The sequence below is a fragment of the Taibaiella koreensis genome (assembly GCF_003545715.1).
Taxonomy (GTDB): domain Bacteria; phylum Bacteroidota; class Bacteroidia; order Chitinophagales; family Chitinophagaceae; genus Taibaiella; species Taibaiella koreensis.
In genome coordinates this window covers 1,498,850-1,591,845 of record NZ_QVNU01000001.1, presented here as the reverse complement: position 1 = coordinate 1,591,845, position 92,996 = coordinate 1,498,850, and the positions used below count along the sequence as shown (strand labels likewise).

The window sequence follows — 92,996 nt, the reverse complement described above, 5'->3', positions numbered from 1 at the left end:
AGTGAGTAGTGAGTAGTGAGTAGTGAGTAGTGAGTAGTGAGTAGTGAGTAGTGAGTAGTGAGTAGTGAGTAGTGAGTAGTGAGTAGTGAGTAGTGAGTAGTGAGTAGTGAGTAGTGAGTAGTGAGTAGTGAGTAGTGAGTAGTGAGTAGTGGATATTAATAGTTGGCAGTAGGCAGTGGGCAATGAGCGGTAAAGAGTTGGCAGTGGATAGTGGGCAATGGGAAATTTGTTAGTTGGTAATGGGCAATGAGCTGTGGGCAATGAGCGGTAAAGAGTTGGTAATGGATAGTGGGCAATGGGCTGTGGAGCGGTAAAGAGTTGGCAGTGGATAGTGGGCAGTGGTATATTCCTTGCTAACTGTTAAACTGCCAACTTAACACTTCAGCTATAATGAAAGCCGTTGCCGTAAACAAAACTGCCGGTAATTGCTCCCAGTAAAATATTGCTAACTGCTAACTAAAAGACCTCAGCTATAATGAAAGCCTTTGCTATAAAGCAAAACAACTGGCAATCACTACCCGTAATTGCCAGCTGCTAACTGCAAATTTTAAACTCAATACTACAAAGGCTTCCAGGCGATTACCACGACTTCGATAAGGGCGCCAAGCGGCAATGCGTTTACCGCATAAGCCGCGCGCGTAGGGCGATGCTCGCCAAATATTTCAGCATAATAGCCATTCACTTCTTTAAAATCACCAATGTCGGTGAGCAACACATTGGCATAGGTCACGTCTTTCAATGTGAGTCCGGTTTCGGCCAATACGGCTTCAATATTCTTAAATACCTGGCGTGTTTGGGCCTCTAATCCTTCCACAAGTGCGCCGGTAGCCGGATCGATGCCTACCTGTCCGGATAGAAAAACGGGAACACCAGGAGCAGACGGAACAATGCCCTGGCAATAAGGCCCCACCGCTGCGGGCGCATTAGCTGTATTCAAAACGTTCATAAGATGCGATTTACTATTTTAGGTTACGGCTGCAAATATAATTCACAGCCAACTATATTTTCCCGGTAACAGCAAAGCCCGGCGCTATTACAGTGCCGGGCTTTGGAGCGCGCTATGATATTCTCCGCAAAAATTACCAGATATTCAGGCCAAATGTATCGGCATTCTCTTTTGCATCTTCGTAGCCGGCATCGGTATGACGCAAGATACCCATGGCCGGATCGTTGTGCAATACCCTTTTCAGACGCTCCTCTGCATCCTGCGAGCCATCGGCGACAATCACCATACCGGCATGCAGGGAATAACCCATACCCACGCCGCCGCCATGATGAAAGCTCACCCAGCTGGCGCCGCCGGCGGTATTGATCAGCGCATTGAGGATAGGCCAGTCGGCTACAGCATCGCTGCCATCCTTCATGGCTTCCGTCTCCCTGTTGGGTGAAGCCACAGAGCCGCAGTCCAGGTGATCGCGACCGATCACAATCGGCGCTTTTACTTTGCCGGTACGCACGAGTTCGTTGAACAGCAAACCGGCTTTTCCCCGCTCACCCATACCCAGCCAGCAGATACGCGCCGGTAATCCCTGGAAAGCGATCCTGTCCTTGGCCAGGGATAACCAACGTTGCAATCCTTTATTCTCAGGGAACAATTCGGCCAGCGCCTTGTCTGTGGTATAAATATCTTCGGGGTCGCCGCTCAGGGCTACCCAGCGAAAAGGCCCCTTGCCTTCGCAGAATAAAGGGCGGATATATGCCGGCACAAAGCCCGGGAAGTCAAAGGCATTTTCGACACCGCGTTTGTCTTTGGCCTGGCCCCGCAGGTTGTTGCCATAGTCAAACGTGATCGCACCGCGCTCCTGGAGCGCCAGCATCTGGCGTACATGATGCGCCATGGTGTCGAGCGAGCGACGCTTGTATTCTTCCGGATCGCTGTCGCGCAAAGCATTCGCCTCGGCAACCGAGAGTCCTTCAGGAAAATAGCCGATAAGCTCGTCGTGTGCAGAAGTCTGATCCGTCAGGGTATCGGGTGTAATGTTGCGGTCGATCAATCGCTGCAGCAGGTCTACCACGTTGCAGCATACGCCTATAGACAGCGCTTCCTTATCCTCTTTCGCCTTCAGCGCACGATCGATCGCTTCGTCGATGTCGGTATAGTATTCATCCAGGTAGCGGGTCTCGATCCGCTTCTGAATGCGCCACTCTTCCATTTCGGCGGCCAGGCAAACGCCTTCGTTCATGGTAATGGCCAGTGGCTGAGCGCCACCCATACCGCCCAGGCCGGCGGTTACATTAAGCGTACCTTTCAAAGAACCGTTATAGTGCTTATTGGCCAGGGAAAGATAGGTTTCATAAGTGCCCTGTACAATACCCTGAGAGCCGATATAGATCCAGCTACCCGCAGTCATTTGCCCATACATCATCAACCCTTTGGCTTCCAGCTCGCGGAAATGCTCCCAGGTTGCCCAGCGGCCCACCAGGTTGGAGTTGGCAATGAGCACGCGTGGCGCATTCTTATGCGACCGCAGTATGCCTACAGGCTTGCCGCTCTGTACCATCAGAGTCTCATCCTCGTTCAGGTTTTTCAGGCATTCGAGTATTTTATCAAAGCTTTCCCAGTTGCGGGCAGCTTTACCGATACCGCCATACACGACCAGGTCCTCGGGCCTTTCGGCGACTTCCGGGTCCAGGTTATTCTGGATCATACGGAAGGCTGCCTCCGTTACCCAATCCTTACAATGCAGTTGTGTGCCTGTGGGCGATTTAATGACTCTTGCAGTAGTGCTCATAATATGATATCAGTTCAATTTTTTCTAATGTTAAGGCAGCAAAAATACCAGATTTGATCTATCTGGTAAAAAATATCCCGGAAGAACGGTCAGGCCATACCCCGGAATTCGGCTTCAGTCAACACCCACAATCGCACCGGCTGCTCGAAGCAGACAAAACCGGGTGTCGTCGTATACTCTTGCAGCATGCGAAAGCCAATCCCTGACAGAGTTTTGTTTGGCGCCGTATTAAGGGCATATGGTTCACAATAAAGCGTTTTCAGCTTCAGGTTCTTAAAAAAATAAGGCAGCGTCATCTTTACCAGGGCAGAACCTGCCCCCCGATGCCGGTGGGTCGCCTGCCACAGATGCAGGTGCATATAAGCCTCTTCGCCAAAGCGGATCTTATTGACATTACAATGCCCCACAGGCATGCCATCTATCTCCCATATCATACAATAAGATTGCTTTTCTTCATAGGATTGCATGAGCTGCGTGCTCAACATGTCATCCCATTGCTCCCGGGAAGGAAGCTTATCCAACTGTACGCCCATACCGGTCATAAGCCCCGGGTCGGAAAGCAGCCAATAGTCGGTAATGAGGGGAATATCACTTTTCCGTATTTCCCTTACAGATAAGATGCCCATAAGCGTAGATTACCCGGCGTTGCCGGTGTTTTTATGATTTTGTTCCAGTCTTTCTATCAGTTGATCCATCTGTTCGATCTGATCGCGTTGCATTTCGATAATATCCTGTTGCTGCCGGAGCATGAGGTGATCCAGCTTTTCGTGCAGCATCCTGATCTCTAGCTCGGATTTCAGGTTGATCATATAATCGCTCTTGGCCCGTGCCCTGTCTTTCTCTTCCTGACGGTTCTGGCTCATCATAATCACGGGCGCCTGCAGGGCCGCCAGGCAGGACAGGATAAGGTTAAGCAGGATGAAGGGATAAGGATCGAAGCCTTTGTTTGCCAAAACCACGCTATTAGCTATAATCCAAAGGACCAGTATGACGGAGAAACTGATAATAAATCTCCAACTGCCGCCAAAAGCAGCTACTTTATCGGCGACACGCTGTCCCAGGGTAGCCGACCGGTCCTCTTCCTCTGTTATGGCCGACAAGGTGGTCCTGTTGCCGATCGAGTCAAGTACGGTCTTCTCCAATTCTCCAAGATCGCCAATTTCCTGTGTCAGGTGATCGGAGAGGTATTGCAGCTTGTAGCTATTGAGCTCGCTTGCTGCAAGACAACTGTCTTCGGAGAAAGCAGGCTTTTGCTCCTGTATCTTTTGCATCAGGTGCCCATGGATCAGGTCGCCCGAAACACGTTCCGACAAGGGAAACTCTTTTCCCGAAAGATCACTTTTGAAAGTTTCCATATTGTCATTTTGCTGAAATTACTATGACCGGGATTACCGGCAAAAACTTTTTCTTTGCGGGAACCAATTCTATATCGAATGGAAACACCCGATTTTAAGGCCATCGCCGGCCAGCTAAGGCATCCGCATGGCGAGGCAGGCCAGGAAACAGCCATACGCATGGCAGAGAACAATGCCGGTATGATCCGCAGCTGTATCGACCTGCTTCCCCTGAAACCCGGCGACCGGGTACTGGAGATAGGACCGGGAGGCGCCGCGCACCTACCCTACTTTGTTGATAAGGCAAAAGAAGTACAGTATACCGGCGCCGACATCTCGGCAACCATGATCCAAATGGCTATGGAAGGCAATAAAGCGCTTATCGACGAAGGCATTGCCATATTTACCCAGTTGATCGTGCAAGACGGCTACGCACCCCTTCCCTTTGAAACCGGCAGCTTCAACAGCATATTTACCGTCAATACGATCTACTTTTGGGATAATGCCCCGGCACAGGCGCTGGAGATATTTCGTGTATTGAGGCCGGGAGGTGTATTCCTCACCGCATTCGCCACAGAAGCCTTTATGCAGGGCCTGCCCTTCACCCAATATAATTTCAACCTGTACACACCGGAAAAAGCCCGTGCACTTCTGGAAGGCGCCGGGTTTATTTTCGAAAACATGAAGGAAGAAAGAGAAACCGTCTATAGCAATACGGGGCCATTGATGGAACGCGACTTTATCGTGATGGCGGTAAGCAAGCCCCTTGCTCAATAACCGGAAACACGGCGACGCAAAGCTGCTTTTTCGCCGCCGTGCTGGTATTTCGTATAAACTTTTGCTGCCTGCTGCCGACGCAACAGAAAGGGAAAAGAGCATTGCAGCATTTTTCCCGATATAGCCCTTTCAGCAGGCGAATTTTTCACAGTTCCTGTTCCTAAAAACCTAAACCGTACCTTTGCCCAATAAATGTAATTAATAATGCCCGGATTTACTGTAGCTATTGTGGGAAGACCGAATGTAGGAAAATCAACCCTTTTCAACCGTTTGCTGGAGCAACGGAAATCGATTGTAGACGATTTCAGCGGTGTGACCCGCGACCGCCAGTACGGCATTTGCGATTGGAACGGCAAACTATTCAACGTGATCGACACCGGGGGCTTTGTTTCCCGGTCAGAGGATGTTTTTGAAAAAGAGATCCGCAAACAGGTCCATATTGCCATCGACGAGGCCGATATCTTGCTTTTCATCACCGATGTAACCGCAGGCATTACCGACCTGGACGATGAAATGGCCCAGGTGCTGCGCAAATCAAACAAGCCGGTGTTCCTGGTCGTTAACAAAGTTGATAATTCGGACCGTCAGCTGGATGCCACCGAGTTCTATATCTTGGGCTTTGACCCTACTTTTTTCCTGTCATCTATCTCCGGCAGCGGTACCGGCGAGCTGCTGGACGAGATCACCGGCCGCATACCGGATTCAGACAAACCCGAGAACGTGGAAATGGTGATCGAAGAGATCGAGGACGAAGATGGTAATATCATAAAGATGGAACGGGAGAAAAATCCTATTCCCAAGATCGCAATCATTGGTCAGCCCAATGCGGGCAAATCTACCTTGCTGAACGCATTGGTCGGCACAGAACGTTCGATCGTATCGGACATCGCCGGCACCACGAGAGATCCCATCCATACCCATTACAACCAATTTGGAAAAGAATTCATACTGATCGATACCGCCGGCCTGCGCAAGAAAAAAAGCGTAACGGAGGATCTCGAATTCTATTCGGTGATCCGGGCAATTAAAGCCATGGATGAAGCCGATATATGCCTGCTGCTCATCGACGCCGAAAAAGGAATGACCGCCCAGGACGTGAATATATTCGGCCTTGCCGCGCGTAAAGGAAAGGGTATCGTGATCCTGGTAAACAAATGGGATACCGTAGCGAGTAAAGAAACCAATACCGCCAGGGACTATGAGAAAAACCTGAAGGAAAGGATCGCGCCATTCATCGATATTCCCGTTATCTTCACTTCCGCTACCGAAAAGCAAAGGATATTCCAGGCTATCGAGAAGGCGCTTGAGGTATTCGACAACCGCCTTCGCCGTGTCCCCACCTCGTTGCTGAATGAAGTGATGCAAAAGGAAATCGAACGTTTCGCCCCACCTGTGGTGAGGGGCTATACCGTAAGGATCAAGTTTGTGATGCAGATACCAACACATACGCCTGCATTCGCTTTCTACTCCAACCATCCGGACGATATCAAAACCCCGTACCGGAATTTCCTGGATAACAAGCTACGCAGTCATTTCAACTTTTCGGGGGTACCCATCAAGATCTTTTTCAGAAAGAAATAGAGATGACGACAATAGTCCCCGCCGGCATCTTTCCTTAAAGAAATATGCCGGTCGGGCCATCAGGGCCCAGATGGTCCGGACAGACCTTAGCTCCTATCTATGCAACCTACAGATACTTCCAATATCCGCTTTCAGCAGGCTGTCGCTTTCGTCAACCAGACCAACCAGCATTTGTTCCTCACGGGAAAAGCAGGTACGGGCAAAACAACCTTCCTGCGATACATAAGGGAACATTGCTACAAGAAAATGGCTGTAGTAGCGCCTACAGGCGTAGCGGCGATCAATGCCGGCGGCGTTACCATACATTCCTTTTTCCAGCTGCCCTTCGGCACCTACCTACCCACACAGAAAACCGTATGGGGCGGCGAGTTCCAGAACGTACACAATAAAAATCAATTGCTGGCCAAGCTGCGGTTCAATGCCGCCAAACGGGACCTGATACGGGAGCTGGATCTGCTGATCATCGACGAGATATCGATGGTAAGGGCCGATGTAATGGACGCCATCGACGCTGTGCTCCGTTCGGTACGCCGGCGGCTGCATGAGCCATTTGGCGGCGTACAGCTCCTGTTTATCGGCGACATGTTCCAGCTGCCGCCTGTGGTACGAGACAATGAATGGGAGCTAATGAGCGAATACTACGAAAGCCCGTTCTTCTTTGACGCCCATGCCGTAAAAGAAGCGTCGCCCCTGTATATCGAGCTAAAAAAGATCTACCGGCAAAGCGATAGCGCCTTCATTTCCATCCTCAACCATGTGCGCAACAATTCCTGCACCGAAGAGGACCTGGAATACCTGCAGCAGCATTACCACCCTCATTTTATTCCCGACCGGCACGAAGGCTTTATTACGTTGACATCGCACAACAACAAGGCCGATGCCATTAACCAGCAGGAACTGGAACGGCTGCCAGGCAAGGGACACAAGCTCGAAGCAAGGGTCTTGAACGACTTTCCCGAGCATGCTTATCCCGTGGATAAGGAGCTCTACATTAAAGAGGGCGCCCAAATCATGTTTATCAAGAACGACAAGGGCGAGAACCGGCGCTACTACAATGGTAAAATAGGCACGGTAGACCGCATAAACGAATATGATAAGCTGATTTACGTTTCCTTTCCGCAGGAAAAGGACTTGTTGCAATTGGAAATGGAAACCTGGCGCAATATCCGTTACCGTTACGACAACGAGCAGGATGAGATCAACGAAGAAGAGCTGGGCACCTTTTCCCAATACCCGATACGCCTGGCCTGGGCTGTTACTATCCACAAAAGCCAGGGCCTTACTTTTGAAAAAGCGATCGTCGATGCCGGGCAATCTTTTGCACCAGGACAGGTCTATGTGGCGCTCAGCCGGCTCACCGGGCTGGAAGGGCTGGTGCTGAAATCCAGGATCACAGCTGCCAGCATTATGACCGACGAGCGCATCCTGGCCTTTGCCCAACAGGAAGAATCGGAGGACCGCCTGCAGCGCATCCTCGAAGATTCACAAGAAATATTCACCGAACAATCGCTGTTGCAGGCCTTTGCCTGGGATAAGCTGACCGAGGCATGGCAGCAGCATCTTGAGGAGTTCAACCATCGCTCCCTTCCCGACCAGATGGAAGCCGTTCAGCTGTCGCACAATATCCACACCAGCCTGTTGCAGCAGCAGCAAACAGCGGGGAAGTTCGGTACGCTGCTGCAGGACCTGTTTAAAGAAGGCAAAGCCGCTTATGAGCGCATGCATGAACGCACCGCGGCTGCCAGCGCCTGGTTTGTCAAAGACCTGGACGAAAAGGTGATCGTTCCCCTGAAAGCGCATATGGATGCGGAAAAGGTAAAAGCCCGTACCAAAAAATATGTAAAGGAGCTGAAGGAGGTGATGCTCATTTTCGAGCGCAAAAAACTACAGGTGCAGCAGGCGGCAGCCATTACAGATGGGCTGGCCAACGCGCTCGACCGCGAGCAACTAATGGACCGCGTATCGCGCCTGCACAGCCCTATAGAGATCAAAGCAGAGGAAAAAGCGGCGAAAGCGCCTGTGGGAGAAAGCAAACGGATCAGCCTGCAACTCTTCCAGGAAGGGAAAAGCATTGAGGAGATCGCAGCCTTGCGGGGACTGGTGAAAGGCACTATCGAAGGGCATCTTGTCGAGTTTATTCTAACCGGTGAAGTGGACGTGACTGTCCTCATATCCAGGGAAAAGCTAGCCCTGGCAATACAGCAGCTTCAAAGCAACCCCGAAGCCACTTCGGGCACGCTCAGGGAGCGCCTGGGCGACCAGTTCTCTTTTGCCGAGCTGCGCGCCGCCATTGCCTTCTGGAAAAAAGAGCAGGCGGTATAAGCCGGCATTATTCAAAAGTTATGTCGTAATTTTGTGATGTAGTGCTTATCCGTACCGGTAGGCACTATTTTTTACTTACAGCAATCCAATGAAAAATATCATCCTTGCCAGCACCTCCACTTTGTTTGGAGAAACATACCTGGCTTATCTTGAACCCGTGGTGCGGGAGTTGTTCGGAGGGCTCACGGAGGTCATCTTTATTCCCTTTGCACGCCCGGGTGGTGTGTCTCACGATGACTATACAGCCGCGGCGGCAGGAGCTTTGGGCGCCTGGGGTATCTCGGTGAAAGGACTACATACCTTCGCCGATCCTGTAGAAGCCATAGGCCGGGCGCAGGGCTTTTTTACCGGAGGGGGCAACACTTTCCTGCTGGTCAAGCAGCTGCATGAGCAGGGATTGATGCAGCCGCTGAAAGCAGCTATAAATCTAGGCAAACCCTACCTGGGTACCAGCGCCGGCAGCAATATCGGCGGGATCAATATGCAAACAACAAATGATATGCCGATCGTATATCCGCCTGCATTCGACACGATGGGCCTGGTTCCCTTCAATCTTAATCCCCATTATCTTGATCCCGACCCGAGTAGTACACATAACGGCGAAACAAGGGAAACACGCATCCGCGAGTTCCATACGCAGAACAGTATTCCTGTGGTCGGCCTGCGCGAAGGCAGCTGGATAAGGGTCCGGGGCAGAGAGGCGACTACCGAGGGCAGCAAGCATTCCCGCATCTTTGAGCAGGGCAAGGAACCTTATGAGCTGCCACCAGGATCACCATTATCCTTCGACCGCAATAAAGCGCATTCCTGAACGTTATAGAATATACCCTGATAGCCAGCTAACCAACATATTTTTATGAAAAAGAAGAATTTTATCCAGGCAAGTGTATTGATCGCCGCCGTATCGCTGGTTTCCTGCACCAAGAACGATCTACCGCCGATCAACAAGAACTCCGAACTTAAAATGGAGAATATTACATTTAATGGTCTGGCAGGTACAGATACCACCAACCCCTCCATCAAAGGATATTATAACCTTGAGTTCCTGGTAAATAAAGCCGATACAACACTGCCGCCCGATACGGTCCGGTTCGCAAACTCTTTTGCGCTCACGGGTAACAGCCAGAACCAAAGCATTTTTTTCGATACGCCTGATAAGGCAAAAATACTCAACTGCAAAGTAAAGTTCGTAGTGACCGCCGGCATCGCCTCATCGATGACGCTGGGCAACTTTCAATACCTGCGCAATGGCAATGCCTATTTCGGCGGCGCGACCAATCTGCAGGACTCGGCCCATGTCGTCTTCACCGCTACCCGGCAGGTAACATTCTGATCGACGTATGTCAAGTATACAATAACAGAAGGGATGCCGTTAACGGCATCCCTTCTGTTATCAGTTGCATTATTCCGTTTTTCTAGGGCAGACGCCTGAAGACAGTAAGGCTCAATGCCAGCTCTGCTACCAGGGCTATAACACCCGTGAAAGCAAACCAGAAGAACAGCTCGCCATAATGCTTATAGGCGTTCACTTCAACACTGGTCTTTTCCAGCTTGTCTATCTCTTTATAAATATTTTCCAGCCTGCTATTGCCGGTCGCGCGGTAATAATTCCCTCCTGTTTCTTTAGCGATCTTTTTCAGCAGTTCTTCGTCGATCTGCACCGGCACCATCTGTTTCCGGATACCGTAGGGTGTTTGCACGGGCGAGAGCGCTTCGCCCTCCGTACCCACACCTATGGTATATACCCTCACCTTGTATGCTTTGGCAATTTCCAGCGCCAGCTCGGGACCTACCTTACCCACGTTGTTCACACCATCGGTCATCAGGATCACCACCCTGCTCTTCCCTTTCGCATCGCGCAGCCGGTCTACAGCTGTGGCCAGGCCATCGCCTATCGCGGTACCATCCTGGAGCATGCCGCTTTTGATCTGGCTCAGCTGCTCCTTAAGCACGTTATGATCGATGGTAATGGGGCATTGCGTAAAACTTTCGCCCGAAAAAATCACCAGGCCGATACGGTCGGTAGGCCGGGCATCGATGAACTTAAGCGCATTATCTTTGGCCGCCTCGAGGCGGTCGGGCTTGAAATCCTCGGCCAGCATACTACCCGAAATATCCATACTGAGCACGATGTCGATCCCTTCGCTGTCGATGGTCTCGCTTACATTGGTCTTTTGCGGACGGGCCAGCGCGATCACGAAAGCAACAAAAGCGATGCTGCGTAAAACATGAAGCAAGGGGCGCCAGCGCGCCTTCCAGGAAGCCCTGATATGCCGCAAGCCTTCTGTTGAGGAGATCCTGAATACTACGGCGCGGCGTTTGTCCTGGTAAAAAAAGTACCAAAGCAGCAAAGGCAGCAGTAACAGCAGCAACAGGAACCAGGGATGGGCAAACAGGATATGATAACGATTCAGGAAGCTCATGATGCCGCCCCCTCCTCAGGTCTTACTTGTGTCCGCTGTACGACTTCTACGGCAGCAGCCATACAGGCGTCATATTCATGTGGCAGCGGATTGGCTTTTGCAAACTTGGCCAGGTCGGCGGTACGCAGGATCGTTTTCAGCTCCGGACGTACTTTACGCAACTCGCTACGGGCATCATTCTGCTTCTTCAGCAGCGCAAGGAGCTCGTCGGTGGTCTGTTCCATCGCGGTAATACCAAAGCGTTCTTCCAGGTAGATGCGTATGATGTCGCTTAGCTCGGAGAAATATTCCTTACTGCGCTCTTGTTCTCCCAGCCGCTTGTCCTTAAGTTCTTTCAGGAGGCGTAAAGCTTTTTCATGCGCCTTTTCCGGCGGCACTTTTGCCTGCGCCGGTATTTTGTTTTTCCGGTAGCGGACAAAATAGACAATAACGAATATGATAATACCCAATAGCAATAAAGCAGCCAGGATGATCTTCCAGTAATCCCATATAGACCATTTGACTGCTACGATCTCCTTGATGGGCTTAAAAGCCTTCGTCGTATCAACGGCTACCGTGGTTACCTCGAGGGGTATCGAATCGGTGCGCAGCTCCTGTTGCTGACCGTTGGCCGCCACATTAAAGGTAAAGGACGGGATATAATAGCGGCCAGAGTCGAAGCCGGTGATCAGCAGCCGTTGCCGCAGCAGGAAGGTATCTTTAGTGCGGAGCGTATCTATCTTACCCTTTTCTACGATCTCCAACCCCCTCATGCTGTCGGGCATAGCGGCCCACTGCACTTTATCGCCCGGTCCGGCTGGCTTTACCTCCAGCCACAGCCTTACCTGGTCGCCGATAACGATCTTGCGGCTATCGGTATAAGCCCTGACACCGGCCTGCTGAGCATGTAAACCGGTGGCGCTGCAAAGAGCAGAAAAACAGGCAAGAAAAAAAATAGTCTTTTTATTCAGGTTCATTTATACTTGGCAATCTGGTAATAATTGGCAGGCCACCCGTGCTTGACGGTGGCTACCGGTTGATAAAAAAGCCTTGCAATATTTTTACATAGTCCTCGTCGGTACGAACGGATATAAGCTCTGCACCACTCTTTCGAAAAGCGTTAATACTATACTTGCGGTGCTCGTCAAAAGACCGTGCATAATCGGTACGCACTTGCCGGCTGCCGGTATCTAACCATTGCAGCCGTTGGGTTTCGCTGTCCTGCACATGGATCAGCCCTACTTCGGGCAGCTCCCTGTCGGCTTTATCATAGACCTGTACACCCACCAGGTCGTGCCTTCTTGCGGTAAGCTTCAGCGGCTCTTCATAAGGTGCGCTGATGAAATCGCTGAGCAGGAAGGCGATCGTCCTTTTCTTGGATGCATTGTTGAAAAAGCGCAGGCAAGCCCCGATATCGGTACCCTTACGTTGGGTGGGCGCCAGAGTGATCATTTCGCGGATAATGCGGAGGATATGCGATTTACCCTTTTTGGGTGGAATATACTGCTCTATCTTATCGCTGAAGAAGATCACGCCTACCTTATCATTATTGGTCGTTGCCGAAAAAGAAAGCACCGCGGCGATCTCCGTGATCATGTCCCGCTTCAGTTGTTTGCTGGTGCCAAACAATGAACTGCTGCTTACATCGATCAGCAACATCACCGTAAGCTCTCTTTCTTCTTCAAATATTTTGACAAAGGGTGTGGAAAAGCGTGCGGTCACATTCCAATCGATCGCACGCACGTCGTCGCCGTGGCTATACTCCCGTACTTCGCTGAAAGACATACCCCGCCCCTTGAAGGCAGAATGGTATTCCCCCGAGAAGATATGGTTGCTCAGTCCCTTGGTCTTGATCTCTATACGGCGTACCCGTTTCAGTATTTCAGCTGTGGTCATAGATTATGTCGGCATTTTCGTCTTTGATTACAGATGGAAGTACACTTTGCGTTGTCTCTTCTTTTCTATAGTCCCGACTAAGGCACTTCGACCACATTCAGAATTTCATTGATCACCTGCTCACTGGTAATATTTTCCGCCTCTGCCTCATAGGTAAGTCCTATACGATGGCGCAGCACATCGTGGCATACGGCCCTTATATCTTCAGGGATCACGTAGCCGCGGCGCTTGATAAAGGCATAGGCCTTGGCGGCATGCGCCAGGCTGATACTGGCCCTGGGCGATCCGCCGTAAGCGATAAGCGGCTTCAACTTAGCCAGGCGGTACTCTTCGGGAAAACGTGTGGCAAAAACGATGTCCAGTATATACTTTTCGATCTTTTCGTCCATATATACTTCCCGCACCAGCTGGCGGCCGTTCAGGATATCTTTGGTAGACACAACGGGATTAATCTTGGGGTAGCCCGCGGGATTAAGATTCTGCCGTATGATCAGCTTTTCCTCTTCTTTTTTGGGATAAGAGATCACTACCTTCAGCAGGAAGCGGTCTACCTGAGCTTCGGGCAGCGAATAGGTGCCTTCCTGTTCAATAGGGTTTTGCGTTGCCAGCACCAGGAAAGGTTCTTCCAGCGGATAAGTGCTATCGCCTATCGTTACCTGCCTTTCCTGCATCGCTTCGAGCAGTGCGCTTTGCACTTTTGCCGGCGCCCGGTTGATCTCATCTGCCAGAATAAAATTGGCGAAGATAGGGCCGCGACGTACCTGGAACTGGTGTTCCTGCGGGTTATAGATCATCGTACCAATGACGTCGGCAGGCAACAGGTCGGGGGTAAACTGAATCCTGCTGAAACGGGCGCTGATCGCCGAGGCCAGCGATTTGATCGCCAGTGTTTTTGCCAGACCGGGCACGCCTTCCAACAATACGTGACCCTGCGTCAGCAAGCCGATCAGCAGGCGTTCCACCATATGCTTCTGGCCTACCAGCGCCTTATTCAATTCCATCGTCAGCAGGTCGATAAAGGCGCTTTGCTGATGAATGCGGTCGTTCAATTCATGAACATCAACTGATGAAGAACCTGTTTGCTCCAATTTTTGATCCATATTTCTTTTTCAAATTAATCAGGGATGCAAAGCCTTCCGGGCTTCGCCTAATGAATAATTGCCAATAAAAAGCGAGTAAAAATAAGGAATATCTCTGTGGATTAAAATGGATTTACAAATATCAATTTAGTTTGTGTAAACTAAATTTTAAAATTAAGACCAGGACGTTAACCGGCGGTTAAAGCTGCTGCGATCAGATATGTCCGCCAAAAGCAAGTATTTCATCTGCAAGGTCAAGGTAAGCAAATTCCTCCTTCAATGACCGTGCTTTGCGCAGCATACTTTCGCGAAAACCCTTAGCGGCGAGGGTTCCGGGAAAACGATGGCGATGTTGTGCGGCTGTCGTCAAGGCCTCGATACGCTGCAGCAGATCGCGGTCGGTAGCCGGCATATAAGCTTCAACGAACTGCTCCCAAACATATTGTATGGCGAGGCTATTGGGATGGACCATGTCCGGCTCAAAAAAACGGTAATCGCGCAGCACGTCGATAACCAACTCGTAGGCCGGAAAATAATGACAATGTGCAAACCGGTCCACAAGCGCATGGATCAGCTCATTAAGCCTGGCTTTGCTGCGGTTATTCTCCACAAGACCATCACGGGCATGCCGCACGGGACTCAAGGTAAACAAGAGCTGCAAGGAAGGATTGTAAGCCTGCAGCGCCCGTATCAGCTTTTCCCACTCGCTCAGCATCCTGTCCGTTTCCAATAGTTTTTTCTCAAACCATTGTCCCGGCGCTTTATGGCAGTTGGCCACACCATAGCCTTCCCTTCCAGCCTGGCCGGTAGTAACATATTGGTATGCCGAGCCGAAGGTCACGATCAGCCAGCGGGCTTCCGGCAGGAAAGCTCCGGCTTCGGAAAGGGCTTCATTCATGCCTTTCAATGCGGTATCCTTGTCTGTATGGGAAAAGCGGGAATGAAAATCCCAGCTGTTCCAGATTTCATTATGATAAAAGACGTCGTCTTCGCCATAGGACTTTCCGCTCATGCAGGCATGCAGACCGGAAGCGATGCTTGCAGGGTTGAATACGATGCCCTGTGGATTGCTGTATACCTGCATTTTGGACCGGGCCATACGCTCGCCGATGTGCTCCGTAAAACAGGAACCAGTAAGCATTACCTTGTCGCTGTGCCGCAGAACGGCGCCGGGAGAAGCAATCGAAAACGGTAGCTGAAGGGGAAGCAAAGCTGTTCTTTTTTAGGGTTATTCCTCGCGTACGTAAATGGCCTGCCGGGATGCCTTGTATGCAGGATACCAGGCGGCCAGCAAACCAACAGCCAGGGCAGTGACAATTACCAATACGAAATCCTGAGCCTGGAGCAATACCGGGTAAGCATTGATAATAAACCCGTCGGGCAGCGATATCCAGCCATAGTAATGCTGACCGAGGCAAAGCAGCAGACCAGTAAGCACGCCAATAAAGGCGCCCAGCAGTGCCAGCAGGCCGCCTTCGATAAGGAACACTGAATGGACCAATGTTCTTCGTGCACCCATAGATTTTAAAATGGCAATATCTTTTTTCTTTTCCAGCACAACCATCGACAACGATCCGATCATATTGAAGGAAGCGATCAGCAATACCATCAGCAGGATGGCATATACAGCCCATTTCTCGCTTCTCATGATCATATAGAAGGTCTTGTTCTGCTCAAAACGGTTCTCGATAGTAATGTTGTTACCCAATACGGTATAAAGCCCCTGCCTTATGTCCCCCTCTCCTGTGCCTGGCTTCAGGGCGATCTCTACAGAGGATACGCGGTCGCCGACACCGAAAAGATGGCTGGCTGCGGCCAGCGGAACCAATACATATTCGCCGTCGAATTCATCCTGTATCCGGAAATTGCCCTGGGGTTTGACGACAATATTGTTGAGGCCGGCCTCCGGATCATCTGAAGCCGGTATACCCTGCTTGGGATAGTAGATGTGCAAGCCCGAAAAGGCATTGTTCACATCGATGCCCAGCGCAATAGACACGCCCAGCCCCATGATCGCCGGCGTATAACTCCCATGCTGCGGCCAGGACGCCTCGCCGTCGGTCATAAAGCTGTCGAGGTGGCTTACTTTGAACCAATTGTCATCAACACCTTTCAGCTTGCCCACGCGTTGCTCCTCGTCGCCCGTAAGCAGCACCATGTCTTCCAGCGTCAGGCTGGCGATGGCCACGCCCGGGATCCGGCGGATGCGCTGCAGCTGATCGTTTGTAACCGCAAAGAATTTGCCCTTCTCCGCCGTCACTTTTATTTCCGGATTAAAAGCATAGTACATGCCCTTTACGGTATCTTCCAGGCCATTGAACACCGAGAACAGCACGATCATGGCTGCCGATGAAACGGCAATCGCACCGATGCTGATCCAGGAAATGATATTAATGGCCTGCGCCGACTTCTTTCCACGAAAGTAGCGCCAGGCTATTTTAAATGCAGGGCCCATTAAGGTTGGTAAGCTTTTTGCAGGATACCGGAACAAAATGCTCCGGTTCTATCCTTCTTTCTTGATCTGGTTCAGCAGGTCTTCTATCTTGGATACATGATCCAGGGTATCGTCTTCGAAAAATTGCAGCTCGGGTATGCGACGCAACTGATGACGCAGTCTGCTGCCCAGTATACCGCGCAGCTCGCCCGTCTTTTCCCTGATCAACTGCATCAGCGCATTGTGGTCTTCTACTTTGAATAAACTGAGATGGATCCGGGCTTCAAGCAGGTCGGGGGTAACCATCACTTTAGCAATCGACACCATGCCACCCATTACCATGTTCAGGCCTTCTCTTTGAAAAATACCGGTCATTTCTTCCTGTATCACCCGCGCTACCTGCTTCTGGCGTTTACTGATCTCCATTTTATTTGTTGCTTAACTGATTTGAAACCCTAAAATTACGCCATTATACAGTGAAAGAAAAGATTGACTAAAGGATTATTTACTTAACTTTGAAATATACATAACCTTTTACCAATATATAATGAAAAAAACGTTTATCACCGCTGCTTCGATCGGACTTTTATTTTTTGCCTCCTGTAAAGAGCATGGCGTACCCATTAGCCTCTCGGAAGCAACAGCTACGGACTCCACCTATGTAGGCGCAGTGGAAACGCCCCAGGCCAAAAGAGTGATGATGGAAGAATTAACCGGCGTCATTTGCCCCAACTGTCCACAGGGCGCCATCAAGCTGGAAGAAATGCTGGCTCAAAACCCCGAAGCCATCACTGTTGTCAGCGTGCATGCCGGTAACCTCACCGACCCTATCCCCGGCAAAAGCAAGCAGGATTTTCGCACCGAGGATGGCGAGAACATGATCAAGCAGGTATGGGCCGAACAAGGTCCCAAACCCTGCGTCGCTTTTGACCGCCTGCTTATAGGCGACAAGTATTTTGTCGCCGGCTATGTTAGCTGGCCCGGCAAGCTCATCGATGCCAGAAATTCGTTCGGTACCTCGCCGGTAAAACTGAGTGTGACTTCGGAATATAATGATACGAAAGGTGAATACGAGATCGGGGTTACTGTAAAATATACCGAGGCCGTCAGCGAACAGCACGCTTTGCATTTGTTCCTTACCGAAGACAAGATTATCGACGTACAGGAATTATCGGCAACCAATATTAAAGAAGACTACGAATTCAATCATGTATTCCGCAAAGCCATTACACCTGTTGTCATTGGCAAACCCTTCCTTACCGATATGGCGACCAAGGAAGCCGGTCGCGTGTATGTGTACCACACATCGTTCAAGATCGATGAGACCGACGAACGGCAAAAACTCTGGAAGCCGGAAAATATGAAAGTGATCCTGTTTGTTACCCAGACTAGGCCCGACAACAAAAGGATCGTACAGGTGCAGGAGACCAAACTGATTCCTTAATACCTATATTATACTAAGAAAACAGGCGCAGCCGGCTTCCGGCTGCGCCTGTTGCTGTTTTTAACTATACATCATTATGCAGTGAAAGAAAAGGCCGCATAAAGGATTATTTACTTAACTTTGATGTGAATATTAATTTTTTTCCACATAGAAATGAAAAAGACACTTATCGGCGCTGCTTCCGCCTTGCTTTTGTTTGCCGCTTCCTGTAAAGAACATGGTGTGCCCATTAATCTTACCGAAGAGACCGCTACAGATACTACTTATGTAGGCGCAGTGGAAACGCCCCAGGCCAAAAGAGTAATGATCGAAGAATTGAGCGGCGTGATCTGCGTTAACTGTCCGCAGGGCGCAGCCAAGCTGGAGGAAATGTCGACCCAGAATCCCGGCGCCATGACCGTAGTGACGGTGCATGCCGGCAACCTCACCGATCCTATTCCCGGCAAAAGCAAGCAAAACCTGCGTACCGACGATGGAGAGAACCTAATCAAGCAGGTATGGGCTGAACAAGGCGCCAAACCCTGCGCAGCTTTCGATCGCCTGCCTATCGGTAACCAGACCTATAAATATTTCGTTGCCGGCTATGTTGACTGGCCCAATAAGCTCCAGCAGGCCAAAACCCAACACAGTACTTCGCCAGTGAAGCTCAGCGTTACTTCTGCCTACAACGACGCTAAAGACGCCTACGAGGTTGAAGCGACCGTAAGCTATACCGAACCCGTAACGGATCAATATGCGTTGCACTTGTTCCTTACCGAAGATGGCATCATCGACGCCCAGGAGTTGTCAGCTACCAATATCAAAGACGACTATGAATTCAATCATGTGTTCCGTAAAGCCATTACACCGGTAGCTACAGGCAAGCCGTTCCTTACCGATGTGGCGACTAAGGAAGCCGGCCGTGTTTATGTCTACCGTACTTCCTTTAAGATCGATAAGACCGACGAGAAGCAAAAATTCTGGGAACCCAAAAACATGAAGGTGATCTTCTTCGTAGCCAAAATGGCGCCCGATGATATACGGATCGTACAGGTACAGGAAACTAAGCTGATCCCATAGAAGAGATATGATAAAAAAAAGAGAAGTCAAGTTTTCAAAACTTGACTTCTCTTTTTTTATGCGTCAGATGAACACTTCGCTGCTCATGAGCATCGCCTGTGCAAAGGCCTCTTTATCCAGCGACAAAGGAATGTTCTTCCGTTCGGCCCATTGCAGTATATTTTCGGTAGCGATATTGCCCACCAGCTCATCCTCAGCCATAGGACAGCCGCCGATACCTTTCAGGGAGCTGTCAAAGCGCAGACAGCCGGCATCATAGGCTGTTTGTACCTTTTCTTCCCAGGTAGCGGACGTAGAATGAAAATGCGCTCCTATCTCCACCGAGGGAAATTCGGGGATCAGGTTACGGTAAATATAGTCGATGGTCTCAGGGTTGGCCACGCCTACCGTATCGGCCATAGCAATAATGTCGATGCCCATCCCGTTCAGCTTCCGGAACCAGCCGATCGCTGTTTCCGCATTATAAGCATCGCCATAGGGATTACCAAAGCCCATAGAAATATAGATCACCAGCTTTTTGTTGTGTGCGATACAAAGCTGCTGTATTTCCTCAACCTGCTTCAAAGATTCGGCAATGGTCTTATTGGTGTTGCGCAGCTGGAAGGTCTCCGAGATCGAGAAGGGGAAACCCAGGTAGCTGATCTCATCGTATTGCACCGCTTCTTCTGCCCCCCTGGTATTGGCGATAATCGCCAACAGTTTGGTACGGGTATTGCTCATGTCGAGCCGGCGTACTACCTCGGCGGTATCGGCCAGTTGTGGTATCGCTTTGGCACTGACGAAGGAGCCGAAGTCAAGCACATCGAACCCCACTTTCAGCAATTGATTAAGATAGCTGATCTTCTTTTCGGTGGGAATGAAATGCGCCCAGCCCTGCATAGCGTCCCTGGGGCATTCTACTAGCGTTAATGCTGACATAGAAGGTTATTTATTTTAAATCTGTTTTGATTGCGCTGTCAAAGTTAATCTATAATTTTACGTAGTACTATTTAAGCGTTTTATATGATTATCACCACCACAGGATCGGTAGAGGGCAGGCCCGTAAAAGAATACAGAGGTATCGTTTTTGGCGAGACAATCATTGGTGCCAATATTTTCAAAGACATACTCGCCGGCATCCGCGACATTATCGGCGGTCGTAGCGGCGCTTATGAAAGGGTTATGATGGAAGCCCGTGAAACTTCCCTGCGCGAAATGCGGGAGCGCGCCGAGCAATTGGGCGCCACCGCTATTCTTGCCGTCAAAGTGGACTATGAAACAGTAGGTACCGGCAACGGTATGATGATGGTGGTGGCATCCGGCACTGCTGTAGTGCTTTAACGAGCATTCCCCGCCAGCACATCGCTCATGGTGAAGATGCCCTTGCGGTGCCGTATAAATTCGGCCGCCAGCACGGCGCCCAGGGCAAAACCTTCACGGGAGTGTGCTGTATGCGCAATCTCAATGTCGTCGATGGCCGAACGATAGTGAACCCTGTGGGTACCCGGCACCTCATCTTCTCGAAGAGCCTTTATTGGTAATACCTCTTCCCCAGACGGCGCGTCGAGCTGCCAGTGCTTTTTGCGCTCCAGGTTATCGATCACCTGTTCGGCCAGGGTAATCGCGGTGCCGCTGGGCGCGTCCTTTTTGGCTGTATGATGCGTTTCCTCGATAGACACTTCGTATTCGGGCCAGTCGTTCATCAGTGAAGCCAATTGCTTGTTGATCTCAAAAAAGATATTGACACCGATACTGAAATTGGACGCCTGCAAAAAGGCCCCGTTGCTCACGGCACATTTTTCTTTGGCCAGGTAGAGCCTATCGTTCCAGCCTGTACTGCCACAAATTACGGGCACACCGGCATCGAGACAATGCAGTACATTGTCCGGCGCCGATTCGGGGCTGGTAAACTCGATAGCCACATCGGCCATGACCAGGTTTTCCCGGCTGAATTCCTCCCGGTTTTGCCTGCCGATACGCAGGATCACCTGGTGTCCCCGTTGCAAGGCTACCTGCTCGATGGCTTTTCCCATCTTTCCATACCCGATCAATGCTATATTCATTTCCTGCGTTTTTTTATGCCGGCGCCTGCCGGCTATTTTGCGCGTAAAGTTAAGGCTTAGGTCCAGGATAAGCCGGGTTATGGAAGAGAATCATTTCCACATGTCCTTTCTTCTCTCTCTTTACGATCTTATAATGATCAAAATAATAATCGACCGTTTTATTCATCGCGTTACTGACATTACAATACCATACATACGCGACCGTATCGGTCTTAAAATCGCGGAAGGCGGTAGTATCGCTGGCCAGATCGATCTTCCTGTCAGACTGCATCAGCGTGGAGGAGGAGGCTACCTGATCCCTGGTAATGCCATGCTGCTTCATATAAGCCAGGAAATCTTTTCGCATACCGTAAAAATAAAGATGCCCCAGGGTACCTTCCCAGCCCTGAGAAACCGCCCTGGGATAGGTCCAGAAATGCCCGCTTAGCTGCACGAGGACCATCAGTGTCACGATCAGCCCCTTACGTTTTACCGGTGACGCAGCCAGCAATAAAAGGGCCATAATGGCAATAACGGTGGTTACCGGCAAAAAATACCGGTGCGTCAGCAGCCCCAGGTACATGATCAGCGGCAAAGCAGTCAGGAGATAGAGCCCAAGCAACAGCACACCAAAGGAAATATACAGCACGCGCCGGTCGGCAGGGATCACGATCTTCTTTCTGCACCATTGTACCAGCAGCCAGGCAAAGACCAGGAAGGTGCCGATGTTACCCAGGTCGACCAGACGCCATGCCAGCACCAGGAAGTTAAGCGCGATGCGCGCCGGAGGTACGATATCGAAACTGGAGGCCCAGCGGGGATCTTTGGGTGCTCCTACCCATCCTTTTACGGCATAGTGATAGCCGAAATAAGCCAGGGCAATGATTGCTCCCGGCAGAAATGGCATCAGTTGCTTCAGTATGTAACGCAGCTTTCCGCCATAAACGGATATGAATTGCCTGTCGTAGCTAAGCTGGAAAAGATAAAGAATGAAGGCCACCATCATGGCCCTGTTGCTGAGCAAGCCCATTAGCAACACGGCAAGCACCAGCTGTCCGTTGGCACGGCTGAGTATGGCATTCAATGCCAGCAGGAAAAAAGCCATCAGGCAAATGTCGGGCGACACCAGTGTACATTGTGTCAATAGCACGCTTTGCGTCAACACGACAAGCGTCGTCCAAAAAGCATACCGCTTTTGCGCCGGGAACAGCAGCTCCCCCGTGCGTATGGCCTGAACGACCAGGAGCACGATGAAGGGCAGCATGGCTGTATGGCTCGCCCAAAGACTGCGCCCTGCCAGCTTCCATACAAGGGCAAGATAAATGCCGAATGTAGGTGGATGGCCGCTGTCGCAGGAATCGGGCAACAGGAAATAACGGAAGTGGGTATCGTAATACCAATTGGGGTGATCGCCTGCAAACTGAAGGGTATCCCAAAACAACGCATTATGCGCACTGATCACATAAAGGACCAGGTAAGGAATGATGAAGAAGACAAACTTCCGGTTGAGCAGGAACCTCATCGCTTCCGGGTCAGGCGTTCTGCATTTTTTCCTCCTGCCACTTTTGTATACCGTAGCCGGGGATCACATGCTTTTCACTATGGTACGAAGACCTTACCAGCGGACCGCTTTCAACATAATCGAGACCCATCCGGTATCCTTCTTCACGGTAAAACGCAAATTCGTCGGGATGAACAAAGCGGACAACCGGCAGGTGCCTGGCGGTAGGCTGCAGGTATTGGCCCAGCGTAATCACATCGCATCCGTTGTCTTTAAGATCCTGCATGGCTTGCAGCACCTCTTCTTTTTCTTCACCCAGGCCCAGCATGATACCGCTCTTGGTGCGTACACCACCATCTTTCAACCGGCGGATCACTTCCAGGCTGCGGTGATACTTAGCCTGTATCCTTACTTTACGGGTCAGCCGTTCTACGGTTTCCAGGTTATGGGAAATGACCTCGGGCGCCACTTCGATCAGGCGTTCCAGGTTTTCCCACTGACCGCGAAAATCGGGGATCAGTGTTTCGAGGGTTGTATCGGGATTTAATGCTTTAACGGCTTTGATCGTATTGGCCCAGATGATTGAGCCGCCATCCTTAAGCTCGTCACGGTCTACCGAGGTGATCACGGCATGCTTTACCTTCATAAGGTGAATGGCTTCGGCTACCCGCTGGGGTTCATCCCAATCCACCGCTTCGGGCCGGCCGGTGGCCACGGCGCAAAAGCCGCAGGAACGGGTACAGATATTACCCAATATCATAAAGGTAGCGGTACCGGCGCCCCAGCACTCGCCCATATTGGGACAGTTACCGCTTTCACATATCGTATGGAGCTTGTGCGTATCGACCAGGCCTCTTACATGGCGATAACCTTCGCCTGTAGGCAATTTTACCCTCAGCCAATTGGGTTTCTTGACAGCACTGCCGGCTGATGCGGCTTCATTCGGGGCTTGAGCAGCCTGGCTGGCTGATATTACCGGTAATTCGATCATAGTTTCTATCGGACATCCGGATGGACTGGGCTACAGACGATCCGGTCAATGATGGTTAACACAAAATACTTCCGCAATATTACGATCAATTCCCGAGATGGCCTTAGCATAAGCTATTCCGGTTCGCGGAGGCGGGAATAAAGAATCTCTATAAAGCTACCAGCGCTTGCCAAATTGCAGGGAAGCATAAAACGCGAAGAACAGGGCATTGGGATCCTGCCCCACCATTTGCTGGATCTTGCTGGTATAGTATTCAAGATTAACGCCTGTTTCAAGGGCCATTACAGATTTTCTACCAGTGGCAAAGTCGAAATGCAGACCCGTTTTGAGGTACAGACCGGGTACAAATTTGATCTCGTTAAAACCTTTGCCGAAGCTGGATTTCCCGGCTATATTCTCGGGAGAAATGAACTGCCGCAGCAAGCTGTCGGCATATTTGGTATCGCCCGAGCTGCGAAGATTGAGATAATAAGGTTTGAGCAGACCGGCTGCAAAGCCACCGAGATAGGTCCAGTGGATGGAAACGGTACCGGGGTCGGGCTTACCGGCGATCAGCTGGCGACGGCCATACCCAATCTTGAATGCGTAGAAGCTATTGATCTTCCCCAGGATGTAGGAGCTGGGCTGGAAGGATAAGCCCGGCAATACGCCGTTGGAACGGACCTCTTTAGGATGCTTTCTTTCGAGAAACTCAAACTGCAGCAAGCGTACATGGTAGAAGCGGTCACGATTGGCCTGGCCAAAGTCTTCACCGCCTTTAAACCAACCTTTATCCACGAAAATGCCATATCCATCGGTGCTGAGGCGAAGGCCGCCACTCAACTCTCCTCTTAATGGCTTGGGACCTTTTACCTTAGGGGGCTTTACCGCGGTATTCACCAATTTTGTAGAATCCCCCAGCCTGTCACGGAACTTTATCTTCGGTTGCTGGGCCTTTACAATAGCGGGCAACAGTACAGCCAACAGCATTAAAATATTTTTGGCCCTTATTCTCATTAGTCAGAAATTAGCAAGGTAAATTTACTAAAAATTAAGCTAATGACCTCAAAAATAATTTATAATGGCGAGCTAAGGACCACCGCTACCCACCTGCAATCGGGCACGGTGATCGAAACGGATGCGCCCAAGGATAACCACGGTATGGGCGAGCGTTTTTCCCCTACCGACCTGGTGGCCACGGCGCTGGGCACCTGTATGCTGTCTATCATGGGCATTGCCGCGCGCACGCATCATATCCACATGGAAGAAACAGAATGCACGATCGAGAAGATCATGGTGCCGCAGCCCAGGAAGATCGGTGAGATCGTCGTTCATTTATATATGAAAGGGCAGGAACACTTCAGCGATAAAGAAAGAGCCATACTGGAACATGCTGCCCTTACCTGCCCCGTATACCTGAGTCTGCATCCCGAGCTGAAAAAGAACGTTACTTTTCACTGGTAACATCCCCTTTACGCACCAGGCGGTTGCCGATGCTGCAGCTAAGACAATTCCTGGGTGTGCAATAATGGTTGAACAGTTGGATGAGTGCCTGCGATTGCGCGGCATTGTCTGCAATTACGCCCAGCGACCGCCACTCCCGCGTAATCGCGTTATGCTCCGGCTTTAGCGATTGCAGGAGGTTCAGGCTATCTTCATGCAGGGAATCTTTACCCTGCAGGTGCGCATACAAATGCTGCATGGGCGCCACGGTATTGATAATGATGTTTGACGCGGCTTCCCGTCCAAGGTGCTTTACCTGGGATTCCCGGGTCTGTTCCCTGAAACGGTAATGATTGTCCCAGTAGGCGCTGGCCTGCACTTCCAATAGCGGCAAAATAGATTCCGTGTCCTTTATCTCCATCATACGGGCAAACAGATCCAGGCTTTTGTGTACCAGCATGGCAAATTGCGCTATGCGTAAGGTGGGAAAGTTGGACGGCCGCAACCGCATAAATTTCCAGCGATGTCCACTCAGGGGAACCAACTGGTATTTTCTCCTTAAGAAATGATATTCCTGTTCCAGCGTTTCCATGTACTCGTCAGCACCGGCGCCGCCGAGCAGGCCCGCCTGCCCAAACAGTAACGCCTCGGTTTGCAGCAGGTTGTTCCTGTGCCTGCTTAGTATCTTCAATGGCAAAGAAAGAGCCAGATCAAGAAAGGCCTCCCGGTTAACGTGAAAACCAAAATTGGCAGCCAGCCTGTAATACAGTAAGGTGCGCCAGTCGCTTCCCGACTGTGTCCACAGCGATTGCCAGTCGTCGAGCCGGCGTTCCCATCGCTCGGCCAGCAGGCGATCCATCCAGGTAACCCAGAGGATATCGGGAATATGCCTGAGCTGCCCGGCGCAGGGTATGGTATGGGTCAGGTTCATCAGGCGTTGGTAGCGGTCGAGGATGGCCTGGTCGAGGTGATGCTTCAGCTCGAGTGTAGGAAAGCTGGTCCCGGCAAGCGGCTCGTCGTCTTCATAGACCACATGCAGGATAATATTCTGATAGCTGGGATTGGTAGCATGACGATGCTTATGCCAGTCGGAAGTGCGTACATGGAGCTCGACATTTCCTACCCAGACCGTTTTACCGATCTTTATTTTCGCTTCGGTAAAATCAGGTCCGGCATTATGATTCTGCGTGCCGGGATGCAAGACGATCACAGGCTCCCGTTCGTTTGTTCGCAAGCCGGCAGGGTTAAACAGCACATTCCGCCACAGGTATTGCAATATTATTTCATTCATATTTTATGATAATACAAATGCTATATTACAACTTTTATGTAAAAAAACTAAAATTTGAAATTCAAAATTCAAAAATTAAACTCCAAGGTTCAGATTACAAATTTCAAAATCCATTACAGCTCCTGACTGCTCATTGCCTATTGCCAACTCAAAATCCAAAATCCAAAATCTAAAAACCAATATAGCTCCCGGCCCTTAACCTTTGGAACCACAATCCAACGCCGGAAACTACAGCCATTTCTTTCGCCGGAACCAGGCATAAATGATCAGGGTAACCACTGCCATTAACCCCATAGCAAAGGGATAACCGGCTGCCCAGTTCAGTTCGGGCATATACTTGAAGTTCATGCCATAAATGCCGACGATGAACGTGAGCGGCATGAAAAAGACGGAAAAGATGGTTAATACACGAATAATATCATTTGCTTTCTGGGACGAGGCGGAGAAGTAAACATTGAGCAATTGGTGCAGGTTTTCCGAAAGCGCTTCAAACATGTGCACCAGCTTTTCGTATTGGTCCCGCGTATCGCGCGTAATGACATCTCCGTCTTTTCCATCGATCACATCAATGATCTCGGAAGAAAGGATAAGCATCCGTTTGTACAGATCAATCTTCCGCTTCAGATAGTAAAGGCCTTTCAGCAAGGGGGCTTTCTTCGGCCGCAGAAATACGATTTCTTCATAATAATCTACTTCCCGGGAAAGCTTGGTCAACGAGGTTTCATAGGTCCCCAGACAGGCGTAAACCAGCATATTCAGCAGTTCGGCCGTGGTATTGCAACGCTGCGAACCCGGCACCTGCTTCAGCGCGGTTAACAGATCGTGTTCCTGACGATGCAGCGTGATAAGGTATTCCGGCGTATAAAAGACGGCGATCTTGTCGGTCAGCTCCTGTACCGTATCGGCTTCCTGCCGGTCGTTCTCTACGCGGATACGGAAAATGATGAAAGCGTAATCTTCCATCCTTTCATATTTGGGCAGGTGATCGGGTTGCAGGCAATCCCTTACCAGGGCGGGATGCAGGTGATACTGACGAGCTATCTCTTCCAGCTCCTCTTTTGAAGGATCGGTAATGTCTATCCAATCGAAGCCCTGCTCTGCGCGGCGGGCGATCTGTTGCTGCATGAGCAGGCCGTTTTAGTCCAGGTAAGCAATGGCCGCAAAACGGCCATGGTGACTGATGGAGACGGGCCGGATATTCCCTGTAAGGATATGCTGTAAACCGGGCACGCCTTTGTCATTTTTCCGTACGACATACCCGGGAATAGTTGCGGCTTCCATGCTATCGCTTATATATACAGTTGCGCTACCGGAATTGTTTTGCTCCAGGGCAAGCGTATGGACAAAATCAGGGGTAATGCGGCTCGAAGTGTAGTGATAGTCACTGGCAGTGATCACACAGCCCCGGGCTGTTCCGGGCTGCAACTGTACATCGGTGCATACGAGCTGCAATGGTGCAAAGCGGCTGATGCCGTCCTTACGATGCGCCATTTTATAAGCCGATTCCTTCATGCTCCATAAAAGCCAGACTATGTGAGCGGGAATTTCCGCAGCATGGATGTATTCCTGCTCTGCGGTCGTAAAGAGCTTCTGTAGCCAGCCTCTGCGCTGCCAATTGCTCTCGCGCGCAGCACAGGCCAGGTCTACAATGTCGTTGCCGATCACCGGGCATCCTGTTTGGCCTGCACAATGTCGATAGCGGCCCCTACGGTAAGCATCTTCTCCATGGACTCATTATCGATCTCGACGTCGAAGGCTTCTTCCACATCCAGCACCACATCCACAAGGTTGGCTGAATTGATCTTCAGATCGCGGATGAAAGAGGTGTCGCGGGTAAGGCGCTGCAGGGCTTCCTGGTCTTTGGCATAAGGCGCCAGTATAGGTTTTAGCTTATCGATATATTCCTGCTGTTCCATATTCTGTAGTTTTAGTAAAGGTTATTGTCGTTTATTGTTTTTGCCGATTGATTCTACCTGTATCAGTTGTTGAATTGCCGCAGCAGCACACAGGCATTCACATCGCCAAATCCGAAGCTGGCCTTGGCGACGACCTTTAGCGGCCGTTCCTCCATTTGCTGCGGCACACACGAGGCATCAATCCATTCCGTAATGCCGGGATGCAGGTCTTCGCAATTAAGATTGGGGAACAAAAATCCCTTTTGCAGCTGCAGCACGGCCGCTACACATTCGATGCTGCCCGAGGCGCTAAGACAGTGGCCGATATGCGATTTCAGCGCACCGATAGGCGGAAAGTCTTTTCCCTTGCGCCCCAAGGCAATGCACCAGTTATGGATCTCAAGCGCGTCGCGGGTAGTTGCCGTAAGGTGGCCATTGATCGCGTCCACTGCACTTGCCGCAATGCCTGCATCGGCCAGTGCCCTGCTAATGCAGCGCTGCACGGCATCGGGATTGGGCGCCGTCATACTGCCCTCTCCGCTTTGGCCACCAGAATTGATATGGCCGCCGCATACCTCAGCGTAAATATTGGCGCCCCGCTTTTTCGCCGATTCCAGCGACTCCAGTACCAGGGCTCCTGCGCCACTGCCAGGAACAAACCCGGCGGCGCTGGCGCTCATGGGCCTTGAGCCCTGTTCGGGGTTATCATTGTGCTTATAAGTACACACCTTTAAGGCATCGAAGCCGGCCCATATATATGGACCGCTATCGCTGGTACTGCCCGAGAGCATACGTTCGGCTTTACCATTTTTGATGCGTTCATAGCAGAGCAGCAGGCTTTCGGTTCCGGTGGTGCAGGCCGAGGCGTTAGTCGATACCTGGTTGCCCAGACATAGCTTTCCGCCCAGGTAAGCGCTGATGCCGCTCACCATGGTCTGTGGCACGGAAGTGCTGCCCAGGCGGCGTACCTGCCCCTCATCTATCTTGTAGATCGCCTCGCGAAATTTTTCTACGCTGGAATTGCCGTTGCCGAATATGGTACCACTATCCCAGTCGGGAGTGCCGCTATTCAGCGGCAGGCCGGCATCTTCCCAGGCCTGCATGCCGGCGATGACACCGTATTGTATGCCGGTACTGCTGAGGCCACGCAACTCCAGCGGATCAAAATAACGACCGGTCAGGGCTTCATTCAGCTCCGGCTTACCTGCGATACGACAGGAAAACTGCAGCGCTTCAAGCTCGGGCTGGTACCGGATACCGGAACGCCCTTCCCGCAAGCCGGCCTCAAAGCCGGCGAGGCTGCAAGCCGAAGGCGCCACTACGCCCATGCCGGTGATCACGACTCTTCTTTCCATATTGGTTTATTGACACACATTCCCGATAAGGTACCTTCGCAAGCCAGCACATCGTTTTGATTATACAGCTGCACTTTGCATTTCAGCTTACCAAACCTGAAATAGATCTTGGTGCTGCTGACACGGACACGTTCTCCCGGATAAACAGGTATATAAAAGGCGATCTCAGTTGCCGTCAGGGCGAAAGGAAAGTCTGCCGCGACTGCCGCATCGTCGCCGTTTAAATAGATACCCAGACAAACAAGCCCGATCTGCGCCATGATCTCTGTAAGGATAACACCCGGCGTCACTGCCTGGTGCGGGAAATGTCCTTTGAAAAAATCAAGCTCCGGATCGAGGTAAAAACTTCCTTCAATACCCTCCTGATTGACCGAATGGATCCTGTCGACAAACAGGAAAGGCGGTGCATAGGGTAAACTGGCTATAATGCTGTCGGTCGTCATGAACAGAGAATACTATGTGGTTTTATTCAGCAGATATGTTCTCCTCCGTCGACAGGGATAATGCTGCCGTTGATCCAGGCCGCTTCGTCCTTGCATAACAGGTAGACAACATCGGCTACATCCCCGGGCCGCGTCATGCGGCCAAAGGGATTGCGCCCGGGCGTTGCTGCTTCCAGCGTATCGCTTCCGGGTATTCGCTTCATCGATGCTGTGGGTGTAATGCCGGCCTGGATGCAGTTGGCCCTTATCCCATAAGGGGCGAGCTCCAGCGCCATATTACGGATAAGCGCCTCCAATGCCGCTTTTGCCGTTGCTACTGCGGCGTAATGCTTCCAGGCCTTATGACTACCCTCGCTGGTAAAGGCCAGCACACGGGCATCTGCGGCCAGCAAACCGGCATCCCTGAACGCCATTACCCAATCGTAAAGGCTAAAGGCCATATAATCCAGGGTCAGCTTCAGGTCTTCGGTACTGAGCGGCGGCAGGGCTGCAGAATCCATTGTCTTCAGGCTGCCTTTGGCAATACTATGCAGGATACAACGGAAGCGTCCCCGGTAGGGCTGCAGCGCAGCCAGCACCGCTTCTCTTTTTGGCGCATCCATCACGTCCATATTAAAGGACATAAAAGGAACTTCATGGCTTTGGATCCGTTCAAATGCCGGTGTCACGGTCCTCATTTCGCTACGGGTATTCCGGTGTACTATACAGATGCCCATGCCTTGTGCCGCCAGCTTTTCGGCCGCCGCCAGTCCAAGACCGCTGCTGCCGCCCAGGATGAGCGTCATATACCCCTTCGTTTCAAATTCTTTTACCATCGTAGCAATATCCTTTGTGCAGAAAAACCGGGACCGAAGCTCAACATTAAGCCTGTAGCACCCGGCGCCTGCGGCTGCTTCATAAATTGTTCCAGCACATACAGCACTGTAGCGCTGGACATATTGCCATACTCCCGCATCACGCGTCGTGTAACATCAATCTGCTTGCCCATGATACCGAACAGCTCGTCGACCGTCTCCATGATCTTTTTGCCACCGGGATGAAAGATAAGATGGTCCAGCTTATCAACAGACAAACCATTGCGCTCCAGGAAGGGATAAACGATCCGCTCAAAATGCGCGGCGATCGTTTCGGGCACTTCTATATCCAATACCATTTTCAGTCCACCGTTGGTGAGATCGAACCCCATCATATGTTCGGCGTCATAAAAGTGATACATTTCACCATCGACGATCTCGGGTCCCTGGTCTGCCTCATCGGAGGAGAGCAGCACACAGGCTGCGCCATCGCCAAAGATGGCCGCGCTCACCACATTGGTCATGGAATGGTCGTCCAGCTGAAACGTGCAGGTAGGCGACTCTACAGCCACTACCGCAGCCCGCTTGCCGGGATTGGCTTTCAGGAAGCGCTGCGCATAGAGCATACCGGATACGCCTGCGGCGCAACCCATTTCGGTTACCGGCAAGCGTACAACATCCTGCCGCAATTGCAGCAGGTTGATGAGATAGGCGTCGAGCGAAGGGATCATAATACCGGTACAGCTTACGGTGATGAGGTAATCGAGCTGGTCGGGCCGCCATCCGGCCTGCTCCAGGGCTTGTTCCAGGCAGGCTTTTCCCAGGCGGATCGCTTCCCTGGCATAAATGCGGTTCTTATCTTCAAACGAGGTTTGGGTAAACACTTCCTGCGGCGACATTACGGAATAACGTTTATCTACGCCGGCATTTTCAAATATCTTTTTCACCTTCCGGATATAACGCTCTTCTTCGCCGGCCAGCCACAGGTCGACAAAGGGCAATATCTCGGCGGTTGTACGCGAATAAGCCGGAAGGGCTTTACTGACTGTCTTGATCTTTACGCTCATATCCTTTAATGATCCATCGGTAGCGGAAAGCCCACTTCCATTGTATAGTATGTTGTTTCGTATTCAGTTGCCGGGCAAATGCTTCCAGCTCTGCCCGTTTAAATCCTCTCAATATGCTCAGGCGTCCGTCGACCCGGTTAACCTTGCCCAGCCTGAAAGCAAAGCTCAGCAATTCAAATAAACGATAGGCCAGGCGGCTGCGCTGCAGGTCATTGATCACGATCGCCAGACGGGTGTGTTGCTGCAACTGTCGCAGCAATTGTACGATCTCCCTGTCGGTAAAATGATGCAGGGTCAAGGTGAGCAGCACAACATCGCAAGATAGCTGATCTGCATTCATCGCCAATATGTCGTCGCAGGCATAGCTTATATTGTCGTAGCCAGCCGAAACACTTTCTGCATGGGCTACGGTAAAGGGATTAGCATCCACACCCGTAAGCCGGAAGCGAAAACCTTCCTGCTTACCCATCTCCGCTATCGCCCGCAGCATATCGCCGTTGCCGCAACCCAGGTCCAGGATATGAAGGGTACGACCTGGATATTTCCGGGCAATCTGTTGCACCGCGCTCACCGAAAGCTTGTTGCCTCCCAGTACCCGGTTGATCCAGGCTATTTTCTCCAGCGCATCGGTCAGCTCTTCGCCTTGCATGCCGAAGTCGTCCATCAGCTCTATGGCTGTACTTCTATATTTCGTATCCACCGGCATATTCAGGTATCGTAATGGGTGCGCCGTGTGTTTTCCTTATCAGTACCGGCAACATGGCAGGGAACAGGCCAAATGTCTGTACCAGCACGGCCGATAAATGCCGGCGCTGCAATAAGGCGGCTATACGACGCCCAGTTGCCAATCTTTGCCGGAATAAATGCTGCCATTGCAGGTTGTATGCCTGCTCCATGGCTTCCCGGGCCACAATACGCCGTAAAAAGGGCATAACCGCTTCGGCTGCGATCTTGCCTGCATGAATGGCCATAGCCATACCATTGCCGCAAAGCGGATGGATAAGCCCGGCGCTATCGCCGGCCATCAGTATCCCCTGCTCCACAGCAGGCTTAGGATCGAAAGATATCTGGCTTATGGTCAGCGGCCGGCTAAACAGTGGCGTTGCCGGCTGCATTACCGCCTTCAGGACAGGGTTCCGGTACAATACCTGCTCCTGGTGCTCCTCTATATTCCGGTAACGTTTAAAGGAATCGTACTGTACCAAGTAACAGATGTTCAGCGTGTCCTCTTCCACCTTCGACACCCCGCAATAACCGCCATCGAAATGATGCAGCCCGACAACGTGATCGGGGTGAACGCCTTTGTAATGACCCTTTACCGCCAGCCAGGGCGACTTCTGCTGCACAAAACTGCGTCCGAGCTTCATATCCAGCCCCGACCGTTTGCCAAAAGCGCCGATCACCACATCGGCGGTAATCTGCTCCCCGGAGGCGCAAGCCACCGAAAATTGTTCCCCATCGAAAGACAGGTCCGTAATCTGGTCCCGGATCACAGAAGCGCCATTCTGCAACGCTTTATGGTATAGAAATTGATCAAAAGTGTAGCGGCTGAGGCCGAAACCACCCAGGGGCAACGCTGCAGACAATATTTTGCCCGAAACCACGCTGAATTCCAGTTGCGTTATCGCCGCAGGGCCCAGGGGCTCCGGATCGGCATCCAGCCAGCGCAGGTAAGGCAATACTTCATTAGAAATATATTCCCCGCATACTTTATGATGCGGATAGGCTTCTTTTTCTACCAGAACTACCGGGATTTGCTGCCGCGACAAATGAATGGCGGCAGTAAGACCTGCGAGGCCTCCTCCTATAATGAGTACCGGTGTATGTTGCATGAAGGCGTCTTTAGCGCTAATTTACATTACAACCCAAAGGGTTAAATAGTTGCTTCGGAGGGTCAAAAACGACGTTGCCGGAAACAAGGGGCTAAAAATACAGTTCTTTATTTACTTTAAATTTGCACAAAGGCCCAAAAAGGAATCCGGTATTCCGAAAAGGGCTTTTAAGAATCAGAAATGGAATTTGCGATCGTAGATATTGAGACGACAGGAGGTTATGCCGCGGGCAGCGGCATAACGGAGATTGCTATACTGATCCATGACGGGGAAAAGGTGTGCGAGCGCTATGAGACCCTGGTCAATCCCCAGCGCCCTGTACCGCTACCCATACAGTTGCTGACGGGTATCCATGATGAGATGCTGCAGGACAGCCCGGCGTTTAACGAAATCGCCGGCAAAGTGCATGCATTGCTCAGCGGCCGCGTATTTGTCGCCCACAGTGTCAATTTCGATTATTCATTCATCAAGTACCAGCTGGAGGCTGCCGGCTTACCCTTTACTGCCACCAAGCTGTGTACGGTAAGGCTTAGCCGGAAAGTGCGGCCGGGCTTGCCGTCTTACAGCCTGGGCAAACTCTGCGACGCGCTGGATATTCCCCTGAGTAACCGCCACCGTGCCGGCGGCGACGCCGATGCCACCGCGATCCTGTTCTCCAGGCTATGCGCCTGGGATACGGAAGGGCATCTGCAAGCGATGCTCAAAAAGCAATCTAAAGAACAAACCCTTCCGCCCAATCTTCCCAAAGAGGACTTTGACGCCTTACCGCAGTGCCCCGGCGTGTATTATTTCCGGGATAAGGGTGGAAAGGTGATCTATGTAGGCAAAGCCGGGAATATCCGCAAAAGGATTTCGTCCCATTTCACGGGGCACAATCCCAATCCGCAACGGCAGCATTTCCTGCGTAACATCTATTCGATCCGTTATGAACGCTGCGGTACCGAGCTTTTTGCCCTGTTGCTGGAAGCCGCGGAGATCAAACGGCTGTGGCCTGCCTTTAACCGCGCACAAAAGCACCACGAAGCCAAATTCGGCCTGTATCTCTACGAAGACCTGAACGGCTACCTCCGCCTGGTAGTAGGCAAGCACAATAAGTACCAACCCGGCCTCCATGTCTTCAGCCGGGAGTACGATGCCCGTAACCTCCTGCATAAGCTGGTGCGGAATTTCGGTTTATGCCCCGGTCTTTGCCAGCTGAGCGACTGCGATGGCAGCGGCCATCATGAGGCAGGTTGCCTTGCCCAGGGAGCCCCGGAACCTTATAACCAGCTGGTACGGGAAGCCCTGCAGCACCTCAACCGCAACCTGCCCAGCTTTATCGTAATGGGTGAGGGGCGTCATGAAGACGAGCAAAGCTGTATCTGGGTGGAGCAAGGCAGCCTTTATGGCATGGGCTATATAGACAAATATACCGACCTGCAATCGCCTGCCGATATCAAATCCCTGCTCACACCCTATACCGGCAATGCTTACATGATGCAACTGATCTATAGCCATGCCGAAAAACATCCGCATAAGGTGCTGCAGCTTGCAGCGGCGCTTCCCTGATGCTACTCGCAAAAGTTTTAAGGATTTTAGCAGAAGTATAAGCCCTTGCGTCGATGCAATAGCGAAGGCATTGATTATATTTGGGACAGCAGAAGCCTCTTATTCCTTCTGCTCTGAACCATGCCTGTATTCAGCAGAAGAGCCCGGCTCCAGTTCCGGCAATTGGCTGCTATCATCGTCTCCTGGTTCTGTATAGGGATGCTGGTCGCCTTATACGATCACCAGGTATTGCATACACGCAATGCGCTGGGCACAGCGCCGGGGTATAAGCTTGCTGCGTCGATACTGCTTAATGCCGGGATCGGCCTGTTCGGCGCGCTCACCGGCGGCAGCCTGCTCGTATTTTATGTTAATGTAAAATACAGGGACCGCTCCTATGGATATACCATTGCCTCGGTCACCATCTGTTTTTTGCTCATCATTTTATTGATCAGCATTGTCCTGGGCTTGTTGGGCATGGGCGATCTTCACCGGCTCATCAAGAATGGCGTGGTATGGGCCGCGGTGGTAGCCATTACCCAAATGATGCTCCAGGTCAACAGTAAGTTCGGCTATGGGATATTCTGGGACCTGATCCGTGGCAAATACAATACGCCTAAGCAGGAACGCCGCATCTTTATGTTTCTCGACATCAATGCGTCGACCACCATAGCCGAGGAGCTGGGCGACAGACGGTATCATGCTTTCCTTAAAGATTTTTTCAGCGATATCACCAACCCCATCCTGAACAATAAAGGTGAGATCTACCAATATGTAGGCGACGAAGTGGTGATTGCCTGGCGGTATGGCGCAGAAGAAGAGAATAGCCAGTGCATCCGGTGCTTTTTCGATATCAAGGAGCACATACAAAGCTTAGGCGATAAATATTTATCCCTGTATGGCTTTGTACCTACCTTCAAAGCGGGCATTCATTGCGGCGAGGTGGTCGCAGGTGAGGTGGGCATTATTAAAAGAGACATTACGTATTCGGGCGATGTGCTGAACACGACGGCGCGCATACAGGGAATGTGCAAGCAGTATAATGAAGAAGTGATCGCTTCGGCAGAGCTGCTGGCCGCCCTGGGCACGCTTAGCAACTATGTATCGCAGGTGCTGGGCTCAATAAGGTTAAGGGGCAAAGAGAAAGAAACGTTGCTGATAGCGCTCAAACCCATGTCTTGATTATCTTCGCAACAATGGATACGGATCTTATTTTAGAACATGTGGCCCGGCATATAAGGCTCGAAGAGAAGGAAACTGAATTTTTTCTTTCCCTGCTCCACCCCGCTACCATCCCACGCAAATCCTTTTTGCTGCAACCGGGAAATATTTCCCGGAACGAAAGCTTTATTACCAGCGGCTGCCTGAGGACCTATACTGTTGACGATAAGGGCCAGGATCATATCCTGATGTTCGGCATTGAAGGCTGGTGGATGAGCGATCTTTATAGCTTTCTCACGCAAACACCGTCAAGCTGCTTTATCGATGCCCTCGAAGACACCTCACTGTTACAGCTATCGAAGAGCAACCTGGAAAAGCTTTATGAAGCGGTACCCCGGTTTGAACGCTATTTCCGGCTGATCCTCCAAAATGCCTTCGTCGCGCAGCAGCAGCGGATCAACCAAAACCTTTCCTTTACTGCGGAAGAGCGTTACCGGGAATTCACGCGCAAATACCCCGGACTGGAACAAAGGATTGCACAAAAGCATATTGCTGCGTACCTGGGCATTACACCCGTATTCCTTAGCATGCTGCGTCGCAAGCTCAGCGGAAAATAAATATGAATGGCCGCGCTGTGCTCCACGAACGGCGGCCATCAATCATTTATTCAACTACTTTAATTTTCAGACCCCTCGTTGGCTGTTGCTTTGCGGTACAATTATATCGTAATGAAACAGCTTATTTTGCATACGAACAATGACTGGACCGGGTTGATCATCCGGCTGACTACAGGACTTATTCTTTTTCCCACGGCGCACAAAAAGTATTGGGATGGTTTGGCGGGCCAGGCTTCGCTGGAGAAATGGCTTATTTTACCGGCACGGCACATCTGCCCTGGCTGATCGCATTACTGGTGATCCTGATCGAGTTCTTCGGTTCGTTGTCCCTTATCCTGGGTCTTGCTTCCCGTATATGGTCCCTGGCCTTTATCTGCCTGTTTACGGGCATTATCCTGACTGCACACAAAGATTTCGGCTTCTTCATGAATTGGTTTGGCAACCAAAAGGGCGAGGGCTTTGAATACCACCTGCTTATTATCGGGCTGTCCCTGGCGATCCTGGTCAACGGCAGCGGCCGCTATGCGCTTGACCGGCTGCTCCTGAAAGAGCGGCCCCTATCGGCAACCAGGGCACGACCTGTTTAATTCAGCTTGCGTATGGCGCAGCCGATCTCACCGTTCACAAAGATCTCTGTAAAGTTGTTGGCAAGCATCCAGGTACGGGCTGTATCCTCGAAATAAATGCCCATCACGCCCGTCTGGCAAGTGCGGAACTGCAACTTGATCTTGTTCTGCGCCAACTTGGCAATGTCGGCCTCAACTCCGGCGATGAACGCATCGCGGTTTTCGAAGGACTGGCATTTGATTTCCACGGCCAGCTTTTTTTTGACATCCAGGTCGTTATTGTTGAACAGCCAATCCACACGTTGTCTCGCATTGGTGTAAATAGCCACTTCACGCAGGATATCGTAGGTATTGTTCTGTGCCAGTACATAAGCAGCATAGTCGGCCTGGGCCCAGGCTTCCCAACCGCCTTTCAAAGGGAAGTACAGCTTGAATTCGCTGCCCCTTATCGCACACCAGTTGATAAGAAAGGTGGCATAGTCATCGTAGGTTAAAGTCATGACCTTTGGTTTTTAAAAGAAATGAGCGGACGGCGCCGTGGCAACCGGCCCGCTCAATTGAGATTAGTCTGCCTGCACGGGATGAGGCACAGGATGAGCTGCCTTCACCTGCAGGGTCATTTCCGGTTCAAAAACGCCCCGTGACAGCACAGCGGTAAAATAGATAGTACCTGTATAATTTGCCGGGATCTCCGACACGACACCTGCGATAAAAACTGGGATCCTGCTTACCCTTGTGACGGGGATCACAATAGGCGGCTGAGGACCAGGTATACCGCATTCCAGCTCCACAGTAGCATCCAATGGTACATTCTGGCATTGGATAGTAAATTGTATGTTGCCCGCTTCCGGTCCTTGCTCATACAGCATAATACCGTTAAGCTTATTGGTACCATTGCCGCGAAGCATAATCATGTTACGCACGATCAACCTTATAGGTTCCATAATTACGGCTTATTGGGCGTTCCCTGAACGTGGCCCCGGTGAATGAATAAAAATATCCGACTATCCGGATATAGGAAACCAAGCCGGTTCTTGAGCTTGTCGAAAGGACAAAGATGATGCCTTGGCAAGCTCAGCAACCGTTAATGGAGGCAAATTGTATCCTGTTTCCTATATGCCGGTAGTCAATAAAAATAATTTTTCCGTTTGCAGCGAATACGGATAGCCTGACCCACAAGTTCAAGACAGCCGGGACAACCGGCTTTGGCACCCTATATTCTAAGGGCTTAGGCCTGCTCTACATCCATTGGCGCCACGTACATAGCCCGCATTTCCATTTGCGCACCCGGCGGCGGCGTGCCTTTCAACATTACGGAATAATAAATGGTACCTACAAAATGAGCGGGCACATAGCTGCGCATACCTGCGCTGAAATCATCGCTGGTAACCACTGTAGGCTGCAATTGGATCGGTGGCTGTGGGCCCAACTCTGGGCATTCAAAAGAAATTTCAGAACCAACAGGAATATGCTGGCAGCTGAGCACAAAAAGTATTTCGCCACCCACATCACCTTGTTCATAGAGCAGCGCCTGCGTGATCTTGTTGTTGTCTTGTTCCAGCTTGTAGGTTGCGCTTTTGATTACTTTCCCGTTTTCCATTTTTATTTCGGTTATGAGTTAAAAAAAAGGCGGCTGTGGCCATAGACAGCCGCCTGTGAACATTAATTGGTTGTGGTTACAGAAGCGACCACGATCTGCTTTTTGGGACCGCTTCCTTTTCCGTCGAGATAGAAGGCTGTGAACACGATGCTGCTGTTGGCAGGTGGCGCTGCGTCTGTATAGAAACAGAAAGAGATATTACCGGTATAATTGGCCGGCACCTCCGACATAATACCATACGAACCATTACCATCGCTAACCTTGGTCTTTTCCAGCTTGATGGGAGGATTGGGCCCGGTAAGATTATCTGCGCTGAAAGATACCATGCTGCCTGAAGGGATGTTGTTGCACTTCAAAGCAAAGTTCATTTGCCTTTCCGTATCGCCCTGGCTATAAGCAAAGGTGGTTTTCCAACGGAGACCTGGTGTGGGCGGCGGTGTAGGCTTATCGATGATCACCTTTTTCCAGCCGATGTTATTGCTACCGGCAACATATTGTTGAAAATCGTTAACGCCGCTGAAGTCGGGTTGCGTACCTTCAGGCACGATAACACCAATAAGGCTATAGGTAGCGCCACCAAGGGGGTTTGGCGGCGTCCACACGAAAGGCAGTTCCGTAACAACGATAGCATTTTCGCTTTGGGCGCTCACCGTGACGAAAGATTTGCCATCGCGGGTTTGCAACGCGTTCTTTGTCCACAATGCGGGATTGTTCAGGTCGGTATCCTTGGCATAGTAGGCATAAATATCGCCCTGCTGCAAGCCGCCGGCGAGGCTTTTGCCCCTTACATAGATATAGTTCAGCTGCTCGGCTTTAAGGTTTTGGCTGACATCTTTATCATAGTTGTCATGAAAGTACTTCAATGGGTTCTTGACCATTGTTGTCCCGTTGGAGATCACATCGGGAGAATTGGATACATCGCCGGTGCGGGGAAGCTCGCCTTCGTCGGTAAGGGAGGCCCTGATGAGAATATCGATATTTTCGGTGCTCATAGTTTTATTTTTTTTAGTAGTAAAAGATTAGTGCTTCCATATATAGTTCATAGCGCCAACTACGATAAGACGCTTGGGGCCGCCAAGGGTGAGCAACTGCTCCAGGTACTGATCGTGGTGCGCCAATAGCTTGGTAGATTCACCAGAGCGTTCCAGCTCTCTTTTGATACGGGCATAGGCTTCATCTGCAGTAGGAATGCCGAACTCAGAGGGGGCATGCGCATATTGGAACAGCGCGGTACCCGGGTTGGTCGGATAAGCGGCCTGGATATCAACACTGGCCTGGCTCAGGTCGGTGACGCCGGGAGGCGCTTCCAGGTTGAAATAGATATCGCTTACATAACCTGCGGGCACATCGCATACCACGCCGGTAGTAAAGCTGGGGAAGGTGGAAACCACTGTTGGTTCCAGGTAAATGGGTGGATTGGGACCGGGCGCACCAGCGGAGAAGGACACTTTGGTTCCTTTAGGCACATTGGTACAAATAAGCGTGAACTGGATCTTGGCCGCTTCGTCGCCCTGCTCGTAGAATTGCTGTACGCCGCTAAGCTTTACCGTAGTCGCATTATTAACGACCACATTGCGCCAGGCAATGCCACCATTTTTGGCTACCCATCCGGCAAAATCGGAGATCTGCAGGGTATTGGGAATATCATTGTTATAACCGGGCGAAGGTACCTGTGCGATCATACAGTAGTGATCGTTGTTGATATTGTCCGGCTTCCAGATAAAAGGCTCTGATGCCACACCGATGCCACCGGGCTCTGCAACCAGGGATACCGGGTTGTGCGTAGGTGTCGTGGTGATCTCGTTCCAGTTGGCGGGATAGGTGAGCAGGGAAGCTTTGGACCAGAACAGGCGGGGGCGGTTGCCGTCGGTATTGTCTTCGATCTTCTTATCCGAAAAGTTCTTACCCCTGAGGTAAATATAATTTGTTGAACCAGCCTCCAGAGCTCTACCGGGATCGCTGTTGTAGTTGTCCCGGAAGAAGACCTGCGGGTTAGACACAGGAGAGATGCCATACGGGATAAGATCGGGCGAGGAGCTGAGTGCTCCGGGCTTGGGAATGGTGTTGGTCTGGCCCAGCGTGGATCGCAAAAAGATGCCATTGTAAGTTGCCATAGTGCTAATTTTAATTGGTGAAATAATAGAAATTGGATGAACAAAGAATAAGCGGTTAGACAGAGGGCGTATAGGCCCATACATTCTGGTTGGCGGCATTAACATTCAATTGAGCCCCTCCGAGGAACCAGAGCGCGTCCTGGTACTCCACGCCGGCGGTGTTCAGGATATCTTTCCACTGGAAGCCCCGTTGGGTAGACCATTTGTTATCGGAGCTCATGCGGTTCATATCATACAGCCCCTTCTTATCGGCGCCCAGGCCGCTGCCCAGGTAGATACCATTGCTGAGCGCTCCTACCACAGGGTAAGCGCGCGGCGCCCATTTTATACCCGTTTGGGCATACCAGCTGGCGCCGTCGGAAGAGGACCATACTTCGTTGACCGGCTTGCCCGTTTTATCGTCGCCGTTGATCACACCACCCAATACCCAGGCCTTGCCATTGTAAACAACCGTTCCGAAGGCGCTGCGTCCGTTCTGGAACGCCTGCCCGGTCACCTGCGTCCAGGTTTTACCATCGCTGCTGCTCCATACATCGGTAAGCGGCTGGCTGCCGCTGTTGAGGCCGGCCACGATATACATCTTATTGTTCAGCACAAAGCAGCCGAAGCTCCTGCGTGCAGACCACTGCGCCTGCGCCGTTTCCTGTGTCCAGCTATTGCCGTCAGTGCTGCTCCATACATCGTTCCGGTAGCTGCCATCGGTGCCCAGTCCGCCCATGAGCCACATTTTACCATTGAATACGGTGCCTGCGGCATAGCTTCGTGTAGGCCAGGGCACATTGTTGGTTACCGGTATCCAGTTATAGCCATCAAAAGAGCGGTACACGCTGTTCATATAATTGCTGGCCATTACCCAGATCGCTGTATTGAAATTCAATACCAGGGGCAGTTCGGGGAAGCCGAAGGGTGCGCTGGAAGTGAACTGGTTCCAGCCCAATGGCATCGGCAACAGCTCCAGGCTGCGCATGGCCATTCCCAGCTCGTTATTCACCATCAGCGTATAAGCCACACCAGAGTTGGGTATAATGCTCATCACACCGTTGTTCAGCTTATCCTGGCTAATGCCATTGATCGTACCATATTGCACCGTAGCAGAGACAGCGGAACGTACATCCCATGATAAGGCGATGGGCTGGCCCAGGCGTGCGCCGTAGCCGGGATTGGCGGTGAACGAATTGATCACAACAGGATTGATACCTACCGGCGCTGTTTTATTGGCATATTCATTACCCTTGTTAGATGCCGTAAGAATGAAATTGGTCGCATTCCATACCTGTACCTCCAGGGTACCTTGTGCCGGAAGGTCTTTATGGTCGCCGGGAGAGATCATGATCTTATCGGCATAATCGACCTGCCAGCTCAACGTCACTTTAGCACCAGCGTCGACCTTGCCGGCCGAAGGATCAAATTTTTTGATCTCAGGGGGATTAATGGACACCGTGATCTGCTTAGAGACATTAGGGCCTTCACCATAGGCGGTGAGCGTATACACCGTCGTACGGCCCGGCTGTACGATCACCTCGTCATTTGGCTTTACGTTAGTATAGTCGCCCGGCGCCAGGGTCACCCTTGCCGCAGCCTCGGTAGTCCAGGACAGGGTACTCGATGCTCCTGAGCTGACATAGGCAGGGTTAGGATTGAAGCTGGTAATATCCAGCTTGCTTCTGATCTTTACTACCTGCTTACTGTCTTCGGGAAACGAGCCATCGCCGCTGTTCTCCCTTATCTTGAGTATAGCGGTGCCGTCGGACTGGTTGACAATAATATTCTGCAGCTGAAAGGTGATGCTTTGTCCTGGTGCTATAGTGGCATCGCTATCGATAGGCGTAGCGCGGTAAAGCCCGTCATCTACCTGCTGAAAATCCCAGTCAAGCGGTTGCAGCGATACAGGGACGATCGACGAAGGATCTGCCGTCAGCGCATCTTTACTGGTGATAACGCTATTTACCGGGACCTGGATCTCGAATCCGACAATGCTGATCGCTTCATCGGTAGCATTGCTGCCGCCAATGGTGAGCAGCACGCGGGAGGGATTAAGGTTGTCGCGGGTATAGTATACGCTACCCGGGAGCACGGTATAAGTTAGTTTGGTATCGCTCATAGCTTTGGTTATTTTGAATCGTTAAGCGCATTGGATAATTTCAGCCAACCATCTTTCAGCTCATAGTTGGCGCCTATTCTGGCCTTCTCATTGGCTTGTGCGATATTGGTCAGCTCTTCCCAGGTGGTAACGCCCGTATGCTGTATCCAGGACCATTTGCCGCTCATCTCGGAAGGCAAAGGCATCGATAGCTGATCGGGATCAGTGATCAGGGGACCGGTGCGGAAGGTAACATGCATATTGGCCATAGCTTCCTCTACCAGGGTACCGGGCAGCACGTTCAGCTGCACCGGCAGGATACCGGGTATCACATTGACATCGCCGCGGGGATCAACGATCAGGAAAACTTCCCTGGCAGGATCGCTAAAGCGGAGCGACACAGGCTTATTGGTCACGTAGCCCGAGGCGGTATCGATCTTATCGGCCAATATGCTATTGAATGTGGCAAAGTCTGGCAGGAAGTAGCCGATCGTACCGTCCTGCGGATCCTGCAGGCAGCCGGTCTGTACGGGGAATACGATATCCTCGTAGCCGCCTGTCACTTTCAGCGTCGAGTCTTTCCAGTTCTGGCTGTAAGCCGGTGCGCCCATCAGGTTGTAATCCATCGCCGACCGCACCAGTGCCAGCGGCCTGCCAATGAAGACGGAGATCAGCTCGTTGTTCCGGCCACCCAATGGTTCGACGGTCCATAATGTTTCATCAATAATAGACAGCAGATCGTTAAAGGCCGCCGCACTGTCTTCCCGCGCCAGCAGACCTTCTACGAAGGAACGCATGTAGCCATTGGGTATCACCTCGTCAAGCGGTGCGCCTACCGGCACATTCTTGCCCGGCGCATTGTCCCAGCGCAGCTGCATATTTTTAAACGTTCCTGTAAGGATGAGCTCGCCTAGGAGATGACCATCGGGCGTATATAGCGAAAGTCCTTTATCCAGGTGATTGGGCAGCAGCCAGCCACAAATGGGATTAGTCATCTGGTTGACCTGCACACTATCATCATTCTGACCGCTACCGGAAAGAAGGTTAAAATCGAAGCGGGCATTTTGGGTCACCCTTGGCGGCAGCTGCACCAGGTTGGCATTGCTTGCCGTTACCATCCCGGTACCAATGACGGGGTTGTAGCCGGCCGGTTGCTGCCCTACCGCTGATATGGGATCAAACACCTGGCCGAAATCGTCCACGACCCATAGTTTGTTCAGCTGAAAATGGCCCGCCCTCACCGGATAGCTCTTTACACTCATATCCGGTACTGGAGACAGTTGGGTCATATCGCCCACAAGACTGTTTACGTCGGCGGGAGCCTGGTTCAGCTGATCCGGGTTAAGCGCCAGCAGCAGCTCATTAAGGCCACTCATGCTCTGCGTCAGGAAGTCCCAGTGGCTCACGGTATTCAGGAAATTTTCGAGGTCGGGAAACTTGCCCGTATCCTCAAAATATTTTTCCAGCTGGGCCTGCATTACAAAGGCGCTGTTGGGTGTGATCAGCGTACTGCCGCTGATGGTAACGCTATTACCGACAGGGCTGAAACTTTCATCCCACACATATTCCAGAGTCTCTGCATCGAATTTCCATTTTTCCAGAGCCTTCGCAGGTTCTGTATAAGAAGGAATCCAATTGATCTCCCAGGCCATATACAAGGGGGCCCAGGGCGCCGCCCAAAGCTGCACGGCAACCTTGGAAGGAATAGTACCCATAAAGCCCGAGGCATCGGTAACCAACTGCCGGTCGATATCGTGGATATCGGCGTTCCAGGCGGCGGTCTGCTGTGCTGCCACGTTGGCCGCATAAGTGCTGTTATAAGGTATCTTCAATAGTGTGCAGGCCGCCTGAGCAATGGCTGGCGCATTTAGCGTATCGAAAAAGTAATTGTCAATACAAATGCTGTTGGTCTCCTTGGGAACCAATCCTGGTGCCGGCAGGCTTACAGGCGGCAAGGTAACATTGGCGGCTGTCACCGGTTGAATAGGCTGTCCCGGCAGCATTACCTGCAGGCCCACAATAGTTTGCCCGGTAAATCGTGTGAACAGCTGATCACCTTCCTCAAAGCGGCCGTCTTCGCCATGCCGGTAGGCCCGGTGTGCACCATATACCAGCACTACGGGATCGTTGGCCTGGTGATAACGATTACCCATATTCTCTTTCAGCTCCTGTGTAGAAGGGAGGCCATCCTCCACTTTTTTGATTAGCGCTACGATCTCGGTTTCCAGGGTCCTGTTTGCTGTCTGCAGATCCGATACCAGTTGTTTGTTGCCAGGGATCGCATTTTTAAGGTTATCCTGGATCACTTTCCATTCTGCCGCCGAAATACCATCTGGTGGCTTGCCCCAATAGCTGGACGCTTTCCCGGTCTTCCACCAATTGCCGTACAAATCCGATTGGGCCGACTGCATGAGGTGCAGGTTCAGATCGCGCAATGCCGCTTTTTCGTTGAGCGCGACCAGGTCGACCTGACGTTCGGGAGAGATGAAAGGGTTCTCAGGCTTGTCCTTATCATCGATATAATAATAATATTCGGCGTCATGGTTACCGAACCAGGCTTTAAATATCTCGCGGTATAGCTGGTATTGTCCGCCCTGCTCCTGGTACTTTGTCAGCAGGTTATAGTTAAAGGCTTCCAGCAACTCGGCTGCGGCCTCCCCATCCTGCCCCGTAAGGTCGAGCTCATAAGCTACCAGCGCAGCCAGCGCATCGATAGCCGTATTGGCTATAGCGATCCGGGGTTGCTTTTCGGCCGGCATTTCAGGATCGTATTGCGGCACGCCACTCTGCGGCACGCCATTCTGTCCCAGCCAGTTCACTTTATAGATCATACCCTGGCATAAAGTACGCGAAGGGTAAATGTCCTTTGCTTTATCCGGATCAACAGGAATACCGCTCGCCTTTGCCCAGGCCATCCAGTCGTTCACCGCCTTTTGAATATCGTTGTTGTCACCCACTGTCCAGTTCAGACTGTCCATCAACACCAGCCATTCGTCCAATGTGTTGAATTTATTGAGCGGATCATCCTGCGCACTGCCATACCAACCCATTACGGTGTATGATACCGGCACTTCCTTGTCGACGATATCACTCATATCGTCGTAGAAAGAAAATACATTGTTGATATTGGCTGTATATGCTGCGAATGCGGGATTGCCCGGCCCCAGCGCCATCAGGAACTGCTGCTGGCTCACCGCCGCTTCTCCCGGCCATTGCGCGGCCGGCCATACTTTACCGATGCGGGTCAAGGTCGGTGTTGCTGCATCGGGCTTCAGAAAAAGGTTGGCGCCGTCTTTCGGATCGAGATAATCACTTTGCAATATCCAGGATTTCGACTTCCCTTCATAGTAACGGATAATGAGCCAGCGGTTGGGTGCATAAGGATACGTGATCTGCTCACCCTCCTGCCTGCCGTGGGTGATCCCGTCGGGAAGCGCCCAGTGGAGTGTTACCCCCACACCGGGACGCTCGGCGCCCTGGAACATGGAGGGCCGTACGTCCAGGAACTTACCGGCATTGTTATACTTCATCCTGTTATACGCCCAGGGATAATTCAGCGACAGCTTCGATACCACCAGGGCTTCCACATCCACCGGCACCAGCAACGAAGGACCGTTCCAGAGTAAGGGCGCTGCTGTATTTTTGACCGCTTTTGCCATGATCTTGTTTTTACCGTTGAAAGAGTTTAATAATCGGTGCAATCGTTAGGATTGGGCTGTGTATCTGTACCACTCAGGAAAGATTGCTGCTCCGCCGATTTGATCAGCTGTATGCCAAAATCGGCAGGCGTAAGCGTACCCGAAGGCCCCATAGCGTTGTACCGGTTCAGGATAGTGACCAGGCCGGCCTTGGTGGCCGCGACATCGATCACGTTGAGGCCGCCGCTTCTGCGCGCTACTGCTGTTTCATCCTCCGGTTTGGGGTTGCCCGTCACGAAAGCGCCTACCGGCTGATCGGACTGATAGCCCATATACCGGGGCACCAGCTTGCCGTCGCTGCGTACGCCGAAGGCCAACCCTTCCTTCGGTTCGTTTAACTGCACCAGCTTGGGCATTTTGCCATAGAGACAAAGCATTACATCGGGCGCCAGCCTTTGGATACGTAGATTTTCGATCTTACCCACCGGCACAATATTCTGTCTGCCATCGATGGTGTAATCCTCGTATGCCGCAATCTCCAGGCCGGGCCAACCAGATACCAGCTGCGACCGCATCAGCAGTCCTGATACCGCCATACCGGTATTCACCTGTTCCGGCAATTCGGCGCCCGCCAGCCGGCGCCGCACCAATTGCATCGATGCTTCGAGGCTATGCTGCACCTGTTCATATACCGACCGAATCAAAGCCGTATCCCGCGACGATTGTGCACCTACACTCAAGGCGCCATCTACCAGCGAGCTGGTCCAGTTGGGATCAACATAGAAAAACCGCAGCGACTCCAGGGGCAGCATAGCGGCATTGGGTACCAGGTGCTCAAATGGCACGCCGTATAGCAGCGAAAGGCGGCCCAGCCAGTCTTCCAATGCGGGCGGCAATACACTCTCCTGGAAATTCATCGAAAGACGCAAGGTCTTTACCTGTGTAGTCCCCTTAAGGGCGTTAATATATTGACCGGCTTCCGGCAAGTTCTTTTTCATGTTACTCGGCTTTATCACCTCCTGCGGAGGCCATGATCAATTGTTGTAAGCGGTCCTTCATCCGGGGACCGTAATGAAGCAGATCGGCAACCTGCTCTTCGGAAAGCAATCCAGGCATATCGCCGGTCTTCCCTTTTGTGCCGCCAGGATCGCCGGTACGGATAAGTGGTGCTGCCGCCGCTTCCCTGGGACGCACAAGCGTAGCAAAGTCTGTCGACAGGAATTGATGAATAAGATCTGCTATCACGTGCTTATCGCCGGCTTCCAGCAGGTGCGGACCAGCCTCAGCAAACAAACCTTTCATACGGTTTAGGGTGTTATGCTGTTCCAGCTTCAGGTTCTGAGCTGCCTTTTGCTCTTTGCGCCATTTCATCAACCCTACTGAAAACTCGGTGTCGGACAGCGCAAGCAGCCGCCCGATCTGCCAGGCAACCGCATAAGACATATCGAACAGGCCGGTCTTCTGATCATAAATCATGCCCGACTCAGAACTAAAGAAAGGCTCCATTTTTACGGCACTCAGCTGTACCGGTGTGAAAGCGCCGCGATACCAGGCAGCCGTTTGCTCTCCCTGGCGGGTCCGGTAGTTCATGGCTACATATCCGTCATGGAAGGCCGCTGCGACCAGCTTACCGGCATCTGTATCCGCCTGGGCAGGCTTATTAGGAAGATGCAGGGAACAAGTATTGATATTTTGCACCAGGTCTTTAAACGTTTCGCCCTGTACTTCCAGCGCGGTGAAGCTCCAGCTGGCCAGCACAGCCATCCGTACGGTATCGTATTGCGCCGGTATTGCCGTTCCACCATAGAGGTAAGCAGAGAAACCTTCCAAGGACACGAGACAAGCGTAATTGAGCTTTCCCGGCGTGGGAAAGCGATTAGCCACCACTACGGAGAACCATCCGTCGACAACGTCGGAGCGCAGCTCTTTGTTGGCCATATCCACCTCGCGGCAATGCGACAGGTCACGCAATTCTGTCCTGGCGGGCACTACAGCACTAAAGGTGGCCTTTGGAATGTCTACGATAAGACATTGTGTCGCCTTTTCCTCTTCGGTAACCTGAAGACCTTGCGGCCCCATCACCTTGGTATCGGATGGACTTACCACCTCCGATACTGTACCATTTCTTACTTTGGCTACTTCGTCCTCTGTAAAGATCATCAGCGCAACCCAGGGCTCCGGCGGATCTGCAGGCTGCTTACCATCTATCGTACGTTCCCAGGGAAGCGTACGCCGGGTAAGCACAATATTAGGCACATACAGCTCGTAATGGCCCTGCTTGTTAGCCGGCGGAAAAATGGAGTATACTGTCGAAGGATCCAACGCAAACCGCGGCCCATCGACCAGGAACTGCTGCACTTTATTGTACTCCTGGTTCAGGCTTTTATCTACCCAAACCAGCTTTTGCGTCGTCTCGATGGTATAGGTGCCGGAGCTGAGCGGCGGTGCGCAGAAATCATACAAACGCATCTGCTCCTGTTCCTGCGGATCTGCAACCGCCGTCTTTATGATGAATTCTGAATTTCTCATGATCGCTGGTTCGTTTGGGTTAGGATTATTGTGGTCCTATGGAAATATGTGTACCGCTTCCGGCTTCGGGATAAGGATAAGGCAGCGCAGGCTGTAACACTACTTTTTGCCAGTTCTCCGCTACGTAGGTCACTTCTTCGGCCAGGCCCATCACGCCCGATATCCAGGTGTCGGCATCCGATGTTGTATAAATGATCCTGGCATCGTAACCGGTATTCCCGGGCAGCGTATACAGCACTGCAGCTTCATAAGCACCGTCAACTACTTGTACCGGTGTAAGATCCTGATACGCCGGACCATCGCCGGTATCGATCTTTATCCTGGCTTTGATGGAAGCGGGATCCAGGGGCGTATTTTTCGATCGCTTCTTCGACAGCACAGCCAGGGTATTCACCTGTCCCGGCAATACAGTTTTGATACCGGCCGGCACACTCTGTTCTCCTATCTTGACCAGGTTGTCGTTGACAAAAGTCTGACCCGACAGCAGGCCGAAGCCGCTGGAGCTGCGCAGGTATTTCACCCGTATGGGACTGTCGGGGACCACAATGGCGCCAATACCGGTAAGCGCATTGGGATTTACCAAAGTGAGCTGCGCTGTTACATGCCAGCCAAAAGCATAGGGCATTTCCAGCGAAGCCGTGCTGATGCCGGCTACATAAAGCTCAGCGACGCCCTGCGGCAAGGCTATGCTTCCTGTCAATACCCGGCTGCCGATAAGCTGATAATCTTCATCGAACCAGGCTGCAAACACTGGCGTGTCACCACTAATATCCAGATAAGGCGCGGCAGCCAGGGGATCAAGGTCCAGCAAGGCCGCGACACCGGGGAACAGCTCCAGTCCCGGCTTGCCACCAGCCGCGGCTTCCAGGTTGCGTCCCTGTACCATTGCGGCTGCCTGCCCTTGCGGCAACTTATCGGCGCTGTACATCTTGCCCTTAACCGGGTGGATCATTTTCACTTCATCGGGGGAGGCCGCCATGAATACGGGAGACGGCAGGTCGGGACGGGAATATTGCGTCATTACGGCCCTTATTTTAACCGGCTCTGCAGCGGAGCGTATCTTTGCTTTAAAGGCTGCAGGGGCAACGGAACGGCTAAGGGTTTTCGCCTGCAACATCCTTTGTGGTGGCGCCTGCTGGTAACCGAGGCTACCCAGCTCGCCCAGCATCGGGTACGACTGGAACGTATCGCTGGCATAAGCAGCCATTTGATCCAGCCGTCCATCGGTGCCTACATTAATGCCGGCACCCACCACAGCTTCCAGGATAGCGGTACGAACGGTAGCGATAGCCGGCGCCATTACGGTATCTTCTATAATGATAAGGGACTGATCCGAAGCGACGGCAGGCTGAGTGGGATGCAGCCAGGGATTATTGGCCAGGGTGAGCTTACGCCAGGCCCAGGCCGCATAGCCCAGGTTTGACAAGGGGAACATCGGCGGTCCGTCCTGGGGAAGATCATCGCTCGCCGAAGCAATCCTTGCGGAGAGTCCTACGAGGGCGCCGGGAATGATCTCAGCACTGATCTCCGTTTTACCGTTGTTCTTCGTACCCCAGAGCGATTCCGGTATACCGTTGGTATCGCCGCTAATGTTCCAGTTGTCCAGCTTGTCGTAAGGCGCATCGTAATACTTAAAGGAAAGGCTTAGCGTAGACATGGCATCTTTAGTGCCGAACACGACATTTCCCATAGGCCTGATACCGAACTTCACATTGCTGCTGATCTTCTGCTGTACACCCGTTATGCTGATCTCATTAAGTGGCACTACTGTGCTTACTGTAAAGGAGAAGCCATCGGCGCCTACCCGCCATAGGACAGGACTGACAGTATTGACTTTTGTATCGGGGTTCGGGATTTCTTTAATAAGACCTGTAACCTGCTTAATATTGGTCACCTGCTGCACTGGTACCGTTTGTACGCCGGCGGCATCGCGTTTAAGCTGCTTTGTTGTCTTTTCCGGTTCCGGCTCCGGCTCCTGTTGCGGCGCTGTCGCCGGCGCCTTATCCGAGGGCAGGAAGTAGGGTTGGAATTCGTTCCAATCTATAATACGGGTATCGTTAGGTTTCGTATCGGTAGCACCGAAGTTCACCGTAAAGGAGATCACCCACCAGTGTACGGTTACGCTGCCGGCCATAGGCGGTCCCCAGATGTGAACATCTGCGCCCAGCTCTACTTTAAACGTCGTGGTCCAGATGAAATGAACCGTATAGGAAGCCCCGACGCTGACCCCCACCCTGATATCATAGTAGAACGGGTTCCACATGATCAGGAAATCGGCATAAGCCGTGAACCAGGCTTTCAGGTTGCCGCTCTGGTATACTGCTTCGAGCGAACCGCCAGCCATTACGGCCGAAGGTGTCAGCGCAAAGTAAGCGCCACCCTTGATGCTTACGTTGCCACCTACTGCCCAACTGAAGCCTAACCGTGGCACGTCGGGATAGTATGCCGGCTTTTTGAAGGCCGGGTGATAGCCACCCAGGGTAAAGACAAAATCCCCTGCCCTGGCCCCGGTATCGGGCTGATCCTTGAACCATACATAGAAGGCCAGGCCGCCGGTGAGCCGGCAATTGGGATCGATTACATAGGAATTGGAGGTGAGCACGGCTTCCATCGCCAGCAAGCCGGTCGAAACTTTATAGGTTACCTTGAAAGCGATCTGCGCGCCTACGTATGTGCGGCCGGTCTTTGGCAGCAACAGGCCCGACAGCCCCAGCAAGGCAATCTCGAAATCGTTGCCGAAGATCACCATCAGCACAGCCTTGGAATCGATGAGCTCAAACGAGGAGAACATAATACCTGCGGCAACCCAATAGGAACCCAGCTGTGGCGGTACGATCTTAGTGCCCAGCGCCTTGAGCGCCTGCTCATTGGTGGGCGCTTTGCCATCTACCCCACCCAGCGCCGCGGGCTTTTGTATACCGGCCACGAAAGGAAAATTCTCGATCTGGTTGGCCGGGGGAATATTTATAGTCCGATTGTACCCAAAGCCACCTGAAAGTCCCTTGATAAAGAAGCAGGGAGGGCCTCCCAGCGGCGCATTCAGGTAGGCGAAAATAAATAACGAGGGGTGACCATCGATGAGCGCATAAGAGCCGAAAGCGCCGATGCCGAAGCTGGCCGTCTGGATCATGGCCTGCCCGGTATACTGGATATAGCCCGCGGAATCGTCCTTCAGGAATCCGCCGCCGATGGTAACCGCCCCGGCATTATAGGACACGTCCAGTCCTGCGAGATCCAGTGAGTAAGCGCCGTAATTAGTAGGATCAGTGATCGGGATACCGATATCCAGTTCCACCAGGTTGGCCATCAGGCCGGCAAGCGATACCTGACCATCAAACAGGAAGTCGAGCCGCTTCGGCTCTTTGTCGCCTTTCCAGCCGATGCCAACTTTGCGGCATTGCAGCGGCCCGAAAGCCCGCATAATAGATATCCATATTTTGTCGGTCTGCAGTCCGTTGGCATCGTACAGCTGCAGGTCGAAGGATCCTGCATTATAGACATAAGAAGCGGAGATAGAGAACGAAGGATTGATCGCATCGGTCTTGCCGGGATTGCCACCGGAAGTAAGCAGGTTTTGCGCTACAGGGTTGCTGTTGCCGCCCTGGTTACCAAAGCCAGGCCCTAAGGGTACGCCAAGGCTATACAGCATCATGCCCGCGCCAAAATCGGTGCGCAGCGTACCGTTGAAGTCAAGTGAGACATAAGCCCGTGGCTCAATGGACTGTATCGTAACCCCCTTGGTATTGATCAGCGGACTCTGCGCATTGGCGCCGGCAAAATCCAGGCCTACGCTAATGAGATCAAATTTAGGCTGGAAGCTCAGTGCGCTGGTTTTGCTGTTCCGGTTGATAAAGTATGCCACGAAGCCGGGATCGCTCTTCAGCCCTGTCCAGTTATCATCTTTTGTCTGGTCGCCATAGTATTTGCCGATCTGGAACAGCAGCTTGGCGCCATCGCTATTGAGCGCGCTGGTCACTTCTATATCGGTGATCTGTATACGTAAGCCATAACGCTTCAGGTCGCCTTCGGTGCTGCTTTGCACATAAATGCCATGATCCTTTATCGGCACTACACATTGCCCGTCGAGCAGGTTCAGCGCCGAGAAGATAAGTTTGGTAACAATGCTCACCGGATCATTGATATTAAAAGCTTCTCTCAGGTTGGCAAGATAGTAGTTGCCATCCTGCTTCACCAGCAGTCCCCAATCGGTAAGCACAAGGCCTGGAGCGCCTTCGATAGTGCCGATCTTGGTCTTGTCGAGCCAGTTCTTGACAGCCGACACACCCAGCGCGGTATTGGCGGCAAAAGGTATGAGGAACTCCGTTCCGAAATTGATCATCCATTGTGCCAGGGTCACGTTGGCCCTTCCTGTGATCAGCAGGGCCGGTGTAGGCAGCAAGGCTATTTTCAGCGTTCCGTCGGCATCCGATACTTTCACCGGATAGCATTCCAGAATGGGGCCCTGCATGCCTTGCAAGGTACCCTTCAGACCGAACAGGAGTGTCGGTTGTGGTGCATTGGGTATCTTAAACGCGCTGAAATCCGTTCCCAATGCGATGTTTACTTCATACCGGAGATCAGGCTGCTTATAATCGAAAGGTAAGGCAATACCTACTCCGGTCTGGTTCAGGCCGAGGGACATCCAGCTAAAGGAGGCGACAGGATTCAGCCACAGTCCGAAGACCTTTGTACCTTCTATATCCCGGATGCCTATATCGATCAGCACTTTCGCGATACCAAAAGTATGCTCGTACTGAAGTATCTGTTTGCTGGCACTGAGGCTAAAGCCCTGTAAAGTGAGTATACCGGTTACAAAGTCATTGATATTGGAGAGTGCCTGTGTAATATTGGCTTCTGTAAACTGACCGAGCGGATCCTGGTAGATAGTATTAAAGAAATTGAACAGGTCTGTCCCGCTTTTGATGCCGGTAAGCGTTTCTATACTTTGCACAAACGGGATCAAAGCTGAGCCTGGATTTTTCTTCGCATACGCATCGTAGGTACTGAAAAGCTTATCCCCGATGATAGTAAGCAACACACCTGCAGTTCCTTCGTTCAGGAACTGGTTCAATCCTCCGAAAGGCAGCAGCAGGAATTCAGATGTATTGGCCCGGGCATTAAGCGTAAATTTCCGCTTGGCATATGCTGCTGTAATGCCCAGGGTATTGTTGTCCCCAAGATCGTAGCTCATGTCGATAACGCCGTCCACATTGACGCCGTTTGCCGTACCAAAGGCCACGCCTGCACCGAGTGTTATGTTGGGCGCGGCAGCGGGCAAAGGCGGTTTAAAGCTGCCCTTCAGGTTCGCACCTTCTTCCCTGTTGGCAAACAAGGTAAAGGTTACGCCCCAGGGCAGGCCTGTTAGTTCTACACCATCGTTCTTCCCATCATGACTGTATGCTTTCAGCGTCACATCACCCACCTTAATACCTGCCGCATCGGTGATAGCGTATAGTAGATTGCCCAGGCGGGTAAGATCGACATTGCCCTGGCCATCGCCCAACACATCGGGCCCCAGCAGCCAGTCAGCAGGATTCATGAAGATGCCGGTAAGCGGTACAATCTGTTTGGCGCCCTCTACCTCGGTCGTCAGCCCCAGTACCTGGAAGATGTTGTTGACCGCCGGGTTAACCGGCACGATGTATTCATTCAGGTATTTTACGGCAAAAGAGCTGAGTAAGGTCACGGGTACCTGGAAGCCTATCTGCTTCAGGTATTGCGCCGTATCTGCAGGGAAAGGCCATAGCGGTAAGGGGGCGAAAGCTTGCGGCATGCCTGGTATACCGGTCAGGTAGATACCATAGTCATGACTCAGCTTGCCCTCTTTAAAGCTGGGTGCATACAAAAAGGTCACAGCAGAATCGAGTGTACGTGAGCCCAGGGCTATGCTGTTCGTCAGCGTATAGGAATTAACATCGATCACCACGCTGGCGTAAAGGCGCAGCTCGTCGCCTATCTTGAATATCTTGTCCGTAGGAATCTGAACGGTTAGTATTTTACCGCTGGTATCGACACTGAAATACTTTTCCAGACCGGCGGCAGGTAAGGTCAGCAGCTTGCTGACGCTGGTCACCAATTGCTGGATCAGCGCCGGGCTATTGAACAGTGCTGCTACATTTTGCTGCAAGTAGGTTACCGGATCTTTGAAAAGGGCGAGCCAATTATCAAACACCGGCACAAACTGGCCATTGTAATCTTTTGCCAGCATCAGGGACTGCAACAGGAATTGCACACCTTGCCAGGACAAAGGCAGATCGAAGTTGTTATAACCCATCAGCTGCGCAAGCGACTGGATCAACGCTGCACACAGCTGGTCGCTGTTCAGCACGGCCTGCACCCTGGCCATGAAATAACCGCCGGGATTGGCCAGTATCGAGGCCCAGGCGCCGGGGTTGAACGAATATTCTTTTAGTTTGGTCTTACTGTCTATCGCAACGTCCAGCACGCCAAGTAATCCGAGTATGTCCAATAGCGATTGCAGTTGCACAAAGCCCGGCTGCTGTACCGCAGCGGACAATTCGTTCATCATCGCATTCAGCAGCGTATTGAATACTGCCATGGTATCGCTGCTCGTAAACTGGGGTTTCCCATCTACGGGTATCAGTTCGATATCCCTGAATACTTCGTCCTTGCGCAGACGTGCGCCCTGGAAACGGAACACCGGGATCAGCTTCAATTCGCCATTCTGCAGCTGTAAAAAGGCGCCCAATTGTACTTTATTAATGATCAGCTCATCGTTGATGTTGACCAGCGGAAGGGTCACATCAGGATTCTGTATATTGGTCACCAGGGCTATGCCGGGATAGGTATCTACCGGACCGGTGAAGCCATCGAGCTTAACACCGGGTACATCAATGCGGACGATGGTAGCGATCTGCACCCCTTCAGCGGCATTGATGGCAAACTGTTTCTGAGCACCGATACCGGTTTGATTGCCTTCCTTCCAGGTCAGCAGATCGATATCAAATACATTGGGCAGGTTCACGATCCAGGGATCGGTCATGGTGCCCACCGGCTGTATATCGGGCGCACCGGGTGTGATGCCGGTAATACCCCAGCCGATCACCTGCATCAGGCTGATCATAAACTCTTCGTTAGCGTAGAGGTTGCTCAGCTGCGTTACAATATCTGTCCAGGGATTGTCGAAATGCTTTATTTCCAGCACAGGCCAGCCTTCGGGAAGCACCAGGTATTCCGGTACTGGGAAGTTATAACCTTCATGCTTGTAACCATCGAATACTTCCGGCAGATTAGGCAACAGGCCCAGGGCTATGGTCAGGCATACGCCTACCGTACCGCCATTCTCCAGCAGCAACAGGCCGAGGCCGTTCACGATAGCCGGCGCAAACTGCTTCAGCTGGTCGACGCTCCATCCGGCTGTGCCGATTTCAATATTGCCCAGGTCGATCGTTGTCGCACTGGATATCAATTCCACGCTGTCGATACCGGCTTTTACAAAGAAGCTCTCTGTATTTTTCCATCCGCCTTCGACATATACATCAGCTGCGGCAATAGCAACACCACCGATCTGCGGTGTTTGCAGCCGCTCTTCTTTGGCATCTTTGATCTGCAACCTGCCTGTAAGTGCCTGCATCCAGGCCGCATTCCAGGTACCGGCGCCATCGTTGCCCGGCAGCTGCAGCACCATCATCGCAGCGTTAAGACTGAATGTCGCCGCTACAGCGTCGATTGGTAAGGGTATGGTAAAGTCGAATGCAATGCCCAGCAGCTCGTCGCCGGGCTTCCATATGTCAAGGTTGATCGTCGCCGTGCCGATCGTAAACATGGGAATCCTCCAGGGGTGAAGCTCGGTACCATCTCCGGTAACCGTAGTATTGTCGCTACCCAGGAGGATCGAAAAGGCAGACACCAGGTGTTGGAACAAGGGATTGCCTTCTGTATCGTCGGTGCTGAGGCAACGCGAATAGTAAGCGCCGAGCGCAGCAAACGGATTTTTGATCAGCAAGGGCAGCTCTTGCGGCGACAGCAGCATTTTATCTTTCAAGGGCCACTCGCCGGGGTAGTCTTTCGGCGGATCGATGCCCAGCACAGCCGTCATTGCCTCCGCATAGGCATTATTTTCTCCGAAGAAGGTTTTTATCGCGCTGCTCACCACGGGGCCTATCGCCTGCTGTAGCGTCTCAACGTTGAAGTTGGACAGGTCGACCAATGGCCAGGCGCCTATAGCCGTTTGCACCTCCACCAGTCTGAAATTGGGTGTGGGCACCTTGCTCTCCGCGACCAGGCTATCGTAGGTGAAACCGACTTCCATACGGCCTATGCTGAAACCCGCGGGGTTTGCCTCGTCGGCAGCGCCATCCCCGACAGCGTCGGCCACAGCAAACAGCGGTTTGCCGGCAACAATATTGGCTGCAGAAGCCATGATGCTATAGCGCGGGAAAAAGCTGATCGTATTGGCTTTTCCCTTACCGGGTATATGATAGCAAAGCACTTCAGCCGCTGCCAGCACTTGTACGCCAAATTCAGGAACGCTGCTTACCGGTGTAATCGGCGATGTGCTGATGCTAAAGCCGGGATAGAGTTCCAAAGTGCCGTCCTCTGTCTTTACTGTGGCAAAGCTAAGGTTGAACAATACCGAAAGGTTTTGTCCGAAGTCAAACGTGAGCAGGTTCGCCGTAAGCGGATCGATACGAGTGCCGGTACCGGTAACATAGTTTTTATCATCAGTAGCATCCAGACCTTTAAACAGGCAATACCAGTCGTTGAGCCAGGACCGGAGTATGGCCTGATCGCTGCTGATATTCTGTAACCATTGGGTAAAGATCGCCACTACTTTCGATGGATCTTTTACCAGGGCATCCCAATCGATACCAGGCACCGGCCCCAACAAGCCCAGCAGCTCCATGAGCGAATGCACCATTTTACCTGCAGTCTGTGCGACGCCCTCAAGCTGGCATAGCTGACTGCCCAATACCGACAATGCCACGGTAATGCTTTGTTGTACGGAGGCATTCTGGATCAGGTCAAATAAAGAACGGTTGCTGCCCTGCTTTTCGCCCGGCAGCTTCAGGTTGAGGAAACAAAGGTCCAGCGAAGGATACTGACCTGCTGCAAAATATATCTTACTGGCAGCAAGGAAACCATCGAAAGACAAGCTGGCATCACCGCCCCCTGTGTTGAACACGCCATCGGCGCCGGTAATGTTGATGCCCGTTTCAACAGGATGCTTATCCTGCCCCAGAATGAACTGAAAGCTGCCCCCTGCTGTCGCAGGCAGGCTGATCATGGGGAAGTAAGCAAAAGGAAGAATAGAAAAAGACTCGTATTCCCAGTCGTACAAGGCGCCCAGCCCCAACTCTGTGGGTAAGCCGTCAACCGGCTTGCTGGTTACGATATAAACGCCTGTAGGCTTGGGCAGTTCGTTGCCTTGTGTTATGGGATTGAGTATCGGGTACCAGATCCGGTTCATCGCTTCCCTGGGCGCACCCAGAGCATCGCCACCGGCACTTCCCATCAGCGTAGTGAGCAGCTCAAACAGCTCAGGTTTGGAAGGGATCGCGCTGATGTAGGACCAGGGATTCTTAAACCATTCGGTATTGAGCGCATAGCTGTCCTTATCCTTGATGAACAACCCGATCAAGGTGCCGATCTGCATGGCTATCGGGTTGATCGCGTTGGGGCCTATGGTTGTTGTGGTCGGCATAACCCTGCTTTTTGATACGGTTTGAAATAGGCACTGCACACTGCTAACAGTATACAGAGACCTTCAATATATAAAACCGGGTTACAGCCGGTCCGGACCGGACAAGGCAATGATCAGCAAAGCATCTTTATCTTTACAACGGTTCAGGCAGCAATGGCCAGCAATTCCGGCGGCTTGGTTTTATACCGTAAAATGACAGAAAAACAGGCGCTTAAACTAGCGTACAAAGCCCCCTTTTCAAAAACACGTAGAAACACGCGGATGCGGAAGGAGAAAAACGGGCAGCGAACCCAGGTTTCTGCTGTGTAGCAGAAGGGCATTTATGGGATTAAAGAGAAATGACAGCGCATGGCACGACCGCCCGTCAGCATGCCATATGCATTACTAGAAAGCCATAGGAAACATAAAGGCGGGCGCTCAGCCTATACGTTTAAGATAGTGTGTGGTCAACGTGCGGGCCCAATAGCGCGGCACCTGAAATTCCCGCTGCAGATAGGCGACCACATCATTCGATTTCCGTCCGGCCGCCCCGAAGGCATCAAGTATCCTGAGCCAATCTGCCAGAGGCTTCCCGGTTTTCTCCATCACTTGCTCATCGCTTACATTCCAGTAATCCTGTTTCATTATTGCCGCTTCATTTTGATTATCGGTACAAAAGGGCAACTGCCCGGCCGGCAAACTTAATAAAAAACGGCGGGCCGAACGCCGTACCCCGAATTGCCTATAGCGATCGAAACATGAGCCGCTGCAAGATGATGGCCTTCATGCTATTCCGGAAAAGAGAGGAGCCACCCTAAAAAAGGCGGCTCCGTACACGCTGTGGTTGGTTTATTGGCGGTTATTTCTTAGCAGGTGCTTTTCTGCGACTATCGTATGCGTTAATCAGGGGTTTCAGGTGGTTGAAGATATGGCTCAGGTCGCCGGGAAGCAGCGAAGGCCCGTTGAAGCCGCTATGGCAGCTGAAGCAGGAAGATGAAGTGGTTTGCAGATAAGTCTCCATCGTACTGTTGGCAAGCACATTGGTACCTATAGATACACCCACCGTGGTATCGGCGCCATAGGTACCACCGTTGGGGGCAGCACCACCGAAGGTCCAGGTAGCACCAATGAACAGGTAGTTTTTCCGTATATCATTACCTACCAGCAAACGCTGCATCACATTATTGATCGACAGGATCTCGCTATTGGAAGCAGCCGAGCTGAGATCCTGCTGATTCGTCAGAGAATCCATCGCACTACCCCAGGGCATAGCCCGCAAAGTATTGCTCGGACTGATACCGAAGCCGGCATTGGCCCTGATCGTATCGCCCGAAGCGCTCATATGAGAAACATTATAGGGTGTATCGGCGGCATTGGTGTTAAAGAGCCAGTGTGTTCCCTGATCCTGTGCTACCGTTTTTGTATTACCGGTGCTGTCGACATAGCTATAGGCTGCATTCGGCGTGTTATTTTTATGCTCGAAGGTAGCCCATACCATTTCCGGGTGTCCCGCTACACTGCCTACAATATGGACGCCCACCAGGGCCATTTTGGCTGTCCGCTCGCCTGTAGGAATCCATTGTCCGGGGCTGGATGTATCATATACCGGTATCGTAGCCATTACCGTAATGTATTGGTCGGCGTCGGATAGGCCTGCAGCTTCTACCCAGGAAGTCTTCAGCTCCATGGCCAGCGCATTGGAGTCGGGCAGCGTGACGTTGTTGGCTCTCGCAAAGGCACAGATGCTGTCGCGGGCACCGGCGGTAGTAGGAAACCGGGCGCCGTTCAGCTGGCCGTTGCTTACACCAGTGAGGTAATAGGCATATACATCGTTGACAAAGCTCAGGTAATATACCAGGGAGCCGTTCTTAGCCATCAATGCATCGCCTGTAGCCTGGCCTTCCTCAGACTCGATTATATTGCCCTCCTGATCCAGGAAAACGAACCCTTTGCCTACTGCGAACCGGTGAACAATATGATCCCGCTTGGCCTTGTGCTGTATGATGGCCCGGGGGTGCTCGATCGGCTTGCCTGCTTTATCCAGGAACACGACCTTGCCGGAAGCATCCCGCTCCACATGATCCACTTCAACCGGATTGTTTGCGGCGCCTTTTACCAGCATCTTGCCGGGAAGCGATCGGGCATTCTCAATTTCGTACAGGCCGCCATTCCGGCTCCTGATCACCGGCAAGCGGTTGGGACCGTTCTTTTGCAGACCACCGCTCATCCGCAACAGCGTATTGGCCGCATGGGGTATCAACACCCTATGTCCGGTGGAATCGGGAGGAGAAACGCTGAAAAAGGTGGGCGATTCCAGTATCGTATTGGCCTGACCATAGATACCGGAAGAGGGAGAGGTGATCCAAAGAAACATCCGGTTGGCCCATTGGTAAAAATCACAATTATCTTGATGAGGGAAGGCTACACTATTGGCCGGCGTAACCAAGCCATTCGCTGTAGCATTGCCAGAGGCAAACCAGGCATTGAACGAATCGGCAGTAACGACACAGGAGGCTTTGACATCCTGTGGCAGACCGATGGCTCCCCCGGTACTTACCGCCTCTTTTCCGGAATGCGGCTCGTTGCCGCAACCCCATAACAGGACACCGGAAACGAGAAGGGAGAAAGTAGTTTTTGTAATGTTGTACATGGATCGTGTTTTGGTTATCAATTTGGTTTCTGGCGTTGAAAATAGTACCTATCTTGCTCCAGGTGTATCATTTTGCTTGTATTTTTTTTCTGGCGTACCCCGTGAAAACACCTTCCGGCAGGCATTACAGGGCATTACGGCAAGAAACACATCTTTACAGCGTGTGCTCGTTGCTTACCTGGCATCGCCATCCGGAAAGGGAAACCTGAGCAAACAGGATACCTGCTCCCGGCTATTATCGCATGTTCCGAAGCATTCGCCCTGCTACTGAAAAATTAAACTTCCGGTAACAAACATTAATGCTTCCGTGACCGTCTATACGCTTACAACCAGCATACATCGGGCATGAAATACCAACAGGTCCCGCCACCACCTTATCTTGCGCATCATGTCCGGTACTTCTGGATATCGGAAAATGATGGCGACAAAGGGCCCTATTCTTTCACCACGATACCGGACGGCGGCCCCGGCCTCGTATTCCAGCATCCCGATCAGGGCCGTTACCTGCAAAACGGCGACCATATGGGGCCGCTTTTCCTCTATGGACTCTCTACGCAGCATGCTACCGTAACGCTTTATGGCGGGTTCAGCACCATAGGCGCCCATTTTTTCCCGCATGCTATCAAATCTGTCTTCGGCATTGATGCAGGTGAGCTCACCGATATCAGCATCGACTTCGATCTCATTTCCCGGCAGCAGGGGTTCCTGCTTGCGGAGCAAATGGCCGCCCGCATCCCTGCGGCTGAAAAGATTGCCTTACTATCGCAATATCTTTTCTTCCTGGTGCGGAAGCATAGTCATCCGGCGCACCAAAGCATGGAATACTTATTGGCACATATTGTAAAGGCAAGTGGCAAGATATCCATCAAAGAGATGCAGGAACAGCTTCGCTTGTCGGAAAGAAGTATGGAGCGGCGCTTTCAGCAATATATAGGCATGTCACCCAAATTGTTTACACGTATCTGCCGGTTCCAGGCTTCGCTGAGCCAGCTGAGGCAATACGATTTCAACAAGCTTTCTGACCTGGCCTACGACAATGAGTTTGCCGATCAATCACACCTGATCCGAACGTTTAAGGAGTTTACCGGCGCTACACCGGCGCAATACCTGAAACAGACTTCAGCCATTGTCGATGAGCTGGGCGACCTGTCGGCAAAAGATCCCCTCGTAGGTTCGGTAGAATATTACCGGCTCAAAGAAAACGATAGGTAAATCCGGCTTTGTCGGTTTTGTTCTATTTCTGCCCTGGCTCCGGAGCTACTTTTGAATAAAAAAGCAATGGAAGCAACAGCAACAGCGCGCCAGGCAAACGGCCGCATCAAAACCGCAAAAGAAAAACATCCCGTATTGGTGATCGGGGGTAACGGTAAGACCGGCCGCAAGGTCATGCAACATCTGGAAGCTATGGACTGGCCGGTAAAGAATGCCTCCCGCTCGGGCGATATCCGCTTCGACTGGCACGATACCCGTACCTGGGCCGCAGCTTTACAAGGTATGCAATCGGTATACATTACCTACCAACCCGATCTCGCCGTTCCCGGTGCTACAGAAGCCATCGGCTACCTGGTCACCACCGCGGCACAAGCCGGTGTAAAGAAACTGGTATTGCTCTCGGGCAGGGGTGAGCAGGAAGCCCAGGAATGCGAGCAGATCATTATGGGTTCCGGGCTGGACTGGACCATCGTCCGGGCGAGCTGGTTTTGCCAGAACTTCAGCGAGGGTAGCTTTTACGAGCCCATAATGGCCGGTCATGTAGCACTCCCCGCGGGTAATGTAGGCGAGCCATTTATCGACGCCGACGACATCGCGGCGGTGGCTGTCGCGGCCATTACCGAAACCGGTCACGACGGCGAGATCTACGAAGTTACCGGTCCACGCCTGCTTACCTTCCGGGAGGCCGTAGCCACTATAGAAGAAGCCACCGGCAGGCCTATACATTACCAGCGGATTACCATGGAAGCTTATGCGGCAGAGCTGGCGGCCTACGCGCTTCCAGAAGACCTGATATGGCTCATTACTTACCTGTTCACGGAAGTGCTTGATGGCCGCAACGAAAAGATCTGCGATGGCGTAGAGCGGGCGCTGGGTCGAAAAGCCACCGACTTTGCCGACTTTGCCCGGAAGGCTGCTGCTGAAGGCGCATGGGCCGATGAACGGCTTCATTAGCGACCAATGTCATAAAAAGATGCTGTCAATTAAAGCAGTAATTTTTGTCGTGCTTCGACTCTGCTCAGCACGACAAAAATTACATTCCAAGCCCGTTTACATTTCGAATCGCTCAAGGCGACAGGCCTGAAACCTTCTGGAACAGCCTCTTTTTAAAAATTTTTTTTGCTTTATCAGTATGCCCGTGATGGAAAGACACAACGGATGATACTATATACTCATCGGGATCTACGCAATCGCTTCATGGATATATTTTTTGAGATATTTGCCCGTGAGCGATGTTTTATGGCGAATGAGTTGTTCCGGCGTCCCTTCAAAAACCACTTCTCCACCTTCAATACCGGCGCCAGGCCCCATGTCAATAATCCAGTCGGCCTGACGGATCACATCGAGGTTGTGCTCGATGATCAGCACCGAGTTCTGCCTCGCAACCAACTCGCGGAATATGGTCATCAGCTTTTCTACATCAGAGGGATGTAAACCGCTGGTGGGTTCATCGAAAACAAAAAAGCCGCCTTCTTCCGACATCTCGGTTGCCAGCTTCAGGCGCTGACGTTCACCGCCGGAAAAGGTATCCAGCGATTGTCCCAGGCTCATATACCCCAGCCCTGTCCGTATGACCTGAGCAAGCGTCGTCGCGATCCGGCTTCCTTTGAAAAAAGACCCGGCTTCTGTGACATCCATGCGCAGCACTTCGCTGATATTCTTTCCCTGGTATCTATAATGCAGCACCTCATTCCTGTATCCGCTACCCTTGCACAGCTCGCATATTTCTACTACCTCATCCATAAAAGCCAGGTCCAGCGTGATCTCGCCCAGACCCCGGCATTCCGGGCAGGCACCTTCTGCATTGGCGCTGAACAACGAAGGACTTACCTTATTGGCCGTGCCGAACAATGCCCTGATCTCATCAAAAATACCGGAGTAAGAAGCCAAATGCGAGCGCCGTGATCCCCTGAGTGGCTTCTGGTCAATGATCCGTATACCGGGCACATACTCCGGCAGCACATAATTGACCAGGCTGCTCTTACCTGAGCCTGCCACACCGGTAACTACAGTCAGTATCCTTTCTGGTATCTGCACAGACACGTTCTTCAGATTGTGTACACTGGCTCCTGCAATATTAATAAAGCTCTTGGCCGGTAAGGGATGCTCATTCAGCCGTCGCTGCTGCCAAAAGAACTGTCCTGAAAGTCCCTTTGAACGCTTTAGCCCTGTCAAGGTCCCTTCAAAAACGATCTCACCGCCCAGCTTGCCTGCACCGGGTCCCATATCGACAATGTGATCAGCAATTTCGATCACATCGGGATCATGCTCCACAATAAGGATCGTATTGCCTTTATCCCGGAGCTGGATCATCTGGCGGTTCAGCCGGTCTACATCGCCGGGATGCAGACCAGTGCTCGGCTCATCAAAAATATAGACCAGCCCTGTAAGGCTGCTGCCCAGGTGCTTGACCATTTTGATCCGCTGCGATTCCCCGCCGGATAAGGTACCCGTTTCCCGGTCCAGGCTCAGGTACGACAAGCCGATATCACGCAAGTGGCCCAGCTTACGCAGCAGCTCTTCCTTCAAAGAGTTGAGCGCTTTTACTTTTACGGCACAGATAAACGTTGTGAGCGCATCGATCTGCATGGCAGCGCACTCGGCGATGTTCTTCCCCTCTATATGGCACCGCAGCACTTCCTTGTTCAGGCGGGCGCCTTTACAGGAAGGGCATAGCTGCTGCACAACCACTTCCTTTATCATGTCTTCGTTCCGGGAGAAGGTTTTTGACTCGCGCTTCAGAAAGCTTCTTTCGATACGGGGAATCAATCCTTCATATTTTACCGTTTTCCCCCATTCCCGCGAAGGAGCAGGAGGCTTATGCGGCGGGGCATGCAGCAGCAGGTCCCACTCTTCAGGTGTATAATCTGCCAGCTTCTTATCATTGTCAAAATATCCCGAATGTACATAGCGAAGCCACCGGAACGATCCGGGCTGAAAGGTTGGGAAGCGGATCGCGCCTTCGTTGAGCGAAAGCTTTTTGTCCAGCATCCGGTCAATAGATACACGGGCCACTTTTCCCAGGCCTTCACATTCGGGGCACATCCCCTGTGGGTTATTGAAGGAGAATACGTTCGAATAGCCGACAAACGGTTTTCCTGCCCGGGAGAACAGCAACCGCAGCAAGGCATAGATATCGGTGGCTGTTCCCAGCGTCGAACGGGCATTGCCCCCGATCTTTTTTTGATTGATAAGAATAGCTACATTCAGGTGCTGAATACTTTCCACCTCCGCTCTTCCGCTATGCGGCAGGCGATTGCGGATATAGCTGTCATAGGTTTCATTCAGCTCCCGTTGCGCCTCAGCGCCTATGGTATCAAAAACAAGTGAGGATTTCCCCGAACCGGATACACCGGTAAACACCGTGATTTTATTCTTGGGTATCTTCAGCGATATATTCTTCAGGTTATTTCCATGCGCATGTGTAACAATTATGGGTTCCATAGCCGCCGTTTAGCTAGCTTCAACCATTTAATGCTTTTATTTGTTCATGCTGGCACAGCCACATACCCAAACATAACATATTTCTAAAACCCTTACCTTTATTTACCCTATGACTTTTGCCGACCAAGCCATACGTTTCAACGAGCTGCTGCACTATACCGGAGCGCCCCTTCCTGAGGGCATCAGAATTATGAATCCTTTTACCGATCCTGCAGTCATGAATCTGGTCCGGATATTCTATCATAAATATTACAACGACAATCAGCCCCGGCGGCTTATCCTGGGTATTAACCCGGGGCGCTTTGGCGGCGGACTTACGGGCATTCCTTTTACCGATCCCAAACGGCTGGTACAGGTGTGTAACATCCCTTACGAAGGTAAAGTAACACATGAGCCTTCTTCGGTATTCATCTACGAAATGATAGCCGCCTACGGTGGACCGGAAGCCTTTTATAAAGACTATTACATCAGCTCTCCCTGCCCGCTGGGCTTCACCACCGTCGACGCAACAGGCAAGGAAAAGAACTATAACTATTACGACAGCAAGGCCTTATTGGAGGCGACTCAAAATTTCATGCTGGATAGCCTCCGGCAATTGATCGCTATGAATGTAAAAACGGATGTTTGCTTTTGCCTGGGCACGGGTAAGAATGAGCAACACCTCAACCGGCTGAATGCGCAGCACCGTTTCTTCGGAAAGATCATTGCGCTGGAACATCCACGGTACATTATGCAATACAAAACGGCAAGCAAAGCACAATACATCGAAAAATACCTGCAGGCGCTGAAAAGTCCTCTTTAACCGGAAGAGCTTATGAATGTCAAAATAAAAAGAGCATACGAAGAACCGGCGCCAGGCGATGGCTTTCGTGTACTGGTAGACCGGCTCTGGCCGCGGGGACTGAAGAAAACAGCCGCTGCGATCGATGTATGGCTCAAAGAAGTAGCACCTTCCACAGCGTTACGGCAATGGTTCAACCATGACCCGGAACGATGGCAGGCCTTCAAGGAAAAATACCGCAGCGAGCTGGAAGGCTCCGAAGCCCTGCAGTCGCTCAAAGCGCTGATCAAAGAACACAAAACAGTGACCCTGCTGTTTAGCGCAAAGGACGAGGAACATAACCAGGCCGTTGCGCTGAACACCTTCCTCGGCCGGCAGCGAAAAGCAACATAGCATGATCGAGTTCAACCACGTAAGCAAGACCTATCATCAACGCAAAGTGATCGACGACCTGAACTTTGCCGTGAAGGAAGGCGAAAACTTCATTCTGCTGGGCACCAGCGGCTGCGGTAAAACCACAACGCTTAAGATGATCAACCGGTTGGTAAGCCCCGATACTGGTACTGTGCGTCTTGACGGGGAAGACATTGCGGGGCAGCATGTAGAACAGCTGCGCAGGCGCATCGGCTATGTGCTGCAGCACAGCAGCCTGTTTCCTCATTATACCGTTGCCGAAAACATCGCCGTGGTACCGCGCCTGCTGGGATGGGCCAAGCCGAAGATCGATGAACGCAGCCGACAGTTGGCGGCTAAGCTGCGCCTGCCCGAATCCTGCCTGCCCGGCTATCCCGGCCGGCTGAGTGGCGGCGAAGCCCAACGCGTGAACCTGGCCAGGGCCCTGGCCGCCGATCCGCCCCTGCTGTTGATGGACGAACCCTTCGGCGCGCTGGATACGATTACCCGTGCGGCGATCCGCAGGGAATTCCTGGACCTCGATGAGTTGAAGGCCAAAACGATAATGATGGTAACCCATGATGTACAGGAAGCCTTCGAACTGGGCGATACGATATGCCTTATGGACGCAGGGCGTGTCATGCAGACCGGAAGCCCCGCGGAGCTGCTGTTCCGGCCGGCGAATGCCTTTGTCCGGGACTTTTTATCGGGTGCTTACACCCAGCTCATCTATACCGTGGTCCACCTGTCGGACCTCTGGTCCTGGCTGCAGCAGGATAGCGATGGACAGGATAGCGGTAACATTTTTTCAGGAAAAAATACGGTATGGGATGCCATTACTGCCGTTCCGGATAAGAATGACCGCACGCTGCGGCTCCGCATCCGCCATGAAGCTTCGGAGAAAAGCGTTTCACTGGAAGGACTGTTAACCGCATTGAACCACTACCAAAAGAACAGATAATGCAGGAACAACCGACACTATGGGCTTTTATGCAGCAGCAGAGCGACAAGTTGCTGGACCAAACCCTGCAACATATCGGGCTCACGTTCATCTCCCTGCTGATCGCGGTGCTCATAGGCTTGCCGCTTGGCATCGCTATCGCCCGCAAAGAGAAGCTTTCGGGCGTAGTGCTCGGCTTTGCCGGCATTCTGCAGACCATTCCCAGCATTGCTTTGCTGGGCTTTATGATCCCGTTATTCGGCATCGGCCCCAAGCCGGCGATCATCGCATTGTTCCTGTACGCCCTGCTCCCGGTGATCCGCAATACCTATACCGGCATCAGGGGTGTAGACCCTAACATCAGGGAGGCGGCGCAGGGATTGGGTATGAGCAGCCGGCAATCGCTGTTCAAGGTAGAGCTACCCCTGGCTATGCCCGTGATCCTGGCCGGTATCAGGACCGCTACCGTGATCAATGTGGGTGTTGCTACCCTGGCAGCCTATATTGCTGCCGGCGGCCTGGGCGAATTCATTTTCGGTGGCATTTCGCTCAACAATACCAAAATGATCCTGGCCGGGGCCATACCCGCGGCACTGCTGGCGCTGCTCTTCGACTTCCTGTTATCCCGCCTGCAACGGCTGCGCCTGAAGAAAACCAAAGCGGTAGTATTACCGCTCATATGCCTGCTCACACTTTCCTCCTTTTATATGCTGCCGGCCATGTACCATAAAGGCTTGCTGGCCGGCTTTACACCCGAATTTATGGGACGGCAGGATGGCTATCCCGGACTGAGACAGTATTATGGACTGAACATACGTACCGTGGTGATCAGTGACGCGGTTATGTACCAGGCAGCCTTTGAAAAGCAGCTCGACGTGATCAGCGGGTACAGCACCGATGGCCGTATCAAGGCCTTTGACCTGGTGACCCTTGCCGATGACAAAGGTATCTTTCCGCCTTACTATGCAGCACCCATCGTAAGGCAAGCCGTGCTCGATCAGTATCCCGAATTGGAAGGCACGCTGGAAAAGCTTGCCGGCCAGATCAATGATTCCATGATGACGGAATTGAATTACCGCGCCGATCACGAACATCAGAGCCCTGAACGGATTGCTGCCGATTTCCTCAGATCACGTGGCCTATGGCGCCCCTCCCGTGAAGGGCACAAGGGGACGATCCGTATCGGTTCCAAAATATTTGCCGAACAATACATACTGGTCAGTATGTACAGCATGCTGATCAAAGGCTATACCGACCTGGATGTTGCTACCAAAACCGGCCTGGGCGGCACCAAAATATGCTTCGATGCACTGACCAACGGCCAGCTCGACCTCTACCCGGAATATACCGGTACCGGTCTCTTGGTAATGCTGCAGCCCGATGCGAAAACCGTTAGCCGGTTTACCGCAAATAAGGATACGCTATACCATTTCGTGAAGCAGGCCTTTCAGCAACGCTACCAGATCCGCTGGCTATCGCCTATAGGCTTTAACAATGCTTATGCCCTGATGATGCGCCGGGAACAGGCGAAGGCGCTCGGCATAAGCCGGATCTCGGATCTCGTCCGGAACCTAAGATAACTCCGATGACCCTACAGGGTCCAGGAACAGGAGGCCGGGATTTTTGCGGGTAACCAGCTTTCTAAGCTTCCGCTGTGAGTAACATTGCAACCGGGATTCCCTGAGAATCGTCTCCTTAGCCCCGGTATAACGTTCGTAGTACACGAGATGCGACAAGCCTGCTACCAGGCTGTCCCTCCGCTGGGCAAGATTGGTCGTAATACCGACGGACAGGGACTGCCGGTGATGATCTGTTACTACATAAACATAATAGGCTGACTGAAATTGAATTTGCATCATAATTTCGGTGGTTGGCAAAACGTATTACTATGATCCGGGTAAAAGCCCTTTAGCGGACCAGGACCAAGTCTCCTTTGAAAGTCTTCAGCGCACCATCGGGATAACCGAGGCTCACCACGTAGTAATAAGTATCGGTATTACAAGGCCTCCCTTTCATGCTCCCGTCCCAACCCCTTCCGGGATCGGATGTTTCAAACACTTGCTGCCCCCAGCGATTGAATATGCGAAAGCTGACCAGCTTCTGGTAGGTGATCCCCTCAATTTTGAAGATATCATTACGGCCATCGCCATTGGGTGAAAAAGCATTGGGAATAAGCTGCGGCATCCCGTAATCGATATCAATGTTTGCCGTAGCAGTATCCCGGCAGCCGTATTCGTTCAAGCCCATTACCGTGTATACGACAGGCGCAAGGGGGCGTACATAAGGCTGCGCGCTGGTATCGTTACTTACCGTACCGGAAGGCCACCAGGCATAGAACAGCGCGCCTGTTGCTGATAGCTGAAGACTATCGCCGTAACGCAGCCTGGCTGCAGACGGCGCTACAGTAACCACCGGCTCCGGGTAGGCCTGTATCGTAAACGCGACTGTGGTATCGCAACCGCTGGCTGTACGCAAATGCACGGAGTAATTTCCAGGCAACAGCCCGGACACTGTATCGCCGTTACGGCTTTGTCCGGTTTGAAATATCCCTGCAGCATCGCTCCAGGTATAAGTGACCAGTGTACTGTCTTGTGCCATACCGTAGGCTTTAGCCGTACGGGGAGCGGTACAGCCTGCACTATCCCAGGCCACCACAGGCAGATGCTCCCACCTGACATGGATTGAATCGATCTTATCGGTACAGGCATCGGCCATATACCGGACGATATAGGTACCAGACGCCGTTATACGCCGGGACCGGCCCGTATCGCCATTATCCCAATGGTAGAATGGACTGTAGGGACCTGCATTCAGAAGGACCGTGTCTTCCCGGCTGCAGATCAATGTATCTTTCCTTCCTTTGAGTGTATCCGGCGAAAACATAGGCCTTTGAACAACCCTACTGGACAAACTATAGCGCCCGATGGGAAAGTCGATGGTATTGGACAGCGGCCGGGCATCGATCTGGACATTACAGGCCATACCGGCAAGATTGGGCTGTTGGATGACGGCCAGGGGTCTCGGGGAAATAATGGGTTCCCAGGAAAATTCTGTAACGCAGTAGATCTTGCCATCGCCGCCATTTTCCAGGTCCCAGAAGCGAAAGAAACCAGGATCGGAGAAACTGGGCGCCTGCGAAAAAGCGACCACCTGCCGGGAAGCCTGTATAGCCGCAGCTGTAGGAAGGGTTAGGTTATATTGAAAAATGTACTGCGGAGGATCCATAGAAGCGGCAGTTACCGCATTAGCATATAGCTTGCTGCCATCGGGAGAAAAACAGATATCAGAATAGAAGTGTGTTGTGATCGAGGCGCCGGTAAGGCCGGCATCAATCATCCTGGGATTGGATATCTGTCCCGTAGCCGCATTGAAATCGTACAATTCGATACCCACACCCTGGTTATTATTGAAGTCCGAGGGTGACAGCGAGGCCGCCAGCGTCTTGCGATCGGGTGAGCTCTTCAGCGGACGAAATAGATAGGATGCCAGCGGCATAGTACCACAGTTGGACAAAACCGGGTTGGGCATGATCCCTCCCCTGTTGATCTCGTAAGCTTTATAATGATTACTTTGCTTATCGCGAACAATCAGCCAGATATTGCACCGGTCCCCTTCCACAGCGAGCATCTTTTCGGCCAGGAATTCATCCAGTTGCAGCCATTTCTGACCGGGCACCACATCGCCAAGCCCATTGTCCAGACGCCGGTCGACTACCGAATAGAATAGCCTGGTGTTGGAAAGTTGGTTGTATGACTTCATCAACGAAAAAACATAATACAAGTTAGTATCGTTGGGCACCGGTACGATCAGGCACCCTTGCCGGTCGGCTAGCTCGAGGTTCGGCGCCAGGCTGCCATCAGGCATCACGGCGTGATGCCGGTTCCATATCTTCCTGCCATCGGTATAGAACAGCAATCCTCCGTTGCCATCGCTGACCGATGCAGCACAGCCCCGGCCGGTGAAATTATCAGCAGCTGCCTGACTAAAGGTGAACGTCTGCGCGGTGCCACCGTCAAAGTTCATACCATTCTGCCTGGGGAAGATCCATACGTTATTCTGCGCCATCACCGGCAGCACCGCCAACAGTAAGATAAGGAGGGTAATCGGGGTTTTCATACAGAAGGATTAAGATCACCGGCCTCCTCACAGAAGCCGGCGATAAGAAAAAGAATCAGCCTACCGGTTTTTGACCAGTTTTTCTACATATAGCAAACGACCACCAGTGCTCCATACCTTAACCAGGTACAATCCTGCAGGCAGATCACCAAGCATTACGGTTTCGGCCCTGCGTTGCCATTTCAGCTGCCTTCCGCTAAGGTCGTCTATGCTGACATTGACCGGGTATGGCGTCCGGATGTGTATTTTATCCTGTGCCGGATTGGGATACAGGGAAATATCGCCAGCAGCGCTCCGTCCGTCGATTCCAACGTTTTCGTAGCTGAAGGCCGGGGAGGTAGCCTCACACCCCTTATCACTAGTCACCTTTACGGTATAGCTTCCGCTTTGCGTGGGACTGAAGCTGGCGCCGGTCGCTGCATTAATCGCAGTACCATTGAGATACCATTGATAACTGGAAAAAGATCCTGTAGTAAGGGTATTGCCCGTACGGCTGATCACCGGCGCAGGCAGGGGATAGAGGCCTATGTGCAGGATACGCTGATTGCTGCTGCCGCAGGTAAAGTTAGCAGAGACACTTACATTACCGGCGACGGTACCGGCAGTGACGATGATTTTTGCACTATCACTGCTACCCGTCCATCCCGGAGGCAGCGACCAGTTGTAGGAGCCCGCTACATCAGCAACCGAATAGGTCACCTGTGCTCCCGGACATATAAGCGTATCACCAGCTATAGCTGGCAAAACAATACTGCCCAGGGTACTGTCGCAATCTTCAAACTTAACCAGCAATCCCATTTCGGAGGCTGAAGTAAGATAGGTGCTCTGATGGCTATTGGGGGTGGCCCAGCCATTGGCTATAGAAGCACAGGAAAAATGAATACCGCCGAAGGGATCGCAACGTACGTTGCCTGTTCCCCAGGCTGGACCGTCGCCGTAATAGCTGCCCCAAACGGGGTAGCCGTTCTGTGGGTTGAACTGTACCAGATAAGGAGAGCTCGTCCCGGTAAAATCGGTATGCAATCCATTGCTGGTTACAATGCCGGAGTCAGAATCCGTAACACCCGAAATCCATAATTTGCCCAGAATATCCGTCGTGATAGCCTGTGCTTGCAGAATATGCCAGGCAGATGAAGCGGCATATTCTCCGTAATAAGTACCCCATTGCCGTACGCCGGCAGTATCAAATCTGGCAATGAAAATAAGGCTGGCATCGGAGGGTACAGCTCCATAATTGGCCTTAAAGGCTCCTGCACTGGCAATAGCGTTGACACTTCCGGTCTTTCCCAACAGGTAAAGATTGTTATTGGCGTCGATGGTCAGATCGGCCACCTGGTCACTCTTGCTTCCGCCATAATAGGTGCCCCATATCACCTGGCCGCTGCTGTCGAATTTTGCGAGGAAACCATCACCTAAAAAGATGTTTGGACCTGTTCCGCCAAAAATGGCCTGGTGGCTGTTGCCATAAGCGATCTGATCGGTGCTGCTCGTAGTACCTGCCAGATATACATTCCCTGCCTTATCACAGGCAAGGCCGCCGTAGCTGCAATCACCATCATTAGGTGTAAAATTCTCCTTTTTGCTACCGCCGAAGTAAGTACCCCAGAGCCTGTGCCCCTGGCTATCAAACTTGGCCAGGAACGCATCGCCTTGATCATTAGGATTCGGGCTATCATCATATACTGTTTTATGGGTTCCGGGTGTCGCGATAGCATTGGGGTAAATGGTATTGTCGGGGGAATAGGTAATACCGGAGAGGTATACATTTCCCCAGGGATCACAGGCCACTTTTGTACCCTGGGTACCATAGCTGCCTCCATAAAAAGTGGCCCATAAGCGCGTACCACCGGAAGACAACTTAATCAGGAAAGCATCGCCGCTGCCGCCCCGGATGGCCTCCTGATGAGCCCCGGGAGAGGCAAAGCCGGGTAAGGCATCTTTACTGGTACCCACGAGGTAAACATTGTTGTCCTTATCGCAGGCCATGCCCCCGAGATAGGTAGCATTATCGCTGCCATAATAGGTGCCCCATACCTGCTGGCCGGCGGTATTGATCCGGGCAATATAAATATTCAGGTTGCCATCGAGCACTGTCTGGTATGCCCCGGTGGTAGCAATATTATTCGTCGAGCTGGTTCTTCCCGCAATATAAGTGTTGCCTAACTGATCGACTGCAATTTTGTCTATAGTGGTCCAGGCATTATCGGGGCTGGAATCGCCACCGTAATAGGTAGCCCATTCGACCGTAGGGTCGATCACCAGCGTACCCCTATGCGGTGCGGTCTTAAAGCCCAGCACGTTGTGTTCCAGCACGAAAGCGGACGCAACCGTTTCGCCATCCTGAGCATAGCTGCGAGGCGCCGCCTCGGTGACCGAGCCCTGTGGCGTTCCAGCGACCAGGTTGCCCTTTCCATCTATCGTCAGGCTGCTTGTCCCGTTGTAGCGAAGCCGTATGTCGGAGACCTTACCACCAGGATGAATGATGAAGTCATATTCCAGCTTGCCATCCCGGTTGCAATAGAACGTCCAGTCGATATGTGGAAGCACTTCTTTATAAGTGATTCGTTCATACGCGCCGGCTGTTACAGGCGTCTTCCCGGCATAATACCGCTCTTCGTAATTACCAGCTGCTCCCCTCACTACCCTGGCCTGCTTATTGCAGCCAAGCAGCTCCACATCCATCCGGTAGCTCCGGATCCTGCCGGGCTGCCCTTTCGACGACGCGCCGCCGGCCGGAACGGCCCACTGGTAATGCACCAGGCCTTCGCCCATAAAGACTTGCACCCTGTCATTACCGGTACGGAAATCAATGTCATTCCTCACTTTACCATGCTGATCCACGATCTGCCCTTTATTCTCGACCAGCAGCATAGGCGTACCCGTATTCTGCTGGCGGCCATCGGCAATACCAGGTATTCCGTTGCGCTCATTTTTTCCAAAACAGACGATGGCTCCCAGCCCGCCGGCCATAAATGCCGTCATTAATAATGTAAATACTTTTTTCATCATCCTATTTTTATTTAAGTTTATGGCGCAAATTGATGGTGATGGATCATTTGCCGTTTGAATCAGGATCAAAGATTGTCTTTTTGTTCTCTCTGTGTTAGTGCCAAAAGATACATTCTGTATAAATTAATATCAATTTCTATCGTTATGCTGCTCCATCGCCGGCAAGTCCCTCCTTTCCTGTTACTGCTATTGCTGCTGATCGGCGCTTCAACCCTTTCGGCACAGGTCTTTCCCCTGCCGCAGGATATATCGCGCGCTGCCCCAGCCCTCCGGTTCAGGGATAGTATCGCGTTCGGTAACAACATCACCGCAGCTGTGAACATTTCGCACGACGATCCTGAAAAAGCCATACAATTACTTCGCCGGGTGATTGGCCGGGCGCTTTCACAAAAAATGCCCTCGGTAGCTTCAGAGGCCTTTGCCAATAGCATTACGATTTACAATAGCCGGGGGCAGTATGCCGAGGCATTCGAAGCCATGAAGGAGATGCTGGCACAAGCACAGGCCAACCATATGGAGGCGCTGCTTCCTGTAGTGTATAATAGCATGGGCAATCGTTACCAGCGCATAGGTAAGCTCGATTCTTCTCTTCTGTATTACTACCAGGCTATTGCGGTTGTGGAAAAAAATGCCGCCTATCCGATCCGGTCAGCATTACCGACATTCTATACCAACCTCAGCAGCGTGCTGAGCTCGGCCGGCGATTACACCAAGGCAATCGGCTACCTGCTGAAAGCCGAAGTTGCGGCCCAAAAGGCAGGCAATACCCGCCTGCTAACACTTATCCTCATCAACAAGGGCAGCGCCTACCGGAACATGGATAGCCTGGATCAGAGCGTTGCCAACCTTCAGCGAGCCTTAAACATTGCCCAGGCGCATCATTACATTCAATGGCAGTACCTGGCTTTGAATAACCTGGCCGGCGCAAGGCATGAGCAAAAGCGGTATGCTGAAGCCCTTACCTATCTACAGCAAGCTACAAGCCTGAAGGGCGATGTGGACCCGCGGTACCGGAATCTCACCACCTCCCTGCTGGGAAGGGTTTATTTTGACCTGCAGCGCTACAAGCGGGCGGAAACTTACCTGTTGCAATCGTTCAAGGAAACATCGACGCTCGGGATAGCAAGGGAACAGATGGAGAACAGCCGGATACTGGCCCAATTATACGAGCGTACCGGCGCTTACCGGCAGGCGCTGGCGTTTCAGAATACTTATACAAGGCTCCACGACAGTATAGACAACCAGAATACCCGGCAGAACCTCAATCAGCTCGAAATACGGTACCAGACGGCGCAGAAAGATAAATCCCTGGTCGAAAAAGAGCTCCGCATCAATAAACAGCTTGCCGAGATCCGGCAGAAGAATCAATGGATCATCCTTATTGCCTGCGGCACGCTGTTCCTGATGGCGATCGTACTCCTGCTGTACCGGATCAATAAGCATAAGCAACGTTTTTTTTCACAAAGGTTGCTCAACCTGGAACGGGGACAGGAGATCAACCAGCTGAAGGCCATGATGGATGGTGAAGAAAAGGAACGGATACGTATCGCCAGGGAATTGCACGACGGTATCGGCGGCATGCTCGCCTCGATCAAAATGAATATAGCCGTCTTCAAAGAAGAGTATCCGGCCTTACAGGCGGCTGCGACGCTGCAACGGATTACCGGCATGATCTCGGGAACGGCTTCGGAAGTACGCAGAACGGCCCATAACCTGATGCCCGATGCTTTGAACAGGAGAAATCTGAAGGAGGCCTTGCTGATCTACTGTGAACAGCACAATCACAACAACCTTCAGCTGGAGTTTCAATATCATGTTCCTATAGTCCTGAAGAAATCGGCCGAGCTGTTCCTCTACCGTATCGTCCAGGAGCTGCTGCAGAATATATTAAAGCATGCTGAAGCGAGCTATGCTGCCATACAGATCATCTTGCATGAGAATATACTGGGCATTACGGTAGAGGATAACGGGAAAGGATTTGACCATACCGAAGCTTCCTATGGCAGCGGCCTGGAAAATATACAAGCCCGGGTGGCAGCTCTCCATGGCAATCTCCTGATCGATTCGACCAGGGGAAGGGGCACGATAGTACAGCTGCAATTCGATTCGGATAAACTGGAACATCTTTAATTCAGGCAATTTTTATGACGATCAACCTCATTATTGCAGACGACCACCCGATCGTGATCGACGGGTTGCAACGGGTATTGGTTTATCACCAGGATATTTGCCTGATAGGGCATTATGCTACCGGTGAGGCGCTCATGGCTGGTCTCGAAGGCCATGCACCTGATGTGCTGCTGCTCGATATTCAAATGCCCGATATTACCGGCGATGAGCTATTGCCTGTCATCCTTAAGAAATATCCGGGGATAAAGGTGCTCGTGCTCACCAATTTTGACAGCGCGCTTTATGCCAACAATATGTTCAGGAGAGGCGCAAAGGGCTATATCCTGAAAACGGCGGAAACGGAAACCCTTATAGCCGCTATCAAAACCGTGTATGAAGGCGGGACTTTTATCGAAACGGAAATGCAGGAGAAGATCGGGAAAATGAACCAGCAGCACCGCGCTTCCGGCTTCTCCAAAACGGCGCTCACCCTACGGGAAAAGGAGGTCCTGCAACTGATCGTGGATGGCTATACCGCTGCAGAGATCGGAGCAAAGCTTTTTCTCAGTCCGGGAACCGTTAAGAATTACCGTAACAATATCATGCTGAAGCTCGATGCGGAAAACACCGCCGTGCTCGTCAAAAAGGCCTTGAAACTGGGCCTGGCGCAATAACGGGCGACAACAAATGCCACCGGAAAAGCACGCCGGCCCAACAGCCCTTTGAATTCTAAAAAATTGGCACGGTTTTTGTTTATTTCTAAAATATGAAACAGAATGAACTGGCCGGTAAGATCAGAACAGTATTCAAGTCCTGGATCGCGTTGGATTTCATCCGTTTCACCTGGCGTTATCGTCCCCGGCAGGACGGTATGCACTATGAATGTACGCTCGACTGGCACGGACGGTCGCTGACGCTATCTATTCCTGCCGGCATGATGACAGACGTAGAAGTCGCAGTTGAAGCCTTTAAACAGCAGCTTCGCAAGCAGGGGTACCCAGGCCTTATTCTCCCGGGATATTTATTTGAACAAAGACGAAACACAGCCAACCAAACGATACCAGTATGCAGCAAGCCCCTATTTCTTTAGGGGCTTTTTGTTGCTCCGAAATAAAAGCCAGGATGGCAATATCGAGGAACAGCTAAGCCGGCTTATCGGCAAAATCAGATCTTCAGAAAAATATGACCTTAAAATGGGCAGGGACCCGGAATTGGAGTAAGGGCGGCGCCAAACTGTTCCCAAATTGCTTTAATCACCTGGCAGATACTGGCACAGGAAATGTACGGCAACAATATCTGTAACATCATCATTCCTGCAGAAAGGCGGCGATCATTCCGGCAGTGATCGCGGGAAGTGTCTTTCCTTCCGGCGCTTGCGCTACGGGCCCCGATTCGATGGCGCCCAGCACAGATCCATGCAGTCCGGGCAATATCACCAGCCGGCTATCGGGAAGCAGACGCGCTATCCTAACGATATGTTCCAGCCTGATCACATCTTTGTCGCTGGCCATAATGAAAGCTGGCGCCTGGATACTGCTGATATAGTCGTCGTCCCTATCCCTGAACTGAAGCCGCCGCGTTACATCTTTTTCAAACATTGTCTGCAAACGGTTCCTATCCGGCGTCAGTTCCAGGAAGGCATTACGGAACATTTCGGGCATGTCGTTCAGCGTTGCCTTCCCGAGGCCTTCAAAAAAACCGTCGATCATCCCGGATCTGAGATAGTTGCAGGAGATCGCAATCAGCTTATGCACACGGCCGGGATAGCTATGTCCCAGCTCCAGCGCGGTACAGCCACCATCGCTAAAACCCAGTATATTGGCCTTTGTTACGCCCAGATGATCGAGCAGACCTATAATATCGGCCGCATCCTGTTCAAAGCTTTCGGGCGCCTCACGATCGGAGCTGCGGCCATGTGCCTGCATCTCCACGGCGATTACTTTTCCCTGCGCCGCGAGCAACGGTAGTATTTCACCAAAAGTAGTATCGATGGTCGAGCCGCCGCCATGGATCAGCACCAGAGGTATATCGCCACTGCCGTGGATCTCGTAATACATACTGATCCCGTTCACCGGCGCATAAGCAGCCGTTATCGCTTCTTGCATCATTATGTTGTTTAGGTTTAAGTTATCCTCAGGCAGCCCGGGAACAGCCCGTTCAGTTGCCCTGCTTTTTTACAAAAGTAACGATGCCGGCATCAAACGAGAGGGGTTGAACCTGACATTCTAAGGGCATTTCCCGACAATGTCACTATGGGTGTTTCCGGATATGTCCTGATACAAGCTTTTGTTCAAAACACTCAGCGTACCAGACGGGCCATCATTCTGATCCCTTCTTCAAGATCGGCCGCAGCCAGAGAACCATAGCCCAGGCGCATCGCCGGAATATACCGGCCCCTGAAGTCGAAACGGGAAGCAGGAATAACAGACACACCTTTATTCAGCAATCGCTTGTGTAATGATGACATATCTATGCCTTCTCTGAACTGCAGCCAGCAGGCCAGGCCACCCTCAGGCAAAGTGCATGTCGCAATATCCTCCAGGTAATGCGCTATCAGCGTTCCGCACAAGTCCCTCCTGGATTGATAATAAGCGGTCGCCTTTCTCAGGTGCTTTCTCAGGGTACCATCCTGTATCAACTGCTGTACCGCTTGTTCCATGATGTTGTCGCCCTGTACATCGATAAGCTTGCGTAGTACACCGGCCCGGGCAACTAACCTCGGGTCTCCGGCCAGGTAACCGATACGCAATGCGGGTGCGACGATCTTGCTCAAAGTACCGATATACAGATACCGTTCCATCCCGGCGAAGCTGGACAAAGGCAAGACCGGACGATAGCCGAAATGAAACTCATTATCATAATCATCTTCAATGATGGTAAGCCCATATTGCTGTGAGAGCGCTACCAGCGCCAATCGCCGCTGCAGGCTCAGGGTAACCGTGGTGGGATACTGATGATGCGGTGTAAGATACAGGGCTTTGATCCGCTTGTGTCGCTTCAGCAACCGTTCGACCACTGCTACCGAAATACCTTCCCCATCCAGGGCTACCGGCAACAGCCGGGCCCCGGCCTGCGTGAAGACTTCCCATGCAGGACGGTAGCCGGGGTCTTCGACCAGGACATAATCTCCTTTTCCAGCAGGCTGTGCGCTGCCAGATAGAGCGCCATCTGGCTTCCCCGGGTAATGCACAGCTGATCTTGGTCCAGCCGCATCCCTCTTTGCTGGTTCAGCATTTGGGCCATAGCCATACGGAACGCCGGTGTGCCGGTGGCTTCACTATAACCCATCATCTGCCAGCGGGCCTGTTGCTGGAACAGTTGGCGATAGGCCCGTGCCAAACCGGCTACCGGGGCAATTTTGCTATCGGGATGCCCATCGTCGAACACGATCATGCCGGGATGCTTCTCCGGCTGAGGGTTTGGCCGGCGAGGGCTGGTTTTACCCTTAGCCTGCGGCAGGCGGGGCAGGGCTTCTGCTACAAAGACGCCCCTGCGTGGTATAGCGACGATCCACTCCTCCTGCTGCAGCACATTCAGGGCCTCTACTATGGTATTCCGGTTAACATGGAGTAAGGCCGCCAGCTGCCGGCCGCCCGGCAGGGCATCTCCGCCTTTTAACCGGCCCGTGCGGATCGCAGCAATCACCGCGTCGGCGATCTGGAGATAGATGGCCTTATCCGATTGACCGTCCAGCTGTATTTCTAATTTCCAGGGTCTGAGCATCTGGACCAGGTATTTATGTTAAAACTGAGTCATAAAGGTAGTCCATAAGGGAAATACTTTTGTATCGCAATCCTGCAAGGACGTTAAAAATATCAAGCAAAAATGGAAACTAAGGAAAAGCAGTTCAGCTCAAAGGACTTTCACGAAACCTTTGCACGCCCCCGGTTCGTTAAGCCCGGAAAACTCATTCACCGCAAGGTAGAGCAGGCCGGAGAACATGATCAATTCTCTACCGAAAGAAAGCACCCCGTCTTCTTCGTCGACCTTCCCAGTAAAAATGTAAGCATGACCATCGGCGGCCTCTTACCCGGTCAGCTGACCAACCGGCATCGTCACACTTACGAGACCGTACTGTTTGTACTCGAAGGAAAAGGATGGACGGAGGTAGAAGACGAACGTGTCGAATGGGAAGCCGGCGACGCTGTCTATATTCCTTCCTGGGCCTGGCACAGGCATCAGAATACCAGCGATAGTGAGCCGGCACGCTACATTGCCTGCGAAAATGCGCCCCAGCTCCAGAACCTGGGCGTAGCTTTAAGAGAAGAGGAAGGCCGCGATCTGTAGCCCATGCTACGCACTCATTTTCACAAACATTAAATCGTTCAACAATGAAACATGTTCCGTTTAAAGGCGTGATCGCTTATCCCATCACGCCGTTCGATGCTTCAGAGCAGGTCGACATTCCTTTGTTCCGGCAACTGGTGGAAAGGCTGGTCGGATCCGGCGTACAAGGCATCGCGCCATTGGGCAGCACCGGTGTACTGCCTTATCTTAACGATGAGGAAAAGGAGGCTCTTATCCTGGCGGCAATAACCCAGGTAGATCGCCGCATCCCCACGCTCATCGGTGTTTCTCACCTGACCATGGCCCAGACGATACGCTATGCCCGGTTTGCAGAGCGCGCCGGCGCCGATGCGGTCATGATCCTGCCAATGAGCTACTGGAAGCTTACCGACGAGGAGATAATGAAGCATTATGACCAGGTAGCCGCTGCTATTTCCATTCCGATCATGGCTTATAACAACCCGGCCACAGGCGGGCTGGACATGTCGCCGCAACTGCTGAAACGACTATTGGAAATACCCAATATCACTATGATCAAAGAAAGCACCGGCGATGTGCAACGTATGCATTACCTGCGTCGCATGCTCGGTGAGGAAGTCGCCTTTTATAACGGTTCAAACCCATTGGCCCTGGCGGCTTTTGCGGCAGGCGCTACGGGCTGGTGTACGGCGGCGCCCAACCTGATACCTGAGCTGAATCTTGCACTATACCAGGCGATACAAGCTAATGACCTGGACGAAGCCCGTACTTTGTTTTACCGGCAAAGCGAGTTATTACAATTCGTTGTCGCCAAAGGGTTACCGAGGACCATCCACCAGGGCCTGAAGCTGATGGGGGTCGAAAGCGGTTACCTGCGCAGCCCGCTGCAGCCCCTGACCGGATCCGAAACGGAAAGCCTGCAATGTATACTGGCAGCATTACCCGTAAACGAAAAGATATAGCGACCGCCTCTTACCCTTAATGCACCGACGGCCCGGATGACCGGGCCGTTTCCATTGCTTTCACAAAAGCGTTGTTTATTTGCTTGCCTTTACCCGGGCAATTATCGCTTTATAGTCGGCTACTGTTTGTAAGCCTGGTATCGGTGTGGTGACAAACGTGCCCTTAGTATGATTGTACCGGACCAGCCCTTTATTGCTCAGGTAAAGCATGGTTTCCCCATCTTCTTCAGCGATAATATTGGAAACCGGGACTTCCTCCGTCGGTATCATGATCATTTGCTCACCGGTAGCAGCATCCAGAACAAAAATAGTTTCGTCTATATAGCCGTAAAGGAGCTTACCGCTCAGGCACAGATCGGCAATCCCGCTCGCCGGCAGATCGGAGCGCCATAGCTTTTTACCATCCGACATGCGCACAGCATAGACCGACGAGGCTGTGGAGCCGGGATTGGCCTTACCGGCCAGGTATAGCACCCCCTCGCCTGCGATCAGGTTTTCATCGATGTGGAACTGTTCGTCTTCAAGGCTGAATTTCCAATCAATACGGGAAGTATCGGCCGGATTGATCGCGTATAGGGTTTTATCTTCGTCACCGGCATAAACACGACGTCCATCGCTCACTATCGCGCTGTACATAGCCTTGCTGAAGCCCCGTTGCCAGATGGCCTGACCGCTTTCCGCAATGAATTTATAGATATAGGGTGCATTATTGATAAAAAGCGCATCGTTCACCAGCAAAGGCGAATAGATATTGTATGGATATTCCAGCCGGTAGTTCCATACCATAGCGCCGGTGCGCTTGTCGATAGCATACAGGTTATTATTGCGGGCAGCAATAAACACTTTGTCACCGCTGATTGGGGCGGCCTGCCCTGTCAACAGAGCCTCATTTTTTTCCAGCCCTATCTTATCTGCCCAAAAAGTCTTACCGGTGTTTGCGTCCAGCGCAGTGATGGCTCCGTTGACAAAGGGTATATAGAGCAAAGCGCCATCTACGCTGAAACGATTACCACCATTGTCAGCTACCTCTTTCTCCTTATAAGTCCAGTTGGTCTTTTTCTGTTCCATATCCCAGGAAAGAATGCTGCCGTTTGTCGCATAGATGATCAGCGCGTCCTTCAGTATAGCTGCGGGAGGAACTGTCTCCGGCCTTACACGGGTGACCAGAATATTATCGCTTGTGGCCACCTGGTTATTGGAATAGCGATTGGCGTCGTTTTCCGCAGGAGCCGATATCGCAGGCCCTCCGGCTGTGTCGACGGCAATCTCTTTTCTTACTCCGGATCGCTTTTGCTTAACGGGACGGCTTTGTGCATAGCAAGGCTGCAGCAGCAGAACCACAGCAAAAAGGCATAGAATGTTCCTGATCATGCTGCAGAGTTAAGCATAGATATGGTAAAGACCGGGTTGATTAGGAAAACGCGGACTATATTTTAATAAGCGCTACCTGTGCCGGAAAATGCGCTGGCCGCTACTGCAGCGATCCTGCAGTACCTGTAGTTAGATTTGTAGCTCATCAAACATCCAACAACTATGAAGAAAGTACTGCTATTAGCCTGTACCTTGCTGACCCTCGCCGGCGCTCAGGCACAGGCACCCGCGACGACGCCCGAATTCCCGTTACCCGCAACACCTGTATCGCCTTACAACTCCGGGGCCAGTAGTCTGCAACAAACCCGCGATGCGACTATGGGTATGGCGCTTAACAATTTCTATGTGCATTGCTGGGATGAGGGCGATCAATATGGCATCAGCGCAGGCGGTATTGCCTGGCGGGTCACCGATCCTTCCGGCGCGCTCATTAACCAGGGCAATGTGCCGCTTACCGGCTGCGATATCGATGTGGCCCTCTATACCGATCACGACACGGTTAAAGTACTGGCGGCTTATTTCAGGGCTACCCTGGGGTACTTTTACAATACCTACAAGATAGTTTCCGGCGTGCTGACACCCATTGCAACCGACCAATGGCTTGCCAGTCCAAGCTATTATTGCGGCGGGGTGAATGTAGACGCCAATATTGAAGATATGGGACTTGTAATCACCTGGGCCAAGCCTGACTCCGGCGTATATGTGAGAGCCGCCCGGTATGATGCGGTATTCGGACCCCGGTATACTGTACCGGGCCTGAGCGGCTATTTCGCTCCTGATGTAAGCCTGGGGCAATATTCAGGTGCGCTGGGAGCCGGCAGGAACATTTATCTCTGCGCCCGCAACAACCCGGGGGTGATCCGTGTGATCAGTCTGCCCTTCGATAATATTGTCACTACGGCTACAGCAATACCTGCCACGGAAGGCAGCTATACCTCACCGCCTACTTTCAGCATCGATGCACCGCGCATCGACTGTCCGGATAAATATACATTTAAGAAATGGGCGGTCGTCTTCGGCGATGTAGAGCATACCACCGGCGGCACCACTGAAAATATCCGGGCATTGATCATGAACAGGGCTACCGCGACCAGCCCCTATTCAAAGACCGTGCACCGTTACACAACCACGCCTATACCCTATAACAATATCCTATCGCTACCGGTACTCAGCTATACCCCCGATGCCTCGGAGCTCCAGATCGGCTGGATGTCGCGGCATATGTCTGTGGCCTACGGCTCAACGGGCAACAACGGCCGGTACCTCAGCAAAAAAATGCGAGATGTCAACGGTACCCCTCCGGATACGATACCCAACACCTATTGTTTTATCGATTACGTGCCCAGCTTATCGGTCAGCACGCTTTCCTTTTCAGGCCAGAACCTGAGCAGCGGTGTCAACGGCTTGTACGCCGCTTTCTCACAATGGAGCGGCGCTACCTTTATGCGTTACAAGAGCAAACTCTGGCCCAGCGTAACCTTTAAGGCCACAGCCGAGCTTGCCGGCCCGGTGCCATCGGATGTACCCTCCATATACCCTAATCCTTTCGGCGATTTCCTGGACATTGGTATCCCGGCAAGGGGTCGATATGAGCTAACGATAACCGGGCTGGACGGCAAGATCGTCTATACAGATAACCGGTACTGTGAAGCCGGCGCCCCGCTGCGCATTTTCACTAGCCGCTTTCCCAACGGCCTGTATATGCTGCATATCCATTCAGCAGAAGCGGGTATCGATTTCAAGACTAAAGTGAGCCGGGCAAGCCGGTAAACTTACAAAATAAACATACATTAAAAGGGCTGTCTCCTCTATTTGCATTGTCAAATGCAGGAGACAGCCCTTCCCTTCCGGCATCGGTTCACTTCACCAGACCCAGCTGGATCGCCACCCTGATCAGCCCGACGGTATTTTTCACATCAAGCTTCTGGATCAGGTTGTTCCGGTGATTTTCCGCCGTATGATAGCTGACAAATAATTTCTCCGCGATCTCCCGCGTGGTATATTCGGCGGCGATGAGCCCGAGCACTTCCTTTTCGCGCTGGGTCAGCTCCGGAACAATTCCTTTGGTTTGTGACTGTTGCTTAAAGTGCAGCATATTCTGCATCAGTTGCTCCTTAAGCGAAGCATCTATGTATTCTTTGCCTTCGGATACAGTCTCAATGGCTTCCAGCAGTGTCTCCGGCTCGGCCCCCTTGAGCAGGTAACCCGTACAACCGCGCCGCATCATAGTAGTTACCATTGAGGGTGCATCCAAGCTGGTGAGCACCAGTATTTTCATATCGGGGTATTTCTCTCTCAGTTCCGGCGCCAGGTCCTTCCCCGAGCGATCGGGCAACAGAATGTCCAGTAACAACACATCGGGCCTGTAGTAATCGAGCCCTTCCATCAACTGAGCGGCATTGGTATGTGTGGTAAGCACCAGTATATGCCGGTAAGGCTGCAGGAGCGCGATCAGGCCACTGATCACCATAGGATGATCGTCGGCGATAGCAATATGGATATTTTTCATAGCTTATATTTTTTCATCCGGCGCCGGAATCGTGAGGGAGACATTGACCGACGTACCATGGGGATCGCAGGCATGGATATCGATCATACCGTTGAGCGCTTTCAGTCGTGTCTGTATACTCTTCAGGCCCATTTTATTTTCCGTTGTATCGTGCCCGGGCAGGAAACCGATGCCGTCGTCTTCTACCGTAATGCTCAGGATATGCTCCCTGCAATTCAGCTGCACCAACGTATTCGTCGCCTTGGCATGCTTGATCGTATTCTGCACTAGCTCCTGCACGATACGATAAATACTGATCTCCATATCGGGCGACAGCCGCGGAATATGACCATAGTGCTGGAAATGGATACGCAGTCCTGTCATCCGGATAATATTGTTGCAGAAATAGCTGATGGCCGGCACCAGGCCCTCCGTGAGCAGAGCATCCGGCATCAGGTTGTGCGCCGATTGCCTCAGCTTCCGGCTGGTATGGTCGAGCTGTTGCACCAGGTTGGTATAGCTGCCCGAATGTTTCACATCGGGATACTGGATCGGCAGGGCATTCAGGCCCATTTTCACAATCGAAAGCTCTACCATAATATCATCATGCAATTGCCGCCCGATCCTGCTGCGTTCCCTTTCCTCCCCGTCAATTACGGCTTTAAGTTGTTCAACCCTTTGCTCCTGCTCCGAAACTTTGGCCTTCTGCAGCTGCAGCCTTTGCTTCTGGAACACGATCACCATCGAGACGATGATCACCAGCACAGCAGCAACAATGCCTATAAACAAGCTTTGGTTACGGCTTAACCGCGCCTGCGCGAGGGCTAGCTGAAGCTTGCTTGCCACCAGCTCCCTGTCCTTTTCCGAAGTGCGGTACCTGACCTCCAGCTGGCTGATGGCGTGAACCATTTCCTCGTTCAAAGCGCTGTCGCGCAGCCGCACATAATCACTCTGGTACGCAAATGCCTGCCTGTAATCGGCCAGCTCCTTATAAACACCCGTGAGGTACTCCAGTATATCGAGCCGGTTCTGACGGGAACCGCTTTCCTTGCTGAGCAGCAGGGCTTTTTTGAGATAAGGTATTGACTCCCTGTAATGTCCTGCTTTATATTCAAGCCCTCCTACCCCCTTAAAAAAGTCGGGGTTGCTGAATGCCTGATCACGGTCCAGCACCAGCGCCGAATCGTAGTAACGTTTTGCCAGTTCCAGCTGCCCCTTGTCCACACTGGCCTGCCCCAGGCTGAGATAGGTCATAAAAGCATAGCCTTTGCGTCCTAAGGACAAGTACAGCGGCAAAGACTTCCGGAAATATTTTGCCGCCGAGTCAATACCTTCGGCCGTCTTCTGGTTGCCATAGGCATTACCCATACCGGTATATGCCGCAGCTACCAGGCCAGTGTCGCCCACCTTAAGAGCAAGCTGTTCCAGTAGCCCGAGATAATGCAAGGCCAGCCTCAGCTTAGCCATTTCGGCAAAAGCGCTGCCAACGCCGCCATAACTGAGCATCAGGGATTGCGTATCTGCTTTCTTTTCCTTTTTCAGCACGTCCAGCGATTTGAAGTAGTACTGAACGGCGGTATCGTATTTGTTCTCGGCCATGTAGGCATTGCCCAGGTTGTTGTATAAGCGAGTCAGCACCCGGCCTTCCGCAGGCACTTTTCCTACATAAGCGAGCGCTTCCAGGAAATAGACCTTTGCTGCGGGATAATCGGCTTTAACATTGTGCAGACAGGCCCCAACCGCTATCAGCGCCCGCATGATATAGCGGTTGTTCTGCGCTTGCCTGCTGAGCGACAAAGCCTCCCGGGACAAAGCCAGGGCACTGTCGGGGAAGTGAAACTGGATCTGCATGGATGTCCGTATCAGTGAAGCGATCGCTGCCGAGTCGCTTACTTTCCGGTATTCCTGCTGCGCATGGAGGCTTTGGTGGCAGGCACAGCACAGCACCACAACCCATAAGATCGCTACCGGCTTACCGGTCCACAGCCCGTAAAAGCGCTTCTTCATTTTTTTCAAAAGTACGACGATCCCCGGCGAGGTAGCGCAGCGGCGGCATGGATGTTTTCATTCATTTTCCGGGAAATGGATGCTTTCATCCCTATACCCGGTGAAGCATTATCCTGTCTCTTGAATTAGATTTGTAGTACCTCCTGCCCAAACACCACTACCAGGCCCCATTTGAAGGCGTAAGCAATTTAAGCATTATATAATGCCCTTAGCGGCAATCTCATGACACTATGCAATACTACCACCCTTCCTCCCGTACACCGGGCCTGTATGCGCGAAGCCTGAACTCCTGGATAACCGGTATCTTAATCAGGTTGCTGCCGGCATTATTCTGCTGCTTTTTACCCGCATTGGGTCACAGCCAAAGCTATAACCAACGACCCGGCTTTCTCAAAGCCAACAGCGTATGGACGCTCAATATAGACAACCCGCCTTGCGCCCTCAACTTTAATACCCTTCCGCTGACCATGACGCCGGCAAGCATGTTCTCTTTTGACGAAGGTATTGCTTCCGTGGCCGATCCGGTCACGGGTACATTGTTGTTCTATTCCAACGGGCGCACCTGCTGGAACGCCAGCTTCAATATTATGCTCAATGGCGATACATTGTTTGGCAATACACAATGGATGGGCAGTTGGGAGCAAAGCGGGGGCAGCGGCAGCACCAATCAGGGCGTGTGTATTGTTCCCTTTATTAACCAGCCCGGCAAATACTATGTGTTTTCGTTGTGCGGCCCCACCTCGTGGCTTACGGGCAATCCGCCACCACCGACAACCTTTCTTTTCTACTCCGTGGTGGACATGTCGCTCGACGGGGGGCTCGGGGGTGTTGTACCGGGTCAGAAAAATATTCCCCTGGGCGGCGTGGAGCCGTTGAGCGAAAGCATGATCGCCGTTCCCGGTGACAACTGCGATATATGGCTGATGGTGCACGACTTTCTCAATCCCGTATTCAGGGCTTTCCACATTACGCGCAACGGCGTGGATCCCAATCCTGTGATCACTACCGCCGGTGCGCAGATACAGGGTCCCGCGGGCCCGGGTGCTTATCGTGTGGGTGCCATGGCCGTATCGCCAGACCGGAAATTGCTGGCCATTACAAGCTGCTCTTCCGGCATGGGCGCCGGCCCCACCACCGGTGTGCTGCTGTCGCGTTTCGATCCCGGAACCGGACAGGTAAGCGATGCCGTACAGGTAGGTCAGTCGCTGGATGCCTATTCCGTGGCTTTTTCCCAGAACAACAGCCGGCTTTACGTGGTGAAGCCCGATCCGGTGGATATTTTCGGCCCCGCTTCGCTGCTGCAATATGACATCTCGGCGCACGATTCAACCGTGATTGCCGGGACCCAGATCTCCATCAGCCAGGCATCGCCGCCATGGGCCTGTATGCGCTTGTACGACGGCAAGATCTACATGATCACACCTTTCTCCATGTCCGATTCGCTTTGGATAATCGGGCAGCCTGATCTCGCTGGCACTGCCTGCAATTTTCACTATTCCGGCTTTGCTTACGGCGCACCTGTATCTTCTCTTCCGCCCGAAGTGGTTTATGCTTTTCCACCGGATACCACTTATACCAGGGAAGATACGATCGTATGTCGGCTTAACGGCATTCCGGAACCGGCAACCCTGACGGCCCCTTCCGGCTATGATGCCTACACCTGGAGCGATGGCAGCACCGGTAGCAGCCTTAGTGTAGGCGCCACCGGTACTTATTGGGTGTTATGCCGCGATAGCTGCCATCCGCTTATCGATACTTTTATCGTAAGCCCCGGGTCTGATATTCCGCTGACACTTGGCAACGACACCCTGCTCTGTGGCGGCAATACGCTGACACTTAACGCTACCGTTCCCGGCGGGAATTACCGTTGGCAGGACGGCAGTAACGGCAGCCGTTACACCGTATCGGAGACCGGCCAGTATTGGGTAAGTGTAATAGCGCAGGGCTGCACCGTAAGCGATAGTATTAAGGTGAATGTGACTGATGTCAGGCAGGCGCTCGGAGACGACATCACGCTATGCTTGGAAGAAGCTGTCCATACAACCGTAACGCTGCAGGCCAATGCACCCTCTGGTGCAGCTATCCTCTGGTCCGACGGCAGCCATGCGCCACAGCTACCGGTTTCGGATACCGGCATCTACTGGGTGCAGGTCACCGACAATACCTGTACCGGCGCCGATACCCTGAAGATCACCGGACAGATATGCGCCTGTGTAGTGAATATGCCCAATGCCTTTTCGCCCAATGCCGACGGCCTCAACGATGTGCTGCATCCCGTGATCGCCAGCGGCTGTCCCGTGCGGCAATATGTGTTCAATATCTATAACCGCTACGGCAGCAGGGTCTACAGCAGTGCCGATCCCTCGGGCGGCTGGAACGGGACATACCCGGGTGGACAACCGGCTGATGCGGGCACTTATATGTATGAGCTAAGCTTCCTGGGCGGCGCCAAAGAAGTAAAGTATTATCGCAAGGGCGACGTAACCCTCATACATTAAACCGCACTTTCCCAAACTGTATGGCTATCCTAAATAAAATTCCTGTGATGATCAGACGTTATGCCATTTTTCTGCTAGCCTTTCTATTGCTATGGGGCAAGGGATATGCCCAGCGCGAACAAGTATGGATATTCGGCGACAGCGCCGGCGTAAGCTTCAACAGCACGCCACCCTTATCACTGCGCAGCAAGATACATGCTAATGAGGCCTGCGCCAGTGTATGCGATCCCGGCGGGCAGCTGCTTTTTTATACCGAAGGCAATACGGTGTGGAACCGCAGCCACCTGGTCATGCCTAACGGCGCTGCTTTGATCAGCGATATTTCCTATCCCGCTTACGGCCCTACTTCCAGCACTGCCCAGGGCGCCCTTATTGTCCCCATGCCCGGCCAGCCATCGCGGTATTATATTTTTTCGCTTACCTCCATCGAACTGGGCGGCAACAGCGGCAGGCTCTATTACAGCGTGGTCGATATGAGCCTCAATGGCGGCATGGGCGATGTGGTGGCTGCAGGAAAGGGTACTTTGCTGGACTCGATGAATACCGAGCATATGACAGGCGTAGCAGGCGACCATTGCAATATATGGGTGCTCACGCTGTCGGTGAGCAATGCTACAACAGAACACATTAAGGCGTTTGAGGTAAACGATGCCGGTGTGCAATCCATCCCCGTCGTCTCCACCTTCAGTATCCCGTTAACGACAGGCAGCAATTACGGACAGATGGATGTATCGCCTGACCGGAAAATGCTGGCTATGACACGGGCAGTGCCGTTCTCTTCCTTCGGCGGCGCGCTGGAGCTGTTTGCCTTCGATCCTGCTACCGGGCAGGTCTCGAACCAGCGGATACTGGATTCCCTGGGCCGCTACAGCGCCTGCTTCTCACCTGATAACTCCAAGCTATATACCAACGCAGTAACCACCGCAGGGATCGAGCAGTACAACCTGAATGCCGGTAGCTTTCCGGCTATCGTGAGCTCAAAGACGAATATCGGCGCGGCCGGCGCCGGTGCGATCAGGAGGGGCCCTGACGGAAAGGTCTATTGTGGTGGTACCGGTGCGCTCAGTATGATCCTGCACCCCAATCTTGCCGGCACTGCCAGCACCTTAGTCGGCAATGCCATACTCCTGCAGCCCAATACCAACCTGATCTTCGGCCTGCCCAGCGTGGTGCCGGAGATCAGGAGAGATTCACTCTACAGCAGCCAGCTCAGCAAAGCACCTTGTTTCAGCACCAGTCATACGTTGACGGCAAACAACGCCTCCGGCTGGGATTACCAATGGAGCCATGGCCCCGCGGGCCCTTCCGCACCGGTAAGCGATCCCGGCATGTACTGGGTAAGCTATCATACGCCGCCCTGTGTGTTCCATATAGATACCTTCAGGGTAAGCTTCGAAGGACAGCGCCCGCAATGGCATGCGGAAGCTGGCTGCCGTAACGATACGAATGCCATGGCCTGGGCAACCCCGGCGCCCGGCGATACCACTACCTATACCTACACCTGGTACAACGGCACCGGCAGCTTGGTATTACGCGGCCCCCTGACAACCAATCATGGTGATACGCTGAATCATATCACCGCAGGGCAGTACCGTCTGGAGGT

The 92,996-nt window shown here is 52.2% G+C and carries 76 protein-coding genes (1 of these 76 cut by a window edge); 28 read left to right on the top strand and 48 right to left on the bottom strand.

Features of this window, described 5'->3' with window-relative positions; all coding sequences use genetic code 11:
• Nucleotides 1–559: 559 nt before the first annotated feature.
• From DZK30_RS06980 to DZK30_RS06965, 4 genes are all read right to left on the bottom strand, one after another.
• Nucleotides 560–946, bottom strand: coding sequence for a Rid family detoxifying hydrolase (locus DZK30_RS06980; protein ID WP_118973339.1), 387 nt, complete (start codon nucleotides 944–946; stop codon nucleotides 560–562).
• A 133-nt stretch (nucleotides 947–1,079) separates the two neighbouring features.
• The gene (gene hutU, locus DZK30_RS06975; RefSeq protein ID WP_118973338.1) at nucleotides 1,080–2,732 is read right to left on the bottom strand and encodes a urocanate hydratase; all 1,653 of its coding nucleotides are present in this window, start codon (nucleotides 2,730–2,732) and stop codon (nucleotides 1,080–1,082) included.
• Between the two features lie 89 nt (nucleotides 2,733–2,821).
• Nucleotides 2,822–3,358 (bottom strand): GNAT family N-acetyltransferase, encoded by a 537-nt coding sequence (locus DZK30_RS06970; protein WP_118973337.1) that lies wholly within the window; start codon nucleotides 3,356–3,358, stop codon nucleotides 2,822–2,824.
• Nucleotides 3,359–3,367: 9 nt separating this feature from the next.
• Complete coding sequence (locus tag DZK30_RS06965; RefSeq protein ID WP_118973336.1) at nucleotides 3,368–4,087, bottom strand: DUF1003 domain-containing protein; 720 nt, start codon at nucleotides 4,085–4,087, stop codon at nucleotides 3,368–3,370.
• Between the two features lie 78 nt (nucleotides 4,088–4,165).
• Here DZK30_RS06965 and DZK30_RS06960 point away from each other — a divergent pair, with 78 nt between their 5' ends.
• From DZK30_RS06960 to DZK30_RS06940, 5 genes are all read left to right on the top strand, one after another.
• A complete protein-coding gene (locus DZK30_RS06960; RefSeq protein ID WP_118973335.1) occupies nucleotides 4,166–4,843 on the top strand; it encodes a class I SAM-dependent methyltransferase in 678 nt (225 codons plus the stop codon).
• A gap of 204 nt (nucleotides 4,844–5,047) precedes the next feature.
• Nucleotides 5,048–6,424 carry a ribosome biogenesis GTPase Der gene (gene der, locus DZK30_RS06955; RefSeq protein ID WP_118973334.1) on the top strand — a complete coding sequence of 459 codons (1,377 nt, stop codon included), beginning with the start codon at nucleotides 5,048–5,050 and terminating at the stop codon, nucleotides 6,422–6,424.
• 99 nt (nucleotides 6,425–6,523) lie between these two features.
• Entirely contained in the window at nucleotides 6,524–8,746 is a 2,223-nt protein-coding gene (locus DZK30_RS06950) for a helix-turn-helix domain-containing protein (RefSeq protein ID WP_118973333.1), read from the top strand.
• Between the two features lie 88 nt (nucleotides 8,747–8,834).
• Entirely contained in the window at nucleotides 8,835–9,557 is a 723-nt protein-coding gene (gene pepE, locus DZK30_RS06945; protein WP_118973332.1) for a dipeptidase PepE, read from the top strand.
• 45 nt (nucleotides 9,558–9,602) lie between these two features.
• The gene (locus DZK30_RS06940; RefSeq protein WP_118973331.1) at nucleotides 9,603–10,079 is read left to right on the top strand and encodes a hypothetical protein; all 477 of its coding nucleotides are present in this window, start codon (nucleotides 9,603–9,605) and stop codon (nucleotides 10,077–10,079) included.
• Nucleotides 10,080–10,161: 82 nt separating this feature from the next.
• Here DZK30_RS06940 and DZK30_RS06935 read toward each other — a convergent pair whose 3' ends face one another.
• From DZK30_RS06935 to rbfA, 7 genes are all read right to left on the bottom strand, one after another.
• A complete protein-coding gene (locus DZK30_RS06935; protein ID WP_118973330.1) occupies nucleotides 10,162–11,169 on the bottom strand; it encodes a vWA domain-containing protein in 1,008 nt (335 codons plus the stop codon).
• Nucleotides 11,166–12,125: a DUF4381 family protein gene (locus DZK30_RS06930; RefSeq protein WP_118973329.1), complete on the bottom strand. Its 960-nt coding sequence runs from the start codon at nucleotides 12,123–12,125 to the stop codon at nucleotides 11,166–11,168. Before DZK30_RS06930 ends, DZK30_RS06935 begins: the two co-directional genes overlap by 4 nt.
• Before the next feature lie 52 nt (nucleotides 12,126–12,177).
• Entirely contained in the window at nucleotides 12,178–13,044 is an 867-nt protein-coding gene (locus DZK30_RS06925) for a DUF58 domain-containing protein (protein ID WP_118973328.1), read from the bottom strand.
• A gap of 77 nt (nucleotides 13,045–13,121) precedes the next feature.
• On the bottom strand, nucleotides 13,122–14,144 hold the full coding sequence (locus tag DZK30_RS06920; RefSeq protein WP_118973327.1) for an AAA family ATPase: 1,023 nt from the start codon (nucleotides 14,142–14,144) through the stop codon (nucleotides 13,122–13,124).
• Between the two features lie 193 nt (nucleotides 14,145–14,337).
• Nucleotides 14,338–15,333, bottom strand: a complete 996-nt coding sequence (locus DZK30_RS06915; RefSeq protein WP_118973326.1) for a GSCFA domain-containing protein — start codon at nucleotides 15,331–15,333, stop codon at nucleotides 14,338–14,340.
• An 18-nt stretch (nucleotides 15,334–15,351) separates the two neighbouring features.
• Nucleotides 15,352–16,578, bottom strand: coding sequence for an FtsX-like permease family protein (locus DZK30_RS06910; protein ID WP_118973325.1), 1,227 nt, complete (start codon nucleotides 16,576–16,578; stop codon nucleotides 15,352–15,354).
• 48 nt (nucleotides 16,579–16,626) lie between these two features.
• Nucleotides 16,627–16,983: a 30S ribosome-binding factor RbfA gene (rbfA, locus tag DZK30_RS06905; RefSeq protein WP_118973324.1), complete on the bottom strand. Its 357-nt coding sequence runs from the start codon at nucleotides 16,981–16,983 to the stop codon at nucleotides 16,627–16,629.
• A gap of 121 nt (nucleotides 16,984–17,104) precedes the next feature.
• Between rbfA and DZK30_RS06900 the strand changes: the two genes are divergently transcribed.
• Nucleotides 17,105–18,001, top strand: a complete 897-nt coding sequence (locus DZK30_RS06900; RefSeq protein ID WP_118973323.1) for an Omp28-related outer membrane protein — start codon at nucleotides 17,105–17,107, stop codon at nucleotides 17,999–18,001.
• Nucleotides 18,002–18,154: 153 nt separating this feature from the next.
• Entirely contained in the window at nucleotides 18,155–19,060 is a 906-nt protein-coding gene (locus DZK30_RS06895; protein WP_118973322.1) for an Omp28-related outer membrane protein, read from the top strand.
• A 63-nt stretch (nucleotides 19,061–19,123) separates the two neighbouring features.
• On the opposite strand, the gene DZK30_RS06890 is transcribed toward DZK30_RS06895, so the two are convergent.
• Nucleotides 19,124–19,978, bottom strand: coding sequence for a hydroxymethylglutaryl-CoA lyase (locus DZK30_RS06890; RefSeq protein ID WP_118973321.1), 855 nt, complete (start codon nucleotides 19,976–19,978; stop codon nucleotides 19,124–19,126).
• A gap of 84 nt (nucleotides 19,979–20,062) precedes the next feature.
• Between DZK30_RS06890 and DZK30_RS06885 the strand changes: the two genes are divergently transcribed.
• The gene (locus DZK30_RS06885) at nucleotides 20,063–20,380 is read left to right on the top strand and encodes a heavy metal-binding domain-containing protein (RefSeq protein WP_118973320.1); all 318 of its coding nucleotides are present in this window, start codon (nucleotides 20,063–20,065) and stop codon (nucleotides 20,378–20,380) included.
• Here the strand turns inward: DZK30_RS06885 and dapB are convergent.
• From dapB to DZK30_RS06865, 4 genes are all read right to left on the bottom strand, one after another.
• Nucleotides 20,377–21,102, bottom strand: a complete 726-nt coding sequence (dapB, locus tag DZK30_RS06880; protein ID WP_118973319.1) for a 4-hydroxy-tetrahydrodipicolinate reductase — start codon at nucleotides 21,100–21,102, stop codon at nucleotides 20,377–20,379. The two genes, DZK30_RS06885 and dapB, sit on opposite strands and share 4 nt — an antisense overlap.
• A gap of 49 nt (nucleotides 21,103–21,151) precedes the next feature.
• Entirely contained in the window at nucleotides 21,152–22,603 is a 1,452-nt protein-coding gene (locus DZK30_RS06875; protein ID WP_118973318.1) for a hypothetical protein, read from the bottom strand.
• A 10-nt stretch (nucleotides 22,604–22,613) separates the two neighbouring features.
• Nucleotides 22,614–23,573, bottom strand: a complete 960-nt coding sequence (lipA, locus tag DZK30_RS06870; RefSeq protein WP_118973317.1) for a lipoyl synthase — start codon at nucleotides 23,571–23,573, stop codon at nucleotides 22,614–22,616.
• 156 nt (nucleotides 23,574–23,729) lie between these two features.
• On the bottom strand, nucleotides 23,730–24,542 hold the full coding sequence (locus DZK30_RS06865) for a hypothetical protein (RefSeq protein ID WP_162902910.1): 813 nt from the start codon (nucleotides 24,540–24,542) through the stop codon (nucleotides 23,730–23,732).
• A gap of 69 nt (nucleotides 24,543–24,611) precedes the next feature.
• Here DZK30_RS06865 and DZK30_RS06860 point away from each other — a divergent pair, with 69 nt between their 5' ends.
• Nucleotides 24,612–25,016, top strand: a complete 405-nt coding sequence (locus DZK30_RS06860) for an OsmC family protein (RefSeq protein WP_118973315.1) — start codon at nucleotides 24,612–24,614, stop codon at nucleotides 25,014–25,016.
• Here DZK30_RS06860 and DZK30_RS06855 read toward each other — a convergent pair.
• The 10 genes from DZK30_RS06855 to DZK30_RS06810 all read right to left on the bottom strand — a co-directional run bounded on the left by DZK30_RS06855 (nucleotide 25,000) and on the right by DZK30_RS06810 (nucleotide 33,672).
• The gene (locus DZK30_RS06855) at nucleotides 25,000–26,286 is read right to left on the bottom strand and encodes a DUF2851 family protein (protein WP_118973314.1); all 1,287 of its coding nucleotides are present in this window, start codon (nucleotides 26,284–26,286) and stop codon (nucleotides 25,000–25,002) included. The two genes, DZK30_RS06860 and DZK30_RS06855, sit on opposite strands and share 17 nt — an antisense overlap.
• Before the next feature lie 228 nt (nucleotides 26,287–26,514).
• Nucleotides 26,515–27,411, bottom strand: a complete 897-nt coding sequence (locus tag DZK30_RS06850; RefSeq protein ID WP_118973313.1) for a magnesium transporter CorA family protein — start codon at nucleotides 27,409–27,411, stop codon at nucleotides 26,515–26,517.
• Nucleotides 27,412–27,423: 12 nt separating this feature from the next.
• Entirely contained in the window at nucleotides 27,424–27,951 is a 528-nt protein-coding gene (locus DZK30_RS06845; protein WP_118973312.1) for a 4'-phosphopantetheinyl transferase family protein, read from the bottom strand.
• Nucleotides 27,948–28,202, bottom strand: a complete 255-nt coding sequence (locus DZK30_RS06840) for a phosphopantetheine-binding protein (RefSeq protein ID WP_118973311.1) — start codon at nucleotides 28,200–28,202, stop codon at nucleotides 27,948–27,950. Before DZK30_RS06840 ends, DZK30_RS06845 begins: the two co-directional genes overlap by 4 nt.
• Nucleotides 28,203–28,264: 62 nt before the next feature.
• Nucleotides 28,265–29,536, bottom strand: coding sequence for a beta-ketoacyl-[acyl-carrier-protein] synthase family protein (locus DZK30_RS06835; RefSeq protein WP_118973310.1), 1,272 nt, complete (start codon nucleotides 29,534–29,536; stop codon nucleotides 28,265–28,267).
• Nucleotides 29,518–29,979, bottom strand: a complete 462-nt coding sequence (locus DZK30_RS06830; protein ID WP_118973309.1) for a 3-hydroxyacyl-ACP dehydratase FabZ family protein — start codon at nucleotides 29,977–29,979, stop codon at nucleotides 29,518–29,520. The genes DZK30_RS06835 and DZK30_RS06830 overlap by 19 nt, the downstream gene beginning before the upstream one ends.
• A gap of 26 nt (nucleotides 29,980–30,005) precedes the next feature.
• Nucleotides 30,006–30,794, bottom strand: coding sequence for an SDR family oxidoreductase (locus DZK30_RS06825; RefSeq protein ID WP_118973308.1), 789 nt, complete (start codon nucleotides 30,792–30,794; stop codon nucleotides 30,006–30,008).
• A complete protein-coding gene (locus tag DZK30_RS06820; protein ID WP_118973307.1) occupies nucleotides 30,788–31,840 on the bottom strand; it encodes a type III polyketide synthase in 1,053 nt (350 codons plus the stop codon). Before DZK30_RS06820 ends, DZK30_RS06825 begins: the two co-directional genes overlap by 7 nt.
• Nucleotides 31,812–32,540, bottom strand: a complete 729-nt coding sequence (locus tag DZK30_RS06815) for a methyltransferase domain-containing protein (RefSeq protein WP_205529369.1) — start codon at nucleotides 32,538–32,540, stop codon at nucleotides 31,812–31,814. Before DZK30_RS06815 ends, DZK30_RS06820 begins: the two co-directional genes overlap by 29 nt.
• On the bottom strand, nucleotides 32,524–33,672 hold the full coding sequence (locus tag DZK30_RS06810) for an NAD(P)/FAD-dependent oxidoreductase (protein ID WP_118973305.1): 1,149 nt from the start codon (nucleotides 33,670–33,672) through the stop codon (nucleotides 32,524–32,526). Before DZK30_RS06810 ends, DZK30_RS06815 begins: the two co-directional genes overlap by 17 nt.
• 180 nt (nucleotides 33,673–33,852) lie before the next feature.
• Between DZK30_RS06810 and DZK30_RS06805 the strand changes: the two genes are divergently transcribed.
• From DZK30_RS06805 to DZK30_RS06790, 5 genes are all read left to right on the top strand, one after another.
• Nucleotides 33,853–35,220 (top strand): exonuclease domain-containing protein, encoded by a 1,368-nt coding sequence (locus DZK30_RS06805; RefSeq protein WP_118973304.1) that lies wholly within the window; start codon nucleotides 33,853–33,855, stop codon nucleotides 35,218–35,220.
• A gap of 120 nt (nucleotides 35,221–35,340) precedes the next feature.
• The gene (locus DZK30_RS06800) at nucleotides 35,341–36,381 is read left to right on the top strand and encodes an adenylate/guanylate cyclase domain-containing protein (RefSeq protein WP_118973303.1); all 1,041 of its coding nucleotides are present in this window, start codon (nucleotides 35,341–35,343) and stop codon (nucleotides 36,379–36,381) included.
• A gap of 14 nt (nucleotides 36,382–36,395) precedes the next feature.
• Complete coding sequence (locus DZK30_RS06795) at nucleotides 36,396–36,977, top strand: Crp/Fnr family transcriptional regulator (protein ID WP_118973302.1); 582 nt, start codon at nucleotides 36,396–36,398, stop codon at nucleotides 36,975–36,977.
• A gap of 111 nt (nucleotides 36,978–37,088) precedes the next feature.
• A complete protein-coding gene (locus DZK30_RS26210) occupies nucleotides 37,089–37,262 on the top strand; it encodes a hypothetical protein (RefSeq protein ID WP_205529368.1) in 174 nt (57 codons plus the stop codon).
• Nucleotides 37,223–37,564, top strand: coding sequence for a DoxX family protein (locus DZK30_RS06790; RefSeq protein ID WP_205529367.1), 342 nt, complete (start codon nucleotides 37,223–37,225; stop codon nucleotides 37,562–37,564). Before DZK30_RS26210 ends, DZK30_RS06790 begins: the two co-directional genes overlap by 40 nt.
• On the opposite strand, the gene DZK30_RS06785 is transcribed toward DZK30_RS06790, so the two are convergent.
• The 12 genes from DZK30_RS06785 to DZK30_RS06730 form a co-directional block, all read right to left on the bottom strand.
• Nucleotides 37,561–38,043, bottom strand: a complete 483-nt coding sequence (locus tag DZK30_RS06785) for a hypothetical protein (protein ID WP_118973301.1) — start codon at nucleotides 38,041–38,043, stop codon at nucleotides 37,561–37,563. The two genes, DZK30_RS06790 and DZK30_RS06785, sit on opposite strands and share 4 nt — an antisense overlap.
• A gap of 63 nt (nucleotides 38,044–38,106) precedes the next feature.
• The gene (locus DZK30_RS06780; protein ID WP_162902909.1) at nucleotides 38,107–38,487 is read right to left on the bottom strand and encodes a hypothetical protein; all 381 of its coding nucleotides are present in this window, start codon (nucleotides 38,485–38,487) and stop codon (nucleotides 38,107–38,109) included.
• 284 nt (nucleotides 38,488–38,771) lie between these two features.
• Entirely contained in the window at nucleotides 38,772–39,143 is a 372-nt protein-coding gene (locus DZK30_RS06775; RefSeq protein WP_118973299.1) for a hypothetical protein, read from the bottom strand.
• A 62-nt stretch (nucleotides 39,144–39,205) separates the two neighbouring features.
• Complete coding sequence (locus tag DZK30_RS06770) at nucleotides 39,206–40,135, bottom strand: hypothetical protein (protein ID WP_118973298.1); 930 nt, start codon at nucleotides 40,133–40,135, stop codon at nucleotides 39,206–39,208.
• A 27-nt stretch (nucleotides 40,136–40,162) separates the two neighbouring features.
• Complete coding sequence (locus tag DZK30_RS06765) at nucleotides 40,163–41,257, bottom strand: hypothetical protein (protein WP_118973297.1); 1,095 nt, start codon at nucleotides 41,255–41,257, stop codon at nucleotides 40,163–40,165.
• Between the two features lie 55 nt (nucleotides 41,258–41,312).
• Complete coding sequence (locus DZK30_RS06760; RefSeq protein ID WP_118973296.1) at nucleotides 41,313–43,358, bottom strand: Kelch repeat-containing protein; 2,046 nt, start codon at nucleotides 43,356–43,358, stop codon at nucleotides 41,313–41,315.
• Nucleotides 43,359–43,366: 8 nt separating this feature from the next.
• Complete coding sequence (locus tag DZK30_RS06755; protein WP_118973295.1) at nucleotides 43,367–46,996, bottom strand: hypothetical protein; 3,630 nt, start codon at nucleotides 46,994–46,996, stop codon at nucleotides 43,367–43,369.
• A gap of 26 nt (nucleotides 46,997–47,022) precedes the next feature.
• Nucleotides 47,023–47,973 (bottom strand): hypothetical protein, encoded by a 951-nt coding sequence (locus DZK30_RS06750; protein ID WP_118973294.1) that lies wholly within the window; start codon nucleotides 47,971–47,973, stop codon nucleotides 47,023–47,025.
• A gap of 1 nt (nucleotide 47,974) precedes the next feature.
• The gene (locus DZK30_RS06745; RefSeq protein ID WP_118973293.1) at nucleotides 47,975–49,504 is read right to left on the bottom strand and encodes a hypothetical protein; all 1,530 of its coding nucleotides are present in this window, start codon (nucleotides 49,502–49,504) and stop codon (nucleotides 47,975–47,977) included.
• 25 nt (nucleotides 49,505–49,529) lie between these two features.
• Nucleotides 49,530–59,168: a DUF6603 domain-containing protein gene (locus tag DZK30_RS06740; RefSeq protein WP_118973292.1), complete on the bottom strand. Its 9,639-nt coding sequence runs from the start codon at nucleotides 59,166–59,168 to the stop codon at nucleotides 49,530–49,532.
• 417 nt (nucleotides 59,169–59,585) lie between these two features.
• A complete protein-coding gene (locus DZK30_RS06735) occupies nucleotides 59,586–59,792 on the bottom strand; it encodes a DUF4287 domain-containing protein (protein WP_162902908.1) in 207 nt (68 codons plus the stop codon).
• Nucleotides 59,793–60,006: 214 nt separating this feature from the next.
• Nucleotides 60,007–61,797, bottom strand: a complete 1,791-nt coding sequence (locus tag DZK30_RS06730; protein ID WP_118973290.1) for a hypothetical protein — start codon at nucleotides 61,795–61,797, stop codon at nucleotides 60,007–60,009.
• Between the two features lie 345 nt (nucleotides 61,798–62,142).
• On the opposite strand from DZK30_RS06730, the gene DZK30_RS06720 reads away from it, so the two are divergent.
• Both DZK30_RS06720 and DZK30_RS06715 read left to right on the top strand, forming a co-directional pair.
• Entirely contained in the window at nucleotides 62,143–63,009 is an 867-nt protein-coding gene (locus DZK30_RS06720) for a helix-turn-helix transcriptional regulator (protein ID WP_118973288.1), read from the top strand.
• Between the two features lie 66 nt (nucleotides 63,010–63,075).
• Nucleotides 63,076–63,963, top strand: coding sequence for an SDR family oxidoreductase (locus tag DZK30_RS06715; protein ID WP_118973415.1), 888 nt, complete (start codon nucleotides 63,076–63,078; stop codon nucleotides 63,961–63,963).
• A 228-nt stretch (nucleotides 63,964–64,191) separates the two neighbouring features.
• Here the strand turns inward: DZK30_RS06715 and DZK30_RS06710 are convergent, their stop codons facing one another.
• On the bottom strand, nucleotides 64,192–66,453 hold the full coding sequence (locus DZK30_RS06710) for an ATP-binding cassette domain-containing protein (protein ID WP_118973287.1): 2,262 nt from the start codon (nucleotides 66,451–66,453) through the stop codon (nucleotides 64,192–64,194).
• Between the two features lie 109 nt (nucleotides 66,454–66,562).
• Between DZK30_RS06710 and DZK30_RS06705 the strand changes: the two genes are divergently transcribed.
• Genes DZK30_RS06705 through DZK30_RS06690 form a run of 4 tightly spaced genes read left to right on the top strand, consistent with a single transcriptional unit; the run spans nucleotide 66,563 to nucleotide 70,147 of the window.
• Nucleotides 66,563–67,255 carry a uracil-DNA glycosylase family protein gene (locus tag DZK30_RS06705; protein ID WP_118973286.1) on the top strand — a complete coding sequence of 231 codons (693 nt, stop codon included), beginning with the start codon at nucleotides 66,563–66,565 and terminating at the stop codon, nucleotides 67,253–67,255.
• A gap of 12 nt (nucleotides 67,256–67,267) precedes the next feature.
• Nucleotides 67,268–67,627 (top strand): DUF488 domain-containing protein, encoded by a 360-nt coding sequence (locus DZK30_RS06700; RefSeq protein WP_118973285.1) that lies wholly within the window; start codon nucleotides 67,268–67,270, stop codon nucleotides 67,625–67,627.
• 1 nt (nucleotide 67,628) lies between these two features.
• A complete protein-coding gene (locus tag DZK30_RS06695) occupies nucleotides 67,629–68,588 on the top strand; it encodes an ABC transporter ATP-binding protein (RefSeq protein ID WP_118973284.1) in 960 nt (319 codons plus the stop codon).
• Complete coding sequence (locus tag DZK30_RS06690) at nucleotides 68,588–70,147, top strand: ABC transporter permease/substrate-binding protein (RefSeq protein WP_118973283.1); 1,560 nt, start codon at nucleotides 68,588–68,590, stop codon at nucleotides 70,145–70,147. The genes DZK30_RS06695 and DZK30_RS06690 overlap by 1 nt, the downstream gene beginning before the upstream one ends.
• Here the strand turns inward: DZK30_RS06690 and DZK30_RS06685 are convergent.
• Genes DZK30_RS06685 through DZK30_RS06675 form a run of 3 tightly spaced genes read right to left on the bottom strand, consistent with a single transcriptional unit; the run spans nucleotide 70,139 to nucleotide 75,692 of the window.
• The gene (locus DZK30_RS06685) at nucleotides 70,139–70,426 is read right to left on the bottom strand and encodes a GIY-YIG nuclease family protein (RefSeq protein WP_118973282.1); all 288 of its coding nucleotides are present in this window, start codon (nucleotides 70,424–70,426) and stop codon (nucleotides 70,139–70,141) included. The genes DZK30_RS06690 and DZK30_RS06685 overlap by 9 nt on opposite strands.
• A 49-nt stretch (nucleotides 70,427–70,475) precedes the next feature.
• Nucleotides 70,476–72,683, bottom strand: a complete 2,208-nt coding sequence (locus DZK30_RS06680; protein ID WP_118973281.1) for a gliding motility-associated C-terminal domain-containing protein — start codon at nucleotides 72,681–72,683, stop codon at nucleotides 70,476–70,478.
• 60 nt (nucleotides 72,684–72,743) lie between these two features.
• Nucleotides 72,744–75,692 (bottom strand): DUF7948 domain-containing protein, encoded by a 2,949-nt coding sequence (locus tag DZK30_RS06675; protein ID WP_118973280.1) that lies wholly within the window; start codon nucleotides 75,690–75,692, stop codon nucleotides 72,744–72,746.
• Between the two features lie 144 nt (nucleotides 75,693–75,836).
• Here DZK30_RS06675 and DZK30_RS06670 point away from each other — a divergent pair, with 144 nt between their 5' ends.
• The 3 genes from DZK30_RS06670 (at nucleotide 75,837) to DZK30_RS25725 (ending at nucleotide 78,891) form a co-directional block, all read left to right on the top strand.
• A complete protein-coding gene (locus tag DZK30_RS06670; RefSeq protein ID WP_118973279.1) occupies nucleotides 75,837–77,822 on the top strand; it encodes an ATP-binding protein in 1,986 nt (661 codons plus the stop codon).
• Between the two features lie 14 nt (nucleotides 77,823–77,836).
• Nucleotides 77,837–78,475 (top strand): response regulator, encoded by a 639-nt coding sequence (locus tag DZK30_RS06665; protein ID WP_118973278.1) that lies wholly within the window; start codon nucleotides 77,837–77,839, stop codon nucleotides 78,473–78,475.
• A gap of 92 nt (nucleotides 78,476–78,567) precedes the next feature.
• Entirely contained in the window at nucleotides 78,568–78,891 is a 324-nt protein-coding gene (locus DZK30_RS25725; protein ID WP_162902907.1) for a hypothetical protein, read from the top strand.
• Nucleotides 78,892–79,108: 217 nt separating this feature from the next.
• Here DZK30_RS25725 and DZK30_RS06655 read toward each other — a convergent pair whose 3' ends face one another.
• The 3 genes from DZK30_RS06655 to DZK30_RS26390 form a co-directional block, all read right to left on the bottom strand.
• Entirely contained in the window at nucleotides 79,109–79,909 is an 801-nt protein-coding gene (locus DZK30_RS06655; RefSeq protein ID WP_240432873.1) for an alpha/beta fold hydrolase, read from the bottom strand.
• A 191-nt stretch (nucleotides 79,910–80,100) separates the two neighbouring features.
• Nucleotides 80,101–80,919 carry an aminotransferase-like domain-containing protein gene (locus DZK30_RS26395; protein WP_240432878.1) on the bottom strand — a complete coding sequence of 273 codons (819 nt, stop codon included), beginning with the start codon at nucleotides 80,917–80,919 and terminating at the stop codon, nucleotides 80,101–80,103.
• Complete coding sequence (locus DZK30_RS26390; RefSeq protein WP_240432872.1) at nucleotides 80,847–81,524, bottom strand: GntR family transcriptional regulator; 678 nt, start codon at nucleotides 81,522–81,524, stop codon at nucleotides 80,847–80,849. Before DZK30_RS26390 ends, DZK30_RS26395 begins: the two co-directional genes overlap by 73 nt.
• A gap of 102 nt (nucleotides 81,525–81,626) precedes the next feature.
• On the opposite strand from DZK30_RS26390, the gene DZK30_RS06645 reads away from it, so the two are divergent.
• Both DZK30_RS06645 and DZK30_RS06640 read left to right on the top strand, forming a co-directional pair.
• On the top strand, nucleotides 81,627–82,088 hold the full coding sequence (locus DZK30_RS06645) for a cupin domain-containing protein (RefSeq protein WP_118973276.1): 462 nt from the start codon (nucleotides 81,627–81,629) through the stop codon (nucleotides 82,086–82,088).
• A gap of 44 nt (nucleotides 82,089–82,132) precedes the next feature.
• Nucleotides 82,133–83,029, top strand: a complete 897-nt coding sequence (locus tag DZK30_RS06640; RefSeq protein WP_118973275.1) for a dihydrodipicolinate synthase family protein — start codon at nucleotides 82,133–82,135, stop codon at nucleotides 83,027–83,029.
• Nucleotides 83,030–83,104: 75 nt separating this feature from the next.
• Here the strand turns inward: DZK30_RS06640 and DZK30_RS06635 are convergent, their stop codons facing one another.
• Nucleotides 83,105–84,400 (bottom strand): PQQ-binding-like beta-propeller repeat protein, encoded by a 1,296-nt coding sequence (locus tag DZK30_RS06635; protein WP_118973274.1) that lies wholly within the window; start codon nucleotides 84,398–84,400, stop codon nucleotides 83,105–83,107.
• 162 nt (nucleotides 84,401–84,562) lie between these two features.
• Between DZK30_RS06635 and DZK30_RS06630 the strand changes: the two genes are divergently transcribed.
• Nucleotides 84,563–86,170: a T9SS type A sorting domain-containing protein gene (locus DZK30_RS06630; RefSeq protein ID WP_118973273.1), complete on the top strand. Its 1,608-nt coding sequence runs from the start codon at nucleotides 84,563–84,565 to the stop codon at nucleotides 86,168–86,170.
• Between the two features lie 88 nt (nucleotides 86,171–86,258).
• Here DZK30_RS06630 and DZK30_RS06625 read toward each other — a convergent pair whose 3' ends face one another.
• Both DZK30_RS06625 and DZK30_RS06620 read right to left on the bottom strand, forming a co-directional pair.
• On the bottom strand, nucleotides 86,259–86,909 hold the full coding sequence (locus DZK30_RS06625) for a response regulator (RefSeq protein ID WP_118973272.1): 651 nt from the start codon (nucleotides 86,907–86,909) through the stop codon (nucleotides 86,259–86,261).
• Nucleotides 86,910–86,912: 3 nt separating this feature from the next.
• Nucleotides 86,913–88,895, bottom strand: coding sequence for an ATP-binding protein (locus DZK30_RS06620; protein ID WP_118973271.1), 1,983 nt, complete (start codon nucleotides 88,893–88,895; stop codon nucleotides 86,913–86,915).
• Between the two features lie 230 nt (nucleotides 88,896–89,125).
• Here DZK30_RS06620 and DZK30_RS06615 point away from each other — a divergent pair, with 230 nt between their 5' ends.
• Nucleotides 89,126–91,393, top strand: coding sequence for a gliding motility-associated C-terminal domain-containing protein (locus tag DZK30_RS06615; RefSeq protein WP_118973270.1), 2,268 nt, complete (start codon nucleotides 89,126–89,128; stop codon nucleotides 91,391–91,393).
• Between the two features lie 47 nt (nucleotides 91,394–91,440).
• Nucleotides 91,441–92,996 carry the 5' portion of a PKD domain-containing protein gene (locus tag DZK30_RS06610; protein ID WP_162902906.1) on the top strand. 1,057 nt of this gene lie beyond the right edge of the window, so 1,556 of the gene's 2,613 nt are visible here — the first part of the coding sequence; it begins with the start codon at nucleotides 91,441–91,443; its stop codon lies beyond the right edge, outside the window.

Excerpts from the sequence above, each read along its gene's own strand:
- DZK30_RS06980 (WP_118973339.1), bottom strand. The coding sequence starts at position 946 with ATGAACGTTTTGAATACAGCTAATGCGCCCGCAGCGGTGGGGCCTTAT.
- hutU (WP_118973338.1), bottom strand. The coding sequence starts at position 2,732 with ATGAGCACTACTGCAAGAGTCATTAAATCGCCCACAGGCACACAACTG.
- DZK30_RS06970 (WP_118973337.1), bottom strand. The coding sequence starts at position 3,358 with ATGGGCATCTTATCTGTAAGGGAAATACGGAAAAGTGATATTCCCCTC.
- DZK30_RS06965 (WP_118973336.1), bottom strand. The coding sequence starts at position 4,087 with ATGGAAACTTTCAAAAGTGATCTTTCGGGAAAAGAGTTTCCCTTGTCG.
- DZK30_RS06960 (WP_118973335.1), top strand. The coding sequence starts at position 4,166 with ATGGAAACACCCGATTTTAAGGCCATCGCCGGCCAGCTAAGGCATCCG.
- der (WP_118973334.1), top strand. The coding sequence starts at position 5,048 with ATGCCCGGATTTACTGTAGCTATTGTGGGAAGACCGAATGTAGGAAAA.
- DZK30_RS06950 (WP_118973333.1), top strand. The coding sequence starts at position 6,524 with ATGCAACCTACAGATACTTCCAATATCCGCTTTCAGCAGGCTGTCGCT.
- pepE (WP_118973332.1), top strand. The coding sequence starts at position 8,835 with ATGAAAAATATCATCCTTGCCAGCACCTCCACTTTGTTTGGAGAAACA.
- DZK30_RS06940 (WP_118973331.1), top strand. The coding sequence starts at position 9,603 with ATGAAAAAGAAGAATTTTATCCAGGCAAGTGTATTGATCGCCGCCGTA.
- DZK30_RS06935 (WP_118973330.1), bottom strand. The coding sequence starts at position 11,169 with ATGAGCTTCCTGAATCGTTATCATATCCTGTTTGCCCATCCCTGGTTC.
- DZK30_RS06930 (WP_118973329.1), bottom strand. The coding sequence starts at position 12,125 with ATGAACCTGAATAAAAAGACTATTTTTTTTCTTGCCTGTTTTTCTGCT.
- DZK30_RS06925 (WP_118973328.1), bottom strand. The coding sequence starts at position 13,044 with ATGACCACAGCTGAAATACTGAAACGGGTACGCCGTATAGAGATCAAG.
- DZK30_RS06920 (WP_118973327.1), bottom strand. The coding sequence starts at position 14,144 with ATGGATCAAAAATTGGAGCAAACAGGTTCTTCATCAGTTGATGTTCAT.
- DZK30_RS06910 (WP_118973325.1), bottom strand. The coding sequence starts at position 16,578 with ATGGGCCCTGCATTTAAAATAGCCTGGCGCTACTTTCGTGGAAAGAAG.
- rbfA (WP_118973324.1), bottom strand. The coding sequence starts at position 16,983 with ATGGAGATCAGTAAACGCCAGAAGCAGGTAGCGCGGGTGATACAGGAA.
- DZK30_RS06900 (WP_118973323.1), top strand. The coding sequence starts at position 17,105 with ATGAAAAAAACGTTTATCACCGCTGCTTCGATCGGACTTTTATTTTTT.
- DZK30_RS06895 (WP_118973322.1), top strand. The coding sequence starts at position 18,155 with ATGAAAAAGACACTTATCGGCGCTGCTTCCGCCTTGCTTTTGTTTGCC.
- DZK30_RS06890 (WP_118973321.1), bottom strand. The coding sequence starts at position 19,978 with ATGTCAGCATTAACGCTAGTAGAATGCCCCAGGGACGCTATGCAGGGC.
- DZK30_RS06885 (WP_118973320.1), top strand. The coding sequence starts at position 20,063 with ATGATTATCACCACCACAGGATCGGTAGAGGGCAGGCCCGTAAAAGAA.
- dapB (WP_118973319.1), bottom strand. The coding sequence starts at position 21,102 with ATGAATATAGCATTGATCGGGTATGGAAAGATGGGAAAAGCCATCGAG.
- DZK30_RS06875 (WP_118973318.1), bottom strand. The coding sequence starts at position 22,603 with ATGAGGTTCCTGCTCAACCGGAAGTTTGTCTTCTTCATCATTCCTTAC.
- lipA (WP_118973317.1), bottom strand. The coding sequence starts at position 23,573 with ATGATCGAATTACCGGTAATATCAGCCAGCCAGGCTGCTCAAGCCCCG.
- DZK30_RS06865 (WP_162902910.1), bottom strand. The coding sequence starts at position 24,542 with ATGCTGTTGGCTGTACTGTTGCCCGCTATTGTAAAGGCCCAGCAACCG.
- DZK30_RS06860 (WP_118973315.1), top strand. The coding sequence starts at position 24,612 with ATGACCTCAAAAATAATTTATAATGGCGAGCTAAGGACCACCGCTACC.
- DZK30_RS06855 (WP_118973314.1), bottom strand. The coding sequence starts at position 26,286 with ATGAATGAAATAATATTGCAATACCTGTGGCGGAATGTGCTGTTTAAC.
- DZK30_RS06850 (WP_118973313.1), bottom strand. The coding sequence starts at position 27,411 with ATGCAGCAACAGATCGCCCGCCGCGCAGAGCAGGGCTTCGATTGGATA.
- DZK30_RS06840 (WP_118973311.1), bottom strand. The coding sequence starts at position 28,202 with ATGGAACAGCAGGAATATATCGATAAGCTAAAACCTATACTGGCGCCT.
- DZK30_RS06835 (WP_118973310.1), bottom strand. The coding sequence starts at position 29,536 with ATGGAAAGAAGAGTCGTGATCACCGGCATGGGCGTAGTGGCGCCTTCG.
- DZK30_RS06830 (WP_118973309.1), bottom strand. The coding sequence starts at position 29,979 with ATGACGACCGACAGCATTATAGCCAGTTTACCCTATGCACCGCCTTTC.
- DZK30_RS06825 (WP_118973308.1), bottom strand. The coding sequence starts at position 30,794 with ATGGTAAAAGAATTTGAAACGAAGGGGTATATGACGCTCATCCTGGGC.
- DZK30_RS06820 (WP_118973307.1), bottom strand. The coding sequence starts at position 31,840 with ATGAGCGTAAAGATCAAGACAGTCAGTAAAGCCCTTCCGGCTTATTCG.
- DZK30_RS06810 (WP_118973305.1), bottom strand. The coding sequence starts at position 33,672 with ATGCAACATACACCGGTACTCATTATAGGAGGAGGCCTCGCAGGTCTT.
- DZK30_RS06805 (WP_118973304.1), top strand. The coding sequence starts at position 33,853 with ATGGAATTTGCGATCGTAGATATTGAGACGACAGGAGGTTATGCCGCG.
- DZK30_RS06800 (WP_118973303.1), top strand. The coding sequence starts at position 35,341 with ATGCCTGTATTCAGCAGAAGAGCCCGGCTCCAGTTCCGGCAATTGGCT.
- DZK30_RS06795 (WP_118973302.1), top strand. The coding sequence starts at position 36,396 with ATGGATACGGATCTTATTTTAGAACATGTGGCCCGGCATATAAGGCTC.
- DZK30_RS26210 (WP_205529368.1), top strand. The coding sequence starts at position 37,089 with ATGAAACAGCTTATTTTGCATACGAACAATGACTGGACCGGGTTGATC.
- DZK30_RS06790 (WP_205529367.1), top strand. The coding sequence starts at position 37,223 with ATGGCTTATTTTACCGGCACGGCACATCTGCCCTGGCTGATCGCATTA.
- DZK30_RS06785 (WP_118973301.1), bottom strand. The coding sequence starts at position 38,043 with ATGACTTTAACCTACGATGACTATGCCACCTTTCTTATCAACTGGTGT.
- DZK30_RS06780 (WP_162902909.1), bottom strand. The coding sequence starts at position 38,487 with ATGGAACCTATAAGGTTGATCGTGCGTAACATGATTATGCTTCGCGGC.
- DZK30_RS06775 (WP_118973299.1), bottom strand. The coding sequence starts at position 39,143 with ATGGAAAACGGGAAAGTAATCAAAAGCGCAACCTACAAGCTGGAACAA.
- DZK30_RS06770 (WP_118973298.1), bottom strand. The coding sequence starts at position 40,135 with ATGAGCACCGAAAATATCGATATTCTCATCAGGGCCTCCCTTACCGAC.
- DZK30_RS06765 (WP_118973297.1), bottom strand. The coding sequence starts at position 41,257 with ATGGCAACTTACAATGGCATCTTTTTGCGATCCACGCTGGGCCAGACC.
- DZK30_RS06760 (WP_118973296.1), bottom strand. The coding sequence starts at position 43,358 with ATGAGCGATACCAAACTAACTTATACCGTGCTCCCGGGTAGCGTATAC.
- DZK30_RS06755 (WP_118973295.1), bottom strand. The coding sequence starts at position 46,996 with ATGGCAAAAGCGGTCAAAAATACAGCAGCGCCCTTACTCTGGAACGGT.
- DZK30_RS06750 (WP_118973294.1), bottom strand. The coding sequence starts at position 47,973 with ATGAAAAAGAACTTGCCGGAAGCCGGTCAATATATTAACGCCCTTAAG.
- DZK30_RS06745 (WP_118973293.1), bottom strand. The coding sequence starts at position 49,504 with ATGAGAAATTCAGAATTCATCATAAAGACGGCGGTTGCAGATCCGCAG.
- DZK30_RS06740 (WP_118973292.1), bottom strand. The coding sequence starts at position 59,168 with ATGCCGACCACAACAACCATAGGCCCCAACGCGATCAACCCGATAGCC.
- DZK30_RS06735 (WP_162902908.1), bottom strand. The coding sequence starts at position 59,792 with ATGAAACAGGATTACTGGAATGTAAGCGATGAGCAAGTGATGGAGAAA.
- DZK30_RS06730 (WP_118973290.1), bottom strand. The coding sequence starts at position 61,797 with ATGTACAACATTACAAAAACTACTTTCTCCCTTCTCGTTTCCGGTGTC.
- DZK30_RS06720 (WP_118973288.1), top strand. The coding sequence starts at position 62,143 with ATGAAATACCAACAGGTCCCGCCACCACCTTATCTTGCGCATCATGTC.
- DZK30_RS06715 (WP_118973415.1), top strand. The coding sequence starts at position 63,076 with ATGGAAGCAACAGCAACAGCGCGCCAGGCAAACGGCCGCATCAAAACC.
- DZK30_RS06710 (WP_118973287.1), bottom strand. The coding sequence starts at position 66,453 with ATGGAACCCATAATTGTTACACATGCGCATGGAAATAACCTGAAGAAT.
- DZK30_RS06705 (WP_118973286.1), top strand. The coding sequence starts at position 66,563 with ATGACTTTTGCCGACCAAGCCATACGTTTCAACGAGCTGCTGCACTAT.
- DZK30_RS06700 (WP_118973285.1), top strand. The coding sequence starts at position 67,268 with ATGAATGTCAAAATAAAAAGAGCATACGAAGAACCGGCGCCAGGCGAT.
- DZK30_RS06695 (WP_118973284.1), top strand. The coding sequence starts at position 67,629 with ATGATCGAGTTCAACCACGTAAGCAAGACCTATCATCAACGCAAAGTG.
- DZK30_RS06690 (WP_118973283.1), top strand. The coding sequence starts at position 68,588 with ATGCAGGAACAACCGACACTATGGGCTTTTATGCAGCAGCAGAGCGAC.
- DZK30_RS06685 (WP_118973282.1), bottom strand. The coding sequence starts at position 70,426 with ATGATGCAAATTCAATTTCAGTCAGCCTATTATGTTTATGTAGTAACA.
- DZK30_RS06680 (WP_118973281.1), bottom strand. The coding sequence starts at position 72,683 with ATGAAAACCCCGATTACCCTCCTTATCTTACTGTTGGCGGTGCTGCCG.
- DZK30_RS06675 (WP_118973280.1), bottom strand. The coding sequence starts at position 75,692 with ATGATGAAAAAAGTATTTACATTATTAATGACGGCATTTATGGCCGGC.
- DZK30_RS06670 (WP_118973279.1), top strand. The coding sequence starts at position 75,837 with ATGCTGCTCCATCGCCGGCAAGTCCCTCCTTTCCTGTTACTGCTATTG.
- DZK30_RS06665 (WP_118973278.1), top strand. The coding sequence starts at position 77,837 with ATGACGATCAACCTCATTATTGCAGACGACCACCCGATCGTGATCGAC.
- DZK30_RS25725 (WP_162902907.1), top strand. The coding sequence starts at position 78,568 with ATGAAACAGAATGAACTGGCCGGTAAGATCAGAACAGTATTCAAGTCC.
- DZK30_RS06655 (WP_240432873.1), bottom strand. The coding sequence starts at position 79,909 with ATGATGCAAGAAGCGATAACGGCTGCTTATGCGCCGGTGAACGGGATC.
- DZK30_RS26390 (WP_240432872.1), bottom strand. The coding sequence starts at position 81,524 with ATGCTCAGACCCTGGAAATTAGAAATACAGCTGGACGGTCAATCGGAT.
- DZK30_RS06645 (WP_118973276.1), top strand. The coding sequence starts at position 81,627 with ATGGAAACTAAGGAAAAGCAGTTCAGCTCAAAGGACTTTCACGAAACC.
- DZK30_RS06640 (WP_118973275.1), top strand. The coding sequence starts at position 82,133 with ATGAAACATGTTCCGTTTAAAGGCGTGATCGCTTATCCCATCACGCCG.
- DZK30_RS06635 (WP_118973274.1), bottom strand. The coding sequence starts at position 84,400 with ATGATCAGGAACATTCTATGCCTTTTTGCTGTGGTTCTGCTGCTGCAG.
- DZK30_RS06630 (WP_118973273.1), top strand. The coding sequence starts at position 84,563 with ATGAAGAAAGTACTGCTATTAGCCTGTACCTTGCTGACCCTCGCCGGC.
- DZK30_RS06625 (WP_118973272.1), bottom strand. The coding sequence starts at position 86,909 with ATGAAAAATATCCATATTGCTATCGCCGACGATCATCCTATGGTGATC.
- DZK30_RS06620 (WP_118973271.1), bottom strand. The coding sequence starts at position 88,895 with ATGAAGAAGCGCTTTTACGGGCTGTGGACCGGTAAGCCGGTAGCGATC.
- DZK30_RS06615 (WP_118973270.1), top strand. The coding sequence starts at position 89,126 with ATGCAATACTACCACCCTTCCTCCCGTACACCGGGCCTGTATGCGCGA.